The 114,668-nt window shown below is 65.9% G+C and carries 104 protein-coding genes, 4 tRNA genes and 3 pseudogenes (2 of these 111 cut by a window edge); 53 read left to right on the forward strand and 58 right to left on the reverse strand.

All coding sequences use genetic code 11. The annotated features are described in order from the left end of the window. Together ACFVVI_RS11425 and ACFVVI_RS11430 are read left to right on the forward strand one after the other, a co-directional pair. On the forward strand, positions 1 to 371 hold the 3' portion of the coding sequence (locus tag ACFVVI_RS11425) for a ClpP family protease (protein ID WP_378629942.1). Its footprint begins 235 nt before the window's first position; 371 of the gene's 606 nt are visible here — the last part of the coding sequence; its start codon lies off the left edge, out of view; it ends in the stop codon at positions 369 to 371. Between the two features lie 132 nt (positions 372 to 503). After that, positions 504 to 1,094 carry a ClpP family protease gene (locus tag ACFVVI_RS11430; protein ID WP_378995589.1) on the forward strand — a complete coding sequence of 197 codons (591 nt, stop codon included), beginning with the start codon at positions 504 to 506 and terminating at the stop codon, positions 1,092 to 1,094. 18 nt (positions 1,095 to 1,112) lie between these two features. On the opposite strand, the gene ACFVVI_RS11435 is transcribed toward ACFVVI_RS11430, so the two are convergent. From ACFVVI_RS11435 to ACFVVI_RS11445, 3 genes are all read right to left on the reverse strand, one after another. Then, the gene (locus tag ACFVVI_RS11435; protein ID WP_387445186.1) at positions 1,113 to 1,946 is read right to left on the reverse strand and encodes an SDR family oxidoreductase; all 834 of its coding nucleotides are present in this window, start codon (positions 1,944 to 1,946) and stop codon (positions 1,113 to 1,115) included. Between the two features lie 76 nt (positions 1,947 to 2,022). Continuing rightward, a complete protein-coding gene (locus ACFVVI_RS11440) occupies positions 2,023 to 3,495 on the reverse strand; it encodes a flavin-containing monooxygenase (protein ID WP_387445187.1) in 1,473 nt (490 codons plus the stop codon). A gap of 157 nt (positions 3,496 to 3,652) precedes the next feature. After that, positions 3,653 to 4,645: a patatin-like phospholipase family protein gene (locus ACFVVI_RS11445; RefSeq protein WP_387445188.1), complete on the reverse strand. Its 993-nt coding sequence runs from the start codon at positions 4,643 to 4,645 to the stop codon at positions 3,653 to 3,655. A 60-nt stretch (positions 4,646 to 4,705) separates the two neighbouring features. On the opposite strand from ACFVVI_RS11445, the gene ACFVVI_RS11450 reads away from it, so the two are divergent. Then, a complete protein-coding gene (locus ACFVVI_RS11450) occupies positions 4,706 to 5,320 on the forward strand; it encodes a TetR/AcrR family transcriptional regulator (RefSeq protein ID WP_387445190.1) in 615 nt (204 codons plus the stop codon). Positions 5,321 to 5,345: 25 nt separating this feature from the next. On the opposite strand, the gene ACFVVI_RS11455 is transcribed toward ACFVVI_RS11450, so the two are convergent. The 4 genes from ACFVVI_RS11455 to ACFVVI_RS11470 all read right to left on the reverse strand — a co-directional run bounded on the left by ACFVVI_RS11455 (position 5,346) and on the right by ACFVVI_RS11470 (position 9,247). Further along, a complete protein-coding gene (locus tag ACFVVI_RS11455) occupies positions 5,346 to 5,747 on the reverse strand; it encodes a helix-turn-helix domain-containing protein (protein WP_378995579.1) in 402 nt (133 codons plus the stop codon). A 112-nt stretch (positions 5,748 to 5,859) separates the two neighbouring features. Continuing rightward, on the reverse strand, positions 5,860 to 7,038 hold the full coding sequence (locus tag ACFVVI_RS11460; protein WP_387445192.1) for an alpha/beta hydrolase family protein: 1,179 nt from the start codon (positions 7,036 to 7,038) through the stop codon (positions 5,860 to 5,862). A gap of 133 nt (positions 7,039 to 7,171) precedes the next feature. Beyond that, entirely contained in the window at positions 7,172 to 8,038 is an 867-nt protein-coding gene (locus ACFVVI_RS11465) for an alpha/beta fold hydrolase (RefSeq protein WP_387445193.1), read from the reverse strand. A 63-nt stretch (positions 8,039 to 8,101) separates the two neighbouring features. Continuing rightward, positions 8,102 to 9,247, reverse strand: coding sequence for an MFS transporter (locus tag ACFVVI_RS11470; RefSeq protein WP_387445194.1), 1,146 nt, complete (start codon positions 9,245 to 9,247; stop codon positions 8,102 to 8,104). A 154-nt stretch (positions 9,248 to 9,401) separates the two neighbouring features. On the opposite strand from ACFVVI_RS11470, the gene ACFVVI_RS11475 reads away from it, so the two are divergent. Then, complete coding sequence (locus ACFVVI_RS11475) at positions 9,402 to 9,671, forward strand: helix-turn-helix domain-containing protein (RefSeq protein WP_387445195.1); 270 nt, start codon at positions 9,402 to 9,404, stop codon at positions 9,669 to 9,671. Positions 9,672 to 9,725: 54 nt separating this feature from the next. Here the strand turns inward: ACFVVI_RS11475 and ACFVVI_RS11480 are convergent, their stop codons facing one another. The 4 genes from ACFVVI_RS11480 to ACFVVI_RS11495 form a co-directional block, all read right to left on the reverse strand. Then, on the reverse strand, positions 9,726 to 10,190 hold the full coding sequence (locus tag ACFVVI_RS11480; RefSeq protein WP_378995570.1) for a DUF5130 domain-containing protein: 465 nt from the start codon (positions 10,188 to 10,190) through the stop codon (positions 9,726 to 9,728). Continuing rightward, positions 10,177 to 10,455 carry a hypothetical protein gene (locus ACFVVI_RS11485; protein ID WP_194829561.1) on the reverse strand — a complete coding sequence of 93 codons (279 nt, stop codon included), beginning with the start codon at positions 10,453 to 10,455 and terminating at the stop codon, positions 10,177 to 10,179. The genes ACFVVI_RS11480 and ACFVVI_RS11485 overlap by 14 nt, the downstream gene beginning before the upstream one ends. Before the next feature lie 74 nt (positions 10,456 to 10,529). After that, positions 10,530 to 12,131, reverse strand: coding sequence for an alpha-amylase family glycosyl hydrolase (locus tag ACFVVI_RS11490; RefSeq protein WP_387445197.1), 1,602 nt, complete (start codon positions 12,129 to 12,131; stop codon positions 10,530 to 10,532). A gap of 208 nt (positions 12,132 to 12,339) precedes the next feature. Further along, complete coding sequence (locus tag ACFVVI_RS11495) at positions 12,340 to 12,750, reverse strand: globin (RefSeq protein ID WP_101464033.1); 411 nt, start codon at positions 12,748 to 12,750, stop codon at positions 12,340 to 12,342. Positions 12,751 to 12,914: 164 nt separating this feature from the next. On the opposite strand from ACFVVI_RS11495, the gene ACFVVI_RS11500 reads away from it, so the two are divergent. Continuing rightward, positions 12,915 to 13,628 carry an HNH endonuclease gene (locus ACFVVI_RS11500; RefSeq protein WP_378629923.1) on the forward strand — a complete coding sequence of 238 codons (714 nt, stop codon included), beginning with the start codon at positions 12,915 to 12,917 and terminating at the stop codon, positions 13,626 to 13,628. A 61-nt stretch (positions 13,629 to 13,689) separates the two neighbouring features. Here the strand turns inward: ACFVVI_RS11500 and ACFVVI_RS11505 are convergent, their stop codons facing one another. After that, positions 13,690 to 14,259 (reverse strand): helix-turn-helix domain-containing protein, encoded by a 570-nt coding sequence (locus ACFVVI_RS11505; RefSeq protein WP_101464034.1) that lies wholly within the window; start codon positions 14,257 to 14,259, stop codon positions 13,690 to 13,692. Between the two features lie 67 nt (positions 14,260 to 14,326). Between ACFVVI_RS11505 and ACFVVI_RS11510 the strand changes: the two genes are divergently transcribed. Next, positions 14,327 to 15,019 carry an AzlC family ABC transporter permease gene (locus ACFVVI_RS11510; protein WP_378995562.1) on the forward strand — a complete coding sequence of 231 codons (693 nt, stop codon included), beginning with the start codon at positions 14,327 to 14,329 and terminating at the stop codon, positions 15,017 to 15,019. Beyond that, on the forward strand, positions 15,016 to 15,336 hold the full coding sequence (locus ACFVVI_RS11515) for an AzlD domain-containing protein (RefSeq protein WP_387445198.1): 321 nt from the start codon (positions 15,016 to 15,018) through the stop codon (positions 15,334 to 15,336). The genes ACFVVI_RS11510 and ACFVVI_RS11515 overlap by 4 nt, the downstream gene beginning before the upstream one ends. 107 nt (positions 15,337 to 15,443) lie before the next feature. On the opposite strand, the gene ACFVVI_RS11520 is transcribed toward ACFVVI_RS11515, so the two are convergent. From ACFVVI_RS11520 to ACFVVI_RS11550, 7 genes are all read right to left on the reverse strand, one after another. Next, the gene (locus ACFVVI_RS11520) at positions 15,444 to 16,118 is read right to left on the reverse strand and encodes a hypothetical protein (RefSeq protein WP_378995558.1); all 675 of its coding nucleotides are present in this window, start codon (positions 16,116 to 16,118) and stop codon (positions 15,444 to 15,446) included. Between the two features lie 4 nt (positions 16,119 to 16,122). Beyond that, entirely contained in the window at positions 16,123 to 16,548 is a 426-nt protein-coding gene (locus ACFVVI_RS11525) for an acyl-CoA thioesterase (RefSeq protein WP_378995642.1), read from the reverse strand. Positions 16,549 to 16,589: 41 nt separating this feature from the next. Next, positions 16,590 to 21,476 (reverse strand): NAD-glutamate dehydrogenase, encoded by a 4,887-nt coding sequence (locus ACFVVI_RS11530; protein ID WP_387445199.1) that lies wholly within the window; start codon positions 21,474 to 21,476, stop codon positions 16,590 to 16,592. A 233-nt stretch (positions 21,477 to 21,709) separates the two neighbouring features. After that, positions 21,710 to 23,386, reverse strand: a complete 1,677-nt coding sequence (ettA, locus tag ACFVVI_RS11535) for an energy-dependent translational throttle protein EttA (RefSeq protein WP_378995554.1) — start codon at positions 23,384 to 23,386, stop codon at positions 21,710 to 21,712. 69 nt (positions 23,387 to 23,455) lie between these two features. Next, on the reverse strand, positions 23,456 to 24,022 hold the full coding sequence (locus ACFVVI_RS11540) for a single-stranded DNA-binding protein (RefSeq protein ID WP_378995551.1): 567 nt from the start codon (positions 24,020 to 24,022) through the stop codon (positions 23,456 to 23,458). Between the two features lie 127 nt (positions 24,023 to 24,149). Beyond that, positions 24,150 to 25,127 (reverse strand): serine/threonine dehydratase, encoded by a 978-nt coding sequence (locus ACFVVI_RS11545; RefSeq protein WP_387445200.1) that lies wholly within the window; start codon positions 25,125 to 25,127, stop codon positions 24,150 to 24,152. Continuing rightward, the gene (locus ACFVVI_RS11550; RefSeq protein WP_378995547.1) at positions 25,124 to 27,172 is read right to left on the reverse strand and encodes a cytochrome c oxidase assembly protein; all 2,049 of its coding nucleotides are present in this window, start codon (positions 27,170 to 27,172) and stop codon (positions 25,124 to 25,126) included. The genes ACFVVI_RS11545 and ACFVVI_RS11550 overlap by 4 nt, the downstream gene beginning before the upstream one ends. A 136-nt stretch (positions 27,173 to 27,308) precedes the next feature. Here ACFVVI_RS11550 and ACFVVI_RS11555 point away from each other — a divergent pair. Then, a tRNA-Arg gene (locus ACFVVI_RS11555) sits at positions 27,309 to 27,382 on the forward strand. 402 nt (positions 27,383 to 27,784) lie between these two features. Here ACFVVI_RS11555 and ACFVVI_RS11560 read toward each other — a convergent pair. From ACFVVI_RS11560 to ACFVVI_RS11575, 4 genes are all read right to left on the reverse strand, one after another. After that, complete coding sequence (locus ACFVVI_RS11560; RefSeq protein ID WP_387445201.1) at positions 27,785 to 28,525, reverse strand: SDR family NAD(P)-dependent oxidoreductase; 741 nt, start codon at positions 28,523 to 28,525, stop codon at positions 27,785 to 27,787. A gap of 24 nt (positions 28,526 to 28,549) precedes the next feature. After that, positions 28,550 to 29,278: a MerR family transcriptional regulator gene (locus ACFVVI_RS11565; RefSeq protein WP_387445202.1), complete on the reverse strand. Its 729-nt coding sequence runs from the start codon at positions 29,276 to 29,278 to the stop codon at positions 28,550 to 28,552. A gap of 169 nt (positions 29,279 to 29,447) precedes the next feature. Continuing rightward, positions 29,448 to 30,980, reverse strand: a complete 1,533-nt coding sequence (locus ACFVVI_RS11570) for an alpha/beta hydrolase (protein ID WP_387445204.1) — start codon at positions 30,978 to 30,980, stop codon at positions 29,448 to 29,450. A gap of 38 nt (positions 30,981 to 31,018) precedes the next feature. After that, positions 31,019 to 31,723 (reverse strand): hypothetical protein, encoded by a 705-nt coding sequence (locus ACFVVI_RS11575; protein WP_387445206.1) that lies wholly within the window; start codon positions 31,721 to 31,723, stop codon positions 31,019 to 31,021. A 103-nt stretch (positions 31,724 to 31,826) separates the two neighbouring features. Here ACFVVI_RS11575 and ACFVVI_RS11580 point away from each other — a divergent pair, with 103 nt between their 5' ends. Continuing rightward, positions 31,827 to 32,474 (forward strand): TetR/AcrR family transcriptional regulator, encoded by a 648-nt coding sequence (locus ACFVVI_RS11580; protein WP_387445207.1) that lies wholly within the window; start codon positions 31,827 to 31,829, stop codon positions 32,472 to 32,474. Here the strand turns inward: ACFVVI_RS11580 and ACFVVI_RS11585 are convergent. Next, positions 32,463 to 35,207 (reverse strand): AAA family ATPase, encoded by a 2,745-nt coding sequence (locus ACFVVI_RS11585; protein ID WP_387445209.1) that lies wholly within the window; start codon positions 35,205 to 35,207, stop codon positions 32,463 to 32,465. The two genes, ACFVVI_RS11580 and ACFVVI_RS11585, sit on opposite strands and share 12 nt — an antisense overlap. Before the next feature lie 228 nt (positions 35,208 to 35,435). Between ACFVVI_RS11585 and ACFVVI_RS11590 the strand changes: the two genes are divergently transcribed. Further along, the gene (locus ACFVVI_RS11590; protein ID WP_378995532.1) at positions 35,436 to 35,843 is read left to right on the forward strand and encodes a RidA family protein; all 408 of its coding nucleotides are present in this window, start codon (positions 35,436 to 35,438) and stop codon (positions 35,841 to 35,843) included. Between the two features lie 82 nt (positions 35,844 to 35,925). Here ACFVVI_RS11590 and ACFVVI_RS11595 read toward each other — a convergent pair whose 3' ends face one another. Then, positions 35,926 to 36,534, reverse strand: a complete 609-nt coding sequence (locus ACFVVI_RS11595; protein ID WP_378995530.1) for a helix-turn-helix domain-containing protein — start codon at positions 36,532 to 36,534, stop codon at positions 35,926 to 35,928. Positions 36,535 to 36,642: 108 nt separating this feature from the next. On the opposite strand from ACFVVI_RS11595, the gene ACFVVI_RS11600 reads away from it, so the two are divergent. Continuing rightward, the gene (locus ACFVVI_RS11600; RefSeq protein ID WP_387445210.1) at positions 36,643 to 37,461 is read left to right on the forward strand and encodes an MBL fold metallo-hydrolase; all 819 of its coding nucleotides are present in this window, start codon (positions 36,643 to 36,645) and stop codon (positions 37,459 to 37,461) included. Positions 37,462 to 37,579: 118 nt separating this feature from the next. Here ACFVVI_RS11600 and ACFVVI_RS11605 read toward each other — a convergent pair whose 3' ends face one another. Both ACFVVI_RS11605 and ACFVVI_RS11610 read right to left on the reverse strand, forming a co-directional pair. Further along, positions 37,580 to 38,551, reverse strand: a complete 972-nt coding sequence (locus ACFVVI_RS11605) for an antibiotic biosynthesis monooxygenase (protein ID WP_387445211.1) — start codon at positions 38,549 to 38,551, stop codon at positions 37,580 to 37,582. Between the two features lies 1 nt (position 38,552). Continuing rightward, positions 38,553 to 39,119: a nucleoside deaminase gene (locus ACFVVI_RS11610; RefSeq protein ID WP_378995523.1), complete on the reverse strand. Its 567-nt coding sequence runs from the start codon at positions 39,117 to 39,119 to the stop codon at positions 38,553 to 38,555. Between the two features lie 336 nt (positions 39,120 to 39,455). Between ACFVVI_RS11610 and ACFVVI_RS11615 the strand changes: the two genes are divergently transcribed. The 4 genes from ACFVVI_RS11615 (at position 39,456) to ACFVVI_RS11630 (ending at position 42,949) form a co-directional block, all read left to right on the forward strand. Then, the gene (locus ACFVVI_RS11615) at positions 39,456 to 39,989 is read left to right on the forward strand and encodes an OmpA family protein (RefSeq protein ID WP_378995521.1); all 534 of its coding nucleotides are present in this window, start codon (positions 39,456 to 39,458) and stop codon (positions 39,987 to 39,989) included. A gap of 275 nt (positions 39,990 to 40,264) precedes the next feature. Further along, positions 40,265 to 41,128: an ABC transporter permease gene (locus tag ACFVVI_RS11620; protein WP_378995519.1), complete on the forward strand. Its 864-nt coding sequence runs from the start codon at positions 40,265 to 40,267 to the stop codon at positions 41,126 to 41,128. Continuing rightward, the gene (locus ACFVVI_RS11625) at positions 41,121 to 41,954 is read left to right on the forward strand and encodes an ABC-2 family transporter protein (protein ID WP_266298325.1); all 834 of its coding nucleotides are present in this window, start codon (positions 41,121 to 41,123) and stop codon (positions 41,952 to 41,954) included. Before ACFVVI_RS11620 ends, ACFVVI_RS11625 begins: the two co-directional genes overlap by 8 nt. Positions 41,955 to 41,956: 2 nt before the next feature. Next, the gene (locus ACFVVI_RS11630; protein ID WP_387445212.1) at positions 41,957 to 42,949 is read left to right on the forward strand and encodes an ATP-binding cassette domain-containing protein; all 993 of its coding nucleotides are present in this window, start codon (positions 41,957 to 41,959) and stop codon (positions 42,947 to 42,949) included. A gap of 2 nt (positions 42,950 to 42,951) precedes the next feature. Here the strand turns inward: ACFVVI_RS11630 and ACFVVI_RS11635 are convergent, their stop codons facing one another. After that, positions 42,952 to 43,272 (reverse strand): hypothetical protein, encoded by a 321-nt coding sequence (locus ACFVVI_RS11635; RefSeq protein ID WP_378629895.1) that lies wholly within the window; start codon positions 43,270 to 43,272, stop codon positions 42,952 to 42,954. Between the two features lie 335 nt (positions 43,273 to 43,607). On the opposite strand from ACFVVI_RS11635, the gene ACFVVI_RS11640 reads away from it, so the two are divergent. Continuing rightward, a complete protein-coding gene (locus ACFVVI_RS11640) occupies positions 43,608 to 44,138 on the forward strand; it encodes a DUF4254 domain-containing protein (protein ID WP_378995515.1) in 531 nt (176 codons plus the stop codon). Between the two features lie 4 nt (positions 44,139 to 44,142). Here the strand turns inward: ACFVVI_RS11640 and ACFVVI_RS11645 are convergent, their stop codons facing one another. From ACFVVI_RS11645 to ACFVVI_RS11655, 3 genes are read right to left on the reverse strand one after another with little or no spacing between them, the layout of a single operon-like run. Beyond that, entirely contained in the window at positions 44,143 to 44,460 is a 318-nt protein-coding gene (locus tag ACFVVI_RS11645) for a hypothetical protein (RefSeq protein ID WP_378995513.1), read from the reverse strand. Beyond that, the gene (locus ACFVVI_RS11650; RefSeq protein ID WP_378995511.1) at positions 44,461 to 45,609 is read right to left on the reverse strand and encodes a fatty acid desaturase family protein; all 1,149 of its coding nucleotides are present in this window, start codon (positions 45,607 to 45,609) and stop codon (positions 44,461 to 44,463) included. A 36-nt stretch (positions 45,610 to 45,645) separates the two neighbouring features. Then, entirely contained in the window at positions 45,646 to 46,737 is a 1,092-nt protein-coding gene (locus ACFVVI_RS11655) for a ferredoxin reductase (protein WP_378995509.1), read from the reverse strand. 155 nt (positions 46,738 to 46,892) lie between these two features. On the opposite strand from ACFVVI_RS11655, the gene ACFVVI_RS11660 reads away from it, so the two are divergent. Next, entirely contained in the window at positions 46,893 to 47,540 is a 648-nt protein-coding gene (locus ACFVVI_RS11660; protein WP_378630033.1) for a TetR family transcriptional regulator, read from the forward strand. 52 nt (positions 47,541 to 47,592) lie between these two features. Here ACFVVI_RS11660 and ACFVVI_RS11665 read toward each other — a convergent pair whose 3' ends face one another. Then, positions 47,593 to 48,930 (reverse strand): MFS transporter, encoded by a 1,338-nt coding sequence (locus tag ACFVVI_RS11665; protein WP_378995507.1) that lies wholly within the window; start codon positions 48,928 to 48,930, stop codon positions 47,593 to 47,595. Between the two features lie 109 nt (positions 48,931 to 49,039). Between ACFVVI_RS11665 and ACFVVI_RS11670 the strand changes: the two genes are divergently transcribed. Beyond that, positions 49,040 to 49,594 (forward strand): PadR family transcriptional regulator, encoded by a 555-nt coding sequence (locus ACFVVI_RS11670; protein WP_379312838.1) that lies wholly within the window; start codon positions 49,040 to 49,042, stop codon positions 49,592 to 49,594. Beyond that, on the forward strand, positions 49,591 to 51,621 hold the full coding sequence (locus ACFVVI_RS11675) for an FAD-dependent oxidoreductase (RefSeq protein WP_378995503.1): 2,031 nt from the start codon (positions 49,591 to 49,593) through the stop codon (positions 51,619 to 51,621). The genes ACFVVI_RS11670 and ACFVVI_RS11675 overlap by 4 nt, the downstream gene beginning before the upstream one ends. A gap of 300 nt (positions 51,622 to 51,921) precedes the next feature. On the opposite strand, the gene ACFVVI_RS11680 is transcribed toward ACFVVI_RS11675, so the two are convergent. Then, the gene (locus ACFVVI_RS11680; protein ID WP_387445214.1) at positions 51,922 to 53,040 is read right to left on the reverse strand and encodes a phosphotransferase enzyme family protein; all 1,119 of its coding nucleotides are present in this window, start codon (positions 53,038 to 53,040) and stop codon (positions 51,922 to 51,924) included. Positions 53,041 to 53,150: 110 nt separating this feature from the next. Between ACFVVI_RS11680 and cmrA the strand changes: the two genes are divergently transcribed. Both cmrA and ACFVVI_RS11690 read left to right on the forward strand, forming a co-directional pair. Beyond that, positions 53,151 to 53,954 carry a mycolate reductase gene (cmrA, locus tag ACFVVI_RS11685; RefSeq protein ID WP_378994513.1) on the forward strand — a complete coding sequence of 268 codons (804 nt, stop codon included), beginning with the start codon at positions 53,151 to 53,153 and terminating at the stop codon, positions 53,952 to 53,954. Between the two features lie 142 nt (positions 53,955 to 54,096). Then, positions 54,097 to 55,386, forward strand: a complete 1,290-nt coding sequence (locus tag ACFVVI_RS11690) for a diaminopimelate decarboxylase family protein (RefSeq protein WP_387445216.1) — start codon at positions 54,097 to 54,099, stop codon at positions 55,384 to 55,386. 56 nt (positions 55,387 to 55,442) lie between these two features. On the opposite strand, the gene ACFVVI_RS11695 is transcribed toward ACFVVI_RS11690, so the two are convergent. Next, positions 55,443 to 57,170 carry a helicase HerA-like domain-containing protein gene (locus ACFVVI_RS11695; RefSeq protein ID WP_387445218.1) on the reverse strand — a complete coding sequence of 576 codons (1,728 nt, stop codon included), beginning with the start codon at positions 57,168 to 57,170 and terminating at the stop codon, positions 55,443 to 55,445. A 197-nt stretch (positions 57,171 to 57,367) separates the two neighbouring features. On the opposite strand from ACFVVI_RS11695, the gene orn reads away from it, so the two are divergent. Together orn and ACFVVI_RS11705 are read left to right on the forward strand one after the other, a co-directional pair. Next, positions 57,368 to 58,006: an oligoribonuclease gene (orn, locus tag ACFVVI_RS11700; protein ID WP_101464057.1), complete on the forward strand. Its 639-nt coding sequence runs from the start codon at positions 57,368 to 57,370 to the stop codon at positions 58,004 to 58,006. Positions 58,007 to 58,061: 55 nt separating this feature from the next. After that, positions 58,062 to 58,134: transfer RNA gene (locus ACFVVI_RS11705), tRNA-His, on the forward strand. A 60-nt stretch (positions 58,135 to 58,194) separates the two neighbouring features. On the opposite strand, the gene ACFVVI_RS11710 is transcribed toward ACFVVI_RS11705, so the two are convergent. Beyond that, entirely contained in the window at positions 58,195 to 58,740 is a 546-nt protein-coding gene (locus tag ACFVVI_RS11710; RefSeq protein WP_387445219.1) for a CGNR zinc finger domain-containing protein, read from the reverse strand. A gap of 25 nt (positions 58,741 to 58,765) precedes the next feature. On the opposite strand from ACFVVI_RS11710, the gene ACFVVI_RS11715 reads away from it, so the two are divergent. Both ACFVVI_RS11715 and ACFVVI_RS11720 read left to right on the forward strand, forming a co-directional pair. Continuing rightward, on the forward strand, positions 58,766 to 58,936 hold the full coding sequence (locus ACFVVI_RS11715; protein ID WP_378994526.1) for a hypothetical protein: 171 nt from the start codon (positions 58,766 to 58,768) through the stop codon (positions 58,934 to 58,936). A 109-nt stretch (positions 58,937 to 59,045) separates the two neighbouring features. Beyond that, a complete protein-coding gene (locus tag ACFVVI_RS11720; RefSeq protein WP_378994528.1) occupies positions 59,046 to 59,390 on the forward strand; it encodes a hypothetical protein in 345 nt (114 codons plus the stop codon). Between the two features lie 69 nt (positions 59,391 to 59,459). Here ACFVVI_RS11720 and ACFVVI_RS11725 read toward each other — a convergent pair whose 3' ends face one another. Continuing rightward, positions 59,460 to 60,668, reverse strand: coding sequence for an Ig-like domain-containing protein (locus tag ACFVVI_RS11725; RefSeq protein WP_378994530.1), 1,209 nt, complete (start codon positions 60,666 to 60,668; stop codon positions 59,460 to 59,462). A gap of 316 nt (positions 60,669 to 60,984) precedes the next feature. On the opposite strand from ACFVVI_RS11725, the gene ACFVVI_RS11730 reads away from it, so the two are divergent. After that, positions 60,985 to 61,060, forward strand: a tRNA-Lys gene (locus ACFVVI_RS11730). Positions 61,061 to 61,132: 72 nt separating this feature from the next. Here the strand turns inward: ACFVVI_RS11730 and ACFVVI_RS11735 are convergent. Continuing rightward, positions 61,133 to 62,323 (reverse strand): MFS transporter, encoded by a 1,191-nt coding sequence (locus ACFVVI_RS11735; RefSeq protein WP_387445222.1) that lies wholly within the window; start codon positions 62,321 to 62,323, stop codon positions 61,133 to 61,135. Here ACFVVI_RS11735 and ACFVVI_RS11740 point away from each other — a divergent pair. From ACFVVI_RS11740 to ACFVVI_RS11750, 3 genes are all read left to right on the forward strand, one after another. After that, on the forward strand, positions 62,315 to 63,412 hold the full coding sequence (locus ACFVVI_RS11740) for a LysR family transcriptional regulator (RefSeq protein ID WP_387445223.1): 1,098 nt from the start codon (positions 62,315 to 62,317) through the stop codon (positions 63,410 to 63,412). The two genes, ACFVVI_RS11735 and ACFVVI_RS11740, sit on opposite strands and share 9 nt — an antisense overlap. Before the next feature lie 496 nt (positions 63,413 to 63,908). Beyond that, positions 63,909 to 64,538, forward strand: coding sequence for a transglycosylase SLT domain-containing protein (locus ACFVVI_RS11745; protein WP_378659547.1), 630 nt, complete (start codon positions 63,909 to 63,911; stop codon positions 64,536 to 64,538). Positions 64,539 to 64,614: 76 nt separating this feature from the next. Then, positions 64,615 to 64,953, forward strand: a complete 339-nt coding sequence (locus ACFVVI_RS11750) for a hypothetical protein (protein WP_387445225.1) — start codon at positions 64,615 to 64,617, stop codon at positions 64,951 to 64,953. Positions 64,954 to 64,962: 9 nt separating this feature from the next. Here the strand turns inward: ACFVVI_RS11750 and ACFVVI_RS11755 are convergent, their stop codons facing one another. After that, positions 64,963 to 65,583 carry a LysE/ArgO family amino acid transporter gene (locus ACFVVI_RS11755; RefSeq protein ID WP_387445226.1) on the reverse strand — a complete coding sequence of 207 codons (621 nt, stop codon included), beginning with the start codon at positions 65,581 to 65,583 and terminating at the stop codon, positions 64,963 to 64,965. A gap of 72 nt (positions 65,584 to 65,655) precedes the next feature. Between ACFVVI_RS11755 and ACFVVI_RS11760 the strand changes: the two genes are divergently transcribed. Further along, on the forward strand, positions 65,656 to 66,549 hold the full coding sequence (locus ACFVVI_RS11760) for a LysR family transcriptional regulator ArgP (protein WP_387445228.1): 894 nt from the start codon (positions 65,656 to 65,658) through the stop codon (positions 66,547 to 66,549). Between the two features lie 12 nt (positions 66,550 to 66,561). Here ACFVVI_RS11760 and ACFVVI_RS11765 read toward each other — a convergent pair whose 3' ends face one another. The 4 genes from ACFVVI_RS11765 to ACFVVI_RS11780 form a co-directional block, all read right to left on the reverse strand. After that, on the reverse strand, positions 66,562 to 66,693 hold the full coding sequence (locus ACFVVI_RS11765) for a hypothetical protein (RefSeq protein WP_378994542.1): 132 nt from the start codon (positions 66,691 to 66,693) through the stop codon (positions 66,562 to 66,564). A gap of 23 nt (positions 66,694 to 66,716) precedes the next feature. Continuing rightward, positions 66,717 to 67,523, reverse strand: coding sequence for an alpha/beta fold hydrolase (locus ACFVVI_RS11770; protein ID WP_378994544.1), 807 nt, complete (start codon positions 67,521 to 67,523; stop codon positions 66,717 to 66,719). Between the two features lie 59 nt (positions 67,524 to 67,582). Then, the gene (locus ACFVVI_RS11775; protein ID WP_387445230.1) at positions 67,583 to 68,431 is read right to left on the reverse strand and encodes a hypothetical protein; all 849 of its coding nucleotides are present in this window, start codon (positions 68,429 to 68,431) and stop codon (positions 67,583 to 67,585) included. A 65-nt stretch (positions 68,432 to 68,496) separates the two neighbouring features. Next, entirely contained in the window at positions 68,497 to 68,961 is a 465-nt protein-coding gene (locus ACFVVI_RS11780; RefSeq protein WP_378994548.1) for a MarR family winged helix-turn-helix transcriptional regulator, read from the reverse strand. 71 nt (positions 68,962 to 69,032) lie between these two features. Here ACFVVI_RS11780 and ACFVVI_RS11785 point away from each other — a divergent pair, with 71 nt between their 5' ends. Both ACFVVI_RS11785 and ACFVVI_RS11790 read left to right on the forward strand, forming a co-directional pair. Next, the gene (locus tag ACFVVI_RS11785; protein WP_378629850.1) at positions 69,033 to 70,010 is read left to right on the forward strand and encodes a pirin family protein; all 978 of its coding nucleotides are present in this window, start codon (positions 69,033 to 69,035) and stop codon (positions 70,008 to 70,010) included. Positions 70,011 to 70,144: 134 nt separating this feature from the next. Continuing rightward, the gene (locus ACFVVI_RS11790; protein ID WP_378629849.1) at positions 70,145 to 70,441 is read left to right on the forward strand and encodes an excalibur calcium-binding domain-containing protein; all 297 of its coding nucleotides are present in this window, start codon (positions 70,145 to 70,147) and stop codon (positions 70,439 to 70,441) included. Between the two features lie 67 nt (positions 70,442 to 70,508). On the opposite strand, the gene ACFVVI_RS11795 is transcribed toward ACFVVI_RS11790, so the two are convergent. Further along, positions 70,509 to 70,784, reverse strand: coding sequence for a DUF3618 domain-containing protein (locus ACFVVI_RS11795; protein ID WP_379313854.1), 276 nt, complete (start codon positions 70,782 to 70,784; stop codon positions 70,509 to 70,511). A 34-nt stretch (positions 70,785 to 70,818) separates the two neighbouring features. On the opposite strand from ACFVVI_RS11795, the gene bcp reads away from it, so the two are divergent. Continuing rightward, positions 70,819 to 71,292 (forward strand): thioredoxin-dependent thiol peroxidase, encoded by a 474-nt coding sequence (gene bcp, locus ACFVVI_RS11800; protein WP_378994552.1) that lies wholly within the window; start codon positions 70,819 to 70,821, stop codon positions 71,290 to 71,292. On the opposite strand, the gene ACFVVI_RS11805 is transcribed toward bcp, so the two are convergent. Further along, a complete protein-coding gene (locus ACFVVI_RS11805; protein WP_387445232.1) occupies positions 71,289 to 72,014 on the reverse strand; it encodes a TetR/AcrR family transcriptional regulator in 726 nt (241 codons plus the stop codon). The two genes, bcp and ACFVVI_RS11805, sit on opposite strands and share 4 nt — an antisense overlap. Before the next feature lie 110 nt (positions 72,015 to 72,124). Here ACFVVI_RS11805 and ACFVVI_RS11810 point away from each other — a divergent pair, with 110 nt between their 5' ends. After that, positions 72,125 to 73,087 (forward strand): ATP-binding cassette domain-containing protein, encoded by a 963-nt coding sequence (locus tag ACFVVI_RS11810; RefSeq protein ID WP_387445234.1) that lies wholly within the window; start codon positions 72,125 to 72,127, stop codon positions 73,085 to 73,087. Further along, entirely contained in the window at positions 73,084 to 73,851 is a 768-nt protein-coding gene (locus ACFVVI_RS11815; RefSeq protein ID WP_379313851.1) for an ABC transporter permease, read from the forward strand. Before ACFVVI_RS11810 ends, ACFVVI_RS11815 begins: the two co-directional genes overlap by 4 nt. Positions 73,852 to 73,899: 48 nt before the next feature. Here ACFVVI_RS11815 and ACFVVI_RS11820 read toward each other — a convergent pair whose 3' ends face one another. Next, a complete protein-coding gene (locus ACFVVI_RS11820) occupies positions 73,900 to 75,120 on the reverse strand; it encodes a hypothetical protein (RefSeq protein ID WP_379318487.1) in 1,221 nt (406 codons plus the stop codon). 319 nt (positions 75,121 to 75,439) lie between these two features. On the opposite strand from ACFVVI_RS11820, the gene ACFVVI_RS11825 reads away from it, so the two are divergent. After that, entirely contained in the window at positions 75,440 to 76,060 is a 621-nt protein-coding gene (locus ACFVVI_RS11825; protein WP_378994773.1) for a TetR family transcriptional regulator, read from the forward strand. 13 nt (positions 76,061 to 76,073) lie between these two features. Here the strand turns inward: ACFVVI_RS11825 and ACFVVI_RS11830 are convergent, their stop codons facing one another. Further along, positions 76,074 to 76,502, reverse strand: a complete 429-nt coding sequence (locus ACFVVI_RS11830) for a holo-ACP synthase (protein WP_378994563.1) — start codon at positions 76,500 to 76,502, stop codon at positions 76,074 to 76,076. Between the two features lie 11 nt (positions 76,503 to 76,513). After that, positions 76,514 to 85,840 (reverse strand): fatty acid synthase subunit beta domain-containing protein, encoded by a 9,327-nt coding sequence (locus ACFVVI_RS11835; protein ID WP_387445236.1) that lies wholly within the window; start codon positions 85,838 to 85,840, stop codon positions 76,514 to 76,516. A 373-nt stretch (positions 85,841 to 86,213) separates the two neighbouring features. Here ACFVVI_RS11835 and ACFVVI_RS11840 point away from each other — a divergent pair. The 10 genes from ACFVVI_RS11840 to ACFVVI_RS11885 all read left to right on the forward strand — a co-directional run bounded on the left by ACFVVI_RS11840 (position 86,214) and on the right by ACFVVI_RS11885 (position 98,041). Beyond that, a tRNA-Leu gene (locus ACFVVI_RS11840) sits at positions 86,214 to 86,295 on the forward strand. 622 nt (positions 86,296 to 86,917) lie between these two features. Beyond that, positions 86,918 to 87,028: a helix-turn-helix domain-containing protein gene (locus tag ACFVVI_RS11845; RefSeq protein ID WP_387445386.1), complete on the forward strand. Its 111-nt coding sequence runs from the start codon at positions 86,918 to 86,920 to the stop codon at positions 87,026 to 87,028. 590 nt (positions 87,029 to 87,618) lie between these two features. After that, positions 87,619 to 88,362, forward strand: a complete 744-nt coding sequence (locus tag ACFVVI_RS11850; protein ID WP_387445237.1) for a 2-phosphosulfolactate phosphatase — start codon at positions 87,619 to 87,621, stop codon at positions 88,360 to 88,362. A 144-nt stretch (positions 88,363 to 88,506) separates the two neighbouring features. Continuing rightward, the gene (locus ACFVVI_RS11855; RefSeq protein ID WP_387445238.1) at positions 88,507 to 90,144 is read left to right on the forward strand and encodes an MFS transporter; all 1,638 of its coding nucleotides are present in this window, start codon (positions 88,507 to 88,509) and stop codon (positions 90,142 to 90,144) included. Beyond that, positions 90,144 to 93,302 (forward strand): isoleucine--tRNA ligase, encoded by a 3,159-nt coding sequence (ileS, locus tag ACFVVI_RS11860; protein WP_387445240.1) that lies wholly within the window; start codon positions 90,144 to 90,146, stop codon positions 93,300 to 93,302. The genes ACFVVI_RS11855 and ileS overlap by 1 nt, the downstream gene beginning before the upstream one ends. 6 nt (positions 93,303 to 93,308) lie before the next feature. Then, positions 93,309 to 94,715, forward strand: a complete 1,407-nt coding sequence (locus ACFVVI_RS11865) for an LLM class flavin-dependent oxidoreductase (RefSeq protein WP_387445242.1) — start codon at positions 93,309 to 93,311, stop codon at positions 94,713 to 94,715. After that, positions 94,712 to 95,194 (forward strand): hypothetical protein, encoded by a 483-nt coding sequence (locus ACFVVI_RS11870; protein ID WP_387445244.1) that lies wholly within the window; start codon positions 94,712 to 94,714, stop codon positions 95,192 to 95,194. Before ACFVVI_RS11865 ends, ACFVVI_RS11870 begins: the two co-directional genes overlap by 4 nt. Then, positions 95,191 to 96,210: an aldose epimerase family protein gene (locus ACFVVI_RS11875; protein ID WP_387445245.1), complete on the forward strand. Its 1,020-nt coding sequence runs from the start codon at positions 95,191 to 95,193 to the stop codon at positions 96,208 to 96,210. Before ACFVVI_RS11870 ends, ACFVVI_RS11875 begins: the two co-directional genes overlap by 4 nt. Then, positions 96,207 to 96,995 carry a BtpA/SgcQ family protein gene (locus tag ACFVVI_RS11880; RefSeq protein ID WP_387445246.1) on the forward strand — a complete coding sequence of 263 codons (789 nt, stop codon included), beginning with the start codon at positions 96,207 to 96,209 and terminating at the stop codon, positions 96,993 to 96,995. Before ACFVVI_RS11875 ends, ACFVVI_RS11880 begins: the two co-directional genes overlap by 4 nt. Next, complete coding sequence (locus ACFVVI_RS11885; protein WP_387445248.1) at positions 96,992 to 98,041, forward strand: SIS domain-containing protein; 1,050 nt, start codon at positions 96,992 to 96,994, stop codon at positions 98,039 to 98,041. The genes ACFVVI_RS11880 and ACFVVI_RS11885 overlap by 4 nt, the downstream gene beginning before the upstream one ends. On the opposite strand, the gene ACFVVI_RS11890 is transcribed toward ACFVVI_RS11885, so the two are convergent. Genes ACFVVI_RS11890 through ACFVVI_RS11905 form a run of 4 tightly spaced genes read right to left on the reverse strand, consistent with a single transcriptional unit; the run spans position 98,005 to position 103,011 of the window. Further along, a complete protein-coding gene (locus ACFVVI_RS11890; protein WP_387445249.1) occupies positions 98,005 to 99,603 on the reverse strand; it encodes a pyridoxal phosphate-dependent aminotransferase in 1,599 nt (532 codons plus the stop codon). The genes ACFVVI_RS11885 and ACFVVI_RS11890 overlap by 37 nt on opposite strands. Next, a complete protein-coding gene (locus ACFVVI_RS11895) occupies positions 99,600 to 100,457 on the reverse strand; it encodes a TauD/TfdA family dioxygenase (RefSeq protein WP_387445250.1) in 858 nt (285 codons plus the stop codon). The genes ACFVVI_RS11890 and ACFVVI_RS11895 overlap by 4 nt, the downstream gene beginning before the upstream one ends. After that, positions 100,454 to 102,259: an AMP-binding protein gene (locus tag ACFVVI_RS11900; RefSeq protein WP_387445251.1), complete on the reverse strand. Its 1,806-nt coding sequence runs from the start codon at positions 102,257 to 102,259 to the stop codon at positions 100,454 to 100,456. The genes ACFVVI_RS11895 and ACFVVI_RS11900 overlap by 4 nt, the downstream gene beginning before the upstream one ends. Then, a complete protein-coding gene (locus tag ACFVVI_RS11905) occupies positions 102,256 to 103,011 on the reverse strand; it encodes a hypothetical protein (protein WP_387445252.1) in 756 nt (251 codons plus the stop codon). The genes ACFVVI_RS11900 and ACFVVI_RS11905 overlap by 4 nt, the downstream gene beginning before the upstream one ends. 476 nt (positions 103,012 to 103,487) lie before the next feature. Between ACFVVI_RS11905 and ACFVVI_RS11910 the strand changes: the two genes are divergently transcribed. From ACFVVI_RS11910 to ACFVVI_RS11930, 5 genes are read left to right on the forward strand one after another with little or no spacing between them, the layout of a single operon-like run. Next, the gene (locus ACFVVI_RS11910) at positions 103,488 to 104,948 is read left to right on the forward strand and encodes an AMP-binding protein (protein ID WP_387445254.1); all 1,461 of its coding nucleotides are present in this window, start codon (positions 103,488 to 103,490) and stop codon (positions 104,946 to 104,948) included. Further along, positions 104,945 to 105,766, forward strand: a complete 822-nt coding sequence (locus ACFVVI_RS11915) for a phosphosulfolactate synthase (protein WP_387445255.1) — start codon at positions 104,945 to 104,947, stop codon at positions 105,764 to 105,766. The genes ACFVVI_RS11910 and ACFVVI_RS11915 overlap by 4 nt, the downstream gene beginning before the upstream one ends. Then, positions 105,763 to 106,164, forward strand: a complete 402-nt coding sequence (locus tag ACFVVI_RS11920) for a VOC family protein (RefSeq protein ID WP_387445257.1) — start codon at positions 105,763 to 105,765, stop codon at positions 106,162 to 106,164. Before ACFVVI_RS11915 ends, ACFVVI_RS11920 begins: the two co-directional genes overlap by 4 nt. 57 nt (positions 106,165 to 106,221) lie before the next feature. After that, positions 106,222 to 108,396: a B12-binding domain-containing radical SAM protein gene (locus ACFVVI_RS11925; protein ID WP_387445258.1), complete on the forward strand. Its 2,175-nt coding sequence runs from the start codon at positions 106,222 to 106,224 to the stop codon at positions 108,394 to 108,396. Further along, on the forward strand, positions 108,365 to 109,819 hold the full coding sequence (locus ACFVVI_RS11930; RefSeq protein ID WP_387445260.1) for a serine hydrolase: 1,455 nt from the start codon (positions 108,365 to 108,367) through the stop codon (positions 109,817 to 109,819). Before ACFVVI_RS11925 ends, ACFVVI_RS11930 begins: the two co-directional genes overlap by 32 nt. 143 nt (positions 109,820 to 109,962) lie before the next feature. Here ACFVVI_RS11930 and ACFVVI_RS11935 read toward each other — a convergent pair whose 3' ends face one another. Beyond that, on the reverse strand, positions 109,963 to 110,208 hold the full coding sequence (locus ACFVVI_RS11935; RefSeq protein ID WP_387445262.1) for a hypothetical protein: 246 nt from the start codon (positions 110,206 to 110,208) through the stop codon (positions 109,963 to 109,965). Positions 110,209 to 110,496: 288 nt separating this feature from the next. On the opposite strand from ACFVVI_RS11935, the pseudogene ACFVVI_RS11940 reads away from it, so the two are divergent. Then, a pseudogene (locus tag ACFVVI_RS11940) lies at positions 110,497 to 110,625 on the forward strand (short-chain dehydrogenase); the annotation flags it as partial. Positions 110,626 to 110,829: 204 nt separating this feature from the next. Here the strand turns inward: ACFVVI_RS11940 and ACFVVI_RS11945 are convergent. The 5 genes and pseudogenes from ACFVVI_RS11945 to ACFVVI_RS11965 all read right to left on the reverse strand — a co-directional run. Continuing rightward, a pseudogene (locus ACFVVI_RS11945) lies at positions 110,830 to 110,949 on the reverse strand (aldo/keto reductase); the annotation flags it as partial. Between the two features lie 92 nt (positions 110,950 to 111,041). Then, entirely contained in the window at positions 111,042 to 111,335 is a 294-nt protein-coding gene (locus tag ACFVVI_RS11950; protein ID WP_387445264.1) for an aldo/keto reductase, read from the reverse strand. Positions 111,336 to 111,399: 64 nt separating this feature from the next. After that, positions 111,400 to 111,537 (reverse strand): hypothetical protein, encoded by a 138-nt coding sequence (locus ACFVVI_RS11955; protein ID WP_387445266.1) that lies wholly within the window; start codon positions 111,535 to 111,537, stop codon positions 111,400 to 111,402. Positions 111,538 to 112,103: 566 nt separating this feature from the next. Next, a pseudogene (locus ACFVVI_RS11960) lies at positions 112,104 to 112,468 on the reverse strand (VOC family protein). Between the two features lie 104 nt (positions 112,469 to 112,572). Then, positions 112,573 to 112,815 (reverse strand): hypothetical protein, encoded by a 243-nt coding sequence (locus tag ACFVVI_RS11965; protein ID WP_387445267.1) that lies wholly within the window; start codon positions 112,813 to 112,815, stop codon positions 112,573 to 112,575. A 280-nt stretch (positions 112,816 to 113,095) separates the two neighbouring features. Here ACFVVI_RS11965 and ACFVVI_RS11970 point away from each other — a divergent pair, with 280 nt between their 5' ends. Beyond that, positions 113,096 to 113,983, forward strand: coding sequence for an aminoglycoside phosphotransferase family protein (locus ACFVVI_RS11970; protein ID WP_387445387.1), 888 nt, complete (start codon positions 113,096 to 113,098; stop codon positions 113,981 to 113,983). 257 nt (positions 113,984 to 114,240) lie between these two features. On the opposite strand, the gene ACFVVI_RS11975 is transcribed toward ACFVVI_RS11970, so the two are convergent. Beyond that, positions 114,241 to 114,668 carry the 3' portion of a methyltransferase domain-containing protein gene (locus tag ACFVVI_RS11975; protein ID WP_387445269.1) on the reverse strand. 661 nt of this gene lie beyond the right edge of the window, so 428 of the gene's 1,089 nt are visible here — the last part of the coding sequence; the start codon falls outside the window, past its right edge — the gene reads right to left on this strand; its stop codon occupies positions 114,241 to 114,243.

A 114,668-nucleotide genomic window follows, 5' to 3' on the forward strand; every position in this document is an offset into this window, starting at 1 on the left:
CGTGCGAGGTGTCCACCCTGGCGCTCGGATTGGCCTGCAGCGCAGGTCAATTCCTGCTCTCATCCGGTGCACCGGGAAAGCGGTACGCCCTGCCGCACGCCCGCGTCCTCATGCACCAGGGCTCGGCGGGGATCGGCGGTAGCGCGGTGGAGGTGGAGGTGCAGGCCGATGACCTGCGCTACACCGTCGACACCGTGCTGGGCCTCATCGCCGACGACACCGGCCAGCCGTTCGACCGTGTCTACGAGGACTCGCTGCACGACCGCTGGTTCACCGCACCCCAGGCCCTCGAGTACGGGTTCATCGACCACATCGTCGAGTCCTTCGATCAGGTCGTCCCGAACCGCCACCGCATCGGAATCACCGCATGAAACTATTTCCCGCGCCGACAGCCGCCATTGACTGCGCACGCACACGGGTAACAGCACAACCGCCTGCCGCCGACACGATCCACGAGGCAGACGAATCAGGCAGAAATACGCGGAGAGGCGGGCAGTGATCTCATGACCTACACGATTCCCAATGTGGTGTCGCAGCATCGCGGCGGCGGTGAGCGGATCACCGACATCTACTCGCACCTGCTCAGCGAACGCATCGTCTACCTCGGCACCCCCATCGACTCCGGCGTCGCCAACGCGCTCATCGCCCAGCTGCTGCACCTCGAATCCGACAGTCCCGGCCAGGCGATCAGCCTCTACATCAACTGCGAAGGCGGCGACCTGTCCGCCATGCTCGCCGTGTACGACACCATGCGCTTCATCAAGGCGCCGGTGCACACCACCTGTGTCGGCCAGGCGATCGCCGTCGGAGCCGTCCTGCTCGCCGGTGGCGCGGCCGGTCATCGCGCGATGCTCCCGCACACCCGAATCGTGTTGCACCAACCGGCGACTCGCGGCCAGGGCACCATCCCCGACCTGATCCTGCAAGCTGACGAGATCGTCCGGATGCGCGCGGCGATCGAGGCGATCCTGTCCAAGCACACGGGCCAGACCCCGGAAACCCTGCGCCGCGATACCGACCGCGACCGGGTGTTCACGGCCGAGACCGCGCTCGAGTACGGACTGGTCGATCAGGTCCTGCACGAGCGGGAGTGATCCCGGTCTACCCGCCGCTCACTGCTTTTCGATGCGGTCCAGGTAGACCCGCCGCACACTGTCGTCGACGCCGTTGATCGCGGCGTCGTCGTGCGCCACCTTGCGCAAGGCCCGCAATACCGGCTCCGGCACCAAACCGGACGCGTTCGCCATCAGTCCGACATAGCCGGGCACCGCGGTCTCGGCTGCCCGAGTCCTGACGGAGCGGACAACAGCGGCGGCGATGTCCTCCGGATCGACGGCGGGCAGGATGCCGTAGTCGATGCCGGAACTGAGTTCGGTACGCACCGCCGACGGCAGGACCGCGCTCACGCTGACACCGGTGCCATCCATTTCCAGCCTGGTAGCGGCGGTCAGGCCGACCACCGCGTACTTGCTGGCGTTGTACACGGCCAGGCCCTTGAGCGGGAACTTGCCCGCCAGCGAGGCGACGTTCACGACGTGACCGTAGCCGCGCTCGACCATCGCGGGCAGCGCCAGCCGCATGCCGTGGATGACGCCGAAGACGTTGACGTCCATCGTGAGCTGGTCGATCCGGTCGGACTGCTCCAGGAACGGGCCGTTCGGCATCACGCCGGCATTGTTCACCAGCACGTCGAGCGGGCCGCGCCACCGGGTGGTCGCCTCGAGAAACGCCGCGTAGGAAGCCTTGTCGGTGACGTCGAGCACGTGGCCCATCGCGTGGTCGCCGAGTTCGGTGGCGGCCTGCACGGCCATGGCTTCGTCGAGGTCACCGAGCGCGACATAGGCGCCCGCCTCGACGAACGCCCGGGCGGTGGCCAGCCCGATGCCGCGCGCGGCGCCGGTGATCGCGATCGTCGCGCCCGCGAGATCGATCCGTGGGTAGCTCATTGTGTGGCCTCTCGTCTGGTGGTCGATGTGTGTGTCGCGCAGCCGGTGTCGCTCGACGGGCGTGCGATGGAAGCGCTCACGCGGACACCGTCACGTCGGTGATGGTGAAGTCCGCGGGGTCGAACGCACTGACCCGGGTGGTGAGCTCCCCGGTGGACCAGGGCCAGCTGAAACTGTTGCGGCCGTTGGCATCCATGTAATAGCTGTGGCAACCACCCGCGTTGTAGACGGTGCTCGCCAGCGCGGTTTGTACTTGGTCGACGTAGCGCGCCTGTACCTCGGGACGCACGTCCAGCGCCGCCCAGCCTTCGCGGCGGGCCCGCTCGATCGCCGAGACGAGGAAGGCGACCTGGGCTTCGAGGATGGCGAACGCCGACGAGTGGCCGGTGCCGAGGCTGGGGCCGAGCACGGTGAAAGCGTTGGGGAAACCGGTGGTGACGGTGCCGAGGTAGGCCTCGGGTGAGCCCTTCCAATGCTCGGCCAGCGTACGGCCGTCGGCGCCGCGCACGATGTCGGCCAGCGGGGTGTCGAGGATGTGGAAGCCGGTGCCGAGGATGACGGCGTCGACCTCGGCGGTGGTGCCGTCGGCGCCGACCACGGTGTTGCCACGGAATTCGGCGACCCCGGTGGCGTGCACGTCGACATTGCTCTTGGTCAGCGACTGGAGATAGCTGTTGGAGAACAGGATTCGCTTGCAGCCGAGCAGGTAGTCCGGCCGCAGCTTCGCCCGCAGCGCCGGATCACGCACCACGGCACGCAGATACGCCGAACCCACGGCCTGCACGGTCTGCATCAGCGGCCGTGGATGCCGGAACGCCACCCCGAGTCCTTCCATCAGCGCGTACTCGGTCGAGCGCAAGGCCTTGTGCGCGAACGGGAATCGGCGCATCACCTTCTTCTCGAAGCCGGGCACGCGGTGATCGAGTTTCGGCAGCACCCATTGCGCGGTGCGCTGGAACAGGTGCAGTTCAGCGACCTCGGGCTGGATCGCGGGCACGAACTGCACCGCGGACGCACCGGACCCGACCACCGCGACCCGCTTGCCACGCAGGTCGTAGTCGTGGTTCCAGCGCGCGGAATGGAAGACCTCGCCGGGGAATTCGGCCAGACCCGGAATCTCGGGCAGGCGTGGTTCGTTCCACGGACCCGCGGCCGACACGACGAAGCGCGCACTCAGCGGGCCCTCGCTGGTTTCCAGCCGCCACAGCTGCGCCGCCTCGTCGAACCGCGAACCGACCACTTCCACCCCGAAGCGGGTGTGTTCGGCCAGCCCGTGCTCGCGCGCCACCCGGTCGACGTAGTCGAGGATCTCGGGCTGGGTCGCGAACAGCCGCGACCACTCGCTGTTCGGCGCGAAGGAGAACGAGTACAGGCCGGACGGCACATCACAGGCACAGCCGGGATAGGTGTTGGCCCGCCACGTGCCGCCGAAGGTTGCGGCCTTCTCGACGATCACCACATCCTCGATCCCGGCCTCGATCAACTTGATCGCCGCGCAGATGCCGGAAACTCCCGCTCCGATCACAACAACTTCGTGCTGGCGGCTCATACGACTTCTCCTTCGAACGAAACGAGTGGTGCGCCGATCCCGACGCGCGAGCTGACGAAATCCGAGACCGGCGACCCGACAGCGAAGCAGCGCGCATCCGCCGGTGACCGAGTGGATCCAGGAGATCGGGTGCGGCGCCGCCGCTGAGCCGGGCGGATCATGCGGGCCGGTTCGCGAGCGTGGAAGCGCGCAGGGCGTCGGCGACCCGGGTGGCGGCGCTGCGACGGGCGGCGGCGATGGTGGCCGGGCGCCGCGCCGAATCCATGAAGTTCGGGCCCATGGCGGCGAGTTCCTCGGGACCCGGTTCGACGCGGATCACGCGGGTGCCCGCGGCGCGCAGCAGCGCGACTTCGCGATCGAGTCCGCGGGTCATCTGCGTACGGAGCAGGCGTTCGACCCGGTTCAGGCCGGTGGCCGGTGCGCCGCCCTCGGATGTCATCGGCGCGATGATCACCAGCTCATCGAGGTCGAGTGGCACAAGTAGATCGGCCGACACCGACGACACCGAACCGCCGTCGACGTAGTTCTTGCCGCCGATTCGCACGGGCGGGAACCAACCGGGAATGGCCCAGGACGCGGCGATCGCATCACCCAGATCGACCGCCTGCGCGCCAGTGGCGACCGATCTACCGGCCGTCGCGATGCGAGTGTCACCCGCTCCGAAGGCAACTCGCGCACCCGTTGCCGCGTCGGCGCCGACTATCCAGGTCGCGGGGTGGCGCACCCAGCCGCTCGGGTCGGCCAGCGCCTGACCGAAGGAACGCAACCAGTCGGCGTCGCCGCCGCCGCGCGGCAGGAGTCCGGCCAGCGCGGTGTAGGGCGAATTGGCACGCAGACCGGCGCCGACCAGGCCGAGGCCGGGGAATCCGAGTCTTGGGCGCGGCGGGAATCTGCCGGGGTCGACGGCGACATGACCGGCCAGGATCGGGTCGGCACCGGGAGCGGCGTCGAGTGCGGCGAGCAGGTCGGCGGGGGTACGCCCGGAGCCGAGGGTCGCCACGAGTTCCGCGCCCGCTGAGGTGCCGATCAGGACATCGGCGGTACGGGTGTCCCAGTTCAGCGCGCGTTCGACGGCGTCGAGGGCTACGGCGGTCCAGGCGAAGCCGAGCAGGCCACCACAGCCGATCGCTACGCCACGTCGTGTAGTCATATTTCGAATACTAACGGTATTTGAATTCCAGCGGTAGTCCATTTTGCTAAACTCCTGCACATGGCCAGGATGACGCGCAAGGAGTCGCACGCCCACACGCGTGAACGACTGGTCGAGACCGCCAAACGGCTGTTCATGGCCGACGGCTACAACGTGACCCCCTTGGAGAAGGTGGCCACCGAGGCCGGGTTCTCCAAGGGCGCGGTGTACTCCAACTTCGCGACCAAGCACGAATTGGGCCTGGCCGTGCTCGACGTCGTCCACGTGGAGCGCGCCCAGTCGCTCGTGGACGCGATGCTGGCGCACGACACCTTGTCGGAGCGGATCGAAGGATTCGCGCGATGGGCCGACGAGAACATCGGCGATGTCGGCTGGACCGCGCTGGAAGTCGAGTTCGCGACGAGCACCCGGCACATGCCCGAGATCCGCACCGAACTCGCCGAGCGCCGACGCACCCTGACGGCAATGCTCGCCTCGGTGATCCAGACGCAGGCCGATCAACTCGGCCTAGAACTCCCACTTTCCGCCGAAGATGCGGCGCTGCAACTACTCTCGCTCGGAATCGGCCTCGGCGTACAGCGCGCGATCGACCCCGAACTCCCCGTCAGCGCGATCGTCGACCTACTCCGCAGCCAGATCGCCGCCGGCCGCACGAGCGCGGCAGTGGACGGCTGACCACCACGGCATGGTGACGGCCTGATCAGGCGGCGAGCAGGACAGCGTTCGGGGCCGACGCGAGAGGAGCGGAGCTCGAGGGAGCGATCTGGCGTTGCCCGCCCAGCACGACCGCGCGCGTCGGCACGAGGGCGTGCCTGCGCATGGATTCGGCTACCTGCGCGACGAGATCCCCCAGCGAAGTACCGAGGGCGCCGGCCAGGGCGGCGATCATCTCGCTCGATGGCTCCTTGCGCCCGCGCTCGACCTCGGAGAGATATTGCGGCGAGATACCCGCCCGGCCCGCGGTATCGACGAGGGTGGAGCGCTGTTCCAGGCGCAGCGCGCGCAGCCGTTCACCCAGCGCCTCACGCCAGAGTGGTTCCGGCCGCGACTGCTGTTCGCCGCGTCCGCCTGGAATCACCCGCAACCCGCTGTGCTCGCCCATACTCCGAGCGTAGGGATCCCCGGACCGAAACACCCGGCTCTTCTGCTCTGGGCGTAACCAGCGTAAGGGGCCCGAAGGGCCCCGCTCGAGCGCGCCAGCGCTCCAAAAAAACTCAGCGGGTGATGCCGAAGCGGGTGTCTGCCCAGCCGAGCGCGTCGGCGAAGGACGCGGAGACGATCTCGCTGTGGTCGACGTCGTCGTACTTGCGGTAGTCGACCGACTCGCCTCGCCCCTGCTGTTCGGCGACCATCGCGTCCGTCGCCTGCAGCGGGACGGTGAGGTCGGAACGGCCTTGGAGGACGAGAACGGGGACGGTGAATCGCAGGCCGCTCGGGTCGTTGTCGTCGAGGACTCGCAGCAGCCCGGAGACATCGCCGTCGGCGGTGAACACGTCCTTCGCCGACAGGCCGCCCCACTTGCTCTTGTCGCGCAGCCCGCCGGTGCATTCGGAGTCGGCGACCGGCAGCAGCGACTGCGCCCGGCCGGTGAGGAATCGGGCGGGGTCCACATCGGTCACCGTCTGGGCGCCGCGAACCAGCAGCGGCAGGTATACCGACACCTCGCCCGTACCCAGCTTGCCCAGCGGATTCGACGCCGCCCACTTCGCCATCCGCACCTGTTCGCCCAGGTGCGAGGCGGGCGCCAGCGCGATGGCGCCGAGCAGCGGCGTGTTCGGCGTCCATCCCGCGGCGTCGACGGCGGCGAACAGGGCCGCGTGTCCACCTTGCGAATGCCCCATCGCCACCCAGCGCGAACCGACCGTCTTGTCGATTTCCCTTGCCGCCGTGGCGATATCGGCCATCGCGCGTTGTTCGGTCTCGCCGATCATGTACCCGTGACCGCCCGGTGTCCCCAAACCCTGATAGTCGGTCCTGGCCACCGCGTACCCCTTGGCCACCCAGCGAGCCTGTTCGTCCCTGCTCGGGGATGAGCCTTCGGATCGCGAGGCCGCGCAGACGTCGGCGACCCCGGTGCTACCCGGCCCCCAGGAGATGAGCGGCCAACCACCCGCGGGCGCCACGCCTTCGGGCACCGCGAGTGTTCCCGATACCGCGACGGGTTTCTCCTGTGCGTCCAGTGACCGGTACAGCGTCAGGAAGTTGCGAGCACCCGGCACCGCCTGCGCACCGGTGAGCGGCTGCGCGCGGATCACCGAACCACGCTGTCCCGGAATCGATTCCGCGCTGGGGTTGTAGAACGCGGAAAGCGGTGCGGCCGTGGCGAATTCGGCGGGCCTGCTGTCCTGGGCACAGGCCGGCGCGGACAGCGCCAGGCAACCCGCTGCGATCACCCGAGCAATACGTGCGTGCAAGTTTCCCCCGATACGCCGACGGCCCATGACGTGGCCGATAAACCGCCGACCAGGTTACTCGATGCCGTCCGGACGGCCGGGCGCCCCACGACCCCCAGCCGTCCACCCGTACTCAGCCCAGCACCCGGCCGAGGAAGTCGCGGATCAGCGCGGCGATCTCGGGTCCGTGCGTCTCCAGCGCGAAATGGCCCGCGTCGAGCAGGTGCAGTTCGGCGTCGGGCAGGTCACGCAGATAGGCGTGGGCACCGTCGGCACCGAAGATCTCGTCGTGGGCACCCCAGGCGATGAGCGTCGGCGGCCGATGCTCGGCGAAATACTGCTGGAAGGCCGGGTAACCGTCGAGGTTGTTCTTGTAATCGAAGAACAGCTGCAGCTGGATCTCCTTGTTGCCGGGACGGTCGAGGTAGGCCTGATCGAGGGTCCACGCATCCGGGCTGACCAGTGCGAGCCGGTCGGCCGGAACGCCGTGCGTGTACTGCCATTTCGTCGCGTCGAGCTCGAGCAGCTTGCGCACTTCGGGCTCATGGGTCGCGCGGTCGTTCGCATGCGCGAACAACACGTCCCAGAACGGAGTGAAGCCGTCGAGGTAGGCGTTGCCGCTTTGGGTGATGATCGCGGTGACCCGCTCCGGATTGCGCGAGGCGATGCGCAGGCCGATGGGGGCGCCGTAGTCCTGGATGTAGAGCGCGAAACGGTCGATGCCGAGGGTGTCGAGCAGTTCCAGGGTGATCTCGGTGAGCGTGTCGAAGCTGTAGTCGAATTCGTCGACCGCCGGCATCGCCGACTGGCCGAAGCCGAGGTGATCGGGTGCGATCACGTGGTAGTCGTCGGCCAGTGCGGGAATCAGGTTGCGAAACATGGCCGAGCTGGACGGGAAGCCGTGCAGCAGAAGCAGAGTCGGCTTGCCCGAGTCGCCGGCTTCACGGTAGAAGACCGACCGGCCCTGGATCTCGACGGTGTGGTGGCTTATCTGGTTCATCGTGGATCTCTTTCTGTGTGGGTGATACTCGCGCCGAGCCCGGGAAGCTCGGCCGGGCGGGATTCAGACGGTGACCGGTACGCGACGGCGAACCGGGGAGATCAGGCCGACCGCAACGACGGTGAACACCAGGCCGAGGGCGAAGTAGCCGCGATAGCTGTCGGTGAGGGCGTGCACGACGGTGGCCACGCCGAGCCCGGTGGCGGCGGCGAGCTGGTGGATCACCCACGCGGGCGCCAGCGTGCGGCCCATCCGCGCGGGGTCGAGACCACGCGAAAGGATGGCCATGGTCAGCGGGATGACGGGGAACGAGGCGATACCGAACAGCACCGCGACCACGACCAGCACCGCGGGCCCCGGCACGAGCACCGCGGGCAACAAGGCGGCCAGGCGCACCGAATACAGCACCCGCAGTAGTGATTCCGGTGGGTAGTGCCGCAGCAGCCGCACCATCGCGGCCGAGGTCAGCCCGGCCGCCAGCGCGGCCAGCGCCACGAGCCTGCCCGCACCGGCCACCGACCAGCCCTGCTCCACCGCGTGTTTCGGCAGCATCAACACGACCACGTACAGGGTCGCCGCGTGGAAACCGAAGGACACCAGCACTTTCCATCGGTCCGCCAGCGATTCGCGGGCGCCTGCGCTGGTCGTCGCCCGCTGATCGGCGGGCAGCAGCAGCCACAGCACGGCGGTCGAAGCCAGACCGATCGCGCCGAGCAACGCGAAGGTGCCGCGCACACCGATCGGATCGAACAGCGCGGTCGCCGCCCACGGCGTGATCAGCTGGCCGAGGTTGATGCCGATCGCGGCGCGTGCCATGGCCGGTCCTACCTGCGGACCGTGTGCCCGCCCGAGCAGGGTGGTCACGGTGAGGGTCGACGACGACGCGAACCCCAATCCGCCGAGCACCACGTAGGCCGCGACGAACTGCCAGGTCTCGGTCACCGTGGCCAGCACCAGATAGCTGCTAGAGATCAGCGTGAGCCCGCCGATCAGCACGAGCTTGGGCCCGAGCAGATCGAGCAGCCTGCCGATACCCTGCTGCGCCAGGCCGGTGACCGTGGTGCCCAGCGCGGCGGCCACGGCCAGCGCCGTCGCCGACACCCCGTACGACGCGGCCGTCGGCGCGAAGAACACACCCATCGTGAAGTTGAGCCCGAACGAGACGGTCATCGCCGTCAGCCCCACCCAGGCAAGATGCTCACGTCGCATGCCCATCAGTTCCTAACTGCCTATTGCCATTTGAATGGTTACAACAGGCGGATGTCCGGCCCCATTCCCTTCTCGGGAAGTCGGTCCAGACGAATACTCTCGACTGTGCTGCGGCGGATGCGCGAGGCCACTCGAACGGCGCTCACGCCCGTCCATGTCGCGCTCAGCCAGCGCGGCCGCCGCCCGAGGCGCCTGCTTCGCCCTCAGCCCCCGCACCTTCCAGCGGCGCCTCGCCGAAGCGGGCACCACCTGGCGCGACGCCGCCCGCCGCGACCGCGCCGAACGGCCCCTGCGCGACTCCGACATCCCCGTGCAGTCGATCGCCGCCCAGCTCGGCTACACCGATGCCCGCACCCTGCGCCGCGCGTTCCGCCGCTGGAACGGCCAGTCCCCCGACATCTTTCGCCGCACGCCCGGCGCGTGACACACGAACGGCGCGTTCACCATGAGGTGAACGCGCCGTCCGGAGGAGAACGAACTAGCGGCCGATCGCGGCGGCCATCACGCGGGTGGCCGAGATCAGGCCGTCGATCAAGTTGCCCTGACGGAACGAGGCCAGCGCCGCGGTGACGCCGAGCTGGCAGATGCGGTCGTTGGCGCGCTCGGCCACATTCGCACCGGAACGGACCTCGATCGCGCCCTGGTTCGGGGACACGGCGATGAGCACCGAATCGGCCGACTCCGGGGTGTTCGGCAGAATCGCGTCGGCACCGGCCGCCGGATCGGAGCCGAGGTCACCGAGGTAGATGTTGAAGCGGACCTTGGTGGCGCGGGTCGCCTCGGTGAGCGCGTTGTCGAGGGAGATGCGTTCACGATCGGTGAACGGCACCTCGTCGAACACGGTGCCGGGCTCGTGCACGCCGGACACCCGGCCGCTGCTGGTGAGGGCGAACCCGTGCGGCAGGTCGGCCTCGACCACCGCGGGCCAATTAGAACTTGCCACTTGCCCGGCCTCCGATCAGCTCCGCATGCGCGGTTTCGAGAGCCGCATGACTGCCATGCGGCTCGGCGGTGTGGTGCCCCGCCGCGGCGGTCACCTCATCGGTAGCACTCCACAGCACCGGCCGGTGGGTCCACTTCTGCCCGAGTGCGAAGTGGGCCGGCTTCTCACCGGGGAATGGCTTACCGAGATAGGACAAACCCGCGATCGCGAAGTAGATCGCGGCCGGGATGCCGACGAAGATCAGCACTGTCTCGAGAATGCTCACGCACCAACGGTAGACGATGCTGTGTAGTAGTTCATCCTCCGGCTGGCAGTTCCCGCACCGCGTGTCCGGCGGTGCTACACCAACCAGGCCGCCGCGTTCGGTGGCAACCGGTCGTCGGCGACCGGAGCGCTCGACAACAGCACCTCCCCCGGCGGCAACTGGATCGGGCCGTCCGAGGCGTTGAGCACGCAGATCAACCCGCCCGGCCGACGGAAAGCGAGGCAGCCGTCGGGACTGCCGTACCACTCGATCCGCTGGCCCGCGAACTCCGGCCGGGTGGCGCGCAGGTCGATCGCCAGCCGGTACAGCGACAGCGTCGAGTGCAGGGTTTCCAGCTGCGCCTCGACGGTGCGGTCGGCCCAGTCGGCCGGGATCGGCAACCACGGCGTACCCACGGTGAAACCGAACGGCGTGGTCGGGCCCTCCCACGGCATCGGGACCCGGCAACCGTCACGACCACGTTCCGTGTGGCCCGTGCGCTCCCACACCGGATCCTGCAAGACCTCCTCGGGCAGGTCGTCGACGTTGGGCAGAGCCAATTCGGCGCCGTTGTAGATGAACACCGCACCGGGCAGGGCGAGTTCGACCATCATCATCGCCCGCGCCCGCGCGACGCCGGCCTTGCCACCGCCGTAGCGGGTCACCTCCCGTTCGATGTCGTGATTGGACAGCGTCCAGGTGGGCGGGGCGCCCGCGTCGGCGACCGCGTCGAGGGAGTGTGTGATCGCGTCATGGACGCCCTGCGCGGTGAAGGGAGTCTCGGCGAGGCGGAAGTTGAACGCCAGGTGCAGCTCGTCGGGACGGACGTATTCGCCGAAGCGGACGTTGTCGTCGACCCACACCTCGCCGATCGACACCGCGTGCGGGTAGTCGTCGAGCACCGTGCGGATGCGGCGGTGAATGGCGTGCACGCCCGGGTTGTTGAAGCGGGGATCGTCGTCGTCGTGGACGAGCATCTTGGTCTCGACCCGGTCCATGTCGGGCAGTCCCTCGGGTTTGGCCATCCCGTGGGCGACATCGAGGCGGAAACCGTCGACGCCACGGTCGAGCCAGAAGCGCAGGGTCTTCTCGAAATCGTCGGCGACCTCGGGGTTGTCCCAGTTCAGGTCGGGTTGTTCGGGCGCGAAGATGTGCAGGTACCACTGTCCTGGAGAGCCGTCGGGTTCGGTGATCCTGGTCCAGGCGGGGCCGCCGAAAATGCTCGGCCAGTTGTTGGGTGGCTCATCCCCGTCCTTGCCGCGACCGTCCCGGAAGAGGTAGCGAGCCCGTTCCGGGCTGCCCGGCGCAGCCTCCAGCGCCTCGGCGAACCACGCGTGTTCGATGCTGGTGTGGTTGGGCACCAGATCCATCGTCACTTTGATCTCGCGGTCGTGCGCCTCGGCGATCAACTCGTCCAGCGCCCCCAACCCGCCGAAGAGCGGGTCGATGTCGCGCGGATCGGACACGTCGTAACCACCGTCGGCCTGTGGTGACCGCATCACCGGACAGATCCACAGCGCGTCGACGCCCAATAGCTCCAGGTATCCCATCTTCTCGCGCACCCCGCCCAGGTCGCCGACACCGTCACCATCGGAGTCGGCGAACGAACGCGGATAGACCTGATAGAACACGGCGGTTTTCCACCACGGAGCGGTGCTTGCTTCCCCCGGCACCGGCGAGGCAGGTGTCTGTGTCACACCCGCAATATTGCCAAAGATCGCCCGCAATATTCAGGCGGGGCGAGACTTTCTGCGAATCCGGCAAATCACCAGCGTTCGCCACGCCGCGGCGAAACATCGTGGTAAAGGGCGGCATCGATGCGAAACCGGGCGGCCATCCGCTGGTTATCAGCGAACAGCAGGCACCCGTAAGGCTCGAGTGCGCCCCAATAGGGCTCTCGTCCCGCTACGGAGCGTTTTGCAGGGAGGCCGCTGCCATCTGGAAGTAGTCCAGCAGGGCTTTGCGGTGTTCGTCGTCCAGGATCGACGGTTCGATCTCACCGACCGCGATCCGCATGCATCGCATCCAGGCGTCGCGCTCGAGCGGCCCGATGACGAACGGATTGTGGCGCATGCGCAGCCGCGGGTGCCCGCGCTCGTCGGAGTAGGTGCGCGGCCCGCCCCAGTACTGTTCGAGGAACATCCGGAACCGGCGCTCGGCCGGACCCAGGTCCTCCTCCGGGTACAACGGGCGCAGGATCTCGTCGGCCGCGACCTCGCGATAGAACACCGACACCAGACGGCGAAACGTCTCCGCGCCGCCCACGGCTTCGTAGAAGGAGGTCGTTGTCTGCTCACCGGAAGTCACGCGCTCCATTGTGCCCCGATCACCACGGTCACGAACGCGCTGCCCTTCAACCACAGTTCATCCGGAAGTTTGAAAAATAGCCGTGCAATACCGCCGGAACCATGGTCAACTGGGGTCAGTATCGGCCCCAGATACCACATGATCCTGCCAATCATGAAATTGAGGTCACGAGGATGAAGCAGCGACCGAGCGCCCGTTCACACGAGGCGCGCACGCACCGACAACTCCAGCCCGCCGACGTCCACAATCGTGGCTCGGGGGCTGTTCCGCTGCATATCCTGTCCGATCACCATCCGGGCGCACACGGTCTTCACGACCTGCCGCATCTCCCCGCGCCTCTGCATCTCGCCGGAGACCACGACGCCGCCGCGTGGCGCAAACGCCGGGTCCTCCTCCTCAACGCCACCTACGAGCCGCTCACCGCGCTGTCCGCGCGTCGCGCTGTTGTGCTGCTGATCTGCGCCAAAGCAGATGCCGTTCACGACAATCCCGAAGGACCGGTCCTGCATTCCGCGGGCTCCGAAGTGGCGATTCCGTCCGTCATCCGCCTGCGCACCTACGTGCGGGTGCCCTACCGCGCCCGCGTGCCGATGACCCGCGCCGCGCTCATGCATCGCGACCACTACCGATGCGGGTACTGCGGCGGCAAGGCCGAGACCATCGACCACGTGATCCCCCGCAGTCGCGGCGGCGAGCACTCGTGGGAGAACTGCGTCGCCAGCTGCGCCCCCTGCAATCACCGCAAGGCCGACAAGATGCTGGCCGACCTGGGCTGGCACCTGCGCCACCCGCTGGTCTCGCCCAAGGGCCCGCATTGGCGGTTGCTGTCCACCACCGCCGATCTGGATCCGATCTGGTTGCAGTACCTCGGCGAAGGGGCCGCCTGATAGGCACAGCCGCGCATGGCCGGAACGCAGGCGAGCTACGCCTGACCAGCGCTCGATCGGCTCAGGCGCTCTCGATGACCATCGTCGCCCACGTTCCCGGCTCGAGCGCTTCGAAGATGTGAGGGAGATCGCCCAGGTAGCGGATGTAGTCGCCGGGGCGCATCTCCACGGGCTCGTCCGCCGGGCCCGCCATGGCGCGGCCCGCCGCCAGGACGACATGCTCGACGACGCCCGGGCTGTGCGGATCCGAGCGACGAGTGTGGCCGGGTTCGGCCGCGATGCGGTACACATCACAGCGAGTGTGTGACTGGCCCGCTGCGAGCAATGTCACCCGATAGTCGGCGTCGGCCGAGGGGACGGGTGCGCCCTCGTCGGCGCGAATCACCTGAACGTTGGCCCGCGGCGGATCGAGCAGCCGGGAGAACGGCATTTCGAGGGCGACGCACAGCGCCCACAGGGTTTCCAGGCTGGGGTTGCCGGTGCCCGATTCCAGTTGCGACAGTGTGGATTTCGCGACGCCCGCCCGATGAGCGACCTCGGTGAGCGAGAGGCCGGCGCGGGCGCGCTCACGACGCAGCGCCGCGGCGATCACCGCCTGGGGCGGTCCGACGACGGGGTCCTGCCGGTCCATCTACGCCTCCTGAGGGCTGGCGATACCGCGTTGACTTTACCCACCCCGTGCGTTCAATATAAACAACATGCGTTCGATTTGGCGAACACTCGACCGGAGAACCGTGGCTGCCGTAGCCGCGGCGTGCCTTGCCGTCGGCCTGTTCGGGGTGTCCTATGGCGCGTCGACGATCGCGGCCGGGTTCCCGATGTGGATGCCGATCGTGATGGCGGTCACGGTGCTGGCAGGCGGCTCGGAATTGCTGTTCTTCGGGATCGTCGCGGCCGGCGGTAGTCCGCTGGCGGCGGTGGTGGCCGGACTGCTGCTCAACGCGCGCCACCTGCCGTACGGATTGTCGGCGCCCGAGGTGTTCGGGCGCGGCTGGAAGCGAGCGCTCGGCATCCACGTCCTCAACGACGAGTCCGTCGCCTTCGCCACGGCCCCCGGTGATCAGGAACGCAAACGCGCCGCGTACTGGGCCTGCGGTATCGGCGTCGCACTGTGCTGGCCGCTGGGCGCCACCCTCGGCGCGGCACTGGGTTCGCTCGTACCCGATACCTCGGCGCTCGGCCTGGACGCGGTGTTCCCGGTGATCCTGCTCGCGCTGATCCTGCCCGCCCTGCGCGACCGGGCAACATTGCGGCCGGTACTGGTCGGTGCCGGGTTGGCGGTAGCGGTCGCACCGTTCGTGCCTGCCGGGCTCCCGGTGCTGATCGCCCTGGGCGGACTGGTCTTCGCTCTACGCCCACCGACCCCCACCGGCGAACCGGTGGCGGCATGAACGCGCCGTATCTGCTGCCCGCCATGTTGGCGCTCGCCGTGGGAACCTACGCACTGCGATGGACCGGCCCCGCGATGCGCCATCGGCTGCGGCTGTCCTCCCGGGCAATCCACCTGCTGGACACCGGCGCCCTCATTCTGCTCGCCGCGCTGGTAGCAACAGCCACGCTGCCGACCGGCTCCGGCCACCTCGGCGTCGCCCTACCCGCCGGTGTCGGCGTGGGCGGAGTCCTCGCGTGGCGGCGCGCCCCTCTACTCGTCACCGTGTTGGCAGCAGCCACGACAACGGCTCTGCTACGCCTCGTCGGCGTGCACTGACCGCCGAGCGGCCTCACTGCCAACCACGCTGCGCCACGACGGCACCCTCAGCCCCGCGACCCCTCGAGTGCGGAGTTACCGCGACCCGAGACTCTGATCCGCCCAGCTCAACTGGGCGACAACGGAATCCCGCCACCCAATCGCCGCGCGACAGACCCGTACCGAGCATCCAACCGCAACCACGTCCGAGTAGCCCGCACCCGCACCAGCTCCGACGGCTGAATCCGACGCGACTCCGCCTTCTCCCCCGCATGCGGAATGAAATCCATCGCAGTGAGCGCGAAGACAACGCGCATCGGCACCTGCACCTCGAGATCACCGGTCCCGGTAACCGTAAGAACCGACTGGTCGAGAAGCGACGCGGGCGGCCCTTTGGGACCGCCGTGTTCGCGCGCCACATCCGCGCCACGTTCGGCCAGCTCCACCAGGGTGCGCGCCGGAACGTCATCCACATGCGAGAAGCCGTCGGTCGGCGGAAGGGCACCGCGCCAGGCGGAGTCCATCGAGTAACCGAGGTCGATCGGATGGCCGGTACCCAGTCCCGCGAGCACCGTGTCCGCACCGACGGTGACATCGTCGACACCGAGTTCCGCGGTGATCGTGCGCACCGCCAGCGTCTCGAACCCCGTTGCCACCCACGCGGATACGAGACTGGAACCACGCCGCCGCAATCGGACGACAGCGGCCGGGTCCAGCCGGAGGGCGCGACCGAGGAAGGTGGCCAGGTTTTCGCGTTCGGCCGGGTCGGGCGTGTGGAGCACCCGTTGTTCGGAGGAGCTCACGTAATCAGGCCCGCCACAGTGCCAGGTAGCCGCGCTCGGACTCGCTGAGCCTGCGCAGCCGCTGGGTGTCGATGTCGAACGCGGCGAGCTGGGTGGTCGCGATCACCGCGGGCGGCGAATCGGGAGCCGCGCCGTTGGCCCGCACCTCGTAACCGATGGTGAAATCGACCGCGCGCAATTGCTTGACCCACATGGCGATGTCGAGCGGGGTGTCCTCGTGCCGCAACTGTCCGCGGTACTTCACATGCAGGTCGACCAGCACACACCCCTGCCGCCCCATCGACGCCGTCGGCTTGTCGTCGTCGAACAGCCACGGAATCCGCGCCTCTTCCAGCAGGGTCACCATCCGAGCGTGGTTGACGTGCTGGAACACGTCCATATCCGACCAGCGGATCTCGACCTTCGCGTGAAAACGCTGCGGCAACACCAGCTCCGGTGCGGGCGTGCCGGTGTTGCCGTTCGGCGAACTCGTCACCGTGGTACCTCCGATTGGGCGCCCACCCCGCTCACCATGCTCCGCACCTGTCGCGCGGCAACCGACAGTGTGGCGAGGTCGTGGGTCCCGGACTCGAACAGCTCCGACAGGGCCGCGCGCGCACGGCCCAGCCTGGACTGGTTCTTCGACTCCCAGTATGCAATTTTTTCGTCGGGAGTTTCCTCCGGGTCACCCGCGGACAGCACATCGAGGGTGAGCGAGCGCAACGAACCGTACATGTCGTCGCGCAGAGCGAGCCGGGCCAGCGCGTGCCAGCGATCGCCGCGTTCGAGATGGCTCACCGCCTCGAGCAGCCAGTCGATCTTGAGATGGTCGTTGAGCGCGTAGTACAGGGCGCCCACCTCGGCGCCGTCGCGATCGGTGATGTCGGCGATGTCGACGATGTCGAGCAGCGGGAACAACCCGAGCAGCCCGAACACCTCGGTGGCCAGGTCGGTCGGCGCACCGCGGGCGATCAGCTCGGCGGCGCCCTGGGTGAGGGAGGTGACATGGTGCCCGCGCAACCAGCCCGGCACCTGCGGCGCCAATTCCTGGACCCGGCGGTGATAGCGGTTGATCTCGGCGCCGACCGCGATCGGCTGCGGCCGGTTGCTCAGCAGCCAGCGCGATGCGCGGTCCAGCGTCCGCTTGGATTCCAATTCGAGCAGGTCACAGACTCCGGCGGCCGCGTCGGCGCCGCGGATGCGCGACCACACGTCATGGAGCTGGAAGATCTCGGTGGCCGCGGCGAACGCACGCACCGTATCGGTGGTGGTGGCGCCGACCTCTTCGTTGAGGCGGTGGGCGTAGGTGATGCCGCCGTAGTCGACGACCTCGTTGACGATCATCGTGGTGACGATCTCGCGGCGCAGCCGGTGCTTCTTGATGGCGGCGCCGAACTGCTCCCGCAGCGGCGTCGGGAAGTACAGGGGCAGTTTCCTCGCGAAGTAGGCGCTGTCGGGCAGGTCGGTGTCGAGCAGGTCGGCCTTGAGGCCGAGCTTCACGTGCGCGAGCAGGTTGGCCAGCTCGGGTGAGGCGAGCCCGGCGCCCTCCTCGCCACGGCGAGCCAGCTCGGCGGTCGACGGCAGCGCTTCGAGCTCCCGGTCGAGGCCACGTCGCTGTTCGAGGTCGGCGATCACACGACCGTGCACATTGAGCATCTGGGGCGCGTCGGTGCGGGCGATACCGATCAAGGTGTTCTGATCGACGTTGTCGTGCAACACCATTCGAGCGACCTCGTCGGTCATCGAGGCCAGCAGCGGATTGCGGTCGGCGGGCGCGAGACCGCCCGCGCTGACCACACCGTCGAGCAGGACCTTGATATTGACCTCATGGTCGGAGCAGTCGACGCCCGCGGAGTTGTCGAGTGCGTCGGTGTTCATCTTGCCGCCCGCACGGCAGAACTCGATCCGGCCGAGCGCGGTGGCCCCCAGGTTGCCACCTTCGCCGATCACCTTGACCCGCAATTGGTTTCCGTCGACGCGCACCGCGTCGTTGGACTTGTCACCCACCTCGGCGTTGGATTCGGTGCTCGCCTTCACATAGGTGCCGATGCCGCCGTTCCACAGCAACTGCACCGGTGCGAGCAGGATCGCGCGCACCAACTCCGGCGGCGAGAGCGTCTGCACCGAGTCGGGCAGGCCGAGCGCCGTCCGTGCCTGCGGCGAGATCGGCACCGACTTCACGGTCCGTTCGAACACGCCGCCGCCCTCGCTGATCAGGCTCCGGTCGTAGTCGGCCCACGAGGATCGCGGCAGCGCGAACAAGCGCTCACGTTCGGCGAAGGAGCTCGACGCGTCGGGGTTCGGGTCGAGGAAGATGTGCCGGTGGTCGAACGCGGCGACCAGCCGGATGTGCGGCGAGAGCAGCATGCCGTTGCCGAATACGTCACCGCTCATGTCGCCGACGCCGACCACGGTGAATTCCTGGCTCTGGGTGTCGATGTCCATCTCACGGAAGTGGCGTTTGACCGCTTCCCACGCCCCCTTTGCGGTGATGCCCATCGCCTTGTGGTCGTAGCCCGCCGAGCCGCCCGAGGCGAAGGCGTCGCCGAGCCAGAAGCCGTAGCGGGTGGCCACATCGTTGGCGATATCGGAGAAGCTGGCGGTGCCTTTGTCGGCGGCGACCACCAGGTAGGTGTCGTCGCCGTCGCGGCGGACCACCCGATCGGGCGGCAGCACCGCGCCGGTGGCCAGGTCGACGTTGTCGGTGACGTCGAGCAACCCGGAGATGAAGGTGCGGTAGCAGGCGACGCCCTCGGCGATACTCGCCTGGCGGTCGACGGCCGGGTCACCGATCGGGGCGGGCGGACGCTTCACCACGAAACCGCCCTTGGCGCCGACCGGCACGATCACCGCGTTCTTCACCGCCTGCGCCTTCACCAGCCCGAGGATCTCGGTGCGGAAGTCCTCGAGCCGGTCGGACCAGCGCAGGCCGCCACGCGCTACCGAGCCGAACCGCAGGTGCACGCCCTCGACCCGCGGCGAGTACACGAAGATCTCGAATTGCGGTCGCGGCTTGGGCAATTCGGCGATCTCGCGCGGCTCGACCTTCAGTGCCAGGTAGTCGCGTGGGCGACCTTCGTCGTCGAGAACATAGTTGTTGGTTCGCAGCGTGGCTTTGATCAGGCCGAGGATGGCACGCAGGATGCGGTCGGCGTCCATGCTGACCACCTCGTCGATCCCGGCCCGCACCCGGGTCTCGAGCTCGACGGCGGCCTCGGCGGAGACGATGGCCGGATCGAAGCGGGCGGCGAACAGGTCGACGAAATCGCGCGCGACCTCCGGATGGGCCAGCAGCACACGGGCGATATTGACCTGGGAGTACGGGAATCCGGCCTGCTGCAGGTATTTCGCGTACGCGCGCAGGATCGCGACCGACCGCCACGGCAGGCCGGCACGCAGCACGAGTTCGTTGAGACCGTCGGCTTCGGCCCGGTCGTACCAGACCGCCTCGAAGGCGTCGGTGAACCGGGTACGCAGGGCGTCGAGCTGGCCGGGGGCCTCGAGCAGTGCGGCGTCGAGATCGCCGCCCAGTGCGTTGCGCAGCAGCTCCGGGCGAGCCTGCAAACCGAAATCGTAGATCCAGCGCTCGGTGCCGCCTTCGTGTTCGAGCTGGTAGGGCCGTTCGTCGACCACCTCGACACCCAGGCTCTGCAAGACCGGGAGGACCTGGCTCAGCGAGACACCGGAACCGGCGATGTAGAGGCTGAAGCGCCACGAACCGGGCTCCGCTTCGGGCCTGCGGTAGAGGTGCTGCCTGATGCCGCCTTCGGTGAGTCGCTCGAGACGCACGATGTCGGCCAGCGCGCGGGCGGGCGCGAAGTCCTCTTTGTAGCTTTCGGGCAGCGCCTCCGAATACCGTTTGACCACAGCGGGATCGAGCACGGTAGAGGAGGCGACCGCATCACCGATCCGGTCGTCCCAGGTGTGGCTGGCGGCGTTGAGCAGGCCCTGCAAACGCAGCCGGTTGTCCTCGGAGGTGTCGGGGCCTGCCTCGCCGGTGGCCTCGGCGGGCATCATCACCGTGAAATACACACTGGCGAGCTCACTTTCGCTCACCCGCGCCGAGTAGTCGATATCCACGCCACCGAGTTCGGCGACCAGGATCTCCTGCATCTCCAGGCGTACAGCGGTGGTGTAACGATCGCGCGGCAAATACACCATGCAGGCCACGAAGCGGCCGTAGCCGTCGCTGCGCAGGAAGAGCCGGACCTGCCTGCGCAGGCCGACGCCGAGGACCGCGACGGCGGTGCGGCGCATGGTTTCGGTGTCGGCCGAGAACAGTTCGGTGCGCGGGAACGACTCGATCACCTCGAGCATCGCCTGCCCGGAGAAGGAGTCCTTGTCGAACCCGGCGCCCTCGATCGCGGTCCGCACCCGGCGATTGATCACCGGGATGTCGAGCACGTTCTCGTGCACCGCGCTGACGGTGAACACGCCGATGAACAGGTGCACCCCCACCTCGGCGCCCGTCTCGTCGACATCGGCGACACCGACGAAATACGGGTACACCGAGCGGTGCACTGTCGCGCGCACCAGGCCCTGGGTGAGCAGCAGCAACGGGCGGTCTTCGCCGTTGATGGGCACTTTGAAATCGGTGCCGACATCGGGCCGGAGCACACCCAGGCTCGCACCGGGCACCACGGTCGAGACCGTGTGGCCGTCCTCGACGCCGCGCCGGTAGCGGGCATACCCCAGCAGGGTGAAGTTGCCCGCGGCCAGCCACCGCAGCAGCTGGGCGCAATCGGCCACATCGACAGCGGGGAACGGCGTGGAGCCCTGGGCGGCGGACCGGTCGAGCGCGTCGGCCAGCGAGCTCTGCACCGCGGCCATGGCCTCGGTGTCGTCGATCACCTGGCGGACATCGTCGATCACCTCGGGCATGGTGCGTTCGATGTGATCGAGCTGGGCCCGGCCGGTCGACGGGTGCAGCTGCAGGTGCATCCACGATTCGGTCAGCCCGGTCGCGCCGTGGCCGTCCACCTCGTGCGCCGCGGCGCCGGTGAGGTGGCCTTCCTCGTCGCGGATGACCTCGAAGATCGGGTGGATCACCTCGGAGACACTCACCTGCATCCGGCCCAGCGCCGCGGTGATCGACTCCACCAGCAGCGGCATGTCGTCGGTGACGACCTGCACCGCGGCACCCATCCCGGTCCCGTCGTCGGGATGGTGCACCCGCACGCTGGCCTTACCCGGCATCCGCACGGCGGCCAATTCCATGTGGTGCCGGAAGATCTGGGTGATTCCGGGGATCGGGAAGTCCACGTCACCGGCATCGACGTGTCGGAAATACGCCTCCTCGAGGGTCGCGAGATCGCCGCGCAAGCTCTGCGGCATTCCCGCGGCCCACGCCGCGCTGGAGATTTCCGACGAGACCGTCATCGTTTAGCCCACTCCCATGGATTGTGGTTCGCTTCGATTTCGCAACGCAGGTGACGCATTTTCGAGACTAGCTCCGGGTACTCGAACACGCTGAGGGAATTCGGGCTTGCCGCGCCGGTAACTTGAAGAATGCTGGGTGAACGCCAGGGAGCACCGATCGGCACAACGCCGACGGCCCGGCGGAGCGACCGTTCACAGATCGTTCCACCGGGCCGTCGAGCGGGCCGCGCGTATCAGTCGCGCGTCAGCTTGCGGTGCGTAACACGGTGCGGGCGAGCGGCTTCGGCGCCCAGGCGCTCGATCTTGTTCGCCTCGTACGCCTCGAAGTTGCCCTCGAACCAGTACCACTTGGCGTCATTGTCGCTGTCACCCTCCCACGCCAGGATGTGGGTGCAGGTGCGATCGAGGAACCACCGGTCGTGGGAGATCACGACGGCACAGCCGGGGAACTGATCGAGCGCGTTCTCGAGCGAACTGAGGGTTTCGACGTCGAGGTCGTTGGTCGGTTCGTCGAGCAGGATCAGGTTGCCACCCTCCTTGAGGGTCAGCGCCAGGTTCAGGCGGTTGCGCTCACCACCGGAGAGCACACCCGCCGGCTTCTGCTGGTCCGGCCCCTTGAAGCCGAACGCGCTGACGTAGGCGCGCGAGGGCATCTCCTGGTTGCCGACCTGGATGAAGTCCAGACCTTCGGAGACGACCTGCCAGACGTTCTTCTTCGGGTCGATGCCGCCGCGGTTCTGGTCGACATAGCTCAGCTTGACCGTCTCGCCGACCTTCACCTCACCGCTGTCGGGTGATTCGAGACCGACGATGGTCTTGAACAACGTCGTCTTACCGACACCGTTGGGTCCGATGACGCCGACGATACCGTTGCGCGGCAGCGTGAAGGACAGATCCTTGATGAGCTGACGATCGCCGAAGCCCTTGTCCAGGTTCGACACGTTGACCACGATGTCGCCCAGTCGCGGACCGGCGGGGATCTGGATCTCCTCGAAGTCCAACTTACGGTGCTTCTCGGCCTCGGCCGCCATCTCCTCGTAACGGCCGAGGCGAGCCTTGTTCTTGGCCTGGCGGGCCTTGGCGCCGGACCGCACCCAGGCCAGTTCGTCCTTGAGGCGCTTCTGCAGCTTCTGGTCCTTCTTGCCCTGGACCTCGAGACGCTGCGCCTTCTTCTCCAGGTAGGTGGAGTAGTTGCCCTCGTAGGGGTAGGCACGCCCGCGGTCGAGCTCGAGGATCCACTCGGCGACATTGTCGAGGAAGTACCGGTCGTGGGTGACGGCCAGCACGGCGCCCGGGTAGTCGGCGAGGTGCTTCTCGAGCCAGAGCACACTCTCGGCGTCGAGGTGGTTGGTCGGTTCGTCGAGCAGCAGCAGATCGGGCTTGCTCAGCAGCAACTTGCACAGCGCGACGCGGCGGCGCTCACCACCGGAGAGGTTGGTGACCGGCTCGTCCGGCGGCGGGCAGCGCAGCGCGTCCATGGCCTGCTCGAGCTGGGAGTCGACATCCCAGGCGTCGGCGTGGTCGAGGAACTCCTGGAGCTTGCCCATTTCGTCCATGAGCTCGTCGGAGTAGTCGGTGGCCATCAGTTCAGCGATCTCGTTGAACCGATCCAGCTTGACCTTGACCTCGCCGAGGCCCTCCTCCACGTTGCCGCGGACGGTCTTCTCCTCGTTGAGCGGCGGTTCCTGCTGCAGGATGCCGACCGTGGCGCCCGAGCCGAGGAACGCCTCACCGTTGTTCGGCCGGTCCAGTCCCGCCATGATCTTCAGCACGCTGGATTTACCCGCGCCGTTGGGACCCACCACACCGATCTTGGCGCCGGGAAGGAAGTTCAAGTACACGTCGTCGAGGATGACTTTGTCGCCGTGTGCTTTGCGAACCTTGATCATCTGATAAATGAACTCAGCCATACGCGGAAGCCTATCGGTGGGAGAAACGGGGACGGGATACGGAAGGGTCGAGTGCCGCGGAAACGACCCTCATGCGTCAACCTGCTCGGCACCGTTGGTGCTCGACACCACGTCCGGCGATCGCGCGGGGACAGGATCCGCCACGGTCGTACAGGCTACGGCAACGGCCTCGGTCGACGCATACCCGGTGGCAGCGTCGTCGGCCTTCGGTAGGGCAGCGCCGCGGGCATCGGAAATATTCCGCACCGCGGCATGCGGCAGTGATCGCAGGCCCTCGGACCGGCGAACAACGCTCGCGTGGCAGCGCGCCAGATCGGGCCCGACCGCGACCGCGCGCATCTCGAGGTCCCGCCGCTCGGTTCCGTCCTTGCCGCGGTACTCGTGCGAGCGGAGTTGCCCGTAGGCGATCACCGGGTCGCCGCGATGCAACGATCGATCCACCCCTGCCACCAGCCTGCGCCAGCACGAGACCGTGAGATACAACGTGCCGTTGTCGGTCCACTCCCCCGTTTTGACGTCGAATCGCCGCGAATTACTCGCCATCCGGAACGTGAGCATCTGCTCACCGTTGCTGAGATCGCGCCGCACCGGATGGGTGATGACGGTCCCGATCACCGTCGCGTGTGCCTCGTACATCGTGCTCGCCCCCCGCTCGAATCCACCGTTTTCGCTCTGACCACCCAAGAATGACCTGGCGAACGGGAGTGTGGGGCGCGCGCAGTCGATCTGTGGATGAATCGGGCAGTTGTGGACAACGTCGGTGTCAGAGCACGGGAAGCTCGGTGTTCGCTCCGCACAGCACCACGATCGGCCGTACGCCGGGCTCGGGTGTGTACACACCGCTCTGCACGGCGGCCAGCGCGGCGGCACCTTCGAGCTCGACCACCACGCGGAACTCCCGCCAGAGGTATTCGCGGGCGGCGGCGACCGCGTCGTCGGCCACCGCGATCGCGGGCATCTGGTGCCGCTGGGCGATGTCGAAGGCGATGTCGCCGACCCTGGTCGCGCACAGCAGTTCGGTGGCGCACGAGGCCACGTCGATATCGACCGGCGCGCCCGCCGCGAGTGCCGCCGAGAGCACGGGTATGTGCTCGGATTCGATGCCGACGATCTCCCTGCGCTTGCCCAGTGCCGCCCCGAGGCCCGCGATCAGCCCGCCGCCGCCGACCGCGGCCAGCACCGGCGGCCTGCCGCGCACCTGTTCTTCCAGCTCGAGCCCGATGACGCCGGCGCCCGCCACCACGGCGGGCATGTCGTAGGCATGCAGATGGTCGGCCCCGCGCTCGGCGGCCAGGGTGAGCGCCCGGCGTTGCGCCTCGGCGTACGTCGTTCCGTGCCAGAGCACTTCGGCGCCGTGCGCCCACATCGCGGCCACCTTGGTGTGCGGCGCGGATTCCGGCACGACAACCGTGCATTCCTTGCCGAGCTGTGCCGCGGCCAGCGCCACCGCGATGCCCGCGTTGCCCGCCGAGGCGACAACCACGTGATCGGCGCCGCTGCCTGCCGACAACAGGGCGTTGAGCGCGCCACGCACCGTGAATGTGCCGCCGTGCTGCAGGAATTCCATTTTCAGTGACACCGGCACCGGCCCGTTCGGCCCGTCCACACTCGTGTGGAACACCGGTGTCTTGCGTACCCGCCCGGTCAGCCGCCGCCGCGCCGCCCGCACATCGGTGCGCAGCACCCGCTCCGGTTCGGCCCGCTCGGTCGATTCGCTCGACGGCACACCGAATCCGCTCACCGGCGGACCTCGCCGTCACGCCGCGCCAGCTCGGCGTACATCGCGTTGTAGGCGGTCAGGTCGGCGTCGTTGTCGCGATCGGCGGCCCGGTCGGTGCGCTTGGCCAGCTTGGTGTCGCTGCGTGACCACTGGATCAGCAGGGCGAGCATCACCACCACCAGCGGCACCTCACCGCTGGCCCAGGCGAAACTGCCGCCGTTACGCTGGTCGGCGAGCAGGTCGATGTTCCAGCCGAGGTCGAGGGTGCGATAGAACCAGTCGCCCAGCACGGTGGTCATGCTCATCAGCGCGATGCCGAAGAACGCGTGGAACGGCAGCGTGCCGAACACCATCGCGAGCTTGGTCAGCGGCGCGACCTCGCGCGGCTTGGGATCGATGCCGATCACCACCCAGTAGAACAGGTAGCCGCTGAGCAGGAAGTGCGTGTTCATCATCAGGTGGGCGGCGTGCGAGTCGACGTAGGTGTCGAAGATTCCGCCCAGATACAGCGCGTAGAACCCGGCGACGAAGATCAGCGACGCCACCACCGGCTGGGTGAGGAACCGCGAGACCGGGTTGTGCACGGCCGCCAGAATCCACTCGCGCGGCCCCGGCACACCACCGCGGCCCGCGGGCGGGAGCGCGCGCAATGCCAGGGTCACCGCGCCGCCGAGGGCGAGCAGGATCGGCGCCAGCATCGACAACGCCATGTGCGCGCCCATGTGCACGCTGAACATCGCCGGTGCGTAGCGCCCGACCCCCGACGACGTGGCCAGCAACAGCACCAGACAGCCACTGCACCAGGCGATGGTCCGCCCGATCGGCCAGGCATCGCCGCGCTTGCGCAGCCGGTGGACGCCGAGCAGATACAGCGCGGCGAGCACGATCGCCAGGGTTCCGAAGATCAGGTCGAAGCGCCAGTCGAACAGCAGGCGACTCACCGTCGGCGGGCCAGCGAGGGTGTAGCCCAGCTCCACTTCGACCGGCGTCGGCACCGTGGTCGGCGGCGGTGGCGGGGTGCGGCCGAGGCCGACTGCCAGGCCGATGGTCGCCGCGAAGATCAGCATCTCCACGCCGGCGAAACGGATGAGCGCGCCGCGGTCGCGCGAGTCGGCGGCCAGTGCGGGCAGCGCGGCCCGGCGCTGCAGGTAGCCGATGGCGCCCAGCACCAGCAGCGCGGCCGCTTTCGCGAGCACCAGCCTGCCGTACGTAGTGGTGAACAGGTCCGAAACGGGCACCCGCACCCAGGCATTCACGACGCCGCTGAGGCCGATCACCACGATCGAGATGGTCGCGGCCACCGAGAACCGGCGGGCGGCGATATCGGTGTTCGCGCCGCCACGCATCGCGTGCGCCAGCACCGCGATCAGCCCGCCGACCCAGACCGAGGCCGACACCATGTGCAGGATCAGGGAGTTGGTCGCCACGTCGTGGGAGCCACCGGAGGACGAGTGCCCGGTCAGCGCCAGCGGCATCATGGTCACCAACGCGCCTGCCAGCAGCACCGGCGTCCAGCCCCAGCGCAACGCGCACCGGCAGCCGATCGCCACGATCAGCGCGAACAACACTGTTGTCCGCCAGGCACCCGCCACCTCGACCTGCGTGATCACCGGCCACAGCACTTCGGGTCGCCAGATGGCACTCACCGGCTGACCGGTCGTATCCGACACGGTCAACGGCACCAGCAGCGCCGCGCTCGCGGCCCACACCAGCGCGGCGTCGGAGGCGCGGCGCACCGCCCGATAACCGCCGACCTCGAGCAGCCCGCCGTCGCGCGGGGGCAGCAGGAACGCCGCGAACAACAGAGAGCCGACGGTCATCGCGGCGGCCAGATCGGCCACCGCGCGCAACGCGGGCAATCCATATGTTGTCAACGCCCCCGGATCGGGTATACCGAGCAAACTGAGCGCATGCGCCGCCGACAACCCGACCACCATGGCCGCGACAACCGCGGCGATACACCCGGCCACAACGCTGAGTACACCGAACGGCGCCGCCGGACCCGTATCCGCCGACGGTCCGCCGTCGACGGCGGGTCCAGCGGTGGGGTCCTGCGATAACGACATGACAACGAGGGTAGTTCGACGTGCCCGGCGACGCCCCGAGGGGGCGCTCACCCGAGCCTGCGCTCGACGATCCGGTCGGTCGCTATACTTTTCGAGCTGGACAGCGTGGCCGACTTCGGCCAAGGTTGATGCGACTGCCTCCGTAGCTCAGTTGGATAGAGCAAGGGCCTTCTAATCCCTAGGTCGCAGGTTCGATTCCTGCCGGGGGCGCAACCCTCCACCTGCGTTTCCGCAGGTGGAGGGCTTGTTTTAGCGTCGCAGGTTCGATCCACTCGGGAACCGTAACGTCGTTCAACCCACACTTTCACCGCAAATGCGTAGGTTTACCACTTCCTGGCACGAGCCGTCAGCAGACAAGAACCCGCGTCGACACGGGTGCCAGCACGGCTCGATATCGCCGCGCTCCTGCGGCCAGCTCAATAGCGCGGTTACCGTCCTGGCCTGCGCAGCAGCGATACGTTCACCTTCCGCACCACGACGTACCCACCACCGAAGGACGCCGTGATCCCCGCCATACACCGCGGCGTCGAGAATTTCTTCGACCTCGGAAACGCGGGCACTACGCCAGTTGCTTGCGGTAAAAGGTAGGGAGAGTGCGTTATTGGAGTGGCATCAGACCTGATTCATTCCACCGTCTATGTAGAAGTTCGCGCCGTAGACGAAGCTGCTCAGGGGCGATGCCAAGAACGTGACGGCGGCAGCGACATCCTCCGGTTCGCCGACCCGCTGAGCGGGCAATCCCGACGCGATGGCCGCTTTCATCTCCTCGGCGCGCTCACCGAAGACATCGTCCCACAGCGGGGTATTCACCGGCCCGGGCGAGACGACGTTCACCCGGATGCCTCGACCACTCAGTTCGTTGGCCCAGGTGCGAGCGTACGCTCGCACAGCGGCTTTCGACGCCCCGTACGCACCGAAGGATGGCGCCCCGCTCTCAGCCGAAGTGGAGGCCGCGAGGATGACTGCGGCCCCCTCGTTGAGAAATGGCAGGGACTTCTTCACGGTCAGGAAGGTCCCCTTCACGTTGATGTCGAAGATTCTGTCGTGGTCTTCCTCAGTGAGGTCCTCGAGAGAGGCGAGGTGGTTGATTCCCGCGTTCGCGAACAGGATGTCCAGGCCCTGCCCGCGCTGACTCACGTGCTCATAAAGGCGATCCACGTCGGCTGAGACGCTGACGTCGCCGACCACTGCCGTCGCGTGGCCGATCTCGGCGGCGGCTTTCTCGAGCTCGTCTTTGCGTCGCCCGGTGATGAAGACGTGCGCGCCCTCGGAGGCGAGTTGCTTCGCCGTCGCAAGTCCGATGCCCATGCTGGCGCCCGTGACGACAGCCGTCTTGTTATCGAAATACCCCATGTGGTCTGTAACCCATCTTCCGATTTATGTACCGATTGGCACTAGGAACTCTTCAGCGATCTCGAACTGGCGACAGGAAAGTCGACGTGCACGCTGTGACGTCGTTGCTCGCGCGATCACTTCGTGCTGCGCAGGGTTGTAGAGCTCGCGCCGGGCCTCAGTGAGCGCGCCGCCGACGGCCCCTGAGCCGTCGACAGCTCGCCAGTTCGCGTCCGACTCTGTAATCCAGTCCGCAATTCGTTGCCGCGCGACCTGGTCCGCATCGTCGGGTAAGGCACCGAAGGCCTTACGCAGCGGGGCTGACTCTTTGGAGATCATCGGTAACAGGTCGGGAAGCGCATCTCGCGCGGCGAGACTCGCATAGATCTGGAGGAATGATCGGTCGGGGCCGGAGAGCCCGCTCGCGACTGCTTCGAAGCCGCGCGGAGTGTCGAGTGGAGCATGTTCTCGAGCGATCGCAGCCACCTCGTCACGTACCCGCACAAGACGGTCGATACCTGCTCGCAGCTCCTCATCGAGCTCGCGCAATGCGTCGGAGCAAGTGACGTCTATTTCCGCAATCTGCGCGAGCGGTATACCGATCTCGACCAGCCGGCGTGTACGCACCAACGAAATCAGGTGCCTTACGCGATATTGCTTATACCCGTTGTAGCGGCGTTCTGGTTCTTCCAGAAGTCCCACGTGGTGATAGTGCCGAATGGTGTTCACAGTCGTCCCCGTGAGGTCGGCCAGCTCGCGAGTACTCCATGTCACTGTGTCCTCCTCATGCGGATTGCGGCGGATACATGCGGTGACAAGTGCGGTTTCGATGCCATCCAGTCTTCGCGTGTGCTCACCCCCACCGTCTCAGAGTCACGACTCGATTCGCGTCGGTGACTATTACGTAAGTCCTTCGCACCTGACCGTGTGCCGGCGTGGAGCGTCACAGGCTGCAGCGTGCGTCGGCGGGCGGGGTTTCGAGGTCGAGGAGATACGCGTCCACCACGTCGTCGACGCACTCGCTACCGCCGAGGAGGTAGGCGCCGTGCTGCTTGCCGTCGACGGTGAGCAGGCTTGCCCCGAGGGCTTGCGCCATCGCGATGCCGCCCTCGTGTGGCGTCGCGGGATCACCGGTGGTCGACACGACGAGTGACTTGGGGAGGCCTTCGGCATCGGCGAGCCAGGGCTCCGCACGCGTGGGCGGTGCGGGCCACGCCTCGCACTCGCTGTGGTAGTTCCCCGCTGTGAAGACGTCGAGGTCGAACATCGGCGCGACCTGCCCGATCTCGCGTGCGAGCGCTGTGTGTTCCGCGGGCGCCAAGCGGGGCCAGTCCATGCAACGCACGGCGATGCTGGTGTCGAGGTCCGGGAAGCCGGCGCGTAGGGCGAGCGCCTCGTCGGTGCGCCCGGCCTCGAGCGCTGTCAGGGCGGAGATGACTTCGGGCCATTTCGCCTCCGCGTACAGGCCGCCGCTGATGCCGAGGTAGACGTCCCAGACGTTGGCAGCTCGGCCGCCGGCCGTCGGCGCCTGCGTCTCGATGAGAGGCCGCACGATCTCGTGCAGGCGATCGTTGGCGGCTGCGGGATCGGTGCCGAGTACACAGTCGGGTGATTCGGCGCAGAGCGCGGCGAGGTCGTCGAACCGGGCCTGCAGGCCTTTGAATTGGGACAGGCGGAATCGGCTCGCCGTCAGGTCGGGCGCGACGGCTCCGTCGAGGACGATCGCGCGGACCTTCTCGGGGTAAGTCGTGGCGTACATGGCGCCGAGCTCGGAGCCGTAGCTGTAGCCGAGGTAGGTCAGCTGGTCGTCACCGAGCACCGCTCGCATGATGTCCATATCGCGCACAACGTTCGTCGACCCGGCGTTCACCAGGTTCGCGACGCCGCCGGAGCCGTCGGTGCAGCGCTGTGCGAGTTCGACTGCCTGCTCGGCGCTCGTGATGTCGTACACGGCGCCGAATCGCGGCCCGTCGCCGGCGTCGTATTCCTCGTCGGTGTAGCAGTCCAGGGCCGGGGTCGACGATCCGGTCCCGCGAGGGTCGAAGCCGACGATGTCGAAGCGCTCGCCGACGCGGCTCGCCTGCCACAGCGGCACGGTCGACGCGACGAGGCCGGTGCCGGAGCCGCCCGGGCCGCCCGGGTTGATCAGCAGCGAGCCCTCGGCCTCGCCCGTGGCGGGCAGGCGCAGGAGCGCGACCCGCGCCCTCGCACCCGCTGGCGTGTCGTAGTCGAGCGGCACCTCCACCGAGGCGCATTCGAGCGCGGGGTTCGCGAACAGCTCGGCGTCCGCCGCGCTCGTCGCGGTGCCCGCGCACCCGCCCCAGTCGAGCTCTTGCCCGAGGTAGGCGCCGAGGTCCGCATCGGCGCCGGAGCCCGGCGCAGCAGGCGTACAGCCGGCGAGTAGGAGCGTGGCGGCCGCGGCGAGCCCGGTCGTGAGGCGCCGGGATCGATTCGGGAGTCGAAGACGTGATCGCATGCGTTTCCTTTGGCGTGTCCAGGGCTGGATCCGGAGCATCAGCTCCCGATCCCGTCGGTCTCGGCATCCAGGAGCCGGTGATGGCGGAAGGTGAGCGCTCGTTCGATTCCCGCGAGGCCCGCGTTGATGGCGAGAGCCGTGTTCGCCCATACCGGCAAGTCGACGGGCGAGACGAACGGGCTGCAGCGATCAGCCCAGAACCGCAGGTGGGTGACCAGCTCGAGCAGCTGTGGCGCGACGAGAATCAGATCGACCGTCAGCACGATGACCGCGCAGGCGGCCAGCGTGCGCCCAACCCCCGGGTGTCGCCGGGAGAGCTGGGCGCGCCAGTGCTCGGGTGTCCCCGGCGCTGGATCGAGGCGTCGCTCGCTGCCGTCCGCACCGATCAGGTGGATCCGCCGCATGCCGTATCTGCTCGCGGCTACGGCGATGGCTTCCGAGCCGAGCGGGAACCGGACCGGCATGTCGGAGGTCCGTACGTGCCGGTCGTCCCGATAGAGCGACGCTCGCCCCGACAGGTGATCGACATCGACCGTCGCCGTCGACGCATCGGGAAGGCCGACCGCGAATCGCGTGCGCTGCAGCGAGAAAGAGCGGCGGAACGGCGGCAACGATGCTCCCGGCTCCGGAGCCGGCGTCGACCATGCTCCCGCGTCGCCGTCGAACCCGTCGCAGCCGTCGATCCGGCCGTCGTTTCGAGAGCCCTCCCGCCCACCGTCCCAGGGGTCGCGCCAGTCGCTCACGTCGGGTCTCGTCCGAGGTCGGGACCATCGCAGCAGGATTTTTCTAGCATGACCATGCCAGAAAAATTAGCACGTACATGCTAAAAGCGCTACAGTCGGGTTCGTGCCCAAGAGAGTTGACCCGGATGTCCGCCGGGAACAGATCGCCGACGCCGTGATCGACGAGATCGCCGAGCACGGGCTCCGCTCGGTGACCCTCGCCCGGATCGCCGCACGCACCGGCTTGGCCATCGGGAGCATCCGGTACTACTTCGGCGACACCGTCCGCGAGGTCATGCGCTTCACCTTGGGCGTCCTCATGCGGCGCGCCGTGGATCGCGCCGCGACGATGTCCGACGACCCGGCAACACGGATCGTGGACGTCATCGCCTTCGCCGCACCCACCAGCGAGCAGGAGCGCAAGGAGAACATCGCCATGGTCGAATACCGCGTCATGGCGCGCACGGACCCCGAGCTCGCGGCCGACGTCGCTGCGACCTCTCTCGCGGGCGCGGAGGTGATCCGCTCGCTGATGCGTGATGCGCTGGCCGACCGCACGATCGATGAGGAAGCGCTGCACCGCGAGGCGCTGCTGCTGTTCGCCCTGATCGAGGGCTTCTCGTTCAGTTCGGCGCTGTTCTCCGCCCCGTTGCGCGAAACGGACATCCGTGCCGTGGTGACGGCGACCATGCTCCGTCTGCGCGGCGCCTATCCACCTTCCGAACAAGCCGTCCGGGAGCGGGCCGCTCCGCAGGCTCCCTCAGGGGTTTAGCAGGTCGCGGAGCTGTTTGCGGGAGCTGATGCCGAGTTTGCGGTAGATGTTGCGCAGGTGGGCATCGATAGTGCGGGGACTCAGGAACAGCTGGGTAGCCACCTCCCTGGAGGTTGACCCCGTCGCGACGAGGCGAGCCACCAGCTGCTCGTGAGCGGTGAGTTCGGTGCCGGGTTCGGTTGAGCGATTGCGCGGATGCTGTCCAGTGGCGCGCAATTCCCGTGCAGCGCGCGCGGCGAACGCGTCGGCGCGCATGTCTGTGAGCATCTCGTGTGCGGTGCGAAGCTGTTCACGAGCCGACTGTCGACGTCCTTCTCGTCGCAACCACTCGCCGTAGACGAGGTGGGTCCGCGCGAGATGACCTTTCATTCTGCTGTTCTGAAGGTGGCGGATCGCCTCCTGGTAACAGGTCTCAGCGGTGGGATCGGTGGTGACGAGGGCTCGCGAACGGGCGGCGAGCCCGAGCGCCCAGGCAGTGCCGCTGGCGGCAGCTCGCGTGGAGAGCTCGTCCGCCGCAGCGCTTGCCCCATCCGGGTCGTTCGCCCGAACCGACGCCTCGACCAGCTCGGGAAGGGTGAGACTGCTGTTCACGAGCTCGCCCATCTCGTTCGACCACGCAGCAGCGTCGCGCGCAGCCCCATACTGGCCAAGACCGTTGAAAAGCACCGCGAGCGCGTAGTGTGCGGTCGCCGCTTCGGAGAGCCTTTCACCTGCGTTCGCGACACTGGCCTTGAACAACCTTCGCGTGTCGAGTTCGTGCCCGCCCCACGCGGCGACGTAGAGCTGTCCGTACAGCAGCGGTACGGCATCTGTCGCCGTGGTGATCGCGGCTTCCTCAGCCGCGACTTCCGCGGCGCGGGAGAGGTCGCCTGTCAGAACCAGTGCCGAGGACAACGCGACAAGGGACAGTGGAAGCGTCGTCAGCGCGCCCGCCTCGCGTGCGAGCCGTACGTTCCTGTCGGCGAGCGTGATGCCGATGTCATCGTCGAAGAAAGCCGCCGCGGTTCGGGTCGCCAGCCATAACCACCGTCGGCTGCCCATCTCACCCGTCGCCTCCCCATCGAAGCCACGGTCGCGGAACGCTTCCATCGCACGTCGAACAGGAAGGGCGCCCGCTGCGTACCCGATCGCGAATGTCGCCACCAACGCGTCGAGAAGCAGATCCGGCGGGCTCGGTTCACCCGGAGGTGGCGGCGCCGATCGCGCCACGCCGGCAACCTCGGCCACGCTGGAGGCGTCGACGACCAGGGCTGCGTCGATGGCGTGCAGGTAGGTTTCGCGCGCCAGTGCCGGATCGAGAACCGTCAGGTTCCTGGCGGCTTCGAGCAACATCGCAGGAACGTCGTTGCTCTGGGTCAGATGAAAGGTGATTCGCGCTCGAAGTAGATCGACCCGGGCGCGCTGGAGCTCATCGAGCGGGCCCAGTTCGGCGACCGTGAGCAGTTCCTCGGCGGCCGCCGATGCTCCCGCGTCGTGTTTGGCGTGCGCAGCCGCCAGCGCTCGCCGTGCACGTACCGCGGGTTCAGGGGTGAGTTCCGTGGCGCGCTGAAGGAATGCCGCCGCCGCTGCGACGCCACCGCGGGCGCGTGTCCGTTCGGCGGATCGCTCGAGTTCGGCCGCTGCGTCCTCACTGGCCCCTACGACCCCGGATGCGTGGTGCCAGGCTCGGCGATCAGGATCGGTGTGGGGATCAGTCGCTGCGGCGAGTGCGCGGTGAGCGCGGCGACGAGTCTCCGGCGTAGCGGACCGGTACACAGCCGAGCGCACCAAGGGGTGACGAAACCGCACTCTGGTATCGACTTCTATCAGCCCGGTCTCCTGGGCAGGTTCGACGGCCGCCGGCGTTATGCCCAACTCCTCGGCTGCTCGCCACAGCAGCACCGCATCCCCGGTCGCGTCCGCTGCGGCGAGCAGAAGCAAGAGCTGGGCGTCTTCGGACAGCCCTGCCGAGCGACGCCGGAATCCCTCTTCGATCCGACGAGGAACGTTGAGTGCGCCGGGCGATTCGAAACCTCCCGCGAGTTCAGTCAGACGAGCGCGGCGCGGAAACTCCAGGAGCGCCAACGGGTTACCTCTCGCTTCTGCGAGGATCCGATCGCGCACTTTCTCGTCCACGGGAGCGTGTGCCCCCCGCATGAGCAGCGAGCGCGAGTCGGCATCCCGCAGGCCCTCCAGGCGCAACTCCACCGCATCGGCGGTCACGGGGTGGGGGCCGTCGGTCTCGAGCTCGCGTGAGGCGAACATCATCGCCACCCGCTCGTGTGCGATCCGCCGACTCACGAACGCGAGGACCTGCGCCGACGCCGGGTCGAGCCACTGCGCGTCGTCGATGAGGCACAGCAGGGGCGCAGCTTCGGCAGCGTCGGTCAGGAGGTTCAATGTCGCCAGGCCGACCAGGAACATATCGGGCGCAGGCCCACTGCGACTGCCGAAAGCCACATCGATAGCGACGCGCTGAGACTCGGGAAGCCGTTTCGCTTCGTCGAGCAGCGGCGCGCACAGTTGGTGCAGCGCGGCAAAAGCGAAGAGCGCCTCGGACTCCACACCGACGCAGCCCACCACGCGGAAGACCGGGCTGCCGGCTTCTCGGGCATAGTCCAAGAGCGCCGTCTTGCCGATCCCGGGTTGCCCGCGCAGGATGATCGTCCCGCTGTTAGCCACGCGCGCGGCCTCGAGCAGCTTTTCGACCGCCTCGCGTTCCGCGCGACGGCCCAGCAGCGTCGTCAGCTTCATAGGCGTCCGATCCGCAAGTATGTCCTGCACCGCAGGGTACACAACACCCCGCGTGGTTCATGACGCACGAGAGTGGGCCGGCTGCCACCCCGGTCGAGCCTGCACGGGTGCGCGGACGTGGACATCTTGACTGTGTGGTGACCACACGGTGTTGGCTCGCTGGCAGGACTCGATCGCCGTGGACGTGGCATCGAGTGCGCTCGCGACCGAAGACGAAGGAGATCCACGATGACCGCGCACCTCAGCCACCCCGACGGCCTGCTCCAACAGAAGGACTATGCGCCCGTCGCCACGACCACAGGGTCCCGGCTGCTGCTGCTGGCCGGACAGCTGGCCGTGACGCCTCTCGGTGAAACGACCGCGACCGACCTCGCATCGCAGGTCCATGACGCCCTTCGCAACGTCGCGACAGCGGTGAGGGGCGCGGGGGGCGATGTCACCGACATCGCCCGATTGACCTTCTACGTCGCCGGCTGGACCACCGACATGGCCGACGAACTGTGGGAAGGCACCTCACGGGCCCAGGAATCCGACGGCTTCAGTGCGCCGCTGCCTCCTGTCACCGTCATCGGCGTACAGACCCTGTGGAGGCCCGACCTCCTGGTGGAGATCGAAGCCACTGCCGTCCTGGACTGATTCATGAGGATGGCCACGGTCGGCAAACGCCGACCATGGCCATCGGCCGCCGGCCTCGTCCGGGCCCGCGAGCTGCGGCCGTTCAGGTTCTGCGCGAGATGACCATGATGTATTCACAGGGCGCGTCCGTTCGGTTGGCGAAGCCGTGGTCCGCGTCGGCCTGGAAGAACAGGGAGTCGCCTGTATTCAGGATTTCGATGATCCCGCCGATCGCGACGGTGAGGGTGCCTTCGAGTACCACGAGTTGCTTCTCCGTACCCGCCGGATACGCGGGCAGCAACCCGGTAGAGACCTGTGCGGGGAGGTAATGGACAACCATCTCGCCGCCTCCCGCCCCCGGGGCCGCCGACACCATGTGCCGTTCGAAGCCGGTTTCCGGGTCACGGAAAACGGGGCGATCGTTCTTGCGCAGGACAACGGCCACACCGGACGCGGCCGCAGCTGCTCCACCGACCAGGTCCGAGAGCGACGCGTCGAGCGCGTGGGCGATCCTGGACGCGACACCGATTGTCGGGCTCTTCTCACCGCGTTCGACCTTGGACAGCATCGCCCGGCTGACCGACGACTGTGTGGACAGCTGTTCCAGCGTCAGGCCCGCTTCCTCACGGCGTCGCCGTACGTTACGGCCGAACGCGCCTGCCAGGTCATCACGATCCTGTGATTCGGCCACGTTTGCGTCTTGCTCGACCACCGTGCTCCTCGATCGATGGATACCTCGCTGCAGTGTAGACTTTCTCCTAAAGAAGATTTAGTCTTCCATCGGAGAGGCGCGATACGCGCCCAACACGATGGAGGCTCCATGCGTTTGATCTCGAGTGGTCGGCACCATGCCACGTTCGAATTCGGCGGTCTGCAGGTGATCTCGTTGCGAGACGGGTACATCGACATGCCACCGACACGGCTCCGCGGCGAGGACGGGCGCCCGCTCCCCGCGCTGCCGACCGCCGTGCCGCTGGCCGGCGACAACTTGCGGCTGTCGGTCAACGCCTTCTTCGTCACCGACGGCACGCGGTCGGTTCTCATCGACACCGGCGCGTCCGACGTCTGGCACGACCCCACCATGGGATTGATCTACGACGCACTCGACGAAGCGGGAATCGACCGGGCGCAGGTCACCGATGTCGCCATCACCCACAACCACGAAGACCACGTGAGCGGCCTGATCACGCCGGACGGTTCGGAGGCGTTCCCCGAACTCGAGCGGGTGTGGATCGGCGCGGGCGACACCTCGGTGTTCACGGGGCGGCTCGAGCCGATCCGCGACCGGGTCGTACCCGTGTCCGAGAAAGTCACGATCAACGACTGGGTCACCGCGATTCCGACACCGGGCCACACACCCGGTCACACCGTCTACGACGTCAGCAGCGCCACCGGCCACCTTCTCGTCTGGGGTGACACCGTCCACGTCCCCACGCTCCAATTCGATCAGCCGAACGTGACCTGGGAGTTCGACGGCAACCAGTCCCAGGCCCGCGCCGCGCGAGCGGCCCTGCTCGAACAGCTGACTCAACCGGACCACTTCGTGGCAGGCGCCCACCTCGACTCACCCGGCATCGCCCGCGTAACCCCCTCCGGCGATGGTTACGCGCTGGAATATCTCGCACCACCGATCGGCTGATCGAGCCTGTCGGCGCGGGGCCACGCTCGTCATGGCGGCCCAGGAGGCCGAACTCGCCTGCCAGCCGAGACGAACCGGGAACAGTTGGACTTCACCGGGCCTATTGACGAAATCGACGTCACGGGAGCGTCCAGAACACCCTTGTCACCAGATAGAAGAAGATCGCGGCGAGCGTCAGGAAACCCACCGAGCAGGCGAGTCCGACCAGGTCGGTGCGGGGATCGGGGCGGGGGTCCGATCGCATCCAGAATCCCAGCGCGCGGGTGACGACCGGCATCACCACCCAGGTCAGCAGGCTGACCGACAGGATGTTCCCGACCAGCAGGCTGATCCACAGCTGCGCGCCGGGCCAGATCTCGGCGATGATCACGGTGAGGATCACGACCGTCGGATACAGCCCTACCAGGACCGACAGGGCCGTCTTCCACGATGCCGGACCGCCGTCCTCGCCGGTCCGGCTCGGCGGAAACCACGACCCGTAGGGGTTGGCGATTCGGTGAACCTCGAAGTCCCTGAAGTCCGGCGCCTCTTCGAGCAACGCCTTGCGCTGGGGCGATTCGAGCCAATGGTCGAGATGTTCGGCCGAAGCGAAGGAATAGATGATCGTCCAGTCACTCTGAACACCGGGGATCGGCCGGTGCAACCCGGATCCGCGAAAACCTCGAAATGTCCGTTCGACCTCGGTCATCCGGTCCTGCCACGCGATGAATTCCGTTTCGCGGTCGGCCGCCACGGGATGCGAGACGACGACGGTCGCTACCTCTTCGGCCGGCTCGTCGACCAGCACATGCTGCGTCGACGGCCGTTCGAACAGCCCGGTTCCGCGGGCGAGAAGTTCGTCGCGCGTATCGCTGGCGAGCCAGCGCTTGAGGTTGACGATGTCGTCGAACCGATAGACGACCGACCAGTCGGACTGAGCGTCGCCCGGTGGCGTCACGTCGGCGCCGAGGAATCCGGGGAAGGTCGCCGCAGCGTCGTTCACCTCCGCCTGCCACCGCCGGAACTCGCTCTCGCGGCCGACTCGGGGCTGCTGAGTGATGACCACCGTCGCCGCGGCGGGCCTCGGCGACGGCGCCTTCGAGGCCGTCATGTCAGTACGGGTGCTTATCGGCCTTTTCGGCCCAGGTCTTGTACGCTTCGGCGCCCAGATCCCTGCGGAACTGTTCGATTTTCACGGACCGCTCGGGCAGGGGCCTGGTGAAGTCCTCGTATTGATACGCGTCGTCGAAGCCGATTTCGCTGGTGTCGGCCAGGTCGCTCGCGAAATGCACGGCGTCCAGACGTGCCCAATAGATTGCGCTCATACACATGGGACACGGTGCGCCGCTGATGAATATCTCCATCCCCATCAACATCTTCGCGCGTTCCGGGACCTTGTCGGGAGATCCTTCAGGTCGCGGGACCAATTCGAGCGTCGACTCGTTCTGATGCTCTTTGGAAATACTCGGGGCCTCGCCGTTGAGGACCTGGGTGGCCTTGCGGATGGTTTCTATTTCGGCGTGTGCGGTGGCATCACCGGTGAGCAGCACCCGATTCTGCCCGCGCGCGACGATCACTCCGTCCTTCGCGATCACCGCGCCGAACGGTCCACCCCAATCGTTGTCGACAGACTCTTTCGCCAGCCTGCATGCTTCTTCCATGAGTTCATCCGGTGTCATAGGTATTGCACCTCGAATTGTGGTTCGGACGTACTTCATAAGCCTCTGCCGCATACCGAATCTACCTCCGGCCCGATCCCCACGGAACAGCGTGCGCAATGGCGACGCATTCGTCTGGCTTTGGAAACCACTCCGTGTCCTTGGAGCAGATCGCGGCCGACAGCGACCGTGTCGAGCTCGCCATGTTCGGCCGACTCACCCTTTTCGGGTGAGCCGCACACGCCGCCGCTGTGTGACTCTCGCCATCGCGGCACTGTTCTGCGATCCAGCGAACCGGCCGAACCGCAGCTCTTCCGCACGACCCACTGTCCGGCATTCACACACAAGGAGAATCCGTTGAAACTCAGAAACAGCGTCTGTGGGATCGCCTCGATCGCGGTGGTCCTGCTGATGACCGCGGCGTGTAGCTCCGATGACGACTCCTCCGCACCGGCAGCCACCACGACCACCCAGACCACCCAAACCGACGCCATGCGCAGCAGCGTCGCCGCGACGGCATCCTCGATGATGAGCACGGTGCGCGACACCGCGGAGCAAGCGGTGCAGGACGCGATCAACACGGTCTTGGCCGCCGCACCGATCACCTTCGACGCGGGTAGTTCCGATCTCAGCACGGCTGCCGTCGCGACTCTCAAAGCGGTAGCCGTCCCGTTGCGGGGCAACGACACCGAGATCCAGATCACGACCTACGCCGAGGATTCGAATACCGCCTCGGCGAAATCCCTGGCCGAGGCGCGCGGTGACAACATCGCGGCCGCCCTCGAGAGCGACGGCATCGACAAGTCGCGCATCACGGTGAAGGCCGACGCGAACCCCTCCGACCCGGAGGTCGACGCCAACGAGGCCGCGATCACCGTGGTCGACAAATAGCGGGCTGCCGCCGACCTCCCAGACACCGCCGTGACCTGCACTGATGCCGGTCACGGCGGTGCGATGCCGGGGTGGTGCCCCCGGCCGGGTAATCTTTCGCCCCATGTGGATCATCCTTGCCATCTCCGTGGTCAGCTCGGTCGCCATCGCGATCTTGTTCGCGACGGGCTTCCCCAAGGACTGAGCATGTGCCGATAGCCCGGTGCGCGGCGGGCGTCGGCGATCCGCGCCGTTCTCGTCCTGATTCGTGGCGATCGGCCTAGAGTTGACTGATTGTGCGGGGCAATGTGGCGGGGGATGGTGGGCTTGCCTTCGCGGTGCGGCGACGTCGCAAGCCCGGGGCTTTCCGGGTGTATTGGACGCTGGCGCGGGCGGGATTCAAGCGGCAGGCCCAATACAAGCTGGCGATGTTCGCCGGGCTGTTCACCAACTGTGTGTTCGGGTTCGTTCGTGCGGCGGTGATGGTCGCGGCGGTGCGTGCCGCCGGTGATTTCGGCGGGTACGACGAGGGCACCATCGGGGCCTATGTGTGGTTGTCGCAGGCGTTACTGGGCGCCACTCAGTTCATGGGACCGCAGATCGACCTGGTCGACCGGATCAAGACCGGTGACGTCGCGATCGATTTCCTGCGTCCGATCGACGTGCAACTCGGCTACCTGGCCACCGACATGGGCCGCGCCGCCTGCACGATCCTGCCGCGCGGGGTGCCGAGCATCGTCATCGGCGCCGCCACCTTCGGCTTGTCGATGCCGAGTACGCCGGTGGCCTATCTGCTCGGTCTGATCAGTGTGCTGCTCGCGGTGGCCCTGTCGTTTCTGTGCCTGTTCGCGGTGGCGCTGATCGGGTTCTGGGTGGTCGAGATCCGCGGCATCCGGGTGCTGTATCAGATCGTCGGAACGTTCCTGGCCGGGCTTTTCGTCCCGGTGCACATGTTCCCCGACTGGTTGCGTGTCGTCGCCATGTCTACGCCGTTTCCCTCCATCCTGCAGGCCCCGATCGATACGCTGTCAGGGCGCGCCGCCGGGTCGGATGCCTTGATCATCGTTGCGATACAAGGCTTCTGGGTGTTGGTGATCGGACTGCTCGGCAGGGTGTTGCTGCGGGCGGGACAACGCAGGCTGGAGGTACAGGGTGGCTGAACCGGATTCCGCGCGCGTTGTTGCCGGGACCTGGTTCACTCCCTATCTCGCAGTATTGCGTTCGCGTGTGAAAGCACAGCAGGTGTACCGCCTTTCGTTCGCCACCGAGGTGTTCAGTGCCTTCCTGATCGGGCTGGTGGAGTTCGCCGAGGTGTGGGTCATCTTCCACAACGTGAAGACCCTCGGCGGCCTCGATGTGGATGCCGCGCTGCTGCTGTTCGGGCTGTCCAACACCTCCTTCGCGCTGGCCCAGGTCGCGGTCGGGCATCTGGATTCCCTGCCCTCGATGATCAGGATGGGCACCCTCGACGCGTATCACCTTCGCCCACAACCGTTGCTGCTGCAGCTGGTGACCAGTGACATCTCGTTACGCAGACTCGCGCGAGCCGCGGTCGCGGTGATCGTGCTCGGGATCGGGCTGTGGCGCAACGATATCGACTGGGGCATCGCCCCGGTTACCTTGATCGTGATCACCCTGATCAGTGGAATCGCGCTGTTCTGTGGCCTTTTCGTATGCGCGGCCGGACTACAGTTCTTCTTGATCGACGGTGCCGAGCTCACCAACAGCTTCACCTACGGCGGTTCGTTCGCCGCGATGCAGCCGGCCTCGGTGTTCCCGACACCGCTGAAACTGTTGTTCGGGTTCGCGATTCCCGTCGCGTTCACGGCATACGTGCCGACGATCGCCCTGCTCGGTTTGCCGGGCCCACCACTGTTGCCCGCGTGGTCGGCGTGGCTGACGCCACTCGCCGCGGCGTGGGTGTGGCTGCTCGCATCGGCGGCATGGCGGATCGGTACGAGGCACTATCAGGGAGGAGGGGGATAACGATGGACGAGCACGAGCACCAGGATCCGATCATCGACATCGATGACCTCACCCGGCAATTCACCGTCTATCGCAAGAACGGCAGCCGCTGGCGCCGACATCGCGACACCATCACCGCCGTCGACCGGATGAGTTTCCGGATCGAACGCGGCTCGGCGGTCGGCTACATCGGCGCCAACGGCGCGGGCAAGTCGACGACCATCAAGATGCTCACCGGCATCCTGGTGCCGACCACCGGAACCGTGCGTACCTGCGGCCTCGAGCCGGTGCGTCAGCGTAAGGAGCTCGCCTCGCGCATCGGCGTCGTGTTCGGGCAGCGTTCGCAGCTGTGGTGGGACCTGCCGCTGCACGAATCGTTCGCGATCCTGGCCGCGATCCATCGCCTCGATCCCGATATCGCCGACAAGCGGACCCACGAACTGGTGGAACAGCTGGAAATGGCCGACACCCTCGACACCCCTGTCCGCCAGCTCTCGCTCGGTCAGCGCATGCGCGCGGAAGTTGCGGCCGCACTGTTGCATTCGCCCGAGCTGGTGATCCTGGACGAGCCGACGATCGGCCTGGATGTGCTGTCCAAACAACGATTACGGGAGTTCCTGCGCGCCGAACGGATCGAGCGCGGCACCACGCTGCTGCTCACCACCCACGATATGGGCGATATCGAACGACTCTGTGATCGGGTGCTCGTCGTCGATTACGGCAGGCTGGTGTACGACGGTTCACTGGCCGGGCTCGGCGCCACCGTCGGCGCGCGCCGGGTGCTGGTGGTCGACCTGGCTGCTCCCGCACCGGATCTCGATGATCTGCCGTGTGGGGCACAGTTGCTGTCCAGCGAGGCGGGCGGCATGCGCCAGCGCCTGGCGTTCGACGCCGAGAAGACCACTGCCGCGGCTTTACTGGCGGCGGTGTCGGACCGGGCGCAGGTGCGCGATCTGTCGATCGAGGAACCCGATGTCGAGGACGTGGTCCGCCGGATCTACGAGTCGACCCGCTGAATTCAGCTCGGTCCGTCCGGGTTTCCCGAGTACATGCTCACCTCGCCGCCCTCCCCCAGGAAGGCGTTGACCAGCATGATCCGCTGCGCGCGCAGTTCCTCGTCGTCGGGGGCTCCGGTGGTGATCGAAATCTGCGGGATGGCAGCCCAGTTCACGACGTAGCGCTCGGGGGGTCCGTCGTCGTCGGACAGGCGCGCGAGCCGGAACACCGACACCGCACGGCGTTCCATGAGGCCGCGCACGACATCGGCGATGCGCTCCGGGTCCTCCAGGGCGAACAGGAACCCGAAGGTCAGCTCGGGCGATGAGACGTAAGCGGGCACAATTATCGAGGTTAGTGCATTCGGCGCCGAAATGATTGCCGGAAATGTGCCACCGCGGTTACCCGGGAGTGCTCGTGGGGAGACCCGGCCGTAATGGTGGATAACAATTTCCGCCGACCACCGGGTTTGTCCACCACGCTATTGCGCGTCGGCGCCGAATCGCGCTTTCCTGAAAGGGTCCCGATTTCCCCCGGGCCGTCTTCTCCACCCGCAGCGTCGCGGACTCTTGTCGACGTCCGGGCGGGGCTACGCCGGTGCCGGGGAGTGCACCCCCACACCCATCCTCCTCGGCTCTGGCGTATCCATGCACAACAGTGTTATCAGGGGGCGTGCCCATGCCGATCGATCACGGCCACCGTTTGGATGCCGCACAGCTGCCGACTCCTTCAGCGCTGTTGCGGGCCTTTCTGGAAACCGACCACCCCGACCCGGCACCGCACCGGGTTCTCGACGCCGCCCGCGGGCTCGCGAGCTGCCACGATCGCCGGCGCAGAGTGCTGGAGCAGGCACGCGACCCCGCCGCCTCGAGCAGCACCGGGGCGGCGTGCGCGCGCCTGGTCGACGACATCGACAACGACCGCGGCGCGCTGATCGCCCGCATCGACGGCTGGGTCGCCGCCCATGTGGAACACCGCGACGGCGCCTCGCTGCACACCGAGACCCTCGGCGCGGTGATCGACCGGATGGCGGCGAAATGGATCGCCGCCCAGCAGGCCATCGCGGGACCGGCCCCAACGACAACGACACCACGGCAGCGGGAGGCTCGCACCCATCTGCAGTGGTGTCGTCTTGCCGAATTGACCGACGGCTACCGGGATCTGATCACCGATGTCACCGAACACCGCAGGCGGTTGCCGGTGTGGTGAATCGTCAGGCCTTGTCGCCCGGCTCGGCGAACACGGGCGCCGAATCGAGATCGCCGTCGGTCGCGGTGTCGAGGTCGACCGGGTCGGTCTCGACATCGCGCGCCTTCGCGAACTCCGCCTCCGCCCGGTCCTGCGCCGCGTCGCGACGAGCGGCGGCCGCGGCTTCTCGCATCTCGATCGCGTCGGTGACGAACTCACCGATCTCCCGAGCGACCTCGGCGACCGTTCCGGTGATCAGAGTCGCGATCTTGCCGACCCGCTGGGCACCGGAGGACGTCAGTTCCTGGACCAGATCCTTATTGCTTTCGAATTTGCCGACCATTTACACGCCCACTTCGGTTGCCTTCCGATTACGCATAACGATAACACCGGGCTTGGGCGCCCTCTTCACGAAACGATCGGGCAGCGCGAGCTGGAAGATCTTGACCCAGACCGAACCGATCTGCTTGGAGAAACGACCGGTGTTGTAGGGCAGGCCGTACTTCTCGGCCAGCGCCTTCACCTCGGGCGCGATCTCCGGGTACCGGTTCGCCGGGATATCGGGGAACAGGTGGTGCTCGATCTGGTGCGAGAGGTTGCCCGACATGATGTGGAACAGCCGCGAGCCGTTGATGTTGGCCGAGCCGAGCATCTGGCGCACGTACCACTCACCGCGGGTCTCGACCTCGGTCTCCTCCTTGGAGAACGTCTGCACGCCCGAGGGGAAGTGACCACAGAAGATGATCGAGTAGGTCCACACATTGCGCACCAGGTTCGCGGCCGCGTTGCCTGCCAGCGTGTGCAGGAACAGCGGGCCGGTGAGCGCCGGGAACATCACGTAGTCCTTGAGGACCTGCTTGCCCGCCTTCTTGCCCTGCCCCTTGAGCAGCGGCTTGAGGTCGGACCACTTGCGCTTGCCCTTGATGATGTTGTCGGCTTCGAGGTCGTGCAGCATCACGCCCCACTCGAAGAACGTCATCAGCAGGAAGGCGTAGAGCGGGTTGCCCAGGTAGTAGGGGTTCCACTTCTGCGCCTCGTCGATCCGCAGGATGCCGTAACCGATGTCGCGGTCCATGTCGACGATGTTGGTGTAGGTGTGGTGCATGTAGTTGTGCGAGTGCTTCCACTGGTCGGCCGGGCAGACCGTGTCCCAGTCGAATTCGCGGGAGTTGATGCCGCGCTCACGCATCCAGTCGTACTGGCCGTGCATGACGTTGTGGCCGATCTCCATGTTGTCGAGGATCTTCGACACACCGAGGGCGGCGACGCCGGCCAGCCAGAACGGCGGCAGGAAGCCCAGGTACATCAGGCCGCGGCCGGCGATCTCGAAGCCGCGCTGGGTCTTGATGATGTTGTAGATGTAGTCGCGGTCGCGTTCGCCGAGATCGTCGACGACGCGGGCGCGGATCGCGTCGAGCGCGGCGCCGAGTTCTTCGACCTGCTCCGGGCTCAGGATGACCGGACCGTCTTTGCCTTCGGTGAGGATCGTCATGGCTGTATCTCCCCTTGCTGGTATTTCGGTGTCGTTCTACAGTGCGATGTCGACGTCGCCGACAGCTGTGTTGATGCAGACCTGGATCTGCTTGTCGGGCTCGGCGTCGAGTTCGCCGGTGCGGATGTTGCGGGTGCAGCCGGAGACCTTGGTCGCGGTGCAGGAGAAGCAGATCCCCATGCGGCAGCCGTATTCCGGGGTCAGGCCGGACGCTTCGGCCTGCTCGAGCAGCGTTGCTCCGGTGTTGTCGGCGGCGACGTCGCTGCCGGAGAAGGTGACGGTGCCGGTGGCCTCCGACGGATCCGACGGGACCGTGGTGAGCGTGAATTCCTCACTGAGCACCCGGTCTTGCAGACCCTCGGCCTCGAAGATCGTGTGCACCGCGCGCATCAGCGGCGGCGGCCCGCACACGAAGGTCTGCGCGTCGGCGAACCAGGGTGCCACCCGCTCGAGCTCGTCGTAGTCGAAGAATCCACTGCCGGTGGAGGTTTCACCGTCGATCACCGTGCCCGGCTCGACCGGGTAGCGGTATTCGATGCGGAAGTTGGCGCGACGCTGCGCGATCGAGGACAGCTCGGCCCGATGCGGCACCATCTCGGGCTGACGGGCGTAGTGCAGGAAGGTGACCTGCCCGGTGTATCCCTCGGCGTCGAGGGTCCGCAACATCGACAGTACCGGCGTGATCCCGCTGCCACCGCTGACCAGCAGTACCTTGTCGGGCCGACGCTCGGGCAGGTGGAACACACCGGAGGCGGGCGCCAGGTCGACGACCATGCCCGGTTTCGCGTTGGCGTGCAGGTAGTTCGAGACGAGCCCGCCCGGGTGCGCCTTGACGGTGAGCTGCAGGTAGCGCTCGCCACGACTCTCCGGGTCGATCGGCGAGTAGCAGCGGGTGTGGCGCACGCCGTTGATCGAGACGCCGATCTGCACGTACTGACCGGCGGCGTGGCCGCGCCACTGCCGCGAGGCGCGCAGGGTGAGCGTCACCGAGCCGGGCACCGCGTGGGAGACATGAGTGACCTCGGCGCGCAGCTCCCGAGCGGTGAGCCCGGGGCGGACGAGCTCCAGGTACCGGTCCAGCGGGTGCGGCGTCGTCAACGTCTGCACCAGATCGATCAGTCCCACCATGTCGTGTTGCCCCTTATTGCGAAGTACGGAGAAGTCCTGCGACGTGCGCTTCAAATTTCAGTGCACGTCTGTACACTCACCAGTGTGCCCGATGACCCCGGGCCACTGTCAACCGGCAATAATGTGAGGCGGACAACATCATGACGAAGGCCGCTATGGTGAACGGATGTATGCTCACCGATGTGACTGAGCAGGCAGGAACCCGCAACGAGCGCAAAGCGCATACCCGGGCAGCCCTGCTCGACGGCACCCTGGCCTTGGCCTCGGAGCGCGGATTCGCGGCATTGAGCCTGCGTGAGATCGCCCGTTCGGCCGGCATCGTGCCCACCGCCTTCTACCGCCACTTCGCCTCGCTCGACGACCTCGGCGCGACCATCGTCGACGAGGGCGTCACCGCGCTGCGGCTGGCATTGCGCGAGGTCAGGCGGAAACCGGACGCGCATCTGGCCGATACGGTCCGCTTCGTCTTCGAGCAGGTTCGCGCCAAACGTGCCCTGTTCGGTTTCCTCATTCGCGAGCGTCACGGCGGGCCTGCTCCGCTGCGTCAGGCGATCGCGATGGAGATGCAGCTCATCGTGCGCGAGATCGTCGCCGATCTGTCGCGCCTGCGTGCACTGGATTCGTGGAGCACCACCGAGCTGGAGATCGCCGCGGATCTACTGGTCACCACCGTGACCGACGGTATCGCTGCGTTCGTCGCGTCCACCCCCCGTGAGGAATCGGCGATCGTGGAGCGCACCGTGATGCAGATGCGCCTGATCGCGTTGGGCATCGCGGGCTGGGTACCCAAAAACGCGGACTGAACTCAGCGTACGGGCGTACACACAATTCGACGGGCGCCCCATCGGTGAGGTGTCACATATCGGCGGATACCGCGCGTGAGGGCGCACGCACCGGGAGCAGCACCAGCAGACCCGCCGCCAGCACGACCAGAAGTCCGGCGATGCCGGCGCGGTCGCTGTGGAAGGTCGAGACGAACACCCCGAACAGGGCGGGCGCCAGGAACGACACCGCCCGGCCGGTCGTGGTGTACAGACCGAACAGCTGACCTTCCCGTCCCGGCGGTGCCAGTCGCGCCAGGAACGAACGGGCCGAGGCCTGCGCGGGACCGACGAACACCGTGAGCGCGAGCCCGAAGATCCAGAACATCGTCGAGCCCGACACCATCAAAAGCGCGAGACCGCACCCGAGCATCCCGACCAGTGACGCCACGATCACCCGCTTGGGCCCGATCCGGTCGTCGAACCGCCCGGCCACGACCGCGGCCGCCCCCGCGACGACGTTCGCGGCGATCCCGAACAGCAGCACATCGGCGTCGGCGAACCCGTACACCGTCACCGCGAGCACCCCGCCGAAGGTGAACACGCCTGCCAGACCGTCCCGGAACACCGCGCTGGCCAGCAGGAAGTACACCGTGTGCCGATCCTGACCCCACAGCTCCCGCACGTCCCGGGCGAGCACCCGGTAGGAACCGAGGAAGCCGACTTTCGCGGCGCCGGGGTCGGCGCCGGTGCGCGGCATCTCGGGGACCGCGAACAGCACCGGCAGCGCGAACACCGTGAACCACACCGCCGCGAGCACGATGACGAGCCGGACATTGAGGCCCTGATCGGTGGGCATCGCGAGCAGTCCGCGGGTGTCGCCGTCCCCGGCCAGGAACCCCGCGTAGCAGATCAGCAGCAGCACGATGCCACCGAAATAGCCCATCGCCCAGCCGAATCCGGAGACCCTCCCCACCGTGGCAGGTGTCGACACCTGCCGCATCATGGCGTTGTAGGGGACGCCGGCGAGTTCGAAGGTGGCCGAGGCGAACGCGAGCAGTGCCAGGCCGAGCCAGAGATCGTGATAGTCGTCGCGCACGAAGAACATCAGCGACATCGCGCCGACCGTCAGCGCCGTCAAGGTCGCCAAGGCCCGTTTACGGGAACCGACCGCGTCGAAGTACTGCCCGCAGACCGGCGCGGTCAGCGCGACGATCAGTCCCGCCCCCGCCAGCGCCCAGCCCAGCCACGCGCTGGCCGGGGTCGTGCCCGGTAGATCCTCGCCCACCTTGTCGGTGAGATACACCGCGAAGACGAAGGTCAGCGTCACGGCCTGGAACGCCGACGATCCCCAGTCCCAGAGTCCCCACGCCAGCACCTGCCCGCGTCCGGCCGCCTCGCCGACGGTTTCGGCCGCGTTCACCTCGGTCATAAGCCGAAGAGTAACGGCGAACCGGCACCCACGCCGTCTATTACATCCGCGCCGTCAGTTCATATGAACCTGGTTGCATAGTACCCAGCGTTCCGGATACTCTCGTGCCATGGCACTGGAGCACGCGCTACTGGTCTCGCTCACCGAGCGGGCCGGGTCGGGGTATGAGCTCGCTCGCCGATTCGACAAGTCGATCGGCTACTTCTGGAGTGCCACCCACCAGCAGATCTACCGGGTGCTCAAGCGGATGGAGTCCTCCGGCTGGGTCACCGTCGAATCGGTGAACCAGCAGGGCAAACCCGACAAGAAGGTGTACTCGGTGGCTCCGGCCGGTCAGGCCGAGATCGCCCGCTGGCTCGCCGAGCCCACCGATGCCACCCCCGCCCGCGACGAACTGGGCGTGAAGATCCGCGCCGCCGCGTACGGCGACATCGATGCCGTCTGCGCCGAGGTGGAGCGCCATCGCGGCCAGCACGCCCAGCGCCTCGACGAGTACCGCCTCAGCGAAAAGAAATTCTTCCCGGTGCCGGACCAGCTCTCCGGCACCGCTCTGCACCAGTATCTGGTGCTTCGCGCGGGCATCCGCGCGGAGACCGGCTACCTCGAATGGTGCGACGAAGTACTGCAGGCCCTGCGACCGCGAAAAGGTGACGACCGCCCATGACTGCCTATCCCCATCTGTTCGAGCCACTCGACCTCGGCCACACCACGCTGCGCAACCGCGTGGTCATGGGCTCCATGCATACCGGTCTCGAGGACCGCGCCTGGGACACCAACAAACTGGCCGCCTACTTCGCCGAGCGTGCCCGCGGCGGTGTCGGCCTGATCATCACCGGCGGCTACGCCCCCAACCGCACCGGCTGGTTGCTGCCGCTCGGCGGCAAGCTCACCAACAAGACCGAGGCGTACCGGCATCGCACGATCACCAAGGCGGTGCACGCCGAGGGCGGCAAGATCGCCATCCAGATCCTGCACGCGGGGCGCTATTCCTATATGCCGACCAGCGTTTCGGCGTCGGCGATCAAGTCCGCGATCAACCCGTTCAAGCCTCGGGCGCTGTCGTCGAAGGGCGTGGAGCGCACCATCGACGACTACGCGCGCTGCGCGGGCCTGGCCAAGTTCGCCGGGTACGACGGCTGCGAGATCATGGGCGGTGAGGGTTATTTCCTCAACCAGTTCCTCGCACCGCGGGTGAACAAGCGCACCGACAAGTGGGGAGGCACCCCGGAGAACCGGCGTCGGCTGCCCGTCGAGATCGCCCGCCGCATCCGCGCCGAGGTGGGCCCCGATTTCATCATCGTGTTCCGGTTGTCGATGGCCGAGCTCGTGGAGAAGGGCCAGACCTTCGACGAAATCGTCGCCCTGGCACAGGAATTGGAGGCCGTCGGCGTCGACATCCTCAACACCGACATCGGCTGGCACGAGGCGCGGGTGCCCACCATCGTCACCTCGGTGCCGCGCGCGGCGTTCGTGGAGTTCACCGCCAAGATCGCGCGCAAGGTGAACATCCCGGTCTGCGCCTCGAACCGGATCAACATGCCCGAGGTCGCCGAGGAGATCCTGACCCGCGGTGACGCGGCGCTGATCTCCATGGCCCGCCCGCTGCTGGCCGACGCCGAATGGGCCAACAAGGCCGAGCAGGATCGGGCCGACGAGATCAACACCTGCATCGCCTGCAACCAGGCCTGCCTCGACCACGCCTTCGGCAACAAGAAGGTGTCGTGCCTGGTCAACCCGCGTGCGGGCAGCGAGACCACATTGAACTTGCTGCCGACTCGGCGCGCCAAGCGAATCGCCGTCGTCGGTGCGGGCCCGGCCGGGCTGTCGGCCGCGGTGAGTCTGGCCGAGCGCGGCCACCGCGTCGACCTGTTCGAATCCGACGACAAGATCGGTGGCCAGTTCGACATCGCCCGCCGCATCCCCGGCAAGGAGGAGTTCGACGAGTCGATCCGCTACTTCCGCCGCAAGATCGACGTCACCGGCGTCACCCTGCATCTCCAAAAGCGGGTCACGGCTGAGGAATTGATCGCGGGCAAGTACGACTCGGTGATCCTGGCGACCGGTGTGCGTCCGCGCATCCCCAACATCCCCGGGATCGATCACCCGATGGTGCTCTCCTACGCCGAACTGGTGAAGGAGGAGAAGCCGGTCGGCAAGAAGGTCGCCGTGATCGGCGCGGGCGGCATCGGCTACGACGTGAGCGAATACCTCACCGTCGAAGGACATCCCACGCTCAAGCTCGACGAGTGGAAAGAGGAGTGGGGCGTCGATTCCGAGAACGAGCAGGCGCCCGGCCAGCTCAAGGAGCCCAAGCCCTCCCCCGCGGCGCGCGACGTGGTGCTGTTGCAGCGCAAGTCGACCCCGTTCGGCAAGGACCTCGGCAAGACCTCCGGGTGGGTGCACCGCGCGGCCCTCAAGGCCAAGGGTGTCGAGCAGGTCGGCGGCGTGAACTACGACCGCATCGACGACGCGGGCCTGCACATCAGCTTCGGCGAGAAGCACGAGAACCCGCGCGTGATCGAGGTCGACAACGTGATCGTCTGCGCCGGACAGGAATCCGTGCGCGAACTCGAAGAGCCGCTGCGCGCCGCGGGTGTCGACCTGCACCTCATCGGCGGCGCCGACCTGGCCGCCGAACTGGATGCCAAGCGCGCGATCAACCAGGGCACTCGCCTGGCGGCTGTGTTGTAGGAGCGCTGGCGCGCTCGAGCGCGGCCCCTGAGGGCCGCGAGTTAGCCACCGTTGCTGGCGGCTGCGCCGCGGACGCAACGGTGGCTAACTCGCGGCCGGGCCGCTGCGCCGCTGCGCGGCGGACCCTCCTCGAGGTCGGGTCGTGCGGGGCTGGGAGTGCGGTCATGGCGGATCCGGTCATGGCGGATCCGGTCATGGCGGATCCGGTCATGGCGGATCCGGTCATGGCGGATCATGGGTGTCGTCGGGGGGCGCCGGGGTGAGTGTCGCCGGAAGTACGGTCGGCGGTGCCGGGTGCGGTCAGCGCAGGGAGGCGTCGTGAATCATGTCGCGTAGTTCGCGACCCTCTGCTGTCTCGTACCAGCGCAGGTGACCGAGAAGCCAGTCGTAGTAGGCGATTTCGGCATTGCGTGGGTCGTGGGCGATGGTCAGGAAGTAGTCGATTTCGGAGAGTTCGTAGCCGATGTGCACGAGCGGGAGCAGGTCCGGGAGCAGGCGCTGTTCGGCGACCGACAGCGGTCGAACCGATTGATATCCCTGGATCAGCGCGGTGATCTGGTCTGCTCGGACGTGTGCGGGTCCGCCGTCACGCAGCGAAACCCAGTCGATGGCGGCGCGCTCGATGGCGGTGGCGAGGTCGAAGACAGCCGTCGTCCGGTCGGCCAGGCCGAAATCGATCACCGAGGTCACCTCGTGGTCGTTCCACAGCAGGTTCGTCGCGTGCCAGTCCCCGTGCGTCCACAGTGGCGCGACGCCGGAAAGGTCGGCGTGAAACTGGGGAATGTCAGCGCGCCAGTCTCTCGCACCGAGGAATCGGGCGACCGACGGCCGTCGGGCGATGTGCCATTCGAAGGCGCACGCCACGTCATTGTGCATGCTCGCCAGCAGCGGTCGCGCGGGTCGAGCCGGTGCATCGAAATCTGCTGCGGCCGAATGCAATCGGCCGAGCATCGCCCCAGCGCTCCCCGCATCGTCACGGTCGCGATAGGGCGACCAGGAGAAGTCCGCGCGATACCGATCCTCCCCCGTCCCCACCCGATGCACCTCGTAGACGAACGCGCCTGTCGCGCCATCACGGTCTCGGCCGGACTCATCGCTCACCCAATCCCCCACGGTGGCACGCACTTCGGGCACCGGAATATCCCGAACCCGCAGGTGCCGGATGAACCGATGCTCCTCACCCAACGCCACCACATCGCGTAATCGCGCGGGCATCCGCTTCACCACGAGCCGATCCCCACCGTCCAACCGCACCCCCACCGTCGACGACAACGGCCGCGCACCCCGCCATTCGATCGCAGCGGGCGAACCGCCCCAGGTCGCGGCGACCGCGCGAGCGATCTCGTCGTCGGTGAGCGCGGGCCACGTCGGCTCGGCCAGCGGGTCGTCGCCCATCCCGAACACCTGCTCGTCTGCCATCGGTCCAGTATCGATGGCGCCCGACCATTCAGCGTCGAACCCTCTCATCGCGCTGCCACCCCGTCGATGCGGACACCGCACGGCCGTAGCCGATCCCCTAAGCTCCCCTCGTGAGCTTGCCCTCCCCCACTGCAGACAATCGTGCCGTCGTCACCGGCGCGTCCTCCGGCATCGGCACCGCGCTGGCCGCCGAACTGGCCGGGCGCGGCTATTCGCTGATCCTGGTCGCGCGCCGCGGTGAGATCCTCACCGAGCTGGCCCAGCGGTTGACCCTGGCCCACGGCATCACCGCCGAGGTCCGCGCGGTCGACCTGGCCGATCGCACCCAGCGGGCCAGCCTCGTCGACGAGCTCGCGGTTCGCGATATCGCCGTTCTCTGCAACAACGCGGGCATCGCGACGTTCGGTCCGGTCGCCGAACTCGACTTCGCCTACGAGCGGATGCAGATGGAACTCAACGCCACCGCCGTGCACGACCTGAGCCTGGCGGTGCTGCCCGGCATGATCGAGCGCAAGGCGGGCGGGATCCTGATCAGCGGTTCGGCGGCGGGCAATATGCCGATCCCCAACAACGCCACCTACGCGGCGTCGAAGGCGTTCGCGAACACCTTCTCGGAGTCGCTGCGCGGCGAGCTCAAGGGCAGCGGCGTGAACGTCACCCTGCTGGCGCCCGGTCCCGTCCGCACCGAGACCCCGGCCCCCGAAGACCAGTCGATCGTCGACAAGATGGTTCCCGACTTCCTCTGGGTGTCGTCGGAGTACACCGCGAAGGTCTCCATCGACGCGCTGGCCCGCAACAAGATGCGCATCGTCCCCGGCCTGATCAGCAAGGGCATGAGCGTGGCGGGCAATTACGGCCCCCGTTCGTTCACCGCACCGATCGCGGGCGCGTTCTACAAGAAGCTGGGCGGCTGACACCCACGTCAGCAAGTCGTCAGGAACGGTCGCCGGGTGGTCAAGGACCCGTAAAGACCGAGTTCGGCTGCCCGCGAGCGGCGTAGTCCTGGAAGTGGCCCCGCCGTCCGAGTGCGGGGGCGTCCTCCTGGAGGAGACCACCGTGACGTTGCTCGATATCTTCCCGTCCCTGCGTGCGAGTGCGGTCCCCCGACTCGACCCCGCGGTGTGGCCCGCCGACACCCACTACGACGGTGACGGCCGGATCACCCTCGGCGGCGTGGCCCTGCACGATGTCGCCGACCAGTACGGCACACCGGTGCGTGTGATCGACGAGACGGAGGTGCGGGAACGCTGCCGCGCCTACCGCAAGCACTTCCCCGACACCGAGATCGTCTACGCGGGTACCGCCCTGATGCTGCGCACAGTTGCCCGCTGGGTCGCCGAGGAGGGCCTCGCCGTGCAGGTCGGTTCGACCGGTGAACTCGAGGTGGCGCTCGCGGCGGGCATCGACCCACGCCGTATCGTCCTGCAGGGCAACGGGGCTCCCTTCGACGAGCTCCGCGCCGCGGTAGGCGCGGGGGTCGGCCGCACCGTGGTCTCCACCCTCACCGAGATCACCCTGCTCGCCTCGCTCGCGACCCGCCCACAGCAGGTGCTGTTGCGGGTGGCGCCCGGAATCGAGGTGCCGGGCAGCTCACGGTTCGGGTTCCCGCTCGGCAGCGATTCCTGCGCCACGGCCGTGGCCCGGATCATCGCGCAGCCGAAGCTGATCCTGACCGGACTGCACTGCCACCTCGGCGCACAGATCCACGACCCCGACCTGTACGGCGAGGCGATCCGCCGGATGATCGGCGAGATGGCCTGGATCCAGGCCGAACACGGCACCCTGCTGACCCATCTCGATATCGGCGGCGGGCACGCGGTGGCGATGCGCGGCGGCGATGCCGAGCTCAACCTGCGCGAACTCGCCGACATCCTCGATGACGCGCTCGACGCGGGCTGTGCGCGCCACCACTTCCCCCGCCCGGTCCTCGCGATGGAACCGGGGCGCGCGATCGTCGCGCGGGCGGGTGTCACGCTCCACCGGGTGCTCGCCGTCACCGAGGTCGCCGGCGGCAGGTGCGTGATCGTCGACGGGGATACCGCCGGGCGCGACGATGTGAGCGCGCTCGTGGTCAACCGGCATCCGGCCGGACCCCAGCTCACCGCATCGGTCGCGAGCAGGCACGGTGCCGCGGGCAGGCTCATCGCCGCCGAGGTCCGGATTCCGGCCGATCTTCGTGCCGGCGAGGTTCTCGCGGTGCCGTGCACCGGTGCCTATCACCCGTGCGCGGCCGGATATCGAACAGCGGGCAGGCCGCCGGTCGTGGCGGTTGCCCACGGCCGCACCGAGCAGCTGCTCCGTCGCGAGACGACCGCCGACCTGCTGATGCGCGAGCTCGCGCGGTGACTGGCTGATCCCGGGACTCGTGGAGTGCGGCCCGCCGATCGACGGGCCGCACTCGATCACCGGCGGCGGGTGCCGAAAATACTGCGGCTGATCTCGCGCCCGGCCGCACTCGCCGCCGACCGAAGGAAACTCTTCACCGCCGGATTCGCCATGATCCGTTCAGCGGCCGAATCCTCTTCCCGCCGGTCCGTCGAGCGCCCCGGCGCGGGGGCGGATTCGGGTACCGGCTCGGCGGCCGCCACGCTGGCGAGCAGCATCTCGTAGGCCGATTCCCGGTCGACGCTCTGCCCGTATCTGCCCTGCAGCGCGCTCGACAGTGCCTTGGACTTGATCGCCTCGTCGCCGATGGTGTCCATCAGTGAGCGCGGTGGCGCGATCTTGGTCCAGGCAACGGGCGTGGGCGCACCGGTTTCGGAGAGCACGGTGACGATCGCCTCACCGGTACCGAGCGAGGTCAGCGCCTCTTCCAGGTCGTACACCGACGACTTCGGATACGTGCGCACCGTCTTGGACAGTGCCTTCTGATCGTCGGGGGTGAAGGCGCGCAACGCGTGCTGCACGCGGGCTCCGAGCTGGGAGAGCACCGGGTTGGGGATGTCGGTGGGCAACTGGGTGCAGAAGAACACACCGACACCCTTGGACCGGATCAGCTTCACCGTCTGCTCGACCTGCTGCAGAAACGCCTTGGACGCCTCGGCGAACAGCAGATGCGCCTCGTCGAAGATGAACACGAGCTTCGGCTTGTCCACGTCACCCACCTCGGGCAACGTCTGGAACAGATCGGCGAGCACCCACATCAGGAACGTCGAGAACAGCGCGGGCCGCGCCGCCTGCTGACCGAGCTCGAACAGCGTGATCACGCCGAGCCCGCCCGCGGTGCGCAGCAGATCGGCCGGGTCGAGTTCGGGTTCGCCGAAGAACGTGTCGCCGCCGTCGGCTTCCAGATTCACCAGCGACCGCAGGATCACCCCGGCCGTCTGCGAGGACACCCCACCGATGCCCTTGAGGTCTTCCTTGCCTTCGGGACTGGTCAGGTGGGTGATCACCGCCCGCAGGTCTTTCAGGTCCAGCAGGGCGAGGCCGCGCTGATCGGCCCAGTGGAAGATCAGTCCGAGCGTCGATTCCTGGGTGTCGTTGAGGCCGAGCACCTTGCTGAGCAGGATCGGTCCGAACGAGGTGATCGTCGCCCGGATCGGCACCCCGATGCCGCCGGTGCCCAGCGATACGAACTCGGTGGGGAACGCACCGGGCGCCCAGTCGGTCGCGCCGGTCTCCGCCGCGCGCGCCCGGATCTTGTCGGTGTCGGCGCCCGGCTCGCTCAGGCCCGACAGGTCGCCCTTCACGTCGGCCATCACCACGGGAACGCCCGCGCGGGACAGATGTTCGGCGATGCCCTGCAGGGTCTTGGTCTTGCCGGTGCCGGTCGCACCGGCGACGAGACCGTGCCGGTTCATCATCCGCAGCGGAATACGCACGCGCGCACCAGGATCGGCCACGCCGTCGACCATCACCGTGCCGAGTTCCAGTGCGGGTCCGCTGAAGGCGTAGCCCTCGGCGATCTGCGCGGCCGCGCCGGATGCCGCCGGCTTCGAGGTAGATTCCTCACTCGCAGAATCGGATTCGCCGCCCTCGGCCGCCGGTCGACTGTCCGTGGCCGGTGCCGCGCTCGCCGCCGCGGCTTCCTGCTCGGCGGCCTCCGCGGCCGCCATGGCCTCGGCGGCGACCCTGGTCGCGTCTTCGGCCGCCTTGCGTGCCGCTGCCGCCTTCTCCTGTGGGGTGGTCATTCGCGCGTCCTCCGTCTGCTCACTGGCACGTACGCAAGAAATGCTCGAAACGTCTGCGGTCAATTCCAGGCAAACTGTATCCGGGCACGTCACCCGGTCGGCAAACATCCGGGGATGTCGTCGGCAAACCCGGTCCGCCTCGCCCACGCGACACACCTGCCGACCAGGTTCCCGGGCCCACCATTAGGGTGGCTCCCGTGTCAGACAAACTCCTGGTCTGGATGGATTGCGAAATGACGGGGCTCCGTCTCGACAGCGACAAGCTGATCGAGATCGCCGCGCTCGTAACCGACAGCGACCTCAACATTCTCGGTGACGGTGTCGACATCGTCATCCACGCCGACGACGCCGCCCTGGCGTGCATGCCACCGGTCGTCGCCACCATGCACGCGAAATCCGGTCTGACCGAAGAGGTTCGGCGTTCCACCGTCACTCTCGAACAGGCCCAGCAGCAGGTACTCGACTACATCCGCGAGTACGCGCCCACCGCGCGCACGGTGCCGCTGTGCGGTAACTCCATCGGCACCGATCGCGGTTTCATCGCCCGCGACATGCCGGAGCTGGACGCGCACCTGCACTACCGGATGGTCGACGTGAGCTCGATCAAGGAACTGTGCCGACGCTGGTACCCGCGCATTTACTTCGGTCAGCCGGAGAAGGGCCTGGCCCACCGCGCGCTGGCCGACATCAAGGAATCCATCCGCGAACTCGAGTACTACCGCCGCACCGCGTTCGTCCCGCTGCCCGGGCCGACCACCACGGAGATCGCCGCCGCCGCGCAGGCCGCCACCGAGGCCGTGGACGTCACCGGTTCAAGCCCTCTACCAGCGGATTAGGGCCTGGCACCAAAGTCACGCTAGTATCGACGGCGCCGGTGATTCACCGGTGATGGTGACCGTAGTTCAGTTGGTAGAGCACCAGGTTGTGATCCTGGATGTCGCGGGTTCGAGTCCCGTCGGTCACCCCGAAGAGAAGGCCCGGTCCACAAGGACCGGGCCTTCTTTGCTGTCTCGGCACCCCGCGGCTACGGACCGACCTGGGCGGCACCGCTTTCGGCGCGGCTCGCCCGGTGCCGTCGAACGGCCGACCGGTTCGCGCACGCCGGGCTACAGAAACGCTGCCTGCCGTTGCGCGAGGTGTCGGCGTACACCTGTGAGCACCCGTCCGCCGCGCAGACGCCGAGACGGTCCATCCCCAGCCCGGTGAGGTGCAATGCGGTGCCGACGGTGATCAGCGCCGCGATCTGGCGGTCCGTCGCCACCCCCGGGTCACGGAAATGCAGATGCCAGCCGTCGCCCACATGGTCGGTCAAGCGGGGCGCGGAGGCGTATTCGGCCAGCAGCACATTGAGCCGGGCCGCACGTTCGGCGCGGTCCGCGCACTCCACCACGCCCCGCCAGCGCCCTAGGAAGGCCGTTACCGACGTCAGATCGCCGTCGGACACCGGCGTGGACAGCACCAAGCCCGCCGCCGCGCAGCGTCGCGCCAACTCCGCGGCGTTCGAACACGGATCGTTGAGCAGGTCGACGCCCAGGAGCACCGGCTCACGCCCGTAATGGTTGTAATGCACAATGCCATTACATCAGACTCGAACCATGAACAGCCACCCCGCACACACCTGGCAGATCGAGTCACGCCACCGGACCAGCGAGGGCGTCGTGGCCTACCAACGCTGCCGCTGCGGCGCGCGCAGGGTGGTCGTCGACCAGCTGAGCGTCGCGTCCGAGATCCATCGCGACGAACCGGGCCTGGCCGCCGCCGGATAACTCGCACCACCATGACGAACATCACGTTTGACCGCTACACTTTGGACCGCTGCCCAGATGTGGGGCAGATCTCGCCATCGCGTCAGCGCTCGACCGGAAAGACCCCTTGATGAAGCGTTCCACCGTCGTCGCCGTCCTCGCGGCCGTCACCGTGCTCGGCCCCGTCGCCGGGACCGCCACGGCCTCGCCCGGCCTGCCCCTCACCGACTTCACGGCGGAGACCCCCATCGGCGACTTCGGCCTGCCGAGCGATCAGCCCGAATCCGGTTCGGCGCAGAGCGGCTCCACCACCGGCGTCGAAACCACCGGGTCCTCCGGGACCGGCTCGGCCGGCCTGCCCAACCTCGACCGCCTGCTGTTCGGCGGCCGCATTCTGTGCGGCGCCTTCGGTAGCGCGCTCGCGGTCGCGGGCGAGGCGATGATGGACTGCAGCGAACTTCCCACCCCGCTCTGAGCGGTCCACAGACACAACGAAGGGGCACCGGAAAATCCGGTGCCCCTTCGTTTTTCGTCTGTCGCGCGCCTACGGAGCGTCGGCGTTGCCCGCCTTCCATTCCGGCCACGCGATGTTCCAGTCACCCAGCCCGTCGACACCGGACAGGGTGCCGCCGACCGTGTTCTTGATGACGGTGATGTCACCGCGCTTGGCGTTCTCGTACACCCAGCGCGCATTCGCCGGACTCAGGTTCAGGCAGCCGTGACTGGAGTTGGAGTAGCCCTGCTGCCCCACCGACCACGGTGCCGAGTGGAAGAAGATGCCGCTGTAGGAGATTCGCGTCGCGTAGTCGACCGGCGTGCGGTACCCGTCGGACGAGTTCACCGCCACACCGTAGGTCGAGGAGTCCATGATGATCTTCTCGTGCCGGTCGCTGACGATGTAGACGCCGTTGTCGGTGGGCGTGCTGTCCTTACCCATCGAGGTGGGCATGGTCATGATCACCTGACCGTTCTTCTCCACCACCACCTGCTTGGTGTTGTCGTCGGCGGTGAAGACCACCGCGTCACCGATGGTGAAGAACGAATGGATGTTGTCCTGGCCGTACAGACCCTTGCCCAGATCCTTGCCGTAGACGTTCACATCGATGGTCACCTTGGTGCCCGGCGTCCAGTAGTGCTCTGGGCGCCACCGCACTTCGCGATTGTTCACCCAGTAGAAGGCACCCTCGACGGCGGGCTCGGTGGTGATCTTGATGGCCTCTTGGGCGGCACGGCGATCGGGGATGTTCTCGTCGAACTGGATCGCGACCGGCTGACCGATTCCCACCACTTCGCCCTCGCCGGGCAGCAGGTACGGCTTGGTCTGGCTCTTCGGCGAGCTGGTGGTGAAGCTCAGCGTCGAGGAGTTCGCGCCACCGAGCCCGATGGCCGAGGCCGTGAGCTTGTAGGTCTTGCCGTAGCCGAGCACCTCGGCGGTCGACCAGGAGCGCCCGTCCGCGGCCAGCTGACCCGCTACCGCGGCGCCCTGCTGGTTGGTCAGCGTCACGTCGGTGAACTTGCCGTCCTCGACCTGGAAGGCCATGGGCATGCCGGGCGAGACGCCGACCTGCCCGTCCTTGATGGTCGAGACGAGCTTCGGCTTGATGAGCTCGGCGAGGGGGTTGCGATCGATCGCCACCTCCACCCCGGTGCCCTCGGCGGCCGAGCAGGCCGACGCGCCGAGCGCGAACACCGCCAACAGCACCATCGGAACGATCGTCCGTAGCGACCGAGGTCGCCCCCGCTTCTTACCCATGTCAACCCCGTTTCCGTACCGACGCGATTACAGTGCGCCGCAGATCCCACCGACCCGAATCGCTAGAGCCATCCGTGTTGGCGGGGGGCGTTACGAACTCGACGTCTCGCCCATTCTGCCAGCTGGCCCGGCCGGTTCCAACGGGAAAGCCCCCGCGACACGACCAAGTCACAATCGTTAGATAGGTCCGGAGGTCGTCGGCGTTAACAACGCCAGATGTGCCGCATTGTTGCTGGTCAGCGCCCGATTTCACTTTCCGCCCCACGGCCTGCTAATGTTTGTTCCGCACCGGAGACGGGGCAAAGAACAAAGACATGCGCCATTAGCTCAATTGGCAGAGCAGCTGACTCTTAATCAGCGGGTTCGGGGTTCAAGTCCCTGATGGCGCACCACAACGAAGCCCCTGACCAGGTCCCATGGTCAGGGGCTTCGTTCGTTTCGGCCGCCGGCTAGGCCGTCACTGTTCAGTGATCTCGCTCACGAGGGGCAGAGTTGGCCACTTGCGCGACGCGCTTGCTCTCTGCAGTGTCACGGTGCCATGCGGCAGCACTGACAGCGATACCGAGAACAGTGACAGCGGCGGCGACCAGGTACACGACGCGCAGTCCGGCAGAGTCGATCACCTGCCCGCCGAACCAGCCCGCGAAGGCCGCGGCGAGCTGGTACGCCGAGGCGTTGACCGCGATAGCGAGCGTCGGGGCCCGCCTCGCGGTGTTCAGGACACGGGCCTGCATTCCCGGGATCACCGAGAAGCCGAGTGCACCCACCAGGAACACCATCACGCCGATGAGCACGGTCTGGCCGCTCACCGCCCACATCAGCAGCAACGCACAGGCCAGCAACACGAGCAGACCGAGCTGCGCACGTTTCGGTGAGCGGTCGGACAGTCTGCCGCCGACGACGTTGCCCACTGTGGCGCCGAGGCCGTAGACGAGGAGCATCACCGCCACAGCGCTGGAGGCGAACGTCGCGACCTCGGTCAGCAACGGCGCGAAATAGACGAACACCATCAGCACGCCCGCACTGCCGATCGCCGTGACGGCAATGGCCAGCTGAACGTCGCGATCGCCGAACACCCGCAATTCCGACCACGCCGACCCGCCGGAGTTCGCGACCTCCGGGACCGAGCGCAGCACGAGCACCAAGCCGAGAGCACATACCGCCGCAATCGCGAAAAACGGTGTACGCCAATCGAACCGATTGCCCAGCAGCGTCCCGATCGGTGCACCCAGCACCATTGCGATGTTCATCCCGAAGACCAACTTCGAGACCGTGGACGCCTGCTTGTCCGGCGGCGAGGTCGCGGTCGCGATGACGATCGCGTTCGCGAAGAACGTGGAGGTGACCAGCGCGGTGACAACGCGGGCAACGAAGAGGAGCTCATAGGAGGGCGCCAGCGCGGAGGCGACGTTGCCTGCCACCGCGATCAAGAGCAGCACGCTGATCAACGGTTTGCGCGAGTAGCGCGCAGTGAGCGCGGTGACGACCGGTCCACCGAAGATCATTCCGACGGCATAAGCGGTCACCAGAAGCCCGGCCGCCGAAATAGAGACGCCGAATTCAGCCGCGACATCGGGAAGGATTCCCGCGATCACGAATTCACCGGTCGTAATACCGAAGACGCACAATACGAGTGCGGCGAGACTTTGTCGCATGATTCCTATTTCTGCTGGTCAATCCGTGGCGGCAGCGAAATAAACCTTGCCAGCCCGGGCGATGCCTCACAACGGTGTAACTATCAGGATCTCGCCGTCATCGATAGAGTGTGGGTTATGGATGGGACAGGCTCGAGCTTGCAGGGCGACGACCCCACACCCCACCAACTCCGCCTGCTGCTGGTTCTCGCCGAGGAGCTGCATTTCGGCCGGGCAGCGCGCCGCGTGTACCTGACTCAGCCCGCACTCAGCCAGCAAATCCGGGCACTGGAGCAACGATTGGGAGTTCGGCTCTTCGATCGAACCAGCAGACGGGTAGAACTCACTCCTATCGCGCTGAAATTGCTACCGCTGGCTCGTTCGATAGTGGATTCCTCGGAGCAGTTGAGAGAAATGGCGAATCACGCCTCGACAGAGGCGAGAATATTGCGGATCGGGGTGTGCGAGAGTTTTACGGCACTCGGCCCGATCCGCCAGATCATCGATGGAATATCGACACGTTTTCCGGAACTGGGCCCTCGTGTGCAGGTGATCGACACGTTCACCGAGCAATTGGCCGCGCTGGAGCGCGGTGAAATCCATGCGGCGTTCGTCCATGTGCCTGTTCCATCGCATCTGCACGTCGTTCCACTCGTGGTCGAGCGCCGGGTCGCATGCCTGGCCGCGACGGATCCGCTGGCGCGACGAGAGTCGCTGCGCCTGGCCGATCTCGCACACCACGCGGTCGTCACGATGGTGCCCGAGTCGTTCCCGGAGGGACGTGCGTACTGGGCCGCCGACCCGCGGCCCGACGGCCGAGCCGTTCGCTATGCCACGGCCATGGGCACGACGTTCGAGTCGATGCTGGCGACCGTCGCACTGACCGGCGCGGTCGCCTTCGTCCCCGCCTCTGCCGCACAGTTGTACCCACGCCCCGACCTGCGCTTCGTGCCGGTCGACGCACTCGCCGACTGCACTTTCGGCATCGTATGGCGTTCGAGCGAGACGGACGAGCCCCGCATAGCCGGTCTGCGAGAGGTGGTAGCCGCAGTTGCCGGGCAACGGTCACGATCTCGTTATCGGACTGCCATGGACAATCCGGCGTGCTAGCGCTCAGAGCCCGATTCGGACTCGCTCTAGCTGCGCAAACCCCCGCAAAACCTGATTCGGGCAAACTTTTTCTGTGACGGCCGCCACGCAGATCAGAGTCGCAAACCTCCTGCATACATAACGATTCTGCAACTGCCCGGCAATGAACCAAGATCGGCAGCGTTTGCCGTTCAGGTTTCGTTCACCTTGCGTTAACCCGTCGTGACCATTCTGTCATCAGGTCACAAACGGACCTGCGGTTTGGTTAGCCCGGAAGTATCCAACCTCCGATAGCACCGAACAGCGCGTGGTCTCCCCGCAGCCAGCTGTGGAGCACCGTGCGACGCCAGCGATGAACTGCCATCGAGCGTTCGTCCCCCGACAGTGTCGCACCTTCCCATACAGACAGAAACAACGCATCGCCTGACCGGCGTGTACTCCCGTGCGCGCTGCGCGATCCATCGCGCCCTGATGCAGGGCCTGCGTCGCCAGACAGAGATGAAGGAACAGAAAAGCCATGCTCAACAAAGACAAGCTCAGCACCGTTATCGGCCGTCGCTCGCGCCGTGAGGCGTTCACCGTGGCAGTCGCCGCGGTCGGCCTGGTCGCCGTAGCCGCGTCCTCCGCCGTCTCGTTCGCCGACGACAGCGTTCCCGAGCGTGCCGCCATGGTCGTCGAGCAGGCGGAGAACATCCCCGCCGTCGGCGCCGCCCCCGCCATCCAGGCCATCCCGGCGCCCGCGCCGCAGGCCGCTCCCGCCCCGGCACCGGAGGCCGCCCCGGCTCCCGAGGCCGCCCCGGCCCCGATGCCCGAGGTGAAGTCCTACGAGGACAACCTGCACGGCTGGATCACCGAAGCGCTCGACATCATGGCCGCCAAGGGCATCCCCGGCAGCTACGAGGGCATCCACCGCAACATCATGCGCGAGTCGACCGGCAACCCCCAGGCGATCAACCTGTGGGACTCCAACGCCGCGATGGGCATCCCCTCCAAGGGCCTGCTCCAGGTGATCGACCCCACCTTCGCGACCTACCACGTCGAGGGCACCCCCTTCGACGTCTGGAACCCCGTGGCCAACATCGTCGCGGCCTGCAACTACGCGGCGCAGCGCTACGGCTCCATGGACAACGTCAACTCCGCTTACTGAGCAACCTGACGGGTGAACGCCCGCGCCCCGGTCATCGCCGACCGGAGCGCGGGCGTTCCGTCGTAGAATCGCCGTCGTGCCAGACAGCGCCGATCAGGCACCCGATCACGCGCATTCCGACGCGGCCACCGCCAGCCGCGTCGCCAAGGCCCGTCGCATGGCCGCCTACGTCTGGTCACGCGATATCCGCAGCGCCGAACTGCTCGCCCTGCCCGCGGCCACCCTGCGCAAGCTGGCCCGCGCCGCCGACACCAATCCGCCGAGCACCGGCGAAACCTGGCAGGTGGTCGCCGACCTCCTCGACCAGAAGGACGCCTGGGCGGCCCGCAACCCCCGGCACGCCGCCGCGGTGCGCACCCACGCCGACGAGAAGCTGCTGTGGGTCAAGCCCCCGGTGAAGCCGTGGGAGTCCTAACACTGCGCCTCAGGCGAGCAGCAGGCCGACGGCCAGCGCGAGCATGACCACGGCGATCAGCGAATCCAGGACACGCCACGCGCTCGGGCGCGCGAAGACCGGACCGAGCCGGCGAGCACCGTAGCCGAGGGCGCCGAACCACAGGACGCTGGCGAGCATGGCTCCGGCGGCGAGGAACCAGCGGTCGGGCGCCGCGTAGGTGCTGGCGAAGGAACCGAGCAGGACCAGCGTGTCGAGATACACGTGCGGGTTGAGCCAGGTCAGCGCCAGACAGGTGAGTACGGACGCGCCGACGGCCACCGAGGCACCCGCCGCGTCGGTGATCAGGGTCGACGAACCCAGGGCGCGCCGAGCCGCCAGCAGCGCGTAGCCGACCAGAAAGGCCGCCCCCGCGTACCGGGCGACGGTCAGCACCGCCGGAAACGACTCGACGACCGCCCCGAATCCGGCCACGCCCGCGCCGATCAACACGATGTCGGACACCGCGCACACCGCGATCACCGGCAACACGTGCTGCCCACGCACCCCCTGGCGCAGCACGAACGCGTTCTGCGCGCCGATGGCCACGATGAGCGAGAGCCCGAAGCCCAATCCGGAGAGGGCGGCCGACGCCGCCGATGATGCCGTCACAGCTCTCGACGTTAAGAGTCCGTCAATTTACAGTCCAGCTAATGATTCTTCACAACCATTAGAGTTGCTTCAGTGGATTTCCAACTGGACCAGTTGCGCGCCCTCAACGCCGTCCTCACCGAGGGCACGTTCGACGCGGCCGCCCGTCGGCTCGACCTCACCCCGTCGGCCATCAGCCAGCGAATCAAAGCGCTGGAGGAATCGGCGGGACGTGTGCTGGTGCAACGCTCGAAACCGGTGCGCCCCACCGAATCCGGGCTCGCGGTGCTGCGTCTGGCCCGGCAGGTGGAATTGCTCGCGGGCGACACCGCGCGCGAACTCGGCGATGCCGACCGCCCCGCCGACCGGCCGATCCGCATCCCGATCGCCGTCAACGCCGACTCCCTCGAATCGTGGGTCATGCCCGCGCTCGCGAGCGTGCCCGCCGGGATCTCCTTCGACCTGCACCGCGAAGACGAGGAACACACCACCCGGTTGCTGCGCGACGGCACGGTGACCGCCGCGATCACCGCCACCGCCACACCGGTGCAGGGCTGCACCGTGGCCCCGCTGGGGGCGATGCGCTACCGCCCCACGGCGACACCGCGGTTCGTCCGCACCTGGTTCCCCGACGGCCCGACCTCCGCCGCGTATGCCCACGCGCCCGTCGTGCACTTCGATCGCAAAGACGATCTCCAGCTCCGCCAGCTACGCCGGCGCACCCGTCGCCAGGTCGATCCGCCGGGTCACTACGTGCCCTCGTCGAGCGCGTTCGCCGATGCGGTGCGGCTCGGCCTCGGCTGGGGCATGCTGCCCGACCTGCAAACCGGGAAAGACCGCACCGCAGGCACTTTGGTCAACATCGACGGTGATTCCCACATCGATGTCCCGCTGTACTGGCAGCAGTGGAAGCTGCACTCCCCCGCCCTCGCCGCCGTCGCCACCGCGATCGCCGCGGCCGCCGCGTCGGCGCTGACCACGAGCTGACCGGCCCTCGGCTCAGGCGTCGTCGAGATCCGGGACCAGGCGCAGTCCCCACTGATTGGCGCAGTTGGTACACACCCACGTCCCGTTCATCTCCCGATAGGTGAACGTGTCGTCACAGGCGGGGCAGTTCGGCGAATCGGTCATCGAAGATCCTTGTGAGTGGTGAATTATCGAGCAGCGGAGAGGAATTCGATCAGGATGCGGTTGACCTCGTCGGGTCGCTCCAGATATCCGTAGTGCCCGCACCGTTCGATCTCGGTATAGGTGGCGGTCGGGATCGCCTCGGCGACCTCCCGGCAGAACCGCGGCGGCACCATCTGATCATCGGCGAACCCGACCACCAAGCTGGGCACCGAGATCCCCCGATACGCCTGCCGCCGGTCCTGCGACCGATCCATTGCCGCTTGCGCCCGAGTGCCGGGGGTTCCCTTCCCCGAGGTGAATTCGAAGATATCGAGCCACTCCTGCGCCTTGGCCGGATCGGCCAGAGTGTGTGGCGACAGATTGATCATCGCCTTGACGGCGGCCGCGTATTCCGGCGGTAGCTGAATCCCCTTGTCGAACAACGCCTGCTCGCCCTTGCTGAGGGTGCTCGTCACCGGATACGGCCGCGCGGTGGCGGCGAACATGACCGCCCGGCGCAGCAACTCCGGCCGGGCCAGCGCGAGTTCGGCGACGATCCGCGAGCCCATCGAGGTACCGACCACATGCGCCGGAGCCCCTAGGTGCTCGATCAGCGCGGCGGTATCACCGACCAGCTGCGCCATGGTGATCCCCGATGCCGACTCCGACGACGGCGCGATCCCCCGATTGTCGACAGTGGCGACGGTGAACCCCGCCTTGACCAGGGCGGGCACCTGATAGGTGCGCCAGACACGTCCAGGACTCCCACTACCCATCACGAGCAGGACAAGCGGTCCCGAACCGGTGACGTCGTAGCTGAGCTGGATGCCGTTGAGCGAGGCGATGGGCATATCTCAACGTACCGCCACGACAGGGCGGGCTCGACATCGAGGACAGCCACGCACCTGCCTCAGCGCACCGCGGCGAAATAGGCGGTGCGAACGGCGACAGTCGCGGGCGCGGGGAAGTCGGGTGCGCCGGATCCGAGTGGCCCGATCCTGACCTGCCAGGTGCTGGTCGAGGTGTCGATGGCGGTGCGGGCGGTGGACGGCTGGAGGACGACGTCGTTGCCGCCGTCGCAGGAGTAGGCGCCGACCAGGCCGTCGGAGCGGCCGCCCCAGGCGCCGCCGACGCGGATGCGGCAGTGGCGGCCGTCGGCGAGTTCGAGTGCCCACGGCTCGGGCGACGCGGTTTTGCCGATATCGGCGACCGGCGGGTCGACGGTGTACCGGCGCAGACCGCGCTGCCACGGATCGTTCGCGCACAGCAGGGAGGCCTTGTCGGGACCCGCCCAGCACACGTTGGCCGAGTCGGCGGAAGCACCGCATTCGTAGATGCCCGCGGTGGTGGCCGAGCGACTCGGCGACATGTGGGAGCAGTCGAGGACGCCGACCGGAGTGGAGCCGGACACGGTGAAACCGTTGGACGGCTGACCCGCGGCGTCGACGGCGACCAGCGAGACGACGTCGGTCGCGACCGGCGGCTGTGGCGCGGTGGTGCCGGGGAGGCTGCTCGGTGCGCCCTGACCGGTCGGGCGAGGGCCCGGCGTCGTCGGAACGACGGTGATCACCGGCGACCGATCCGGTGCGGTCGTCGGACCGCCCGCACCGGGCAGTTCGGTGGCGGGCGCACCAGAACCCCAGGAGCCACCGCGAGCGGTCGTCGTCGCCGGTTGCGCGGTGCCGTCTTCGGTCGAGCACCCCGCGACCGACAACGCACACAGCATGCCCATCGAAACGATGTATCCGGCTGTCTTCATGCCACCACCCCTGCGTGCGAAGTTCGAGCCCTCTCTACTGCGCATCGGGTCGGTGGCCCGAATCGTTAACCGGCCGAATCGCTTCGGGCCTCACTCGCCGCGATCACTTTGCCTGCCAGCGAGCGGATCGCCGTGCTCTCCGCGTCGGTCATCCGGTCGACGAACACCTCCCGCACCAATTCGACATGCTCGGGTGCGGCCTCGCGCAACACCGTGCGGCCTGCCTCGGTCAGCGACACGACGATTCCGCGCGCGTCGTCCTCGGCCTGCACTCGATCGACGAGTCCGCGAGCGGCCATGCGGGCCACATGCTTGGACAACCGGGACTTGTCCCAGCAGACCTGGGCGGCCAGCTCCTTGGCTCGCAGGCATCCGTCGGGTGCCGCCGACAGCGGGACCAGCAGCTCGTAGTCGGCCATCGATAGTCCGTATTCGCCCAGACCCGCGGCCAGGACGGCGTCGAGTCGCTGACGCATGAGGATGTAGGACTGCCATGTCTGCTGCTCTTCTTCGGACAACCATCTGGGCACGGGAATGATTCTAGAACTCTGTTGGTTGACATGGAAACCAACAGCCTGACGAAGCTCCCAGGAGGCACCCCATGCCAGCTATCACCGTCGACGACATCATGGTGCTGCCCCGGCTGCCCCGCCCCGATGTCACCGAGACCCAGCGCCCGGTACGCCAGATCGTCACCGCCGCGCGCCAGCAGGAGGGCGCCGGCTTCGAGGTGACCCGGCCGTTCCCCAGCGTCGACCTACGCTCGGCCGACCCGTTCATCCTGCTCGACCAGATGGGCCCGGTCGCCTACGAGCCGTATGCGGCCAAGGGCGCGCCGTGGCACCCGCACCGTGGCTTCGAAACCGTCACCTACATGCTCGACGGCACCATGGTCCACCACGATTCCCAAGGTGGCGGCGGCGTCATCGGCGAGGGCGACACCCAGTGGATGACCGCGGGCTCGGGCATGCTGCACGACGAACTGCCCGAGGAGAAGCTCGTCATCTCCGGCGGCACGTTCCACGGAATCCAGCTGTGGGTGAACCTGCCGCGGGCGAACAAATTCGCCACCCCGCGCTACCAGGACCTGCGCGCGAGCGAACTGACCCTGGTGAGCTCGCACGACGGCGGCGCGCTCGTGCGCGTCATCGCCGGCGAGTTCGCCGGTTTCTCCGGCCCCGGCTCCACCTACACCCCGATCGCCTACGCGCACGCCTCGCTCGTCCCCGGCGCCCAGCTGGAGACGCCGTGGCCGAAGGACTTCACCGCGATGGCCTATGTGCTGTCGGGCAGCGGCACGGTCGGCGTCGATCGCAGGCCGATCAGCGCCGGGCAACTGGTGGTCTTCGGCAAGGGCGACGCCCTCACCCTGACCGCCGATCTCACCCAGCACAGCACCACCGGCGATCTCGAGGTCCTGCTACTCGGCGGAACTCCGTTGCGCGAACCGGTGATTCAATACGGGCCGTTCGTGATGAACACTCGGGAGGAAATCATCGAGGCGATGGAGGATTTCAACGCGGGTCGCATGGGCACCATCCCGGCCGAACACCTGACCGGGCGCAGACTGGGTGAATAACCGACCGAGACTCCCGGCGAATCCTCGGGTCGCGTGCGGTTGACAATCGGTCGCCCCGTCACAAAGGTGGACGGGGCTACCGGCCACATCGTGGCCGTGACCACACCCGAACCGCAGCAGACATAGAGGAATTCATGAACGTTCGTCGGCTCACCGTCAGCCTTGCCGCCGTAGGGCTCGCCCTGATCGCCGCTCCCGTCTCCCACGCCGACCCGGTATCGGGCTCGGCGGGTACCGGTTCGTCCAGCTTCGACTCCATCCTCGGAGCGACCGGCTCGGCCAACCTGGTCCAGTCCGGTTCGGCCGGTGGCGCGTTCCGCAGCTGCGACGACGCGATGGCCGCAGGCCGCGCGCCGCTGTTCCGTGGCGAGCCGGGCTACTCCCCGCACCTCGACCCCGATGGCGACGGCCTGGCCTGCCCCACGCAGTAAAGCCACAAAAAACACCCGATGTGACTCGTTGGCACATCGGGTGTTTTTTGTTGTCCGGCCTGCTGATTCAGCGGCGGAAGATCTTGATCAGCACCAGGCCGGCCACGAGGGCGCCCGCTCCGATCAGCGTGTATTTGACCTTCGGCTCGTTCAACTTGGCGACCACCATCGTCTTGGTGTCTTCCGCGATCCGTTGCGGATCCGCGCGCACCGCCAGTTCGTCGAGCGTGGTCGCCAACCGGGTACGCGCGATCTCGATCTCGCGTTCGATCCGGTCGGTGTCGTCCTTGGCCACCGTCACCTCCAGGTATATGTCTTGCTGCTCGTCACCGAGTCTATCCATGCGCCTCGCGGACCCGGTCGGTTACCGTGCGGTGGTGACCGACAACCATCGCCTCTCCCCCGGAGACACCGCCCCCGAATTCACGCTGCCCGACGCCGACGGCAAGGACGTGTCGCTGTCGGATTACCGCGGCCGCAAGGTGATCGTCTACTTCTACCCCGCCGCCAGCACCCCCGGCTGCACCAAGCAGGCCTGCGACTTCCGCGACAATCTGGCCGAGCTGGGCGGCGCGGGCCTCGAGGTGCTCGGCATCTCTCCCGACAAGCCCGCCAAGCTGGCCAAGTTCCGCGACAACGAGAACCTGACCTTCCCGCTGCTCTCGGACCCCGAGCGCGAGGTGCTCAAAGAATGGGGCGCCTTCGGCGAGAAGATGATGTACGGCAAGACCGTGACGGGTGTGATCCGCTCGACGTTCGTGGTCGACGAGAAGGGCAAGATCGAGGTTGCCCAGTACAACGTCCGCGCCACCGGGCACGTCGCGAAGTTGCGCCGCGACCTGTCGGTCTAGTCGCCGAAGGTGGCGATGAAGACCTCGTAACCGTCGAGCAAACGGGCGAGGCCGAACTCGAAGTCGGCCCTCTCCCAGTCGATATCGTCATCGTCGAACGCGGCATGGGAGAGGGCGGCCGACACCGAGGGGAAGCGCTGCGGGTCGAGCACCCTGGCCATCACCGAGGCGAAGTCGCCGCCCTCTTCCTCCTGCAGATCCCGGAGGAACCGCCGTTTACCGACCACGAACATCGACACGTTCATCACCAGCTGGAGCTTGATCGGCTCCGGCACGGCCGCTTCGGCGAGAACCCGCAGCGCGGTTTCGAGCCAGGCCATGTTGTTCGGCCCCATCGGCGGCCTGCTCAGCGGGATGTCCAACCACCACAGATGACGGCCGAGCCGCTCGAACTCGGCCAGCGCCCACCGCTCGAGACCCACCCGCCACGGCGTTCCCGCGGCGATCTCGGGCGGGGCCCCCACCACGCGATCCATCAGCAGGTCGACCAGCGTGTTCTTGCTGTCGACGTACCGATACAGCGACATCGCGGTGAAGCCGAGCTGCTTGGCGACCCGATTCATCGACAGCGCCGCGAAACCCTCCGCATCGGCCACTTCGGTCGCGGCGTCGAGGATCTGATCCAGGGTGAGCCCGCGTTTGGGCCCCCTGCCGCCGGGTTGCTCGCGCCCCCACATCAGCTCGACCGCTTTCGGTAGCGCCGTGTCGCCGGACGTCGTCATCTGCCTCCTCTGCTCGCCTCGACTCTAACCCGCGCGCTCTTGCGCTCAAGAACTGTTTAGCCTATAAACTGTGTTTATTACATAAACAGTTTCTCGATCGGAGAGAACTCATGACATCGCCACCACCGCCCGCACTCTCGATCCGCCGATTGCACAAGACCTACGGCTCCCATGTCGTCCTGGACGACCTCGACCTGGACATCACCGCGGGCACCGTCTTCGCCCTGCTCGGACCCAACGGTGCGGGCAAGACCACGCTGGTCCGCATCCTGGCCACCCTCAGCAAGCCCGATCGCGGCGACGTCAGGCTCTTCGAACACGACCTGGCGCAAGCCCCCGATACGATCCGGCGCCTGATCGGCGTCACCGGTCAGTACGCCGCCGTCGACGGGGTACTCACCGGCGCCGAGAACCTGCGCCTCACCGGCAGGCTGCTGCACCTCGGCAAGGACGAGACCCGACGCCGTGGCGACGCACTCCTGGAACGCTTCGACCTGGTCGACGCCGCCGACAAGCCGGTCGCCTCCTACTCGGGCGGCATGCGGCGCAGGCTCGACCTCGCGATGAGCCTGATGGGTGAGCCACGCATGGTCTTCCTCGACGAACCCACCACCGGCCTCGACCCACGGAGCCGACGCGATCTGTGGTCCGCCATCAGGGAATTGGCGGCCGAGGGGACAACCATCCTGCTCACCACCCAGTACCTGGAGGAAGCCGATCAGCTCGCCGACCGGATCGCCGTACTCGACCACGGCCGGATCGTCGCCGATGGCACCCCGGCCGAACTCAAACGCCTCGTGCCGGGCGGCCACATCCGGTTCCGCTTCGCCGATCGCGGACTGCTGACCGCCGCGACCAACGCGCTCGACACCGCGACCGGCGCCCACCCCGATCCCGAACAGCTGACCCTGCAGGTGCCCTCGGACGGCAGCGCCGTCGAGATCAAGCGGCTACTCGACCGTCTCGCCGAACTCGATATCGCGATCGAGCAGCTCACTGTCCACACCCCCGACCTCGACGACGTGTTCTTCGCGTTGACCGGTCAGCCCGGACGAACCGAGGTCGCGGCATGAACGCCACGCGCACACTGCAGGATTCGGCCACCATGCTGGACCGCAATATCCGCCACACCCTGCGCAGCCCCGACACGATGATCATGACGGTCGTGCTGCCGGTGATGATCCTGCTGATGTTCGTGTTCGTCTTCGGTGGCGCCATGGACGTGGGTCCCGGTGCCTACATCGACTACGTGGTACCCGGAATCATCCTGCTGTGTGCGAGTTTCGGGGCGTCCACCACGGCGCTCGCGCTGTCCACCGACGTGGCCGAGGGCATCATCGACCGGTTCCGCACCATGGCCATCGCCCGGTCGGCGGTACTCACCGGGCACGTCGCCGAGAGCGTGATCCGCAATCTGATCACCTCCGCGATCGTGATCGGGGTGGCGGTGGTGCTCGGTTTCCGCCCGACCACCGATCCACTGCGCTGGCTGGGCGTTTTCGGTGTGCTGGCGATGTTCGTGTTCGCGCTGTCATGGTTGGCGGCCGCGTTGGGCCTACTCGCCCCGAACCCGGAGGCGGCCAACGGCTTCACCTTCGTGTTCATGTTCCTGCCCTATGTGAGTTCGGCGTTCGTGCCGACCTCGTCGATGCCGACGTGGCTGCACTGGTACGCCGAGAATCAGCCGGTGACCCCGGTGATCGAGACGCTGCGCGGGTTGTCGATGGGCACGCCGATCGGCAACAGCTGGGTGCTCGCGGTGCTGTGGTGTGCCGGCATCGGGCTCGTCGGGTACATCGCGGCGGGGGCGCTGTTCCGTCGGCAGAGCAACGTCTGAGAACGACGAAGGGGCAGCGCGTGCGCTGCCCCTTCGTGGTGGAGACGATCAGTCGGCGGACGCCGTGTGCGGGCCCTGCGGCATGGGCGCCTGCGCGGGCTGCATCCCGAGCGGAATGCCGGTGCCGGGCAGGGTCGGTGCGGCGGCGGGAATCTGCGGAACCACGGGAACAGCGGGTTCGAGCGGAAGCGGGTCTTCCTGTGGCGCGTCCCCGTACAGCTGGGTCGGGTAGTCGAGCGGGAACTCGCCCGGGTTCACCAGTTGCGGATTCGGCGACACCGTTTCGTACGGCGACGTGGGCGATTCTTCCACCGGGCTCACCTGCAACCCGCTACCGGAACCCACACCGCCGCTCGACCCGGACTCCACCGAGGCGGCTTCATGTGTCTGGGGGGCTTGCGGAATGACCGGCGCCGACGCGGCACCGGGCTCCGACGACACGGCCGTGTTGTCGACCGCGGGCGGCCCGCTGTTGATCACCGCGTACGAACCACCCGCCACGAGCCCGCCCGCGAGCACACTCGCCGCCGCGGCGACCATCGCCGTCCCACGCTTGGACCGCGACCCGGTCGAGATCGGCACCACGACGGTATCGCCGAGCGCGACCAGCGCGGCACCGGCGGCGGGCGCGAACGGCGCCAACCGGCACGGCAGCACCGGCACCCCGAATCCGGCGACCGCGTCGCGCACCGCGGGTGCGTCCGACGACGAGCCGACCAGCACCACCGCGGCCGGCTTCACCGACGCCGCCTCGAACTGATCCCACCCCGCCGACACTCCGGCGCGCAATGCGTCGGGTGTGGGTGCGCCGGTCTGCGAGTAGGCGGCGAGCACACGGTGCCGACCCTGGTCGATCAGTGTCATCGCCTGGTAGCCCGGCACCGCCTCGTAGACGAGCAGATTGTCGAACTCGTCGAGCCAGGTCATCGCGCCCGCGACGAACAGATGCGACGATTTCGCCGAAACCAGCGAGGCCGTGCGCCATTGGGTCTCCGCCAGGCGGGTCACGATCGCGCGCCGTTCGACGGCGTCGCGGTAACTCACTGCCACCCCGGCGATCTCGTGCTCGTCGTCGAGCTCGGTCGCGATCGCGTCGAGGGCGGTGTGTACCGCTGCCGCCACTTCGGCCTTACCGTCTCCGTTGGCACGGACGGTGCGCCGCAGCAGCATCCGATCCGTGAGAGTGACGCCCGATTCGGCGAACGCCACCGCGTGCACGGCTCCCCGTTCGGTGCTGACGCCGAGGGTTACCACAGATCCTGCTGCCACAAGTCTTGCCTTCCCCTGTGCGAAACGGTGCGGGACGGGACCACGCAGGGTCCGTCACTTCGCGGTAGGTCTGGTGCGGCGTGAGCTGGCTAGCCGCGAATAAGCGTGCAGATAGACGCACACTTATCTGATGATTCGTCACCGGTCAGGGCATGGATGGGTCGGGATTTCAGCCAGTTGTTGACACGCTGTCGGTAGAGGCGTGTCGCGGATCTGTGTATACCGCTAGCCTGGATGGGTGGAAGTACACGCGCAGGCCCGGTCACCGCAGAGCCGTCCGGACCCTGCGCTGGAATTGCAGGACGACCCCCAGGAGTTGATGCCGCGCAAGCGGCCGACGCAGGAGCGCAGCAAGCGCAAATTCGACGCGCTGCTGGCGTCCTCGCGCGAGTTGCTGGTCGAGGTGGGTTTCGAGTCGTTCACCTGTGAAGAGGTCGCCCAGCGCGCCGAGGTGCCCATCGGCACGCTGTATCAGTTCTTCGCCAACAAGTACGTGATCGTCTGTGAACTCAATCGGCAAGACCTGGTTGCGGTTTCCCGCGAGCTGGCCGACTTCCACGGTGAAGTGCCCTCACTGGACTGGTTGCGGCACATGAACCAGTTCGTCGACCACATGGCGAACCTGTGGACCACCGACCCGTCACGGCGCGAAGTGTGGCTGGCGATGCAGTCGACCCCGTCCACACGCGCGACAGGCGCGTTGCACGAAAAGGAATTCGCCGCGGTCGTCTCGCAGATGCTGCGGCCGCTGACACCGCGCACCCCGCGCGCCCGGCGCACGATGATGGCCGAAGTGCTGGTGCACGTCGTGTATTCGATGCTGAATTTCTCGGTACAGGAAAACCAGTCGAATACCGACGCGGTCGCCGAACTCAAGCGCCTCATGGTGGCGTATCTACTGGTGGCGGAAAAAGAATCGCGAACCGCCGAGGAACACTAGCGGTTCGCGATTTCTAGCCCCGGCCGTCGATCAGATCGGCCAGTTCGCCCGGGTCTTCCAGCACCACCATCGCCGCGGCGGTATCACCGTCATGGGTCAGGGAGAGGTGCACTCGGACGCGGGGCAGGAATTCCGCGGCGAGGCCGTGGAGTTTGATGCTGGGCCTGCCCCACGCGTCGTTGACGACTTCGATGAGCGGATACGGGTTGTCGCCGATCTGCGGACTGCGGGCGAAACGAGACGATGCCCAAGCTTTGAGCACCGCCTCCTTCGCGGCCCAGCGCGCGGCGAAGCTGCGGTCCGGGTCGGTCTGCTTGCTCTGGCAGTAGCGACGCTCACCAGCGGTGAATGTCTCCCTGAGCATGGTCGACCCGGGCCGTTGCAGCTGTTCGGCGAACTCGGAGATGGTCACCAAGTCCAAGCCGATACCGAGAATCGTCACAAAGCGGCAGCCTACGACGCTTCGGTCGGCTGCGGGGTGATTTGCCCGGTGCCGCAACCCCATCCGCTCGCGCTGTAGACGCCGTCGCTGTCCAGACGCGCCTGCGGCGAGAGCAGCATGTCGGCCTCGAGCTGACGGATCTGCTTGGCCGGCGTGCCGTCGGCGCCCAGTCGACGATCAGCGGGCTTCTCGTACAGTGCCGACCCGCCGCACATGGCCTCGGCGAACCGCTGCCTGCCCGCGAGCTGACGCGTCTGCGCCCGCTCCTGGTACTCCGCCCGCGCGGCCGGTTCGATCGCGGCCAGGAACGCCTGCGGATGCACCACCGCGAGCAGACCGGACACGTGACCGAAGCCGAGCGAGGTCACCAGACCCGCCTTCAGCGCGAACTTCTCGCCGAAGCGCAGCGGCTCACGCGCCCACACCAGGTGCGGGTAGCCCGCCATCTTCTCGTCGACGCAGTCCAGGCTCCGGTTCGGCGGCACCACACCGTTTTCCAGCACCTGGCACAGGCCGATGAGCTGGAACGCCGCCGCGCCGCCCTTGGCATGTCCGGTGAGGCTCTTCTGCGAGACCACGAACAGCGGTGCGCCCTCGGTGCGACCCAGCGCGCCCGCCAGCCGCTCGTGCAGCTCCGACTCGTTGGGGTCGTTGGCCGCGGTGGAGGTGTCGTGCTTGGAGATCACCGCGATGTCGTCAGGGGTCACACCGAGCTTGCGCAGTTCGGCCGCCAGTCGCGACTCGCTGCCGCCGCGCCCCGCACCCAATGCGCCGAGACCCGGCGCCGGGATGGAGGTGTGCACGCCGTCGGCGAAGGACTGGGCGAAGGCGACGACGCCGAGCACCGGCAGACCCATCTGCACGGCCACGTCACCGCGGGCCAGCAGCACGGTGCCGCCACCCTGCGATTCCACGAACCCGCCGCGGCGGCGATCGTTGGCGCGGGAGAAGTAGCGGTCGCTGATGCCCTTGGCGCGCATGCTCGCCGAGTCGGCGGTGGCCGACATGTCACCGAAGCCGACGATGCCTTCGATACCCAGGTCGTCGAAGCCACCGGCGACCACGACCTCGGCCTTGCCGAGCCGGATCTTGTCGACGCCTTCCTCGACCGAGACCGCCGCCGTGGCGCACGCCGCGACCGGATGCACCATGGCGCCGTAGCTGCCGACGTAGGACTGCACCACGTGCGCCAGGGCGACGTTGGGCAGTGCCTCCTGGAGGATGTCGTTCGGGCGCGGTTCGCCGAGCAGGTTGTCGACGTAGAGCGAGCGCATCGAGGACATGCCGCCCATGCCGGTGCCCTGGGTGTTGGCCACCAGGCTCGGGTGCACCCAGCTCATCAGCTCGTCGGGGCTGAAGCCCGCGCCGACGAACGCGTCGACGGTGCAGACGATGTTCCACAGCGCGACCCGGTCGATCGAAGCGGCCATGTCGGCCGAGACGCCCCAGATGGTGGGATCCCAGCCGGTCGGGATCTGACCGCCGACCACACGCGACAGCTTCGCCTTGCGCGGCACCCGGATCTCGGTGCCCGCCTGACGAGTCACGGTCCAGTCGCTGGAGTCGGTGACCGGCGCGATGACGGTGTGCTCGGGATCGGCGGTGTGGAAGGCGCGGGCCTCCGCCTCGCCTGCGACGGTGAACGACAGGTCCTGATCGAGGAACACCGAGGTGAGCAGCGGGGCCGCGTTGTCGAGCATCGCGCCGTCGTCTTCGTAGCGGCGCACACCGCAGCGTTCGACCACGGTGTCGTGGTAGCGCTGCGCGACCTCCGATTCCGGCACGAAGTCACCGGATTCGGTGTCGTACCAGCCGGGCTTCGGTTCGTTCTCCCACCGGATCAGACCGGTGGTCCAGGCCAGCTCGAGCACGCCGGCGGCCGACAGTTCGTCTTCGACCTCCATCTCGAAGCGGGTGCGCGAAGAGCCGTACGGCCCGAGCTCACCGGCGCCGACGATCACGACCATGTCGCTCAACTCGGCGGTGACCGGGGCCCATTCCGGCACCGGCAGTGCCGAACTCAGGGTCGGCGGGGCGGGCAGTGCGGCGATCGTCGCGACGGTGGCGGCTTCTTCGACCTTCTCGGCCGCGGCCTCCTGCGCCTGCTTGGCGAGCGCGGGCAGGTCGAGCTTGGCACGCGCCAGACCACCGGTGAGGTCGATCTGCTGCGGGCCGGTGATGGTCACCTGGCGGGCACGCGAGGTGCACCACTTGAGCAGTTCGTCGGCCATCTCGTCGGTCGACCAGGTGTGCACACCCGCCTTCTCGACGGCTTCGACCATGGGGTCGTTGTGGCCCATCAGCCCGGTGCCGCGCACCCAGCCGATCAGCGCGTGCACCAGGGTGACGCGTTCGGCCCAGGACTTCTCGGCCTTCCATTTCAAGACCACCGCGTCGAGGGCGGCCTTGGACTCGCCGTACGCGCCGTCGCCGCCGAACAGGCCACGGTTGGGCGAACCCGGCAGCACCACATGCAGTTTCGCGTCGACGTCGTGGTCGGCGCCGAGGGCGGACAGGCCGCCGATCAGCCGTTCCACCGACCACAGCAGCACGCGCATTTCCATTTCGGCCCGAGCGCCCGCGTCGGCGAGGTCACCGGCGACGCGCGGCGCCGCGAACGGCAGCAGCATCGTCGGGGTCATCGCGTCCTTGACCTTGATCTTGGCGCCGCCCGCGTTGTCGACCTGTTCGGTGCCGACCCAGTCGATCAGCGCGTCGAGGTCCTGGTAGGAGGCCATGTTGGCCGGGACCACCCACAGCGCCGCACCGTGGCGGGCGTTGTCGCGGTAGAGCGAGCGGTAGAACCGCAGCCGCTCGTCGTTGAGACCCGACGTGGTGACCACCACGGTCGCGCCGCCGGACAGCAGCTTGCCGCTGACCGCCGCCGCGATGGAACCCTTGCTGGCGCCGGTGATCACGGCGAGATCGTCGGACCACAGACCTGGCTCGGTGGTGTCGAGCGCGGTCTTCGCGATCTGCGCGTACACCCCGGCCAGCACCGACCGGGCCTCGTGCATGGCCCGCTGCCGCCACCAGTTCGCCTGGGCGGCCACGGCTTCACCGGCGCCGGCGAATCCGTCGATCGACTGTTCCGCGGTGGTGGCGTCGTCGCCGAGCCACATCTTCGCGAGATCCTCGCGGGCGGTGGCCCACCGGTCGTCGATGAGAACGGCCTTGCGGGCGTCGAACGCGGGCGCGACCAGACGCGGCCAGTCCGAACCCAATTCGGCCGAGACGAGGTCCGCGAGAGTGTCGGCAGTCGCCTCGGGAGCGCTGATCTTCTCGCTGAGGCCGAGTTGTTCGAGTACCATCCGCGCCGCGGTGGCGAGCACGCCGTCGCGTCCGGTGATCTGCTCGGTGAACTCGCCGAGCGCCGCCGCGTCGACGGTGCCGCCTGCCGCGCCACCCGCCGAGGGCATCGAGACCGAGACACCGCGCCGTGCCGCCACGGCCTGCACGGCCGCGTCGATGGCGGCGTCGACCGATGCGGCGTCACTGAGCGCACCACCGGCGAGACCGCCGAGGTCACCACCGCGCACGCTGGCGCCTTCGCGGGTGCCGAGCGAGACCTCCGCGGTGACGTGGCTCGCCCAGCCGTCGCCGAGTTCCCAGACCTTCTTGACCCGGTCGGCGATGGCGGCGGGCCGCTTGCCCGACGGGCCGAAGACCTTGCGCAGGTGGTCGCCGATGGAGTCGGTGAGCACGCTGCCGAACGGCTTGTAGGTGCGGGCCAGGCGTTCGACCGTGGCCGCCAGCGCGCCCATGTCGGCGTCGGCGGCACCGTCGATGGCACCGAGGGACAGTTCGGCGCCGAGGTCGACGAGCAGCTGGTTGCGGCGCGAGGAGACACCGTCGCACAGGCCTTCGATGGTGTCGACCGGGCCGATCTGGTCCATCCGCAGCTTCGTCCACAGCGCGATGAGCACACGGGTGGCGTCGGCGGCGCTGAAGGCGATGTCGTCGGGGCGCGGGCCGCCGGTCGCCACCGGAGCGGCGGCGACGACGGGTGCCGCCGTGGCCGGTGCGACCGCGGCTTCGACCGGGGTCTCGTCGATGTCGTCGACCGGGGCCGGATCGGTATCGGTGGAGTAGACGACCGCGGCGTCACGTTCGACGTTGACGACCTCCACGGTCGCCCCGCCGAACGCGGGCAGCTTCAGCGTCTGCGAGGCCAGGTTCGCCACCGTCGGGGTGGCGCCGAGGCCGATTTCGACGAAGCGCTCGACCCCGAGACCGCCGTGCGCGGTGTCGGTGAACAGCAGATCCTGGGTCTCGATCCAGCGCACCGGGCTGGCGAACTGCCAGGCCAGCAGCTCGATCAGCACCACCCGGCACAGCTCGGCATCGCGCGTGGCCCAGCTGTCGAAGTCGGCCAGCACGGCTACGAGCGGCTCCGAGGGCACGAGTTCGGCGATCTCGGCGAGGAACGCGCGATCCAGGGAGAACGGGCGTGGCACCAGGTTCGGAATGTAGCGTCCGACCAGGACTTCCGGGTGCACCTCGGCGGGCAGCAGCTGCTCGAGCTTGTGCCGGAACTCCGGCACACCGTCGCGCAGCACCGAGGAGTGGAACGGCACGTCGATGCCGGGCACCAGGATGAAGGCCCGCTTGCCACCGAATTCCGCACGGCGGCGATCGATTTCGGTCTCGAGCGCTTCGAGCCCGGCGACCGTGCCCGCGATGGCGTACTGCGAGCCGCGCAGGTTCAGGTTCACCACCTCGAGGAACTCGCCGGTCTCGGCGCCGATGCCGTTGACGAAGTCGATCACCTCGGCGTCGGGCAGGCCGATCTGCGACGGGCGGATGGCGGCCATCCGATAGTCACTGCGGCCCTTGGCATCACGCGGTACCAGCTCGTGCATGGCCGAGCCACGCTGGAACACCACCTCGAGCACGGCCTCCAGCGGCAGCACACCGGCGACGGCGGCGAGGGCGTTGTACTCGCCGACCGAGTGACCGGCCAGCATCGCGCCTTCGACGAACGCGCCCGCTTCCCGCAGTTCGGCGACCTGGGCGACACCGAGGGTGGCCATGGCGACCTGGGTGAACTGGGTCAGGTGCAGCACGCCGTCCGGGTGCCGATGTTCGACACCGCGCGCCTTGAGGTAGGTCGGGTTGTCGCGCACCACCGCCAGGATCGAGAAACCGAGGGCTTCGCGGGTGTGCGCGTCGGCACGCTCCCACACCCGCTTGGCCGCCTTCGAGCGGGTCAGCGCGTCCAGGCCCATCCCCTTGCGCTGGATGCCCTGGCCCGGGAAGGCGTACACGGTCTTCGGGGCGGCGGTGCGCCCGGTCGCGGTCATGACCAGGTCACCGTCGACACGGCAGGAGACCTCGACGATCTCGGCGCCCGCGTCCACCGCGATCCGCTCCACCCGCACGTCCACGGTCGCGCCGGGGCGCACCATGCCGAGGAACCGGGTGGTCCATGCCGTGAGAGTGCGTGCGGGAACGGAGCTTTCGGGATCCACGGCGACCACCGCGTGCTGGGCGGCGGCCGAGAGCCACATACCGTGCACGATCGGGCTGCCGAGGCCGGCCAGCTTGGCGGCGGCCTCGGAGGTGTGGATCGGGTTGTGGTCACCGGAGACCGCGGCGAAGGCGTGCATGGCGCGCGGGGCGGCCATCTGCACGTCGCGGCGACGGCGGCGCGGGGTGTCGGTGGCGGTGCCGGACACCGCACCGGCCGCACGCGGCGGATCGGTGAGCTCGCCCGCGCCGTTGCGGCCGCGGATGGCGAAGCGTTCGACGAGGCGGGCCAGCGGGGTGGCGTCGAGTCCCTGATCCAGGATCAGGCCGATGTTCACCACGACCTCGACCACGCGGCCCATGTCGGTGTCGACCACCGCGCCACCTTCGGCGCGAACGACGAGAATGCTTGTCTCGGAGGGCAATTCGTTCAGCAGTTCGACCTGGTGATCGAGGTGGACCAGGTCGAGCATGCCCTCGATGACGCAGCCACCGACCGGGGTGCGAGCCGCGCCGAGCACCGCGAAGACCGCGGGCCAGCAGGCGCCGACGAGCACATCGGGGGCGGTGCGACCGAGGGTGCTGAGAGTGTCGGGCAGGCCGGAGCCGGTGACACCGGCGTGGTCGGCGATCAGGTCCGGCATCCATGCCAGATTGAGGTGCGCCACACCGGCTTTCACCTCGGGCAGCGACTTCCCGGCGGCAACGCCGAGCAGTGCCGACATCGCGATTTCGGCGTCGGCGTCGGTGATCACCGGCGCGCCACCGGAGTACACGCTCGCCGGCACGGTGATGCGGATCCGCACGGAGTCGCGGGCCAGCGGAACCGAAAGCTCCACGTAGCTGAATTCGCTTTCGGGCCCGGTGGTTTCGGTCAGCGTGGCGCCGGTGCTCTGATGCACCGCGCTCCCCTGCTCGACGGTCCACTCCGAGACGTCACCCAGGCGGTGCACCGGGTTGACGGTGGTGCGACCGGCCCACTGCACATCGGGGGCGGCGAGCACGGTGTCGATCGCTCCGGCCACCACACCGGCGACGCGACGCGCGTCCACCGGCTCGGGGACGACACCGGCCCTGACCAGGCTGTACGCGGTGTCCTGTTCGAAGCGGTCGAGCAGTTCGCCGACCGGCTCGTCCACGCGGGTGATGCCCGCGACAGCGACGGTGCCGGGGATGACGCACACCTGATCGGCCGAGTAGCGCGGATCATGGGCCTGCCACAGCGAGTCCGAACGCCACCAGCGGCGCACATCGGCGTCGACGACGGGCACGAAGTTCACCGGCTTGCCCGGCGTCTTGCACAGGGAGACGAAGAACGGCACGTCGGCCGGGTGCAGCACGGTGTCCGCGACGGTCGGGTACTGCTTCTTCAGCTCGCACAACGCCTGCACGGGGTGCTCGAAGGCGTCGTCGTCGGCGAACAGGGTTTCGATCTCGCCGCTGTCGGCCGGGTTGAGCCGGGATTCGGTGCGGCGCATCATCTCCGCGAACCGGTCGCGCCAGCTGATGTCGAGCCAGTCCGAGCGGGTGGCGTCGCGGATCGCGTCACCGATATCGCTGCCGCAGTCGAACGAGATCGGCACCTCGCTCGACACAGCCAGCGAGACGTAGCGTTCCAGCCACTGCTGGTAGGTCATGGTGGCGATGTCGCCGAAGTAGGGCTTGGCGGTGGCGTCGAGCGCCGCGATGATCTCGGCGCGACGGCTCGCCACGGCCTCGGCATCGCCCGCGACCTCGTCGAGCAGGCGGCCGGTGCGCGAGGCGGCGTTGTCGATCTCGTGGATATCGGCGCCCAGCTGGCTGCGCCCGGAGGCCATTCCGCCGCTGGCGGTGCCCGCACCGACCCAATCGGGGGTGCCGGGGGTATCGACCAGCAGCTGCTTCACCGCGGGGGCGGTGGTGGCTTCCAGGGTCGCCATGGCCGCCGTGCCGACGAGCACACCGTCGAGGGGCATCAGCGGGTAGCCGTGGCCGGTGGACCAGGTGCCGGTGAGGTAGTCGGTGGCGCGCTCGGGGGTGCCGATGCCGCCGCCGACGCAGATCACCACGTTGGCCTGGCTGCGCAGCTGAGCATAGGTCGCCAGCAGCAGGTCGTCGAGGTCTTCCCAGGAGTGGTGCCCGCCCGCCTTGCCGCCTTCGATGTGCATGATCACCGGGTAGTCCGGGACAGCGTCGGCGATGCGCAGCACGGCCTTGATCTGGGCGACGGTGCCCGGCTTGAACGCGACGTGGCTGATGCCGGCCTCGGACAGCTCGCCGATCAGCGCGACGGCCTCGTCGAGTTCGGGGATGCCCGCGGTGACGATCACGCCGTCGATCGGCGCACCCGCGGCCCGCGCCTTCTGCACCAGGCGCTTGCCGCCGAGCTGCAGCTTCCACAGGTAGGGGTCGAGGAACAGCGAGTTGAACTGCACCGCGCGGCCCGGTTGCAGCAGCTGACGCAGCTCGCTCACCCGGTCGGCGAAGATCTGCTCGGTGACCTGTCCGCCACCGGCCAGCTCGGCCCAGTGGCCTGCGTTGGCCGCGGCCGCGACGATTTTCGCGTCGACGGTGGTCGGGGTCATGCCTGCCAGCAGGATCGGCGAGCGACCGGTGAGCTTGGTGAACGCGGTCTCGACGACGATGCGGCCGTTGGGCAGACGCACCGGCTTCGGCGCGAATGCCGACCACGGCGTCGACGCCTCGGGCGCGGCGCCCGGGGTGAGCAGGCTGCGCTGACCGGCGCGGGTGGCGGCGGCGACCACACCGACACCGGTGCCCTTGAGCGAGCCGCCGGTCACCCGCGAGAGCAGGTCGCCGGGGCCCAGGTCGAGGATCCACTGCGCGCCCGCGTCGACCACGGCGTCGACGGTGGCGACCCAGTCGATCGGGTCGACGAGCACCTGCTGGGTCAGAGCGGCGGCGAGGTCGGCGTCGATCTCGCACTGGCGGGCCCAGCCCGCGACCAGTTCGACCGTCTCGGCGAGTGCCGGGTGGTGGAAGGCGACGTCGACGGCGATGTCCTCGAACACGGGCGCGAAGACCGCGCCACCGCGGGCCTTGCTCTCGCGCTCACGGGTCTGCTCGTCGTGCAGCTGCGCGCAACGCGTGCGCACTCGATCGATCTGCGCGGGCGCGCCCGAGAGCACGACGCGCTTGCGCCCGTTGCGGATCGACACGACCGCGGCGACCGCGGGGTCGACTCCGTCGGCCACCTCGGCGACGATCGCCCGCAGCTGTTCGGGATCCACGTTCGACACCGCGACCATCGGCGAGCGCTCGCCCACCGGCATCAGTCCACGCCTGCGCGCGACGAGCCCGGCAGCGGCGCCGACGAGCTGGGCGATGGCCAGCAGCTCCGCGTCACGCGTGCCGCCCGCTTCGACCGCGGCGGCGGCGAACAGCCCCTGCGAGTGTCCGACGATGGCGACGGGAGCGTGCTCGACCGGGTCAAGGCCCTGCAAGCGCAATGCCCTGGTCGCGGCGAGCTGGGCCAGCAGTACGCCGGGCATGGACACAGCCACCGAGCGCAGCACCGCGTCCGAGGGCGCCGAGGACGGCTCCTCCGGCTCGTCGAGCTCGCTCTCGAGCACCCAGCCCATCGGGTCGAAACCGCCGGGGCGCACCACCAGCAACTGCGTCGCAACCGGCTCGAGCAGCACGGCCGCGTCGTTGACCAGCGCGGTCAGCTCGGGCTCCAGCGCGCTGTCGCGCCCGATCTCCTCGAGCTCGCGCAGCCACTGCGCACCCTGTCCACCGAACGCCAACGCGTATCCCGCCCCGTTGCGCAGCTGCTCCAGCAGCGCCGCGCGGACACCTCTCGCCTGGCCACGACCATTGGCGCTCGCGGTCGCTCCCATGCCGATTTCGGTGCTCTCGTTGATCGTCAAGACGCTCGACTTCCTTCTCCTGGCGTGTCGCCCACCGACGGCACGCACACGTTTCCGGCAGCCCCTCGGGCCTGTTGAGAGCCACAATCGCACAAAATCATGAGGAAAGCCTCACGTTTCCGGCCCGGTAGCGGGCTACTCCCCAGTATTTCTGTACGCCCGTACCGAAATCTTCTGAAACATGACGCAGCCTCATGTTTGAACGCGCAGGTCCGGCCTGTTACCCGAGTTCTCAAACATGAGTGCCCCTCACATTGAGAGTTACCGAATCGTTATAACCCCAGGTCGTGTTACCCACGAGTACGCCACGCCGCCCCAACGCTTCGCGAAGCCCGATTCGCCCGGTAGAGTTTGGACGGTCGTACACATCCAAGCGCGAGTGGCGAAATTGGCAGACGCGCCAGATTTAGGTTCTGGTGTCCACGGACGTAGGGGTTCAAGTCCCCTCTCGCGCACTTCTCTTGCACGTTTTAGTGTCAGATATGACGCAAAAACGTGGTACTGAGCCCCTATCGCCCCACTTGAGCACCGTAGTGCGACAGATGTGACGCGAAACGTGTTGGAGCGGTACACGAGGCACCCCTCTTGCACGCGTACCGCCACGACTCACTCCCACACAGGCGTGCTCGCACCGCCGACCAAGATTCGCGGATAGATAGCCGCTCCACCGCGGCTCCGGCCTCGCCAACGGCACCGAGCCACGACCGGTAGAACCAGTTCACACGCCAGATACTCGACGCGGCAGCATTCGGTGCGGCGCTGCCCGCCGACGACGTCGACGACATCATGGCCCGCGTGGACACGCCCGCTGCGGCATATCAGCCAGATTTCGCCGCACTGACCATCGCCGTGCTGCACCCGCGAGCCCTCGTCTTCGCGAACGATCACACCCTGCGCGCTGACCGCGCTGGCCACACAGCCCTGGCCCGGCAACCTGCGCGAACTGACCTTGGTCCTCGACTACGCGACCGCACATCGACCAGTCGGCGACATCACCGACAAAGACCTGCCCCGGCCTGCCGTTTCGCCGCGACCCACCCGCTGACGCTGATGAAAATCGCGGAATGAGACACCATCCTGACGGCCTTACGCGCAGCGAACGGGAACAAAGCCGCGACCGCGACCGCGCTGGGTATCGGTCGCACCACCTTGTATGCGCGCCTGCGCCGATACCGAATCACCTCGTGAACGCGACTCGAATGGTCGTTCCTGACGACGGCGGCGCCGTCCCACACTGGCCCGGATCCCGAGTATCAGGTAGGCGCCGTCGGTGTCAGACCGTCGAAACCAGCCAGTCATACATCCACGACAGTGCGGTATCGCCGTTGCCGACTGGGTAGGCCCAGTACATGGTGTGGGCATGGGCGCGGAACCCTGCCGGTAGCGGGTCCGCACAGCCGGACTGGCCTGTCGGCTCCGGCGGTGGCCAGCCGAGTACCGCCCACCGAACACCACCGACACGACACATGTGCACCGGCGGGCTCGCGGCCACGCCACCCCGCGCAAAATATTTCACGGTTCCAGCGAGCGCTACCACAACCCAGTCACGGGATCACGGCATCGAACAATCGGATCTGTATGAATCTATCTGTTGATCTTGGACCACCCGGATCCCATCCTCCTAAGTAGTGCATTCGACCCAACGAAAGTTGCCGACTCGAAGTTCTGGGGGGAAAGTGGTTATTCCGGAGTCGTCGCGATCTACACCGGACCGCCTACAGCTTCGCTTGTGGCGTCCGACGGACTCAGCCGTACCTCCCTCTTCGACCGGAGCGGTGGTGGTCGACTTGTTTCGCGCCACCAGCACCCTCCAGGTGCTCGCTGACTCCGGCCACGAGATTTCGATCGCAACCGACCCCGAGGAAGCGCAATCTCGAATATCGGAAGGGTTTCGAGGTGTAGGCGAGTGGGGAGGAGTCACTCCAGCGGGGTTCACCTTCGGTAATTCACCCCGTAGGGTCATGCACTTGCCAGTCGCTGGGCCCCCGGTTGTCTTCTTGTCATCAAATGGTGCGGGTGCAATCCGTGCAGCTGCGAAACACGCTAAGTCTGTTCTTATCGGCAACTTGTGGAACCTCCATCTGCTCAGGGAAGTACTAACGGGGGTCGGAGGATCGTGGCTGCTCGTCCCCGCTGGCCTCCGGGGACAACCCTGCCTCGAAGATGATTTTGTGTGTTCACGACTCGCAGCTGAGGTCGGTGTGGCCGTCCCGGGCCTGCGCGAGGACATCGGATTGCCATCCATCCATGCGTCCGCGTCCACGCATCTCCCGGAGGACGCGGATGCGCACCACGACATCGACTTCATCCTCTCCTCGTCGTATCGACCGACTGGTCTTCCCACCCATGAGGACGGATTAATCGTCAGCAGATCATGCAGCTTCGTCATCGAGGCCCTCACTCAATCGCCGCAAGGCAGCGAGGCGGGTTTCCACGACAGCCATCGACATACCGATGAGCAACGGCCACCGGAGCCTGATGTTCGACCGTCCAGCGGGCTGCAAATAGGACAACGCACATAACCATGCATCGGCCCGAGCAAACACCAGGCCAGACAGACCGCGCGACGGAAAATGGCTCCCGCTCACACCTGCCTCGAGCAGGTTTGCGGTTCAGCATGAACATAATTGACGATAGCGATACAAGCAGAGGGGATGGCGGTACACATGACAACGAAGCCTCTCCTCTCTAACGGACGGAAGTTCGATCGGGGCACCACCCTCATATCTCTGTTGCTTGCCACTGCGTTGATAGCGTTGGACACAACAGTCGCTGCAACTGCTGCGATTACCATCAGCGATGATCTCGGCGGCGTTGCCAGTGTTCCGTGGTTGTTCTCGGTGTATGTGCTCGCGCAGGCGGTTACCGTACCAATATATGGCAAGTTGGCCGATACTTTCGGGCGCAAACCGATATTGCTTATCGGCATAGCCGTATTCGCCATCGGATCAGCCGCCTGTGGCTTTGCTCCGAATATGACCGCGTTGATTGTTGCCCGTGGGGTGCAGGGTATTGGGGCCGGCGCCATACTGCCGATATCGACCACAGTCCTCGGCGATATCTACACGATAGAAGAACGCGCGAAGGTACAAAGCTACTTCGCGAGCGTCTGGATGGCATCAGCCGTCATCGGCCCGCTGGCGGGCGGTTTCATCGCTGAATTCACCAGCTGGCGTTGGATTTTCCTGCTCAATCTGCCATTGACAGCTGCAGCAGGGTGGATGCTGCACGCCCACTATGCCGAGCTGGTGCCACGCCGACCTCAGCAAATCGATCTGATCGGCGCAGGCCTGCTTGCGGGCGGTACCGGTGCCTTCGTTCTCGGTTTACTCGAAGGCGGACGATCCTGGACCTGGGTCTCGGTACCCAGTGTCGGGGTGTTCAGCGGCAGCCTGGTGCTCCTTTCACTGTTCATCGTCGTCGAACGACGCGCTCCTGACCCCGTGCTACCGCTGCGAGCATTCCGCGGCCGGGTAGTCGTGGTCAGCAGTGTGGTATCTCTGCTCGCAGGTGCGGTCCTACTCGGACTGACGTTGTATGTACCGACCTACATGCAGCAAGTGCTCGGCACAGGTGCACTGCTGACAGGAGCTGCGATAGGGGCTCTGCTGCTCGCCCAACCGTTGGCGGTCTCCTTCGCTGGAAAGCTCTACTTGCGCATGGGGTTTCGAACTACGGTGGTGGTTGGGAGCGCAACTACGACGGTAGGCTCTGTGGGTTTCCTCATGCTGTCGCCGGGTTCGACGGCGATGTCGGTGGCCGCGGCCTGCTTCCTGACAGGCTTCGGCATGGGGTTGGTCACGGCACCAACCATGATCGCCGCACAGGCTAGCGTCAGCTGGAGCCAGCGCGGCATCGTGACGGCAACAAACATGTTCGCGAGGTCGATTGGTGGAGCTTTCGGCGTAGCCGCGTTCAGCGCTGTCGTCAGTTCCGGAACAGGCGGTAGTCGCGACCTGAGCTCTGCCGCGATGGGATCGGCGCTCCATCTCGTGTTTGGTTTAATCACAGGACTGGTCGTCATGATGCTGGTCGCCTCGACCCTGATGCCTCCTCGACCGGGCTGCTACGATCCCCAAATCGGCGCCGATCCGGCTATCACCGGGGAGCTTTCGGAAGAACAGAGGCGCAGCCTCCCAGTAGAACCGAACGGAACACCGCACGTCATAGCGGTACATCGAGGGGTGTCGACAACAGTCGATGCAAGCGGGGTGGTACCGCGGAGTCGGGGCAAACGCCGGCTTCGTCCCTGCATGAGGTGGACAGTTACTCATGCGGACAGACGAAGCAAAGGATCGTATTGATGTCCAGACAGCACACATTCGGATCTCCGTTCAACGCATTGCCCGCGCGAATCGACCTGCCGGCCATGGACGCGCGGATCATCGACTGGTGGCAAGAGCGCGATGTGTTCCGACGCAGCGTCGAGCAAACCAGAGACGGTGCCAGTTGGGTCTTCTACGAAGGCCCGCCGACCGCCAACGGATCGCCGGGAACCCACCATGTGGAGGCTCGGGTCTTCAAAGATGTATTTCCTCGCTACCGCACGATGAAGGGATATTCGGTACCTCGACAGGCGGGGTGGGACTGCCACGGACTGCCCGTCGAACTAGCCGTTGAAAAGGAGCTGCAGCTCGCGGGCAAGCCCGACATCGAAAAGGTTGGTATCGCCACCTTCAACGAGCGATGCCGCGAGTCGGTCCTGCGTCATGTCGGTGAGTTCGAGGCCCTCACGCAGCGAATGGGCTATTGGGTCGACCTTGACCAGCCTTATACCACTATGTCGCCGGAGTATATCGACAGCGTTTGGTGGTCATTGAAAAAGATCTACGCTGACGGACGCCTGACCGAGGACTTTCGAGTCACCCCGTACTGCCCACGGTGCGGGACTGCGCTTTCCGACCACGAAGTGGCGCAGGGCTACGAGACGGTGACCGATCCGTCGGTGGTTGTCCGGTTCCCGTTGTCGAAGCCTCTCGCTGGATACGACGGAGTCGAACTGCTGGTATGGACAACGACGCCGTGGACGTTGGTGGCCAATACCGCAGTGGCCGTCAACCCCGACGTGCCTTACGCCATCGCACGCACCGCCGACGGAGTGTTTGTGGTGGCCGAGGCATTGCTGGATGCCGTACTCGGCGCCGAAGGTGCGGAAGTGCTGGCTGTCCTTCAAGGGATCGAACTGGCCGGGCTGCACTACCGGCGACCGTTCGACTTCGTCGAGATACCTGATGCGCACATCGTTGTCCTCGCCGAGTACGTCACCACTGACGACGGTACCGGGCTCGTGCACCAGGCTCCAGCATTCGGCGCGGACGACCTGGCTGTGTGCCGGGCCAACGGGCTGCCAGTGGTCAACCCAATTGGCCCGAACGGCGAGTTCCTCGAAGAGCTAGCCTCCGTCGGTGGGATGTTCTTCAAGTCCGCCGACCAGTGGTTGATCGATGATCTGCGTACGCGCAGGCTGTTGTTCGCCTATCAGCCCTATGAGCATTCCTATCCACACTGCTGGAGGTGCCATACCCCGCTCATGTACTACGCGCAGCCATCGTGGTACGTCCGCACGACCGGCGTGCGGTCGGCATTGCAGCGAGAAAACGAGCGGACGAACTGGTTCCCTTCTCACATCAAGCACGGACGGTTCGGTGATTGGCTTGAGAACAACGTCGATTGGGCGTTGTCGCGGTCGCGGTACTGGGGTACGCCACTTCCGTTGTGGCGCTGCGGAAACGGACACGTCACCCCGGTTGGGTCGCGCCGTGAACTCGGCCAGCTCGCGGAACAAGATCTCACAGACCTCGATCCTCATCGCCCGTTCATCGATGCCATCACCTTTTCCTGCCCGGACTGCACGCAGACCGCCACCCGGGTCCCGGAAGTAATCGACGCCTGGTACGACTCGGGCGCCATGCCGTTTGCAGCACTGGGCTATCCCTACGCCGAAGGCAGCGTCGACGCGTTCGAACGTCGATACCCAGCCCAGTACATCTGCGAAGCCATAGACCAGACCCGAGGTTGGTTCTACACGCTCATGGCGGTTGGCACCCTGGTCTTCGACCGCGCCCCGTACGAGAACGTTGTCTGCCTCGGCCACATCATGGCTGAAGACGGCCGCAAGATGAGCAAGCATCTCGGCAACATCCTGGCACCGCTCCCGCTAATGGATGAACACGGAGCGGACGCACTCCGCTGGTTCATGGCATGTTCGGGGTCGCCGTGGGCTCCTCGCCGAGTCGGACCGGGTCCGCTCGATGACATCACGCGAAAGCTGTTGATGACCTATTGGAATACGGCATCGTTTTTCAGTTTGTACGCCAGCCATGCTGAGTGGAAGACCCAAACAGCGCATGCAGCTGCGGATCGTCCGATTCTGGACCGCTGGGTTCTCGGTGAACTGCACCGGCTGGCGCGTGAAACCGACGAGAAGCTCGAACACTTCGACACAGCGGGTGCAGGCAGGCTCCTCGCTGACTTCGTCGACGACCTGTCGAACTGGTACGTCCGTCGTTCTCGGCAAAGGTTTTGGGCCGGCGATCAGGATGCCCTTTCGACATTGTTCGAGTGCCTGGACGTACTCACTCGCCTGCTCGCGCCGTTTGTCCCGTTCATCACCGAGGAGGTTTGGCAGCAGGTTGTCCGTCTAGGAACTCCCGAGGTTCCAGAGTCGGTGCATCTCGCTGCGTGGCCGATCGCAGATGCCACGTTGGCCGACGCGAACCTGCCAGAACAAGTTCTTGCCGCCCGCGCGGCAGTCGAGGCAGGACGCGCTGCTCGCAAGGCGAGCAAGGTACGGGTTCGCCAGCCACTGGCCCGCGCGTTTGTTGGCCTGCCACCGGGCACCGTGCTACCTGACGAACTACGCGCCGATATTGCCGATGAGCTCAACGTGAAGTCGTTGCAGTTGCTCGATGATGCGGACGAAGTCGTAGATGTCGATGTAAAGCCCAATTTCCGCGCCCTCGGACGACGTTTCGGCAAGCGGACTCAGGCTGTTGCCAATGCCATCGTCGCCGCCGAAGCGCAGCGTATCGTCACACAGCTACGCGGACATGGCATCGCCACCATCGAGTTCGAGGGCGAGCAGATCGATCTCACCCCTGATGAGATCGTGGTTGCCGAGGTACCCCGCAGTGGTTGGACGGTGGAAACCCAGCGCGGGGTAACGATCGCGCTCGACACCACCCTCACCCCCGAGTTGACAGTGGAAGGCATTGCCCGCGACGTGATCCGCGTTGCGCAGCAGGCCCGACGTGAGGCCGGACTGGACATCTCTGATCAAATCGGGCTGTCGATCGCCGGTCCCGATTCGGTGTTGGAAGCAGTCCGGACGCACGAGGCATTTGTCGCCGAGGAGACACTCGCCCGTTCGGTGCACCTGGTCGATGTGCTCGAGGGTGGTTTGGTCAGCACTGTCGACGGCGCCGAGGTCGTTGTCGGCGTGGTCAGATTGCTCGCGAGGTGACAGACAGTGACTGTGATCCGGCGAGTCTGGCCCAACGACTGGCAGTTGTGGCGTTCGCTGCGTCTGGCCGCCTTGGCCGACTCGCCGGACGCGTTCGATTCGCGGCTTGCCGATTGGCAGGGCGACGGTGACAACGAGCAGCGATGGCGCAACCGTTTGCGCAGCGTAGAGGCGAATTTCGTAGCCGTGACGGCGAGCGAGACAGTTGGAATGATCAGCGGTGTACATGGTGCTGATGCCCGCGAGATCGAGTTGATTTCGCTGTGGGTGGCGCCCTCGGCCCGCGGGCTCGGGCTCGGCACAGATCTGATTCGCGCTGTCATGGACTGGGCCGCTACCGATCCGTCGGCTGAAAGGGTGGTTCTCCGGGTACACAAGCGAAATGTGCGGGCACAGGAGCTGTACCGCCGCAACGGATTCAGGCTGGTTGGGTCCGTGTCGGCGAGCAACCTCGAGATGAGTCATCCACTCCGGAAAAGGATTCGCATCGGCCTGCACTCCGGCCAGCAGTACACCGATTTTGAATCGATGCGCTCGCTGTGGCGTGATGCCGAACAACTCGGGTATGACTGGATTTCGGTGTTCGACCACTATCGGCCGCCGATCTTCGGTCCGGATGGGCCATGCATGGATGGCCCATCTATTCTCGCTGCACTAGCGGCAGTCACGCCGCGCGTGCAGTGCGCATTGCTGGTTGCATCACCGGTTTGGCGACATCCCGCCGTGGCGGCGACAATTGCCGCGACCATCGATCAGGTGAGCGGTGGACGGCTGGAATTCGGTGTCGGCGTCGGCGGAAGCGACCTTGCTCACGAGCAGTTCGGGATCGCGCAACCAACACTGCGCGCCCGGTACCAGCAACTGGACGAGACTTGCCGGATTCTGCGACTGCTGTGGGACGGCGGACCGGTCGAGTTCAGCGGCCAGCACTATCTACTTCGCGACGCATTTCTGAATCCTCGCCCAGTACAACGCAATGTGCCGCTGATCATCGGGGGTGCGGGCGAAAAGCAGACGTTACCGTTGGTCGCCGCCCACGCCGATACATGGAACAGCCTGCCACTGTCCCCCCCTGTTTATGCCCACAAGACTCACGTGCTCGAGAAACTGTGCAGCGAGATAGGCAGGGACAAGCAAGTCCGTCAGTCCTTGACCTTCCGCGCAGTGATCCGGCCGAGCGCTCAACATGCGTCACAAGAGCGCGACAAGCTCGGATCCAGCGCGCGACGCGCAGACTTGCCCGAGTACGTGTCTTTCGGCACCGCGGCCGAATGCCTGGACACACTCGCTCCTTACGTCGAGCTCGGAGTCCGCGACTTCCTTCTCGGTGCCCGCCCCCCGGTGGACCTCGAGACTGTCGAGCGATTCGCTCTCGAGGTGGCGCCGGTATTGCGTGCGCTGGCAGCATCATGACACTGCATTGGCGGCTCACCGGCGAACCGGATCTCGTGCACGCGATCATCGAGCAGTCCGACATCCAGATGGCTGCACTGACTAACACCCCTGTGCCACAGCGGCACCCGGAGTCAACCCGACGGCTCGTCGCCGGCGGCCACGTGTGGCTCGGTCTGACTGACGCGCGGCCCGTGGTCACTGTGACAGTCGGGGAGGTGTCATCCTTCGATGCGGACGAAGCGGGTATGCCTCAAGTCGAAACTGCCTGGTACATGCAACGACTGGCGGTGGCTCCAGGAGCGACCAGCCAGCTGCCCGGGTTTCACGCCGTGCGGCACGCCGTCCGCCGGGCAAGTATGGCGGGTGTAGATGTTCTCCGTGCCGAGGCCAACCCCGATCTGCCGACATTATCGATGTTGCTGAAGATCGGCTTCGATCGCTATGGCACCGACGATTCGGGGCCGGCCCGACGGACGTTTCTCCAACTGAGCCTATGACCGGCTTTCGCGTTCGGCAACGAGCAATCGGCAGGACTCGACGTGGGTCTGAGCTGGTCTCGGAGTTCGAGCTCGACAACGGCGCTGTACGCGTCGCCGTCTGGGAGTACGGTGCAACGCTGGTTCGGGTTGAGGTACCCGACCTCGATGGTGGAAGACACAACCTGGTAGTCGGGCTACCGACGCTCGCGGACTACGAAACCCTCGATGGTCGGGTGTACCTCGGAACGACATTGGGCCGCTTCGCCCGCGTCGTGGGCAAGGGCCAGCTGATCATCGAGGAACGCCGTCATCAACTGCGACAGAACGCTGGCGCGCATCATATCCACGGGGGGCCCGAAGGTTTCGACACCCGTGTGTGGCAGGGGCGCGCCGAGTCCGGCATGACCTCCAGTCGCGTGATTTTCGAGTTGACCAGCCCGGACGGCGACCAGGGCTATCCTGGTACTTTGTCTGCCACAACCACCTACGAACTCGACGCGAACAACCGTTTGACCGTCGATTTCGATGCGACAACCGACGCCACGACGCTGTGCGGTCTCAGCACGCACACCTTCTGGAATCTCGGTGATACAGACACGATCGACGACCACGAACTCGGGCTCCGAACCACCGCCAGGCTGCAAGCAGACGCTGAGTTCGTGCCGACTGGGATCTTGCTGCCAGTGTCTGGAACAGCCTTCGACTTCAGCCGATCTCGCGTCATAGGTAGCGCCGCCCTCGATGCATTCTTGGTGTTGGACGGCGGAGAATCCATCGCAGTACTGCACGACCCGGTCACCCTGCGATCTGTCGTCGTCGGCACCGACCAAACCGGGCTCGCTGTATACACCGGCGACCACCTACCGAACCGACCGCGGGCTGGACTATGTCTGCAGCCCAGCGCATGGCCAGACGCTCCCAATCAACACGGCTTTCCCTCGGCACTGCTACGGCCAGGGGAGAACTACCACAGCAGAACGACATTCGACCTGCTGTTCGATGGGTTGCCGGACAACGAAGGAAACAGCCGATGACAGCATCCAGGAAGCTCCTGTACGGAGTGGTTCACATACCTGCCCTGCCAGGCACACCGTTCCATCGGAGCGGGACGTTCCCCGACATCGTGCGCGGGGTGCTCGACCAAGCGCAGGCTATGTCGGCCGGTGGTATGGATGGAGCATTGCTACAGACCGTGGACAGGGTCTATAGCGTCCAAGACAGCGCTGATCCCGCCCGGGTAGCGGCCATGAGCATCCTTGCTCATGAAGTGCGAAACCAATCGCCGACCGAATTCGCTGTCGGTGTGCAGATCATGCGGCATGCGGTCAGCGCTTCACTGGCAGTCGCAAAACTCACCGGAGCGAGTTTCGTTCGTGCTGATGCAATCGTCGGTGCGACTCTGTCGACCCATGGATGGGTCGAGCCTGACCCGCTGCAGATAATGACCTACCGCAAGACCATCGAGGCAATGGACGTCGATCTGATCGCGGACATCGACTCGATGCACTACCAGTGGGCTGGTGTGAACGAGTCCACCGGCGGTGTGGCCAAACGAGCGCTCACGGTAGGAGCCGACGCGGTCTGCATCGCCCATCCCGATACCGAGCAAACCCAACGTAAAGTCACCGACATCCGCCAACGCACGCCGGGCGCTCGAATCATGCTCGGTGGTTTCGTAGATCACGAAAACGCGGCAAAAGTGCTTGCCGATGCCGACGGCGCCTTCGTCAGCGGCTGCCTAGTGGACAAGCGAACACCAGACCGGGTCGACGTACACCGAGTTCAAGAGCTGGTACAAACCGTACGAGGCCTGGCATGAGCCGATATTCGCTCCACGAGGTTCGCAAGCAAACCCTCGCGCTACCATCAGATTTCCCCGACCTTTTGCATGCGGCAAAACGTGACGCTGCGCGAGCCATCACCTCAGCTCACAGAATCGAAAGGGTAATCGTGCTCGGGAGCGGAGACTCCCTCAACGCCGCAGTCGCTTGCCGTACAGCGTTCACCACAGCCGGAACGGCCGAGTTTGTTGCGATGTCGCCCGATGAATTCCTCCGCTTCCCACCTCCTAACCAACGCCTTCCGGACCACGTTCTCGTCATCGGAGTGTCCGCATCGGGCGCCAACCCTGCCTTGGTCCAAGCCCTCGCATCCACACGGCTGGCAGGCTGCCAGACCGTAGCCGTCACTGCCGAACAGAGTTCGCCGCTGGCTACGACCGCCCACAACACGGTGGTCGTAAAAACCGGTTCAACCTTACCGTCGCCGGGGATACGCACCTACCAGGCAAGCGTGGTCGCCTTGCTCTGCCTCGCACGACAATTGTTCCGCGGACATCACTACTTCGAGGGGCTCGACGACGTCGAGACCCTGAGCGATGCCATCAGCGAGTCGATCGAGCTCGCTACTGCGATGGCACCGAAACTGGCCACCCATCTGTGCGGAGTTCCGGTCGTCGTGGTGGCAGGATTCGGTCCGATGGTCGGTACGGCACGCCACATCGCCGCTAAGGTCACCGAAAGCGCGGCGGTGCCCGCCTTCGGCGTGGGGCTGGACGATTGGTGGCATGTACACCGATTCGGTCACGCCGCGGGGCAGCCGTTGCTCGTCATCGCTACCCCCGGCCGCGGTCACGAGCATGCGGTCGCAATGATGCAGCGCATCAGCGCACGGCGGCCGGTGATCACACTGACCGCGGTGGATGACTCAGCAACGCACACCGCGTCGATGGCCGCGCTGGAATCGGTGACGGTCGCAGGCGGTGTTCCCGAGGTCGCACGCCCCCTCACTGACCACGTCTTGGGCGGACCGCTCGCTGCGGAGCTCGCTCACGCTCGCAACATGGTTCCATTCGCGAACCCCTGATTTCGTTGTCGGTCGAGGAAGGCTCGGAGCCGATTCAGCCCGGTGTCGAGTTCGCTCCAGCGCCGTGATGTGGTGACCCGAACGACTCCCCCGGAGAGGCAGAAGGTCAGCAAACCGGGGAACACCGAAACACCTTCGTGGTCGAGCAGGTCACGAAAGGCAAGGTAGGAATCGTCATAGTCGCTCAACGCTAGTGCAGTGTTGATGGAGTACCTAGCCACAGCAACTTCGGTGTTCGGTAGTACCAACCGTTGGGTGGCGATGTCACGCATGCCGATGAGAGTCGCTTCTCGCCCATCGCGTTCTGCGGTATAGCTTGAGTATGCCGACTGTAGAGTTGCGAGGGTCAACCCGTATCCGGACTCGAACTCCGCCAAGTGGTGTGGGGAGATGTCGGACACGCCCTCGTTACGCCATCGCTCCATTCGGGCCAACACCTCGACTGCGGTATAGAAGAACGACGGTGGCCCCCCGAAGTTGCTCGACGCGTACTCGTAGTACTCGTCAACGAAGCGTTCGCCGGCTAGGATCCAGCCGATCTTCATACCCGGCGCCGACCAGTTCTTGGACAAGCTACTGATCCGCACCACATTGTCGGCAGCACGCGCTGATGACAGCTTCGGCTGCGGACCCAACCATTCGTGGCACTCGTCCAGAAGGATGATGGTGGCTGGATTCGCGGCTCGGATCAGGCTCGCAAGCTCTTCTTCGGCGAGCGGTGCGCCCGTCGGATTGGTCACTGTCTGGAGAAGAACGAGCGGAGTGTCGGGCCGCAGTTGCTCCAAGACTGGTCGGATCGAGGTCGTGCCGTCCACCAGCGGCGTAGGTACCAGGCTCACTGGACCCCGGCGCGCAATCGACTCGAGTAGTGGCGGATAGTTCGGGATTCCACACAGAGCAGGTGCACTCGATCTGTGTCCGGTGAGGACGAAATCGGCCAGACTGCTGACGGCAAAGGTACCGCCGAGGGTCAGCGCCACATTGTCCATCGTGTACCCGGCACCATGAACCCGCATCGATTCGTACGCGGCCACAGCTTCTCGGGAAGATTCGCGACCGCGCGAGTCCGAATAACCATACCAATCCTGGCCGAGTGCGAAATCAATACAGTCCTTGATGGTTGCCGGTAGTCCCCAATGCTCCTCGTCCACCGAGCCGGTGGACAGTAGCAGGTGATCGTCCCGATACAAAGCACCGTACAGATCGTCACGAAAATAGTGGTTGAACGTCTCCTTGACGAACCGCACTGTGGCGCGCGATCGCAGAATCTGCTCGGCGTCGACGATCCGTCGTGGTTTCGACGCGCGCCACGCCGCAGCCAAATCCGGTCGTGTGCTTCGGGCACCGACAGCTTCCTCGACTCGTCCGAGATAGAGATCTCGCAGTTCGAATGGGTTCTCGGGGTCGAGTGCACGCTCGTAAATATCGGTCAACGACTGGTCGGGCCCGAATTCCATTCCAACCGTGGGTGCCTGTGAACGAGTCAGCTCCTGCCGACGCTTCGACGCGTCCGAGATCGGGGCGTAGCGGCTTGGATCAGCAAACAGCCCGTTTATGGTCATGATGCCGCCTCGGCAAGCCGCAGCCGCCTCAGGTGCCGTGGTGATCGGTCATCCGCTCGTCCGCCAGCCGTGCGCCCGTGAAAATACTCCGCGTTGTCGAACACAACCAATAGCCCAGGCCGCCAGGTCACGCCGAAGCAGTCGCAGTCATACATCGCCGCAAACAGCTTGGTCAGAGCGCTGTTCACCGCCGCAGGGGTCGTCGCGGCCGATCCGCAGTACTCCCATCGCAGCGGAGTGCCCTGGAAGTCGCGAACCGAGAAAACCGGCCGGCCACGCTCCTCGCGCAGAAATGTTGGGCTGCCCTGACTGTCTGCGTAGCGGGTTTCGGCAAGGATTGCTCGATCAGTCTCGGAGAGTGCCTCGAACACCGCGTGCATCGGGACGAGGACCGTCGAGGCCTGACCGGAAAGTCCGGCAGCGACACAGAGCAGAGCGATGAAACGAGGCTGATCACCCGCCGGTACACGGCTGCTCTCGGTATGAATCGACAACCAGTTCGCGGCAAATGGCTGCATATCCGGATCTGATGTCGCCGGCCGACCAGCGACAAGATTGAGGATCACGCCCTCGTCGACATAGGGTTGGACGGCACTCGACCTTTCCGGCTGGGCGACACCTAACAATGCGCCGAAAGCGATGAACTCGCTGGTTGTCATCGGCCGGTCCAACGCGACGAGCGCTACGCCTTGCGAGACCAACTGCGCCCGGGTGCGTCGACCGATGGCATCGGGATCCGACGATGATAGATGCGCCGGTGTCGACGGAAAGGGGTAGCCGTGGTCATGGCCAAGGCGAAGTCGGCGCAGAGCGACATGAGGGTGCGTAGACTCTTCCCGAAAGGTGCCTATCACTGGATCACCTCGGCGGGGACGTAGTCCAATACGATGCCACGCTGAAGTTTTCCTGTCGCAGTGCGCGGGATCGTATCGACCTCATACCAGCGGCGCGGCAACGCATTCGGCGACACCGTGTATGCCAACTGCAGTCGAACCTCGTCCACGGTGCCTTCGCGCAGGATCATGAACGCGACGACTTCCTCGCCCAGCAGCGGATGCGGTAGAGCAACGCAGGCGGCGTCTACGACCGCTGGCACCGCGAGCAAACTGTGTTCGAGTTCCTCGAGCGAGACTGCTTCACCCTTGACATTGGCGATGTTCTTGATTCGTCCAGTGAGAGTGTAATAGCGTCGATTGCCGGGACCGACATGCCAATGTCCCAAGTCGCCGCTGTGAAACCATCCACCGGCGAACGCATCCCGGGTCAAATCGGGAGCAGAGGCGTAGCCATCCATGATATTTGGCCCACGCATGCAGATCTCGCCAGTTTCGCCTTGATCGAGCACGTCACCGGTCGGCGACAGCACCGCGACCTCGTTGCCCGGGAAGGCGATCCCGACTGTCGGTATCTGTGCATCGAGAATCAATGCGCGGTAGTCCCCGTCGGCAAGGTCGATCGGCAGAGTTGTCGAGAAGTTCGTCGTCTCGGTCAGGCCATATCCTTGCACCACTCGCAACCCGAACGCCTCCATCACGCGTCGTGCCAGAGATGCAGTCAGCGGCGCGGCCGCGGTGACGACATACTGCAGCGAGCTCGGGGGCCGCCACCCGCGGCCGGTTACCAACAGTGCTTCCAGCACAGTGGGCACGACACTGGCGATTCGGGGGCGATGCGCATCCAGCATCGCACGGTATGGCAGCGGCGACAGGCTTTGAGGGAGTAGTACATGTGCACCGGCATTGAGCACTCCGACCACAGTGAAATGGACGCCGTTGACGTGATGTATTGGTAGTCCGCCAGCGATCGTGTCTTCCGCGCGCAGGCTATGGTGACGTCGTAGTCCGTGTGCATTGGCGAGCACCGCACGATGGCTCTGCACGACGAGTTTGCTAGCCGCGGTCGAGCCCGAGGTTCCGAACATGAACGCCGCCATGCCCGGTGTCGGGACGTGGTCGACAGCCGAGTCGATGACTGCAGCCGTTGGATCCCACATCGGGATCAGTCGCGCGAGCTCGCTCAAGACGTCCGGAACGTGCGATGAGCGCAGCACGGCAACCGTCGGATGCGCGGACAGTATCGACCGTAACCGATCGATCGGGTCCGATGGGTTCAAAAGCAGGCAGGTTCCACCAGCGCGGAGCACCGCGAACAGGGCAACAACAGTGTCTATGTCGTTGACTGCCAGCACACCGACTCGACTGCCGCGCAGCCCATCCGGGCCAGCTAGCCAGGCAGCAATGACACGGCTTCGCTCGTCCAACCCACCGTAGGTGAGGACTTCTGGTTCTCCGCGATCAGGAAACCAGGTGAGATATGGTGCCGAGGGCGTGCTCGCCGCCCGTCGGAACAACACGTCGACTATAGTTTCATCGACGTCAAACTCATTGTCCAGGAGCATTTTCGACGTCGATTGGACTTGCTGCGCCAGGCTTATGCGCACCGCATCTGCGATGGTCGCAACCGATCCGAATCGCTCGTGGGTGAGTTGATCGGCCATCATGACCATCTCGAACTCTTCCTCGAGACGCATGATCAGCGTCACCACTGCCAAAGAATCCAGCGCAATCGGCGATTCTGCAGCACCGATCGATCCCGGTGTCGACGCGGTCAGGCTGTCAACGATCCTGCCTACACGCCCTTCGATATCGTCGATCATGGGCGCAGCTGTCCCGTAAGGGGGCCGGAGATATCCCTACAAGTCGCTGCATTCGGCAGATCCTCTGCAAGAAATATCGTCTGCGCCATCATCTTGTAGCCCGACATCTTCTCACGAAATGTTTCAATGGATTCTTCTGGATGAACAGAATCGATGACCGCGTGCGGGCCGATAGCGTTGAACTGATGCGAAACCCCACGGGGAATCTGCATGTCTACCCAAGAATTCTCGTCGACAATGAGATTGTGTCGGATGACCGGAACAGAGTCAGGGGTATCGGGAACATCGTCGATGAATATCTTCGGCAGGAACGAGGTGACGCCTTCGACATTCGTCACCGCAAACGGAGAGAGACTGGACACACGGATACGAGTATCGGGACCCGTCATCATCCGGACGAATCGAAGTCCTGTATGGAGGTGCATGCGCGAGCAGATATCGCGTTCATTGACATCGTAGAAGTCCATGAGGTAGCGGTCTGCGAAGTAGCCGTCGAATGGCGACTCCAGCATATACACGTCACCTTCCTCGAACGTTTGAGCCCGAACAACGCCGTCACCGTCTGAGCGGGTTGCGACCGGACTTTTATGCCCGCTGCGAACGATTCCACTCAATGTCTCAACCACCGCCAACGCAACTTCCGGTGCAAATTTTGCCACTGGAGTTACTCTGCACCGGCCGCCATCCTGAAATGTTAGAACATTACGAGTCTCATTCTCGTCATCGGGCGCCCTCTTCAGATTATCAGTCATCAGGTAGTACTCCTCCCCGGTCCAGCACGAATTCCGTTGATATCCCCGTTTACGAAAGGTTCGCATATGAATGCGCGCTCACCCAATGGCAAGCACCCCCGAAACAGAACTGTTCGCAGACGTCCCACTTGCCTCCGCCGGCGACACATCAAGGCGAGATCCTTTGGCAGACAGAATCTTCCAAAGGTTCGACCGAGCCGTCGATGCCGTTCTGCCACAGCTTCCCACACCGAATACGAGCCAGCACATCGACAGATTTGCCAGATCCAAAATATTGACCAAGAAAGGATCCGATGCTACCGCGACAGACGATACCTACATAATTCAGTCGAGCCGTTGACAGCGACGACAAGGACTGGTAATTGTAATTTCAGTCGTAGATACCGGGATTATGAGGGCTTCGATCGGGGGTGACTTTGCCGCGCCAAGTTCTGCACCGGAACTGGCGTCGACGTCAAAGGTGCAATATTTAGACAGTGACCGTTCTAGGCCGCAAATCATCTCGCGATGGCTTCGACGGCGATGATTCATATCTGATGCGCAAACGATCACTCGTGCACGCTATCGAGATTGAGAGACGAATGAACTTTCCACAGGTTCAAGCCGATAGCAGCCATTTACTGCTGACAGCGCTCCACGATGGCACTGCTGAGTTGAATATCGGCGGTCGCCGCCTCCGGGGCATAGAGCTGGCCGAGGCTGTCGGCGCGGTTGCAGTCCAGGTCGCGGGGGCAAAGCGCGTCGGCGTCGCGACTGCGGATCCGCTGGAGACAATCGTCGCGATCGCGGGTGTCCTTGTCTCCGGAGCCGTGGCAGTACCGTTGGCAACAACATTGTCCAGCACCGAGCGCGACCACATCGAGCAGGACTGCGAACCTGATCTGATCGTCGACCGTGTCGACCTGGCCTCCCGGGCACCGCTACCAGCACACGACCGCGCAGACGAACAACCCGCTCTTATCCTCTACACATCAGGATCCACTGGCCGACCAAAGGGGGTGGTGCTTTCCCGCAACGCCATTGCCTTCGACCTCGACCAGCTCGCCCTGGCGTGGGAATGGTCCCCGGCAGATACGCTGAGCCATGGGCTGCCGCTGTCCCATGTACACGGACTGGTGTTCGGGGCATTGGGCCCACTTCGCATCGGCTCGCCGCTGGTTTATACCGATGGCTTATTGCGTCCGGTTTCCCACGCCACGATGTATTTTGGGGTGCCGGCGCTGTGGTCGCTGCTGACCGACACACAGCTGCGTGACATGCGCGGTGCTCGCCTTTTCGCTAGTGGCGCAGCACCCTTGTCGGCCACCTTGTACCAGCGTATCGCCGATGTTTCAGGCCTTCAGGTATTCGATCGCTACGCCTTGACCGAGACCCTCGTCAATACCGCACCGCGCGTGGGCGAGAACAGAGGCCATGCACTGCTCGGGTCCCCCCTCCCCGGGGTAGATGTAGAGCTCCGAGATGTCGGACTACCGGACAATGTGGGCGAGGTTGTGGTGCGGGGACCCAATCTGTTCCTCGGGTATCTGGGACAGCCGGCTCCATTCGATGACGAAGGCTGGTTCACCACTGGCGATCTCGGGAAGTGGGTCGACGAGTCGCTACGCCTGGTCGGTCGGCGCGCGACCGACCTCATCAAGACCGCGGGCTACCGGGTCGGCGCGGGCGAAGTCGAGGATGCTTTGTTGAGCCATCCAGCAGTCGTTGAGGCAGCCGTCCTGGGGGTGCGCGACGATGCACTCGGCGAGAAAGTGACGGCTTGGCTGGTCACGTCGACCAAGGTTACGAAACGAGCACTGCACGAGCATGCTGCTCACCTGTTATCACCATACAAGCAACCGTTGGAAATCCACCTGGTCAGCGAGCTGCCAAGAAATCGGCTGGGAAAGATTCAGAAAGCCCAGCTCCTCACCGACGAGCAAAGGCCCAAATGGTGACGATTGACGTGTTGGGGCTCCCGGCTCGGCAGCCCAAGCCCAGAAGTAGAGGCCTGACGGTCTGCATCGATTCAGGACTGCCGATATCCATGTTTCAGGATGTGATCGAGTCCAACGGAAGTCACCTAGATATCGTGAAGTTCGGTTGGGGAACAGCGCTAGTGACAGGAAAAATCGAGCAAAAGCTCGATGTCCTCCGGCACCACGGTATCGAGTTCCTCTTCGGCGGAACGTTGTTCGAAAAATACGCAAGCAGGGGCTGCGTCGACGAGTACCGACGCCTATGCCTCGATTATGGATGCCGCCTGGTCGAGATCTCGAACGGAACAATCGAGATGGACAGAGATACGAAGGGAAAATATATCGACCAATTCGCCCGAGATTTCGACGTCTTCGGGGAGGTCGGGTTCAAAGACCAACCGAGATCAGAGCTGTTGTCGCCAAGTCAGTGGATCGAGGCAATCGAATCAGATCTCCACCACGGCGCAAAGCGAGTGCTATTGGAGTCACGAGAATCGGCAACCAGCGGGATCTGCCGACCAGATGGCGAGCTCAGGATCGGTCTGATCGAGGATATTCTCAAGTCAGATGTCGGCAGCCAAAACCTGATCTTCGAGACTCCGACTTCAAAACTGCAGACGTACTTCATCAAGCGAATCGGACCCGAGGTAAACCTGGGCAACATCGGAATGCTCGATATCGTTCCGCTTGAGACGCTCCGACTGGGCCTCAGATCCGACACGCTACTAGCTCACCACGATCACTTTGAGAAACCGCCCGTGGCACCCCTTCGAGGCGACATGCAGGAGAAGATATGAGATCGACATCCGACGCATTCCACATCGCGATTCCGACGCGAAGCCTCCCCGAGGCTGAGCACTTCTACCGACAACTGCTCGGTTGTCCGCTAGCGCGCAGATACGATGACCGGCTCACCTTCGACTTCTTCGGCGACCAGCTGGTCTGCCATTTGTCGCCAGAAGAAGAGAGTCAATCACCCGATCTATATCCCCGCCATTTTGGCATAACATTCCACAATCGAACAGACTTCGATGCGTTATTGCGGCTTGTCGAACTAAGAAAAGTACCGGTGTTCCGAGAGGAACAATTGCGCTTCCCAGGCACAGTCGAGGAGCACAGCACACTCGTGCTGATCGACCCCACAGAGAATCTTCTCGAGTTCAAACACTATATCGATCCGCGCATGATGTTCTGACGCCGCACCAGCTTTGGCTCGAATGCGCAACGCGGATACATAATAGGGGGCACCAAGATGAATCCGAAACCAGTGATCGAAATACATCACAAAGATTCCATAGAAACCCAGTTTCTCGCCGAGCCTTCTTTCCCTGCTCGACGAATCAGCCAGCCAGTGGTCATCTATCTGGCACATCTTCACAGCACATTCGGCAAGAACCTTCGCGTGACGATTCCCTTGGGAATGACCTACGTTCATTCCTACCTACGGTCAAGGTTCGGCGACTCGATTGTCGTTAGACAATTTACGACCGTCGAACAGATCGATGCCGCACTGGCCGATCGCATTCCCGATATTTTCGCCTTCGGAAACTATTCTTGGAATACCGGTCTGACCGACTCCGTAATTGCAGAATTGAAAGAGCGCCACCCCGATGTGGTGATTGCCGTGGCAGGGCCAAATATTCCCACCGAAAAGTCCATCGCCGAGGCCGCCATGAACCGGAAGCCGACCGTTGACTTCTTCATCTCCCGAGAAGGCGAGGAGCCCGTCGCAAATTTGGTTGCAGCGTGTCTGCGACTGGACAATGCGCGCGAGGTGATCGGCACAGTAGTCAACGGCTGCTATTCGCTCACCAAAGAAGGGCGGATACTTCAGGGCGACCCGCTCGGCAGGGTAGGAAATCTCGATGATATCCCATCACCCTACCTCACAGGACTGTGCGATGAGTACCTGAGCGATCCGGAATACATACCGCTACTACAGACCTCACGTGGCTGCCCCTATGGGTGCACATTCTGTGTGGCTGGACACGACTGGTGGTCGAAACTCCGAGCGTTCGATGTGGACCGAGTGAAGGCGGAGATCGACTACATTCGCGCACGGACCGCCAATCCGATGCTTCGGATCGCTGACGAGAACTTCGGCATCCTTCCGAGAGATGTCGAAATAGCCCGGCACCTGCGGGCAGTCAAGGACCAGTACTCCTACCCATCAGTTGTACAGGTCTACACCGATAAACATCTCACACGCAACGTTCGCGAAGTCACTCTACTGATGAAGGATCTCATCCCCCTCAATATTAGTTTCCAGTCGCTTGACAAGCAGGTGCTGAAGAACATCAAGCGTGTCAACATCAAAGACACGATGATCGAAGATGCTGCCGCCTTCGCGCGGGAACACAGCCTGGTCTTGTCCACAGAGTTGATATTCGGGCTCCCTGGTGAGACCATAGAATCATTCATGAAATCCCTGGACAAGGTTCTTGACTTCCGGTTCGACAATATCGTCATCTACGCCTTGAATATCCTGGATCAGGCCGAAATGGCATTCTCGGAATATCGTGAAAGATTCGGGATAAGAACCCGGTTCGCACTATCCGAGAACGGCTACTCGGAGTACGCGAACCGGCAGAATTTTGAGGTTGACGAGATAGTCATAGAAACTTCCACAATACCGGAAGCAGACTACCTCGAATCATTCAAATTCATTTTCTTCTTTAATTTTGCGCTATTCTATGGCTGGCTGCGCGAGATTGTGTTCTTTTTCGAAAGCCACGGAATTCGAGCTACATCTATCATTCGCGCGATGCTGTCCGACCCGGCGCAAAGTCCGGTCCTGGCAACATTTGCCGCGCGTTTCGTCGATGGACACCGAGCCATGATGGGAAACAGTCGCGACGAGGTTGCGGATCTCATCCGCGAGGCGGTCAAGCATCGACCCGAACAAGTCGTCGACAACCAGTTTGGGGCGATGCGATTCCAGTATGCAGTTTTCAGTGATCTATTCACCGAAGGACGATTCAAAGACGTTGTTCGTGAGTTCGCAGACGCCGGCTTGCGCGCCTTCCAGAAGGCAGACGCAGCACTGGCAGAAGAATCCTTCTCCGAACAACTCGATGTCATCGTACAACTCACGGAACTTTCATTCATCCCACTGCACGAGCGAGTACAGGAACAGGTCACTGTAGAGTCTCGTTTCGATGTGGTGCGCTGGAAGGAGAGCAATTTCAAGCAGAATCTCACCGAGTTCGAACTGGACCAGCCGACCACTTTTGTACTCTACATCCAGGGCTATGAATACTACAAGAAATTGTGGGACGAGCCGCAAGAAGACATTCGGCGAACCTATCTGCGCAGTTTCGCGAGCACAAATTCCAATCGGCGCCGGCACCTAATCTACGAAGATGCCCACCCCATCACCCCTACGGAGGTAAAAGGTGCTGGAAAACGCGTTGAGATCAGATCCTGAGTCTTCGATGCGAAATGGCGACGTCCCCCTCAACGAAGCGGAACTACTCGACGGTGTCATAAGAGTGTGGCAGGATCTGTTGGGCGTGACAGTCGGGGCGGACACTGACTTTTTCGCTGCAGGCGGACGATCGCTGTTTGCGTTACAGATGCTCGCCGAGGTCCGAACCCGCTACGGACTTCAAATCCCGCTAGAGGTGTTTCTGTCCTCGCCGACACCGCGCATCTTCACCGCTCACCTCGCAGCGTTGCGTGCCGATCACCTCAGACAACGGAACGGTCAGTCGTCCATCGACGCTATCGCGAACGCCATCGATCAAGCTGTCGGCAATGCACGTCACCTCGGCATACAACTCTATGTTTCGGTTGCCGGCCAGGTCGTGTGCGACGTCGCAGTCGGGCAGCGAGACACGGGCGACGAGATCGCCGCCGACGATCTATTGCCGTGGTACAGCGGCGGAAAACCGATGCTGGCCGCTGCAGTTCTCAAACTGCGCATGGCAGGACGATTGGATCTGGACGCCCCCTTGTCAAACTACCTGCCAGAGTTCGCTGCTGGGCGCGAGTTCTCGTGTCGGCACCTGCTCACACACACGACTGGACGGTTGATAGTTGACGGCCATTCGCCCCTCGATCCGACCCTCGTCGGATACGAGCAGGCCATAGACCTGGCGTTGACTGCGCGACTCAGTAACAATGACCGGCCCGGGATGCAGCCGTCCTATTCAGTGTCCGGCCTCGCCTGGTTGTTATTGGCCGAAGTCGTCCGACGGATCGATGGGCGGCGCTTTGATCACTATGTTTCGAGCACTGTCTTCGAACCACTGGGGATCGAGGCCTACTACGGGTTCTCGGACGAGCAATTGGACCGACTCGGCCCCCGAGTTACGACCTACCATCATCAGCCTCGAGTCGCCCAGTACCAGGATACAAGCCACAGCCACAGCGTCCCGGTAGACCGGACACGCTACACCCGAGCATCCTTCCACCGCGGCCTCGATCCAAGTCAGGGGTTGTGGATGAGCGCAAGAGGGATGGCGAGATTTTATGAACATGCATGTGCTCGGTCAACCGATGCCAACTGGTTCGGCCCGTCTGGTCCTCTGGATGGTCCGGCTGCGCAAGAAATGACTCGGCCACAGCGCCCGAGCTATTTCCAGGAAGCCCCGCTTGTGGATTTCGGATTGGGCGTTACCCTCGAAAGCCGACGTCATGGGCCGAATTTCGCCTACTTCGGTTCCTATACCGGAAATAGGTCTTTCGGGCATCAAGGGCATGGCTCATCACCGATGGCCTTCGTGGATCCCGACCATGAGCTCGTTGTTTCCTTCAACGGAAATGGACTTCCAGGGCGAGTAGTTGGCAAACTGATTTGGCATCGCATCAGTGATGCCGTTTATACCGATCTCGGCTTCGCCACGTGACCCGAGGTCGCGCAGTCTTGTCAGCCTGCTCGAACCCGGTGCGACCGACGGCCGCTACTGACCGCGAATCTGGCATCGGCCACCCGCCAACGATCCGGCCACCTTCGCCGTAGTCGGCATCGATGACGGGATGGCGCTGAGCCTCATCCGGCACGCTGAACGGCCCTACGCCCTGCACGATCCGCAGGAAGACACTCCGCAGCAGTGGCTCGATTGGTTTCCGGCTCGCGGGCTTCGAGGCCGACACCTTCATTTCCGCGGGGCAGCCCGCGCGGGGCGAGCAGTTCCGCGACAAGGAAATCGTACTGGTCGACGACTTCGGTGGCGGCACACTCGATTTTGAGCTGGTGGAGATCACAGCCGACGGCAACCATCGTGTTCTCGGCCACGCCGCGCTGCCCGAATGCGGGGCGCGACATCGATGCCGCGATCTTCGCGCACCTGCGAGCGGTACACGGCTCGATGCGCTGCTCTCAGGTGCACCCCCATGTCGATGCGGGTATCAGCACGATGCACCACAGACCCGCGACCGTTCATCTGATCGCGCGTCAGCACTGCTGTTCCCGCTCGGGATGCGGCTGTGTTTACGGACCGTCGCGCGAACCGGGACCGACCGGCCGCGCCCGACCAACCGATTCGTCACCACCGCCGCGCTGCTGGCCGGTGTCATGGGCGGGATACGCCGGGTGATCGACGCGAGCGAGGTCGCCGATGTCGTAACCTTCCTCGCCTCCCCGCGCAGCATCGCCATCACCGGCGACGCCGTCGCGGCAGGCGGTGGCGTGCCCGGACCGGTCTTCTACTGACCGGCCCGGCCACCCCACCCTCGGTCTACGCGACGCCCTCTCGACCGCAGTCCACGAACGGCTCCGGCCCGCCTGCGCAGGGCGGATCGTCCATGCGTCGGGGATTTTCCCGATATCACGCTCAGCGAAAACCGTTCCAGGCGGGATTATCTCGTCGATGCGTTCCAGGATGGTGTGGCTCAGCGTGATCTCGGCCGCGCCGAGGTAGGTGTCGAGATGCTCGCCGGTACGAGGGCCGATGATGGCGGCGGCGACGTCGGCATGGGCGAGCATTAGACCGATCGCGAGCTGGACCAGGGTGAGGCCCGATTCCTCGGCGAGCACGGCGAGCGCGTCGGCAGCGGCGAGTTTGTCCGCGTTGGCGGGAGCGTCGATGTCGAATCAGCCCGGGATCAGTTCGGCCCGATGCGAACTCGCTAAGGCGTGCCGAGGCGATAGTTGCCGGAGAGCCACCCCGCAGCGAGCGGGCCGTAGGTGATCACGCCGACGCCGTACTCGCGAGCGATCGGCAGCGTCTCGCGTTCGCTGCCGTGAATCAGCGGGGAGCGCGGAACCTGTTCGGTCGCAGAATGATTGGCCATTGTTCGGTCGGCGATCCACTGGGCTTCGATCAGTTCGCCGGGTGAGAAGATCGAAGTGTCGTAGTAGCGGATCTTGCCTACGCGGACGAGGTCGTCGAGGGCGGCGACGGTGTCCTTGAGTGCGGTCACCGATTCGGGGGTCGAGGTGGTCGGTGTCGAGGCGGCGCAGAGAATCCTCGACGGCGCGGGCGATTCAGCGCCGGGAGTTGCCCCGGTGGGTGGGGTCGTTGTCGACGGCGTTGTCAAACTTGCTGACCAGGATCACCTCGTCGCGTCGGTCGCACAGCGCCTCCTCGGCGACACCGAAGACGAGGCGATCGAGAAATACCACGCGATCCGTAACGAACAGGTCACCGGACAGACTGCACTGATCCTGCTCGAACAGATCTGGAACCGCGATCTGTCCGGCTACGACCCCGAGGGCCCGATCCCCGCCATCGACCCGAGCCCGACCATTCAGGACCACGCGTTCCTGCACCAGGATCGCTTCGGCACGGTCCAGCGGTTGCGTGTGATCGCCGAAGCCAAGAAGCTGACCCTGCGCGAGACAGTGATCGACCAGTTCGAACGCCGTCCGATCGTCGGAACGCCGGTCCGGGTCGCGGAAAAGATCGACGAAATTCGTCGACCGCGTGGTCCCCCTGCCCAAGGCCGCGGAGCCATTCGCACCGACTACACCGGGACAACCCTGCAGGGCAACCTCGGCCTACCCGACACACGATCGGCGAACGTTCCCGCCGACGTCTGTGTTGTGTTGCTGCTGTCGGTACCTCGCGTCAATGCCCACAGCAGCCACCTGCGTCGCAGGCCAACCTCCCGACCATGGGCCAATCGCGCAGACGCGGGCTCGTGGTCACGTTCAAGGTGCCGTGCGAAAGTGCCCTGCTTCTCTGCTGCTCAGTCGAGACAGAACTCGTTGCCCTCGATATCCTGCATCACCAGGCACGACTCGTTGACGCCATCGGCGCGCAGCAGTCGCACGCGCACCGCGCCGAGTGTGACCAGTCGCGCGCATTCGGACTCGAGTGCGGGCACGCGCTCGTCACCCACCAGCCCAGTGCCAACCCGCACATCAAGATGCACCCGATTCTTCACGACCTTTCCTTCGGGCACACGCAGGAAGAGCAGGCGCGGGCCCTTCCTGATGGATCAACACATGCTGCGCCCCGGTGCTCGTACCCCAACACCTCAGACCAGAAGTGAGCGACGCGCTCTGGTTCTGCGCAGTCGAAGGTGACTTGGATCTGTCTAACCGACGCCATCTGCCCACAATAGAGACGGTGTCTCACGTCGTCTCCATTTCGAATCGGCACGCTCACAATGCGATACACGGATTCGGTCAGCACGGTGTGCGGCGATGTGCGCCTCAGCTCGGCAACGCTGCCGCGAGTTCGGCACAGAGTGCATCCAGTCCGGATGCAGGGATTTGAGGCGCGACCGGAGAATCGGCGTTGTGCCACGGCGCATCTCGTGCGGTAGCGCAAGGTCGGGTGAAGACGTGCTGGTGAAGGTGAACACCGGCCGCGCTCAGGCCCACGGCGAAGGTGAAGACGTAGGCGGGCCGGTGGGTCACCACCACGACGTCGTCGATATGGATCACCAGGCTCACCAGTGGTCCGGTCCCGTTGTCTTTGTCGCAGATCATGCACCCCCACCTGTCGGCGACGATACCGCTGCTCCGACAGCTAGTACGTAAGCGCGCGTCGAACTCTCGATTCAGCGCGGGCGCTCACCGGGTAGTCCCCGTGCACGACAAGGTATATCGGACCAGGAGTCGATTCCGAATTCCTCGACGGCTTCCGAACGATCTCAGCCGTCCGCGCAACGTCATTCTGAGAAACCGGTTGACGGATCAGATGAATCGGTGATCACCTGAGTACGTGGCCAAGATGCACACAGACGAGGCGACCATCAACTCAGACCTCGTCCGCCGGCTGATGCACTCTCAGTTCCCCCAGTGGGCAGAGCTGCCGATCGAACGCCTCGCTTCCGGAGGGACCGTCAACGCCGTCTACCGGCTCGGTGACACATTGACGGTCAGGCTTCCCCTCACCTCCACAGGCACCCGCGATCTGGAACGCGAGCGCCGATGGCTCCCGAAGGTCGCACCTGCGCTGCCGGTCACGATCCCCACCGTGGTTGCCGCGGGTGAGCCTGCCGAGGGATACCCCTGGCCCTGGGCGGTGCACAAGTGGATCGACGGTGAAACTCCGGTCGAAGGCCGCCTCACCGGGCCACAGCAGCTTGCCCACGACCTGGCGGAATTCGTGACAGCGATGCGCAAGGTCGACCTGGACGCTGGCCCCACCGCCTACCGCGGCGCCCCGCTGGTCACAGTCGACCGTCGTACCCGTGCCGCGATCGAGGACCTGAGCCGCACCGACGAGCCGTTCGACGCTAACGCTATTGCCTCTGCCTGGGAGGAAGCACTCGCCGCAACCGCCTGGACCGCGACCGCTTGCTGGGTGCACTCCGATCTGATGCCCAGCAACCTGCTCGTCGCCGCAGGCAGGCTGACTGGAGTACTCGACTTCGCCACCGTCGGGGTCGGTGACCCCGCATGTGACCTCATCCCCGCTTGGAATTTGCTGTCGTCCTCTGCCAGAGAGGTTTTCCGCGACGCCGTTGACGTCGATGACGCCACCTGGTTGCGCGGGCGCGGTTGGGCGCTTTCTATGGCCATCATTCAGCTCCCGTACTACCGAAGCACCAATCCGATCATCTCCGCCAATGCCCGCCATACCATCGGCGAAATCCTCACCGCTCGAGACAGCTGATCTCTAACACGGGCGTAGTTCAGAAGCCTGTCTGAATTGCCCCTTCTAACAGATCGACCCGCCCAATTGCCTCGTCTGGACGAGATCCAGGCTGGCACCACCAACCGGATCGAGACTGCCCGCACTCCACATGGCTCGGCGACATCGACCAGCTTCAGACCACGCTTAACCACATCGAAGCAAACGACACAATCGTCTCGATCTGCTCGCCCCGCGACCCAGGCCTGGTCATCCCATAACCGGCTGAGACACGGTGTTCAGGCTATGAGCAGCCGGAGGCCGAGATCTGTCGCGTCGAGATCGGCGAGATCGCGGTTGCGCTCTGCCCACTTACCCGAGGTGAGGTCGTCGCTGAGGCGTCGCACCGCCCGACGCTCGGCCTCCTGTCCGACCCTCGTCCAGGTCGATACCGCACGGCGCACATGATCCTGCAAATACGCCCTGGGACGGCGCCAATACGCCTCGAACAGACCATCGGTGCAGTCCCACGGAATCGGCACCGGCTCCGCGACAGCACCGATCGGCTCGGCCATCGCCGCCAGCGAGGGAAAGTCTGCGAGGAGGTCGCCGAACTCGGGCAGATAGTCGCGGGTCAACCAGAACCTGTCCTGCCACCCGGGCTCGCCGGCGTCGAAAGTGAGCACCACCACCCGGCGTGCCACACGCCGCATCTCGCGCAACCCTC

Source organism: Nocardia sp. NPDC058114 (assembly GCF_042884695.1).
Taxonomy (GTDB): Bacteria; Actinomycetota; Actinomycetes; order Mycobacteriales; family Mycobacteriaceae; genus Nocardia.

Coding starts and splice junctions, on each gene's coding strand:
- ACFVVI_RS11670 (WP_379312838.1), top strand. CDS start 49,040: ATGGCACTGGAGCACGCGCTACTGGTCTCGCTCACCGAGCGGGCCGGG.
- ACFVVI_RS11440 (WP_387445187.1), bottom strand. CDS start 3,495: ATGAGCCGCCAGCACGAAGTTGTTGTGATCGGAGCGGGAGTTTCCGGC.
- ACFVVI_RS11880 (WP_387445246.1), top strand. CDS start 96,207: ATGACAGCATCCAGGAAGCTCCTGTACGGAGTGGTTCACATACCTGCC.
- ACFVVI_RS11590 (WP_378995532.1), top strand. CDS start 35,436: ATGACCGCGCACCTCAGCCACCCCGACGGCCTGCTCCAACAGAAGGAC.
- ACFVVI_RS11570 (WP_387445204.1), bottom strand. CDS start 30,980: ATGCGATCACGTCTTCGACTCCCGAATCGATCCCGGCGCCTCACGACC.
- ACFVVI_RS11785 (WP_378629850.1), top strand. CDS start 69,033: ATGCCAGCTATCACCGTCGACGACATCATGGTGCTGCCCCGGCTGCCC.
- ACFVVI_RS11550 (WP_378995547.1), bottom strand. CDS start 27,172: ATGTCGTTATCGCAGGACCCCACCGCTGGACCCGCCGTCGACGGCGGA.
- ACFVVI_RS11795 (WP_379313854.1), bottom strand. CDS start 70,784: ATGGATAGACTCGGTGACGAGCAGCAAGACATATACCTGGAGGTGACG.
- ACFVVI_RS11890 (WP_387445249.1), bottom strand. CDS start 99,603: ATGACCATAAACGGGCTGTTTGCTGATCCAAGCCGCTACGCCCCGATC.
- ACFVVI_RS11665 (WP_378995507.1), bottom strand. CDS start 48,930: ATGACCGAGGTGAACGCGGCCGAAACCGTCGGCGAGGCGGCCGGACGC.
- ACFVVI_RS11925 (WP_387445258.1), top strand. CDS start 106,222: ATGAATCCGAAACCAGTGATCGAAATACATCACAAAGATTCCATAGAA.
- ACFVVI_RS11695 (WP_387445218.1), bottom strand. CDS start 57,170: ATGACCACCCCACAGGAGAAGGCGGCAGCGGCACGCAAGGCGGCCGAA.
- ACFVVI_RS11660 (WP_378630033.1), top strand. CDS start 46,893: ATGGTGAACGGATGTATGCTCACCGATGTGACTGAGCAGGCAGGAACC.
- ACFVVI_RS11900 (WP_387445251.1), bottom strand. CDS start 102,259: ATGATCGACGATATCGAAGGGCGTGTAGGCAGGATCGTTGACAGCCTG.
- ACFVVI_RS11600 (WP_387445210.1), top strand. CDS start 36,643: ATGCGTTTGATCTCGAGTGGTCGGCACCATGCCACGTTCGAATTCGGC.
- ACFVVI_RS11465 (WP_387445193.1), bottom strand. CDS start 8,038: ATGAACCAGATAAGCCACCACACCGTCGAGATCCAGGGCCGGTCGGTC.
- ACFVVI_RS11680 (WP_387445214.1), bottom strand. CDS start 53,040: ATGGCAGACGAGCAGGTGTTCGGGATGGGCGACGACCCGCTGGCCGAG.
- ACFVVI_RS11650 (WP_378995511.1), bottom strand. CDS start 45,609: ATGACGATCCTCACCGAAGGCAAAGACGGTCCGGTCATCCTGAGCCCG.
- ettA (WP_378995554.1), bottom strand. CDS start 23,386: ATGGCTGAGTTCATTTATCAGATGATCAAGGTTCGCAAAGCACACGGC.
- ACFVVI_RS11645 (WP_378995513.1), bottom strand. CDS start 44,460: ATGGTCGGCAAATTCGAAAGCAATAAGGATCTGGTCCAGGAACTGACG.
- ACFVVI_RS11885 (WP_387445248.1), top strand. CDS start 96,992: ATGAGCCGATATTCGCTCCACGAGGTTCGCAAGCAAACCCTCGCGCTA.
- ACFVVI_RS11870 (WP_387445244.1), top strand. CDS start 94,712: ATGACACTGCATTGGCGGCTCACCGGCGAACCGGATCTCGTGCACGCG.
- ACFVVI_RS11585 (WP_387445209.1), bottom strand. CDS start 35,207: ATGAAGCTGACGACGCTGCTGGGCCGTCGCGCGGAACGCGAGGCGGTC.
- ACFVVI_RS11725 (WP_378994530.1), bottom strand. CDS start 60,668: ATGGGTAAGAAGCGGGGGCGACCTCGGTCGCTACGGACGATCGTTCCG.
- ACFVVI_RS11455 (WP_378995579.1), bottom strand. CDS start 5,747: ATGGGCGAGCACAGCGGGTTGCGGGTGATTCCAGGCGGACGCGGCGAA.
- ACFVVI_RS11920 (WP_387445257.1), top strand. CDS start 105,763: ATGAGATCGACATCCGACGCATTCCACATCGCGATTCCGACGCGAAGC.
- ACFVVI_RS11765 (WP_378994542.1), bottom strand. CDS start 66,693: ATGACCGATTCGCCGAACTGCCCCGCCTGTGACGACACGTTCACCTAT.
- ACFVVI_RS11505 (WP_101464034.1), bottom strand. CDS start 14,259: ATGGACCGGCAGGACCCCGTCGTCGGACCGCCCCAGGCGGTGATCGCC.
- ACFVVI_RS11530 (WP_387445199.1), bottom strand. CDS start 21,476: ATGACGGTCTCGTCGGAAATCTCCAGCGCGGCGTGGGCCGCGGGAATG.
- ACFVVI_RS11495 (WP_101464033.1), bottom strand. CDS start 12,750: ATGGAGCGCGTGACTTCCGGTGAGCAGACAACGACCTCCTTCTACGAA.
- ACFVVI_RS11855 (WP_387445238.1), top strand. CDS start 88,507: ATGACAACGAAGCCTCTCCTCTCTAACGGACGGAAGTTCGATCGGGGC.
- ACFVVI_RS11605 (WP_387445211.1), bottom strand. CDS start 38,551: ATGACGGCCTCGAAGGCGCCGTCGCCGAGGCCCGCCGCGGCGACGGTG.
- ileS (WP_387445240.1), top strand. CDS start 90,144: ATGTCCAGACAGCACACATTCGGATCTCCGTTCAACGCATTGCCCGCG.
- ACFVVI_RS11770 (WP_378994544.1), bottom strand. CDS start 67,523: ATGCCCATCGCCTCGCTCAACGGCATCCAGCTCAGCTACGACGTCACC.
- ACFVVI_RS11470 (WP_387445194.1), bottom strand. CDS start 9,247: ATGCGACGTGAGCATCTTGCCTGGGTGGGGCTGACGGCGATGACCGTC.
- ACFVVI_RS11435 (WP_387445186.1), bottom strand. CDS start 1,946: ATGAGCTACCCACGGATCGATCTCGCGGGCGCGACGATCGCGATCACC.
- ACFVVI_RS11825 (WP_378994773.1), top strand. CDS start 75,440: ATGCCGCGCAAGCGGCCGACGCAGGAGCGCAGCAAGCGCAAATTCGAC.
- ACFVVI_RS11450 (WP_387445190.1), top strand. CDS start 4,706: ATGGCCAGGATGACGCGCAAGGAGTCGCACGCCCACACGCGTGAACGA.
- ACFVVI_RS11515 (WP_387445198.1), top strand. CDS start 15,016: ATGAACGCGCCGTATCTGCTGCCCGCCATGTTGGCGCTCGCCGTGGGA.
- ACFVVI_RS11810 (WP_387445234.1), top strand. CDS start 72,125: ATGACATCGCCACCACCGCCCGCACTCTCGATCCGCCGATTGCACAAG.
- ACFVVI_RS11745 (WP_378659547.1), top strand. CDS start 63,909: ATGCTCAACAAAGACAAGCTCAGCACCGTTATCGGCCGTCGCTCGCGC.
- ACFVVI_RS11720 (WP_378994528.1), top strand. CDS start 59,046: ATGAAGCGTTCCACCGTCGTCGCCGTCCTCGCGGCCGTCACCGTGCTC.
- ACFVVI_RS11640 (WP_378995515.1), top strand. CDS start 43,608: ATGCCGATCGATCACGGCCACCGTTTGGATGCCGCACAGCTGCCGACT.
- ACFVVI_RS11905 (WP_387445252.1), bottom strand. CDS start 103,011: ATGACTGATAATCTGAAGAGGGCGCCCGATGACGAGAATGAGACTCGT.
- ACFVVI_RS11475 (WP_387445195.1), top strand. CDS start 9,402: ATGTCGCGCTCAGCCAGCGCGGCCGCCGCCCGAGGCGCCTGCTTCGCC.
- ACFVVI_RS11630 (WP_387445212.1), top strand. CDS start 41,957: ATGGACGAGCACGAGCACCAGGATCCGATCATCGACATCGATGACCTC.
- ACFVVI_RS11805 (WP_387445232.1), bottom strand. CDS start 72,014: ATGACGACGTCCGGCGACACGGCGCTACCGAAAGCGGTCGAGCTGATG.
- ACFVVI_RS11675 (WP_378995503.1), top strand. CDS start 49,591: ATGACTGCCTATCCCCATCTGTTCGAGCCACTCGACCTCGGCCACACC.
- ACFVVI_RS11500 (WP_378629923.1), top strand. CDS start 12,915: ATGAAGCAGCGACCGAGCGCCCGTTCACACGAGGCGCGCACGCACCGA.
- ACFVVI_RS11875 (WP_387445245.1), top strand. CDS start 95,191: ATGACCGGCTTTCGCGTTCGGCAACGAGCAATCGGCAGGACTCGACGT.
- ACFVVI_RS11775 (WP_387445230.1), bottom strand. CDS start 68,431: ATGAAGACAGCCGGATACATCGTTTCGATGGGCATGCTGTGTGCGTTG.
- ACFVVI_RS11430 (WP_378995589.1), top strand. CDS start 504: ATGACCTACACGATTCCCAATGTGGTGTCGCAGCATCGCGGCGGCGGT.
- ACFVVI_RS11715 (WP_378994526.1), top strand. CDS start 58,766: ATGAACAGCCACCCCGCACACACCTGGCAGATCGAGTCACGCCACCGG.
- ACFVVI_RS11735 (WP_387445222.1), bottom strand. CDS start 62,323: ATGCGACAAAGTCTCGCCGCACTCGTATTGTGCGTCTTCGGTATTACG.
- ACFVVI_RS11445 (WP_387445188.1), bottom strand. CDS start 4,645: ATGACTACACGACGTGGCGTAGCGATCGGCTGTGGTGGCCTGCTCGGC.
- ACFVVI_RS11610 (WP_378995523.1), bottom strand. CDS start 39,119: ATGACACCGGATGAACTCATGGAAGAAGCATGCAGGCTGGCGAAAGAG.
- ACFVVI_RS11655 (WP_378995509.1), bottom strand. CDS start 46,737: ATGGTGGGACTGATCGATCTGGTGCAGACGTTGACGACGCCGCACCCG.
- ACFVVI_RS11560 (WP_387445201.1), bottom strand. CDS start 28,525: ATGGGGTATTTCGATAACAAGACGGCTGTCGTCACGGGCGCCAGCATG.
- ACFVVI_RS11970 (WP_387445387.1), top strand. CDS start 113,096: ATGCACACAGACGAGGCGACCATCAACTCAGACCTCGTCCGCCGGCTG.
- ACFVVI_RS11790 (WP_378629849.1), top strand. CDS start 70,145: ATGAACGTTCGTCGGCTCACCGTCAGCCTTGCCGCCGTAGGGCTCGCC.
- ACFVVI_RS11815 (WP_379313851.1), top strand. CDS start 73,084: ATGAACGCCACGCGCACACTGCAGGATTCGGCCACCATGCTGGACCGC.
- ACFVVI_RS11540 (WP_378995551.1), bottom strand. CDS start 24,022: ATGTACGAGGCACACGCGACGGTGATCGGGACCGTCATCACCCATCCG.
- ACFVVI_RS11510 (WP_378995562.1), top strand. CDS start 14,327: ATGCGTTCGATTTGGCGAACACTCGACCGGAGAACCGTGGCTGCCGTA.